Source organism: Fervidobacterium sp. (assembly GCA_026419195.1).
In the GTDB taxonomy this organism is placed as follows: domain Bacteria; phylum Thermotogota; class Thermotogae; order Thermotogales; family Fervidobacteriaceae; genus Fervidobacterium.
Window position 1 is genome coordinate 111,464 of sequence record JANZZV010000003.1, and the last position, 98,342, is coordinate 209,805.

The 98,342-nt window shown below is 36.1% G+C and carries 86 protein-coding genes and 2 tRNA genes; 49 read left to right on the forward strand and 39 right to left on the reverse strand.

Features of this window, described 5'->3' with window-relative positions; translation table 11 throughout:
- Positions 1-18 precede the first annotated feature (18 nt).
- The 7 genes from N2Z58_02500 to N2Z58_02530 all read left to right on the forward strand — a co-directional run bounded on the left by N2Z58_02500 (position 19) and on the right by N2Z58_02530 (position 6,511).
- Positions 19-1,074: an ABC transporter substrate-binding protein gene (locus N2Z58_02500; protein MCX7653534.1), complete on the forward strand. Its 1,056-nt coding sequence runs from the start codon at positions 19-21 to the stop codon at positions 1,072-1,074.
- 45 nt (positions 1,075-1,119) lie between these two features.
- Positions 1,120-2,241, forward strand: coding sequence for an ABC transporter substrate-binding protein (locus N2Z58_02505; protein ID MCX7653535.1), 1,122 nt, complete (start codon positions 1,120-1,122; stop codon positions 2,239-2,241).
- 65 nt (positions 2,242-2,306) lie between these two features.
- On the forward strand, positions 2,307-3,200 hold the full coding sequence (locus N2Z58_02510; GenBank protein ID MCX7653536.1) for a branched-chain amino acid ABC transporter permease: 894 nt from the start codon (positions 2,307-2,309) through the stop codon (positions 3,198-3,200).
- Positions 3,197-4,240, forward strand: a complete 1,044-nt coding sequence (locus N2Z58_02515) for a branched-chain amino acid ABC transporter permease (protein ID MCX7653537.1) — start codon at positions 3,197-3,199, stop codon at positions 4,238-4,240. Before N2Z58_02510 ends, N2Z58_02515 begins: the two co-directional genes overlap by 4 nt.
- Positions 4,240-5,061, forward strand: coding sequence for an ABC transporter ATP-binding protein (locus N2Z58_02520; protein ID MCX7653538.1), 822 nt, complete (start codon positions 4,240-4,242; stop codon positions 5,059-5,061). The genes N2Z58_02515 and N2Z58_02520 overlap by 1 nt, the downstream gene beginning before the upstream one ends.
- Positions 5,048-5,758: an ABC transporter ATP-binding protein gene (locus N2Z58_02525; protein MCX7653539.1), complete on the forward strand. Its 711-nt coding sequence runs from the start codon at positions 5,048-5,050 to the stop codon at positions 5,756-5,758. The genes N2Z58_02520 and N2Z58_02525 overlap by 14 nt, the downstream gene beginning before the upstream one ends.
- Before the next feature lie 90 nt (positions 5,759-5,848).
- Positions 5,849-6,511 carry an endonuclease gene (locus tag N2Z58_02530; GenBank protein MCX7653540.1) on the forward strand — a complete coding sequence of 221 codons (663 nt, stop codon included), beginning with the start codon at positions 5,849-5,851 and terminating at the stop codon, positions 6,509-6,511.
- Positions 6,512-6,657: 146 nt separating this feature from the next.
- On the opposite strand, the gene N2Z58_02535 is transcribed toward N2Z58_02530, so the two are convergent.
- From N2Z58_02535 to N2Z58_02550, 4 genes are all read right to left on the reverse strand, one after another.
- Entirely contained in the window at positions 6,658-8,502 is a 1,845-nt protein-coding gene (locus N2Z58_02535; GenBank protein MCX7653541.1) for an ABC transporter substrate-binding protein, read from the reverse strand.
- A gap of 91 nt (positions 8,503-8,593) precedes the next feature.
- Entirely contained in the window at positions 8,594-9,376 is a 783-nt protein-coding gene (proC, locus tag N2Z58_02540) for a pyrroline-5-carboxylate reductase (GenBank protein MCX7653542.1), read from the reverse strand.
- Positions 9,373-10,440, reverse strand: coding sequence for a glutamate 5-kinase (gene proB / locus N2Z58_02545; GenBank protein ID MCX7653543.1), 1,068 nt, complete (start codon positions 10,438-10,440; stop codon positions 9,373-9,375). Before proB ends, proC begins: the two co-directional genes overlap by 4 nt.
- A 4-nt stretch (positions 10,441-10,444) precedes the next feature.
- Positions 10,445-11,692, reverse strand: coding sequence for a glutamate-5-semialdehyde dehydrogenase (locus tag N2Z58_02550; protein ID MCX7653544.1), 1,248 nt, complete (start codon positions 11,690-11,692; stop codon positions 10,445-10,447).
- Between the two features lie 141 nt (positions 11,693-11,833).
- Between N2Z58_02550 and N2Z58_02555 the strand changes: the two genes are divergently transcribed.
- The 5 genes from N2Z58_02555 (at position 11,834) to eno (ending at position 18,477) form a co-directional block, all read left to right on the forward strand.
- Positions 11,834-13,987, forward strand: coding sequence for a sodium-translocating pyrophosphatase (locus N2Z58_02555; GenBank protein ID MCX7653545.1), 2,154 nt, complete (start codon positions 11,834-11,836; stop codon positions 13,985-13,987).
- 90 nt (positions 13,988-14,077) lie between these two features.
- Positions 14,078-14,154, forward strand: a tRNA-Pro gene (locus N2Z58_02560).
- Positions 14,155-14,366: 212 nt separating this feature from the next.
- Positions 14,367-15,635: a UDP-N-acetylmuramoyl-L-alanine--D-glutamate ligase gene (gene murD / locus N2Z58_02565; GenBank protein ID MCX7653546.1), complete on the forward strand. Its 1,269-nt coding sequence runs from the start codon at positions 14,367-14,369 to the stop codon at positions 15,633-15,635.
- A gap of 69 nt (positions 15,636-15,704) precedes the next feature.
- Positions 15,705-17,069 carry an alpha-amylase family glycosyl hydrolase gene (locus N2Z58_02570; protein MCX7653547.1) on the forward strand — a complete coding sequence of 455 codons (1,365 nt, stop codon included), beginning with the start codon at positions 15,705-15,707 and terminating at the stop codon, positions 17,067-17,069.
- Positions 17,070-17,181: 112 nt separating this feature from the next.
- Complete coding sequence (gene eno, locus N2Z58_02575) at positions 17,182-18,477, forward strand: phosphopyruvate hydratase (GenBank protein ID MCX7653548.1); 1,296 nt, start codon at positions 17,182-17,184, stop codon at positions 18,475-18,477.
- 108 nt (positions 18,478-18,585) lie between these two features.
- Here the strand turns inward: eno and N2Z58_02580 are convergent, their stop codons facing one another.
- The 8 genes from N2Z58_02580 to rpsO all read right to left on the reverse strand — a co-directional run bounded on the left by N2Z58_02580 (position 18,586) and on the right by rpsO (position 29,711).
- Complete coding sequence (locus N2Z58_02580) at positions 18,586-19,935, reverse strand: hypothetical protein (protein MCX7653549.1); 1,350 nt, start codon at positions 19,933-19,935, stop codon at positions 18,586-18,588.
- Positions 19,936-20,042: 107 nt separating this feature from the next.
- Positions 20,043-21,779 (reverse strand): S-layer homology domain-containing protein, encoded by a 1,737-nt coding sequence (locus tag N2Z58_02585; GenBank protein MCX7653550.1) that lies wholly within the window; start codon positions 21,777-21,779, stop codon positions 20,043-20,045.
- Between the two features lie 137 nt (positions 21,780-21,916).
- Positions 21,917-23,113 carry a tyrosine--tRNA ligase gene (gene tyrS, locus N2Z58_02590; GenBank protein MCX7653551.1) on the reverse strand — a complete coding sequence of 399 codons (1,197 nt, stop codon included), beginning with the start codon at positions 23,111-23,113 and terminating at the stop codon, positions 21,917-21,919.
- Positions 23,114-23,172: 59 nt separating this feature from the next.
- Positions 23,173-23,406 carry a preprotein translocase subunit SecG gene (gene secG / locus N2Z58_02595; protein ID MCX7653552.1) on the reverse strand — a complete coding sequence of 78 codons (234 nt, stop codon included), beginning with the start codon at positions 23,404-23,406 and terminating at the stop codon, positions 23,173-23,175.
- 128 nt (positions 23,407-23,534) lie between these two features.
- Positions 23,535-27,710: a PolC-type DNA polymerase III gene (locus tag N2Z58_02600; protein MCX7653553.1), complete on the reverse strand. Its 4,176-nt coding sequence runs from the start codon at positions 27,708-27,710 to the stop codon at positions 23,535-23,537.
- A 29-nt stretch (positions 27,711-27,739) separates the two neighbouring features.
- A complete protein-coding gene (gene ruvC, locus N2Z58_02605; protein MCX7653554.1) occupies positions 27,740-28,231 on the reverse strand; it encodes a crossover junction endodeoxyribonuclease RuvC in 492 nt (163 codons plus the stop codon).
- A 99-nt stretch (positions 28,232-28,330) separates the two neighbouring features.
- Complete coding sequence (gene queA, locus N2Z58_02610) at positions 28,331-29,368, reverse strand: tRNA preQ1(34) S-adenosylmethionine ribosyltransferase-isomerase QueA (protein ID MCX7653555.1); 1,038 nt, start codon at positions 29,366-29,368, stop codon at positions 28,331-28,333.
- A gap of 88 nt (positions 29,369-29,456) precedes the next feature.
- Entirely contained in the window at positions 29,457-29,711 is a 255-nt protein-coding gene (gene rpsO, locus N2Z58_02615; GenBank protein ID MCX7653556.1) for a 30S ribosomal protein S15, read from the reverse strand.
- A 355-nt stretch (positions 29,712-30,066) separates the two neighbouring features.
- On the opposite strand from rpsO, the gene N2Z58_02620 reads away from it, so the two are divergent.
- The gene (locus tag N2Z58_02620) at positions 30,067-31,269 is read left to right on the forward strand and encodes a hypothetical protein (GenBank protein ID MCX7653557.1); all 1,203 of its coding nucleotides are present in this window, start codon (positions 30,067-30,069) and stop codon (positions 31,267-31,269) included.
- Between the two features lie 60 nt (positions 31,270-31,329).
- On the opposite strand, the gene fliE is transcribed toward N2Z58_02620, so the two are convergent.
- The 3 genes from fliE to flgB form a co-directional block, all read right to left on the reverse strand.
- Entirely contained in the window at positions 31,330-31,620 is a 291-nt protein-coding gene (gene fliE / locus N2Z58_02625) for a flagellar hook-basal body complex protein FliE (protein ID MCX7653558.1), read from the reverse strand.
- Positions 31,621-31,625: 5 nt separating this feature from the next.
- Complete coding sequence (gene flgC / locus N2Z58_02630) at positions 31,626-32,042, reverse strand: flagellar basal body rod protein FlgC (protein MCX7653559.1); 417 nt, start codon at positions 32,040-32,042, stop codon at positions 31,626-31,628.
- A 74-nt stretch (positions 32,043-32,116) separates the two neighbouring features.
- Positions 32,117-32,512 (reverse strand): flagellar basal body rod protein FlgB, encoded by a 396-nt coding sequence (gene flgB, locus N2Z58_02635; protein MCX7653560.1) that lies wholly within the window; start codon positions 32,510-32,512, stop codon positions 32,117-32,119.
- A 172-nt stretch (positions 32,513-32,684) separates the two neighbouring features.
- Between flgB and N2Z58_02640 the strand changes: the two genes are divergently transcribed.
- The 9 genes from N2Z58_02640 (at position 32,685) to N2Z58_02680 (ending at position 46,523) form a co-directional block, all read left to right on the forward strand.
- Entirely contained in the window at positions 32,685-35,198 is a 2,514-nt protein-coding gene (locus N2Z58_02640) for a hypothetical protein (GenBank protein MCX7653561.1), read from the forward strand.
- Positions 35,199-35,213: 15 nt separating this feature from the next.
- Entirely contained in the window at positions 35,214-36,446 is a 1,233-nt protein-coding gene (locus N2Z58_02645) for a hypothetical protein (GenBank protein MCX7653562.1), read from the forward strand.
- A 99-nt stretch (positions 36,447-36,545) separates the two neighbouring features.
- Positions 36,546-38,321, forward strand: coding sequence for a DNA mismatch repair endonuclease MutL (gene mutL / locus N2Z58_02650; GenBank protein ID MCX7653563.1), 1,776 nt, complete (start codon positions 36,546-36,548; stop codon positions 38,319-38,321).
- 192 nt (positions 38,322-38,513) lie between these two features.
- Positions 38,514-39,902 carry a TldD/PmbA family protein gene (locus tag N2Z58_02655; GenBank protein MCX7653564.1) on the forward strand — a complete coding sequence of 463 codons (1,389 nt, stop codon included), beginning with the start codon at positions 38,514-38,516 and terminating at the stop codon, positions 39,900-39,902.
- Entirely contained in the window at positions 39,899-41,224 is a 1,326-nt protein-coding gene (locus tag N2Z58_02660) for a TldD/PmbA family protein (GenBank protein MCX7653565.1), read from the forward strand. Before N2Z58_02655 ends, N2Z58_02660 begins: the two co-directional genes overlap by 4 nt.
- Before the next feature lie 389 nt (positions 41,225-41,613).
- On the forward strand, positions 41,614-42,174 hold the full coding sequence (locus tag N2Z58_02665) for a VanZ family protein (GenBank protein ID MCX7653566.1): 561 nt from the start codon (positions 41,614-41,616) through the stop codon (positions 42,172-42,174).
- Positions 42,175-42,207: 33 nt separating this feature from the next.
- Positions 42,208-43,656, forward strand: a complete 1,449-nt coding sequence (locus tag N2Z58_02670; GenBank protein ID MCX7653567.1) for a transporter substrate-binding domain-containing protein — start codon at positions 42,208-42,210, stop codon at positions 43,654-43,656.
- Between the two features lie 44 nt (positions 43,657-43,700).
- Positions 43,701-45,053 (forward strand): HAMP domain-containing histidine kinase, encoded by a 1,353-nt coding sequence (locus tag N2Z58_02675; GenBank protein ID MCX7653568.1) that lies wholly within the window; start codon positions 43,701-43,703, stop codon positions 45,051-45,053.
- A gap of 54 nt (positions 45,054-45,107) precedes the next feature.
- Complete coding sequence (locus N2Z58_02680) at positions 45,108-46,523, forward strand: HD domain-containing protein (GenBank protein MCX7653569.1); 1,416 nt, start codon at positions 45,108-45,110, stop codon at positions 46,521-46,523.
- Here N2Z58_02680 and N2Z58_02685 read toward each other — a convergent pair whose 3' ends face one another.
- From N2Z58_02685 to N2Z58_02695, 3 genes are read right to left on the reverse strand one after another with little or no spacing between them, the layout of a single operon-like run.
- Positions 46,524-47,219, reverse strand: a complete 696-nt coding sequence (locus tag N2Z58_02685) for a helix-hairpin-helix domain-containing protein (GenBank protein ID MCX7653570.1) — start codon at positions 47,217-47,219, stop codon at positions 46,524-46,526. It lies immediately after the preceding gene.
- Positions 47,220-47,246: 27 nt separating this feature from the next.
- On the reverse strand, positions 47,247-48,221 hold the full coding sequence (locus N2Z58_02690) for a hypothetical protein (GenBank protein MCX7653571.1): 975 nt from the start codon (positions 48,219-48,221) through the stop codon (positions 47,247-47,249).
- Between the two features lie 2 nt (positions 48,222-48,223).
- On the reverse strand, positions 48,224-49,249 hold the full coding sequence (locus N2Z58_02695; GenBank protein ID MCX7653572.1) for a M42 family metallopeptidase: 1,026 nt from the start codon (positions 49,247-49,249) through the stop codon (positions 48,224-48,226).
- 189 nt (positions 49,250-49,438) lie between these two features.
- Here N2Z58_02695 and N2Z58_02700 point away from each other — a divergent pair, with 189 nt between their 5' ends.
- The 5 genes from N2Z58_02700 to rsgA all read left to right on the forward strand — a co-directional run bounded on the left by N2Z58_02700 (position 49,439) and on the right by rsgA (position 53,977).
- Positions 49,439-50,329 carry a radical SAM protein gene (locus N2Z58_02700; GenBank protein ID MCX7653573.1) on the forward strand — a complete coding sequence of 297 codons (891 nt, stop codon included), beginning with the start codon at positions 49,439-49,441 and terminating at the stop codon, positions 50,327-50,329.
- Positions 50,323-51,099, forward strand: coding sequence for a radical SAM protein (locus tag N2Z58_02705; GenBank protein MCX7653574.1), 777 nt, complete (start codon positions 50,323-50,325; stop codon positions 51,097-51,099). Before N2Z58_02700 ends, N2Z58_02705 begins: the two co-directional genes overlap by 7 nt.
- A gap of 71 nt (positions 51,100-51,170) precedes the next feature.
- Positions 51,171-52,208: a 23S rRNA (adenine(2503)-C(2))-methyltransferase RlmN gene (gene rlmN / locus N2Z58_02710; protein ID MCX7653575.1), complete on the forward strand. Its 1,038-nt coding sequence runs from the start codon at positions 51,171-51,173 to the stop codon at positions 52,206-52,208.
- Between the two features lie 66 nt (positions 52,209-52,274).
- Complete coding sequence (locus N2Z58_02715; protein ID MCX7653576.1) at positions 52,275-53,099, forward strand: PASTA domain-containing protein; 825 nt, start codon at positions 52,275-52,277, stop codon at positions 53,097-53,099.
- The gene (gene rsgA, locus N2Z58_02720; GenBank protein ID MCX7653577.1) at positions 53,099-53,977 is read left to right on the forward strand and encodes a ribosome small subunit-dependent GTPase A; all 879 of its coding nucleotides are present in this window, start codon (positions 53,099-53,101) and stop codon (positions 53,975-53,977) included. The genes N2Z58_02715 and rsgA overlap by 1 nt, the downstream gene beginning before the upstream one ends.
- A gap of 22 nt (positions 53,978-53,999) precedes the next feature.
- Here the strand turns inward: rsgA and N2Z58_02725 are convergent, their stop codons facing one another.
- Genes N2Z58_02725 through N2Z58_02790 form a run of 14 tightly spaced genes read right to left on the reverse strand, consistent with a single transcriptional unit; the run spans position 54,000 to position 66,929 of the window.
- The gene (locus N2Z58_02725) at positions 54,000-55,220 is read right to left on the reverse strand and encodes a glycosyltransferase family 4 protein (GenBank protein MCX7653578.1); all 1,221 of its coding nucleotides are present in this window, start codon (positions 55,218-55,220) and stop codon (positions 54,000-54,002) included.
- Positions 55,217-57,565 (reverse strand): MMPL family transporter, encoded by a 2,349-nt coding sequence (locus tag N2Z58_02730; protein MCX7653579.1) that lies wholly within the window; start codon positions 57,563-57,565, stop codon positions 55,217-55,219. Before N2Z58_02730 ends, N2Z58_02725 begins: the two co-directional genes overlap by 4 nt.
- A gap of 1 nt (position 57,566) precedes the next feature.
- A complete protein-coding gene (locus N2Z58_02735; GenBank protein MCX7653580.1) occupies positions 57,567-57,992 on the reverse strand; it encodes a hypothetical protein in 426 nt (141 codons plus the stop codon).
- A 16-nt stretch (positions 57,993-58,008) separates the two neighbouring features.
- Complete coding sequence (locus N2Z58_02740) at positions 58,009-58,551, reverse strand: hypothetical protein (GenBank protein ID MCX7653581.1); 543 nt, start codon at positions 58,549-58,551, stop codon at positions 58,009-58,011.
- A 7-nt stretch (positions 58,552-58,558) separates the two neighbouring features.
- Positions 58,559-59,776: a S41 family peptidase gene (locus tag N2Z58_02745; protein MCX7653582.1), complete on the reverse strand. Its 1,218-nt coding sequence runs from the start codon at positions 59,774-59,776 to the stop codon at positions 58,559-58,561.
- 46 nt (positions 59,777-59,822) lie between these two features.
- A complete protein-coding gene (locus tag N2Z58_02750) occupies positions 59,823-60,701 on the reverse strand; it encodes a tRNA (adenine-N1)-methyltransferase (GenBank protein ID MCX7653583.1) in 879 nt (292 codons plus the stop codon).
- Between the two features lie 2 nt (positions 60,702-60,703).
- On the reverse strand, positions 60,704-61,951 hold the full coding sequence (locus N2Z58_02755) for a hypothetical protein (protein MCX7653584.1): 1,248 nt from the start codon (positions 61,949-61,951) through the stop codon (positions 60,704-60,706).
- Positions 61,948-62,466 carry an AmmeMemoRadiSam system protein A gene (gene amrA, locus N2Z58_02760; GenBank protein ID MCX7653585.1) on the reverse strand — a complete coding sequence of 173 codons (519 nt, stop codon included), beginning with the start codon at positions 62,464-62,466 and terminating at the stop codon, positions 61,948-61,950. Before amrA ends, N2Z58_02755 begins: the two co-directional genes overlap by 4 nt.
- Before the next feature lie 46 nt (positions 62,467-62,512).
- Complete coding sequence (locus N2Z58_02765) at positions 62,513-63,067, reverse strand: DUF6115 domain-containing protein (GenBank protein MCX7653586.1); 555 nt, start codon at positions 63,065-63,067, stop codon at positions 62,513-62,515.
- Complete coding sequence (locus N2Z58_02770; protein ID MCX7653587.1) at positions 63,068-63,646, reverse strand: DUF4897 domain-containing protein; 579 nt, start codon at positions 63,644-63,646, stop codon at positions 63,068-63,070.
- A gap of 1 nt (position 63,647) precedes the next feature.
- Complete coding sequence (locus N2Z58_02775; protein ID MCX7653588.1) at positions 63,648-65,162, reverse strand: TrkH family potassium uptake protein; 1,515 nt, start codon at positions 65,160-65,162, stop codon at positions 63,648-63,650.
- A 30-nt stretch (positions 65,163-65,192) separates the two neighbouring features.
- The gene (locus N2Z58_02780) at positions 65,193-65,852 is read right to left on the reverse strand and encodes a TrkA family potassium uptake protein (GenBank protein MCX7653589.1); all 660 of its coding nucleotides are present in this window, start codon (positions 65,850-65,852) and stop codon (positions 65,193-65,195) included.
- Complete coding sequence (locus N2Z58_02785) at positions 65,849-66,310, reverse strand: TrkA family potassium uptake protein (GenBank protein ID MCX7653590.1); 462 nt, start codon at positions 66,308-66,310, stop codon at positions 65,849-65,851. Before N2Z58_02785 ends, N2Z58_02780 begins: the two co-directional genes overlap by 4 nt.
- Entirely contained in the window at positions 66,297-66,929 is a 633-nt protein-coding gene (locus tag N2Z58_02790) for a response regulator (GenBank protein ID MCX7653591.1), read from the reverse strand. The genes N2Z58_02785 and N2Z58_02790 overlap by 14 nt, the downstream gene beginning before the upstream one ends.
- A 135-nt stretch (positions 66,930-67,064) precedes the next feature.
- Here N2Z58_02790 and N2Z58_02795 point away from each other — a divergent pair, with 135 nt between their 5' ends.
- Complete coding sequence (locus N2Z58_02795; GenBank protein MCX7653592.1) at positions 67,065-69,575, forward strand: alpha-amylase family glycosyl hydrolase; 2,511 nt, start codon at positions 67,065-67,067, stop codon at positions 69,573-69,575.
- Between the two features lie 38 nt (positions 69,576-69,613).
- On the opposite strand, the gene N2Z58_02800 is transcribed toward N2Z58_02795, so the two are convergent.
- The gene (locus N2Z58_02800; GenBank protein MCX7653593.1) at positions 69,614-71,230 is read right to left on the reverse strand and encodes a Na+/H+ antiporter NhaC family protein; all 1,617 of its coding nucleotides are present in this window, start codon (positions 71,228-71,230) and stop codon (positions 69,614-69,616) included.
- A 119-nt stretch (positions 71,231-71,349) separates the two neighbouring features.
- Here N2Z58_02800 and N2Z58_02805 point away from each other — a divergent pair, with 119 nt between their 5' ends.
- Both N2Z58_02805 and N2Z58_02810 read left to right on the forward strand, forming a co-directional pair.
- The gene (locus N2Z58_02805; protein MCX7653594.1) at positions 71,350-71,796 is read left to right on the forward strand and encodes a M15 family metallopeptidase; all 447 of its coding nucleotides are present in this window, start codon (positions 71,350-71,352) and stop codon (positions 71,794-71,796) included.
- Between the two features lie 58 nt (positions 71,797-71,854).
- A complete protein-coding gene (locus N2Z58_02810; GenBank protein MCX7653595.1) occupies positions 71,855-72,334 on the forward strand; it encodes a ferritin family protein in 480 nt (159 codons plus the stop codon).
- An 86-nt stretch (positions 72,335-72,420) separates the two neighbouring features.
- On the opposite strand, the gene N2Z58_02815 is transcribed toward N2Z58_02810, so the two are convergent.
- Positions 72,421-72,496: transfer RNA gene (locus N2Z58_02815), tRNA-Asn, on the reverse strand.
- Between the two features lie 211 nt (positions 72,497-72,707).
- Between N2Z58_02815 and N2Z58_02820 the strand changes: the two genes are divergently transcribed.
- Positions 72,708-74,219: a diguanylate cyclase gene (locus tag N2Z58_02820; GenBank protein MCX7653596.1), complete on the forward strand. Its 1,512-nt coding sequence runs from the start codon at positions 72,708-72,710 to the stop codon at positions 74,217-74,219.
- Between the two features lie 130 nt (positions 74,220-74,349).
- Positions 74,350-74,553: an FmdB family transcriptional regulator gene (locus N2Z58_02825; protein ID MCX7653597.1), complete on the forward strand. Its 204-nt coding sequence runs from the start codon at positions 74,350-74,352 to the stop codon at positions 74,551-74,553.
- Positions 74,554-74,599: 46 nt separating this feature from the next.
- Here the strand turns inward: N2Z58_02825 and N2Z58_02830 are convergent, their stop codons facing one another.
- Complete coding sequence (locus N2Z58_02830) at positions 74,600-74,800, reverse strand: cold-shock protein (protein MCX7653598.1); 201 nt, start codon at positions 74,798-74,800, stop codon at positions 74,600-74,602.
- A 186-nt stretch (positions 74,801-74,986) separates the two neighbouring features.
- Here N2Z58_02830 and N2Z58_02835 point away from each other — a divergent pair, with 186 nt between their 5' ends.
- Positions 74,987-76,984, forward strand: a complete 1,998-nt coding sequence (locus tag N2Z58_02835) for a putative glycoside hydrolase (protein MCX7653599.1) — start codon at positions 74,987-74,989, stop codon at positions 76,982-76,984.
- A gap of 33 nt (positions 76,985-77,017) precedes the next feature.
- Positions 77,018-77,578, forward strand: coding sequence for a LemA family protein (locus N2Z58_02840; protein ID MCX7653600.1), 561 nt, complete (start codon positions 77,018-77,020; stop codon positions 77,576-77,578).
- A 44-nt stretch (positions 77,579-77,622) separates the two neighbouring features.
- On the opposite strand, the gene N2Z58_02845 is transcribed toward N2Z58_02840, so the two are convergent.
- The 4 genes from N2Z58_02845 to chvE all read right to left on the reverse strand — a co-directional run bounded on the left by N2Z58_02845 (position 77,623) and on the right by chvE (position 82,688).
- Positions 77,623-78,732 (reverse strand): ROK family transcriptional regulator, encoded by a 1,110-nt coding sequence (locus N2Z58_02845; protein ID MCX7653601.1) that lies wholly within the window; start codon positions 78,730-78,732, stop codon positions 77,623-77,625.
- Positions 78,733-78,759: 27 nt separating this feature from the next.
- Positions 78,760-79,932, reverse strand: coding sequence for a sugar ABC transporter permease (gene gguB / locus N2Z58_02850; protein MCX7653602.1), 1,173 nt, complete (start codon positions 79,930-79,932; stop codon positions 78,760-78,762).
- A gap of 40 nt (positions 79,933-79,972) precedes the next feature.
- Positions 79,973-81,496 (reverse strand): sugar ABC transporter ATP-binding protein, encoded by a 1,524-nt coding sequence (gguA, locus tag N2Z58_02855; protein MCX7653603.1) that lies wholly within the window; start codon positions 81,494-81,496, stop codon positions 79,973-79,975.
- Positions 81,497-81,608: 112 nt separating this feature from the next.
- Positions 81,609-82,688, reverse strand: a complete 1,080-nt coding sequence (chvE, locus tag N2Z58_02860) for a sugar ABC transporter substrate-binding protein (GenBank protein ID MCX7653604.1) — start codon at positions 82,686-82,688, stop codon at positions 81,609-81,611.
- A gap of 305 nt (positions 82,689-82,993) precedes the next feature.
- On the opposite strand from chvE, the gene N2Z58_02865 reads away from it, so the two are divergent.
- The 15 genes from N2Z58_02865 to flgK all read left to right on the forward strand — a co-directional run.
- Positions 82,994-84,349, forward strand: coding sequence for a GlmL-related ornithine degradation protein (locus tag N2Z58_02865; protein MCX7653605.1), 1,356 nt, complete (start codon positions 82,994-82,996; stop codon positions 84,347-84,349).
- Positions 84,350-84,373: 24 nt separating this feature from the next.
- Positions 84,374-84,961, forward strand: coding sequence for a DNA mismatch repair protein MutT (locus N2Z58_02870; GenBank protein MCX7653606.1), 588 nt, complete (start codon positions 84,374-84,376; stop codon positions 84,959-84,961).
- On the forward strand, positions 84,916-85,725 hold the full coding sequence (gene ispE, locus N2Z58_02875) for a 4-(cytidine 5'-diphospho)-2-C-methyl-D-erythritol kinase (GenBank protein ID MCX7653607.1): 810 nt from the start codon (positions 84,916-84,918) through the stop codon (positions 85,723-85,725). The genes N2Z58_02870 and ispE overlap by 46 nt, the downstream gene beginning before the upstream one ends.
- Positions 85,706-88,078: an AAA family ATPase gene (locus tag N2Z58_02880; GenBank protein ID MCX7653608.1), complete on the forward strand. Its 2,373-nt coding sequence runs from the start codon at positions 85,706-85,708 to the stop codon at positions 88,076-88,078. The genes ispE and N2Z58_02880 overlap by 20 nt, the downstream gene beginning before the upstream one ends.
- Before the next feature lie 186 nt (positions 88,079-88,264).
- Positions 88,265-89,224 carry a 6-phosphofructokinase gene (gene pfkA, locus N2Z58_02885; GenBank protein MCX7653609.1) on the forward strand — a complete coding sequence of 320 codons (960 nt, stop codon included), beginning with the start codon at positions 88,265-88,267 and terminating at the stop codon, positions 89,222-89,224.
- A gap of 41 nt (positions 89,225-89,265) precedes the next feature.
- A complete protein-coding gene (locus N2Z58_02890; protein MCX7653610.1) occupies positions 89,266-90,588 on the forward strand; it encodes an amidohydrolase family protein in 1,323 nt (440 codons plus the stop codon).
- Entirely contained in the window at positions 90,589-92,469 is a 1,881-nt protein-coding gene (gene mnmG / locus N2Z58_02895; GenBank protein MCX7653611.1) for a tRNA uridine-5-carboxymethylaminomethyl(34) synthesis enzyme MnmG, read from the forward strand.
- Between the two features lie 118 nt (positions 92,470-92,587).
- Positions 92,588-93,385: a M23 family metallopeptidase gene (locus N2Z58_02900; GenBank protein MCX7653612.1), complete on the forward strand. Its 798-nt coding sequence runs from the start codon at positions 92,588-92,590 to the stop codon at positions 93,383-93,385.
- 151 nt (positions 93,386-93,536) lie between these two features.
- Positions 93,537-94,178 (forward strand): 50S ribosomal protein L11 methyltransferase, encoded by a 642-nt coding sequence (locus N2Z58_02905; GenBank protein ID MCX7653613.1) that lies wholly within the window; start codon positions 93,537-93,539, stop codon positions 94,176-94,178.
- On the forward strand, positions 94,151-94,660 hold the full coding sequence (locus tag N2Z58_02910) for a DUF501 domain-containing protein (GenBank protein ID MCX7653614.1): 510 nt from the start codon (positions 94,151-94,153) through the stop codon (positions 94,658-94,660). The genes N2Z58_02905 and N2Z58_02910 overlap by 28 nt, the downstream gene beginning before the upstream one ends.
- 19 nt (positions 94,661-94,679) lie before the next feature.
- Positions 94,680-95,960: an NYN domain-containing protein gene (locus N2Z58_02915; protein ID MCX7653615.1), complete on the forward strand. Its 1,281-nt coding sequence runs from the start codon at positions 94,680-94,682 to the stop codon at positions 95,958-95,960.
- A gap of 39 nt (positions 95,961-95,999) precedes the next feature.
- Positions 96,000-96,461, forward strand: a complete 462-nt coding sequence (locus N2Z58_02920) for a 23S rRNA (pseudouridine(1915)-N(3))-methyltransferase RlmH (GenBank protein ID MCX7653616.1) — start codon at positions 96,000-96,002, stop codon at positions 96,459-96,461.
- Positions 96,462-96,617: 156 nt separating this feature from the next.
- Positions 96,618-96,902: a flagellar biosynthesis anti-sigma factor FlgM gene (gene flgM / locus N2Z58_02925; protein ID MCX7653617.1), complete on the forward strand. Its 285-nt coding sequence runs from the start codon at positions 96,618-96,620 to the stop codon at positions 96,900-96,902.
- Between the two features lie 3 nt (positions 96,903-96,905).
- Entirely contained in the window at positions 96,906-97,382 is a 477-nt protein-coding gene (locus N2Z58_02930; GenBank protein MCX7653618.1) for a flagellar biosynthesis protein FlgN, read from the forward strand.
- A gap of 95 nt (positions 97,383-97,477) precedes the next feature.
- On the forward strand, positions 97,478-98,342 hold an 865-nt coding region (flgK, locus tag N2Z58_02935; protein MCX7653619.1), incomplete at its 3' end, for a flagellar hook-associated protein FlgK.

Below are 98,342 nucleotides of genomic sequence, written 5' to 3' on the forward strand. Positions count from 1 at the left end.
GTTTTTGTTTTTTCAGCTATTCGTATAGGTGTTTTTGAACCATTAACTGGAGCATTCGCAGCTGGAGGTCAACTTACAGTTAGGGGTATCAGACTTGCCAACGAACTATTTCCAACCGCTATGAAGCAAAAAGTAGAACTTGTCATTCTCGATAACAAAACAGACAAGGTAGAAGCAGCGAATGCAGTTACAAGGCTTATACAAGTTTACAACGTAAGTGCTATTATTGGAAGCTATGGTAGCTCTTTGGCAATTCCAGGAAGTGAAGTTGCAAACAGAATGAAGGTTCCCATGGTAGGTTGTTCACCAACCAATCCACTTGTCACAAAAGACAAGGAGTATGTTTTCAGAGTTTGCTTTATCGACCCATTTCAAGGTACTGTTATGGCAAAATTTGCAGTAGAAACACTTAAAGCTAAGACAGCATACATTATTCAAGACATATCTTCTGACTATTCCGTTGGTCTTGCTCATTACTTTAGAAATGCATTTATACAGTTTACCGGTAACTCAAAATCAGTTCTTGGCGTCGCCTCATATCAGGGAGGAGACCAAGATTTCACTGCCCAGCTTACGCTTGCAAAAGCCAAAAATCCCGATGTTCTCTTCATACCAGCTGGTTCATATGGTGATGCTGCGCTTATCATGAAACAAGCAAGAGAGATGGGTATTAAATCTATATTCCTTGGCGGAGATACTTGGGAAGTTCCAGAGATTATAGATGTTGCAGGAGATGCGGCGGAAGGTGCTTACTTTAGCACGCATTTTGACGAAAAGGTTATGACTACTGAAATGACGAAGAAATTTGTTGAAGCATACAGAAAAAAATACAACGAAGAACCGAATGCATTTGCAGCCTTGGGATTCGATGCCTATCTTGTAATTATTGATGCTATCAACAGGTCAAAATCATGGAAACCAGAAGATATAAAGAATGCTTTGGCACTTACGAAAAACTTCCAAGGTGCAACTGGAAACATCACATTTGATGAAAACGGAGATGCGATAAAAGATGCTATCGTGAAGAAGATTGAAAAAGGTGCGTTTAAATTTGTGACAGTTGTTAAACCGTAATTTTTTTAGACAGTTTTATAAAAATAATTAAGGTGGGTGAGAATAATGAAAAGGTGTGTTGTTTTATTGATTCTTTTAGCCAGTATAGTTACGATTTTTGCAGCTAACGAAATAGTAATAGGAGTAACTCAGCCACTTACTGGTAATTATGCCATGGGTGGGCAACTTGGCCTTAGAGGTATTGAAATGGCTTACGAAGAGGTCCCATCTGTACTTGGAAGACCTATAAAACTTGTAACACTTGATAATAAAAGCGACAAAATAGAAGCTGCAAATGTTGTCACAAGGCTTATAGAACAATTTAAAGTTGTTGCTATACTTGGTACATACTCAAGTGCTCTTGGTATACCAGGTGCTGAAATTGCTAACAAAAATAAGGTTGTTTACATAGCTCCTTCAAACACAAATCCTCTTGTTACAAAGGATAAGCCATACGTTTTCAGGGTTTGCTTTATTGATCCATTCCAGGGAACTGTTATGGCAAAGTTTGCAGTCCAAAATCTGAAAGCAAAAACAGCGGCAGTTATTTACGACGTGTCCAATGACTACTCTGTTGGTCTTGCGTATTATTTCAGAGATGCATTTATCAAATTGACAGGAAATTCAAAAGCAATACCTGTTTACATAGCCTATCAAGGTGGAGACCAAGACTTTACAGCGCAGTTGACAGCTGTCAAAAAAGCAAATCCAGATGTTATATTTATCCCTGCAGGTATCGTTGGAGATGCTGCACTAATTGCAAAACAAGCAAGAGAATTAGGACTGAAACAACCATTACTTGGTGGAGATACCTGGGATTTGCCACAGTTAATAGAAATTGGTGGTCCTGCAGTTGAAGGGGCATATTACAGTACAATGTTTGATGTTAAAGCAGAACTTTCCGATAAGACAAAACCGTTTGTTGAAAAATATAGAAAGAAATATAACGAAGATCCGGGATATTTACCTGCTCTTGCTTATGATGCTTACATGGTCTTAATCGACGCAATTAGGAGGGCAAACTCAGATAAACCAGAAGACATAAGAAAGGCTCTTCTGACAACAAACTATGTAGGTGTTTCTGGTAGAATCAGATTTGACCAAAACAGAGATGCTATAAAAGACGCCGTTATTAAGACCATCAAAAATGGAAAATTTGAGTTTGTAACGGTTATAAAAGGCGACTAATTATTGTTTTTTGCGCTACGCCTTTTGGCGTAGCGCATTTATTAAACGATCTTGGGGGTGTTTAGATGGATATTAATCTTTTTATGCAGCATATGGTCAATGCTATATCACTTGGTTTTGTGTTTGGGTTAGTGGCAGTTGGCTACGCTTTGGTTTACGGAGTAGTTAAGTTAGTTAATTTTGCGCATGGTGACGTATTCATGATGGCTGCATATTTTATGTTCTATACTTCTTTGATATTTGGTGCTCCGTGGCTCAGTGCAGTCATTCTTGGTATTGCGTTTACTTCTTTACTTGGTGTGGGTATAGAAAAGGTTGCTTACAAACCTTTAAGAAAATACCCTAGGATAAATTCCCTTGTTTCCTCTATAGGTATGTCATTTTTACTCCAGAATTTCGCAGTTGTCGTTTTTGGCGGTATACAGAGGTCATTTCCTGTACCAGAACCGATGAAGAAAACACTTGTTTTAGGCGAGGTAAGAGTTCAAGCGGTTTCTATTTACACTATTATATTTTCTATTGTTGTTGTGACGCTCCTAACGTTCATTCTACAAAAAACAAAAATAGGTCTTGCCATGCGCATACTTTCCAGAGACTTTGATACAGCAAGATTAATGGGAATAAATGTTAATAGAACAATTTCATTTACATTTGCGCTTGGTTCTGCTTTAGCAGCAGTAAGTGCTGTCTTCTGGGCACTTAGATATCCGCAGATTTTCCCATTTATGGGACAATATCCAGGAAGCCGCGCGTTTATAGCGGCAGTTGTTGGAGGTATAGGAAGTCTTAAAGGTGCACTAATTGGTGGTTTTGTCTTAGGTATGCTAACGGTACTTCTTCCAGCGTTCTTCCCGGAATATTCTGGTTACAGGGAAGCATTCATTTTTGCACTTCTTGTTATTGTGTTAATATTCAAGCCGAATGGTCTTTTTGGTCAAGAGGCAGGTGAAAAAGCGTGAAGCGAACAACACGTGTTTTGCTTAGTGTTTTACTAATCCTGGCTGTTTATGTATTTGTGTTTTTTGCAGAAAGGTTTATGGATCCATTCATAAAAAGAGTCTTAAATACGGGATTTATATATGTTATCTTGGCAGTTAGCTTAAATCTTATAAATGGATTTACAGGTCAATTTTCGCTTGGTCATGCTGGTTTTATGGCAATAGGTGCGTATTCTTCAGCTTTGCTGTACATGTCTGAAGAACAGAAAATATCTAACTTTTTTATGGAGCCGTTAATCTCTCCACTTGATAAAATACAGATACCGTTTTTCTGGGCAATTATTGTTGGTGGCTTAATGGCAGCTATTGCTGGATTCATAGTTGGTGCACCGTGTTTGAGAGTAAAGGGAGACTATCTTGCAATAGTGACGTATGGTTTTTCAGAAATTATACGTTCGCTTTTCAACAACCTTCAGAATATTACAAATGGTCCACTTGGTTTAAAGGGACTTCCAACACACACTAATCTTTGGTGGACCGTTAGTTGGGCAATAATAACTATTATAGTTATCAAAAGAATTGTTGATAGTTCATATGGGAGAGCACTTAAAGCTATCAGAGATGATGAAGTTGCCGCTGAAAATCTTGGTATAAATCTTTTTAGACACAAGGTACTTGCTTTCGTAATTGGCGCGTTCTTTGCAGGGATTGCTGGTGGTCTTCTTGGAAGTTTGTTGATGACTATCGATCCGAATTCATTCAGCATACTTTTTACTTATCAGATAATAACTATAATACTGCTCGGTGGACTTGGTAATATAACCGGAAGTGTTATAGTTGGTATTGGATTTGCATTTTTGATGGAAGGTTTAAGATTTGTTGAAATGCCAATGAAAATATTTGGAGTTACTATACCAGGAATTCTTGGTATGCGTATGCTAATATTCTCCATACTGCTCATGGTTACAATACTGTTTTTCAGGCAAGGTTTATTTGGCAACAGGGAATTCAGTTGGGAAGGAATTGCGAAACTCCTTTCCAAAAGGAAGGTGAAACGGTGATGGTTCAATCAGTCGAAGTTGGAAATTCAAAAAAATCTCCCACCAAACCAACAGTTTTAAAGATGGAACACGTTACAAAACGTTTCGGCGGTCTCGTGGCGGTTTCTGATTTTAACCTTGATTTGAAAGAAGGCGAGCTTCTTGGCCTAATAGGGCCAAATGGTGCTGGAAAAACGACAGTATTCAACCTAATTACTCACGTTTTTCCCGTAAGTGAAGGAAAAATGGAATTTTACGGTCAAGACATAACTAAATTGAATACTGATAAAATAATAAGACTTGGAGTGGCAAGAACATTTCAAAATATAAGACTCTTCTCCAATATGACGGTTAAAGAGAACATTATGACAGCGTTTCACGCTCACCTCAAGTCTGATTTGTTTACATCTATTTTTTTCCTACCAAAATATCAAAGAGAAGAAGAATACATCAAAGACAAGACGTGGGAACTTATGAAAGAAGTTGGTATCGAACATCTTGCTGACTATAAGTCAAGTTCTTTGCCTTATGGGTTACAGAGGAAACTTGAGATAGCGCGTGCACTCGCTACAAATCCAAAGTTACTATTACTTGATGAGCCAGCAGCTGGTATGAATCCGGATGAAACACTCGAACTTAACCAGCTTATACTCAGAATAAGAGATAAATACAAACTGACAATCATTGTTATTGAACACGATATGAAAGTTATAATGAATATATGCGAGCGCATAATAGTTCTTGATCACGGAGTTACAATAGCTGAAGGTACACCTGAGGAAATCCAAAAGAATCCATTAGTCATAAAAGCTTATTTGGGCGCAGGTGATGAGGATGCTTGAGATTTTGGATTTACATGTACATTACGGTGGTATACACGCAATTAAGGGTATATCAATGAAAGTGGAAGAAGGTCAAATAATATCTTTGATAGGTGCTAATGGTGCTGGAAAGTCCACTACACTCAGAACAATTTGTGGTCTTAAAGAAGCAACAAGAGGTAGTATAAAATATAAAGGAACAGAGTTAACAAAACTTGATACGAGTGAAATAGTTAGACTTGGCGTCACAATGGTACCAGAAGGAAGGCGTGTTTTTTCTAACCTAACAGTCTACGAAAATCTACTTGCAGGAGCGTATCTGAGAAAGGATAAGGAACAAATAAAAAAGGATATTCAGTATGTGTTCGAACTTTTTCCCAGATTACAAGAAAGAATAAATCAGCGTGCTGGTACGTTGTCTGGTGGGGAACAGCAAATGTTAGCTATAGGTCGCGCTTTAATGTCAAGGCCAAAATTACTGTTGTTTGATGAACCTTCCTTAGGACTTGCACCCGTCATAGTTAAAGAAGTCTTTCAGATGATAAAGAGAATTCACAGTGAAGGAGTTACGATACTATTGGTGGAACAAAATGCATATGAAGCATTGAAATTATCAGATTATGCATACGTTCTTGAGACAGGTAGGATTGTTTTGCAAGGTACGGGTAAAGAACTTTTGGAAGATGAGCGAGTTAGAAAAGCATACCTTGGAGGATAAGATCATGTAGAGAGTCATTTCCAATTTTTGGCGCGGAGCTCAAACTCCGTGCTTTTTTTTATGATATAATTAATGTTTGAGGTGATAAGCTTGGATTTGGAGTTGTTATACAAAAAGCTTCTGGAAGTTCACGGTAAGCTTGGAAAATGGTGGCCGGGAAGTCCAGAAGAAATAGTTATCTCCGCAATACTTACTCAGAATACAAATTGGAAAAATGTCGAACGAGCAATGGAAAATTTAAAAGCTAAATGCACTAGCCTTAATGGAAAAGATTTCTTAAAGTGCATTTATAGGTTGAAGAGTAATTTAGCTGAGCTTATAAAACCTGTTGGTTTTTACAATTTAAAAGCTCAAAGATTGGTTAATTTGCTTGAATGGCTTAAATCCTACGATTTCTCAATGGAGGAAATCAGTAAAATTGAGCTAAACAAACTCCGAGTCCAGCTTCTCAAAATAAATGGCGTAGGAGAAGAAACAGCCGATTCTATTATACTATACGCAATAGAAAAACCGGTATTTGTTATAGATGCATACACAAAACGCTTGTTGAGCAGACTATATAATATAAAGTACAGAAAGTACGATGAGTATAAAGACTTGTTTGAAAGCTCTATTAGCAAAGCTACTGATGTCTACCAAGAATATCACGGGTTGATTGTTGATCACTCAAAGAAATACTGCAACTCAAAACCTATGTGTAAAGAATGCAATTTAAGAGATATGTGCATTTATCCGGTACATAATCAAGTCTAAAACAGCAAGTGTTAATCGCAAGTTCACCGAAAAACTCAGAGTAATATTCCAACATATTGATGTTAAAAAGTAGATAATTTAAAAAGCTATTAAAATAGCGACTGAATAAAAAAGCGAGGGTTTTATCCCTCGCTTTTTATGATTAACTATTGTTGCTTGTACAATTCAAAGTAATCATTACCAGGGCGCATTGGATTTTCATACCATCCTTTGACCCAAGCTCTCTGTGCTCTAACACCGACAGGTTGGTAAACAGGTATACTTATGTAATTATCTATTGCAAATTTTTGAATTTGAATGTAAAGTTTCTTTCGTTCATCTGGATCTGCTGAATTTCTTGCTGCCTCAATCAACTCATCAAGGCTCTTTCCTCCAAGTTCTTTTCTTGGTGTACTGACAAACTTTTTGAAATTGTCTCCCTGTCTTGGAGCATATGTACCTGCTGAGTGGTAGAATGTAAATATAAAATTGTCTGGATCAGGAAAATCAGCAAGCCAATTGAATATCGGCATCGGCAATTCCGATTTTCTCATCGCATCAAGATAGCTGGGCCAATTTAACGCAACAACATCCACCTTTATTTTTCCTGGAGCTATCATTTCCATGTACGTTTTAATCATTTCCGCAATTCTTTGTCTCATCATGTTACCAGTATTGTAAGCAACCGTGAATTTCAGACCAACTTTTAATGCTTTTCCTTCCCACGCCTTTTCGAGGGCTTTTCTTGCTTCAGCTATGTTAAATCTGTAAAGAGGCAATGTCGGATCAAAACCAAGTAATGTATTAGGCAACGGCGATGGAATCCTAATACCGTATCCTTTGAGAACATCTCTAATAACCGCGTCATAATTTATTATGTAGGAGACTGCTTTTCTTGCGTTTACGTCACTGAAGAAATCCGGTGGCATTCCATTACCATCCCATTTACCACTACCAATGTACTTGCTATTGGGAGATACTGACCAGGAAAACCCAACAGCAACAACCGACAAACTGGGTATGTTTTCAATTATTTGAATATCTTTATTACCACGAATTTGATCTAAATATTCTAAAACTATTGCAATATCATCGGCATCACCTTTTTCAAGCATAAGTTTTCTCGTACCCCATTCGCTTACAGTCATTATGATAACTTTCTTTAACTTCGGTTCGCCTCTCCAGTAATCTTTATTAGCTTCAAGAACAACTTTTCTGCTTGTTCTATCCCATTCAATAAGTCTGTAAGGACCTGTACCGATCGCCGTCGCATACAGTGGTGATTTTTCTTTTGGTATGTTTCTATACTTCCACCACGTATCTGGTTTTCCATCCCAGAGTCCCATTTTGATAGATGTTTCTTTATCAAGGACAGCAGACCAACCAACCGTATGTGCCATTACTGTCAAAAATGGACCGTACGGTCTGGCAAGTTTGAACACAACATTATCACCTTGAACTTCGATAGCCGGATCTATAACCTTTGTGTAAAGTTCAACAAGCTTATCTCTGAATTGAGGCAGTGGTTCACCATCTTTGAATATCTCAGCAACAGGTTTGCCAACATAATTGGAGATCATTTCGTTCAGTGAATTAACAGCGAAAATAGCATTCCAAAGCATCCACATTGGTCCACCTGTTGGGTCATACAATAATCCTCTTTCAAAAGAATACTCCACATCTTCTGGCGTTAACGGATTACCATTGTGAAACTTCACACCTTTTCTTATTGGAAAAACATAGGTTTTGCCACCGTCTTTTATTAGTCCATTTTTAACTGTTGGAACTTCCGTCGATAGCCGAGGTTCAAATTCTGTAAGACTGTTCTTCTTGTAGGCTATTAGACTTTCGTAAACGTTGTAGATTATTTCACCACTCACAGTATCATACGCCTGATGAATATCAAGTGTATCCGGTTCCCCTACACCAGCAGAGACGTAAGTTGTAGGGTCAAACGCAAAGACTGTTACTACGACCACTAGAAATGTTACAAAAAATACTCTTTTTGACATCTTTATCCCCCCTTGTAAAAAGTGTCACTATATTATATCACTTTTGAAATAAAATCCAAAATTTTTATTTAATAATTTGTGTAATAAATAGCTATAACTCTTGGCTTTTTTTGTAAGCTTCGTAAATAGCTGACATAATCGCACCTTTCACTCCGTTTTTCTCTAATTCATACAACCCGCGTATTGTCACACCTCCAGGCGATGATACAAGATATTTTAGTCTTGAAGGTTCCATGTTTATGTGTTCAAGTAACTTTATCGAACCTTCGAAAGTTCTCAAGACGATATCTCTCGCATAATCAGGGTTTACACCTATATTTATCGCACCTTCAATAAAGCTTTCCAGTATAAATGCAACAAATGCCGGTCCGCTACTGTTGAGTACTGTAAACGCATCGAACTTCTCTTCTTCAAGTTCCATGAGCTCACCAAGTGGAGACATCAATTTTTCAAATTTCTTTCTGTCATCGTTTGATATTGAATCGGTATAGCATACTGCTGTTATCCCTATAGAAATCTTGGAAGTTATAGTTGGCATAATTCTAATTATTTTGCTTTTCTTTGTGGATTGCGATATATCAGAAATCTTTTTCCCAGCAGCCGTGCTTACCAATATCTTGTTATTCTCCTCTAAAGGTCTCAATTCTTCGTATACAACGGACGTTTGTTGTGGCTTAACGCATAAGAAAATGTAATCAGAGCTTTGGTAAACTTCCTTAACGGATGAACAAACTTTTACATTATCGTACCCTTCATACTTTCTAATTTTGTCAACAGAACGATTGTAGATATAAAATTCGTATTCATCATCTTTGTCAAGTACCTCAAGTATCATGCTACCAATATTTCCCACACCAATTATACCAATTCTCATAACTTTCCCTCCAATATTGTGTTGTCAGCGTGGATTACTTCTTCATATGTAAAGATGTCTTCAGGTATTTCATTTGTCTTCATACCTTTAATAACCTCAACCTCATCAGAAGAATAATTAACAATCCCCTTTGCAAACAACTTGTCGTTAAAGTAAATCGATACAACATCTCCTTTATCAAATTTCCCTTCTACTTTCAGTATACCAACTGGCAGCAAGCTTTTTCTCTTGGACATAGCTTCAAATGCCCCATCGTTTACGTATATCCTACCTTTAGGTTTGCTAATATACTTCAACCAAGAAAGTCTTTTGGAAAGCCTCCTACCACTTTGAACTACAAACCTCGTCCCAGGATTTTCACCATTCAATACCCTTAGTATATTCCCAAGCTCATTACCGTTTATTATGTAAGTTTTAATACCACTTTCTGCGGCCATCCTTCCAGCAATTATCTTTGAATCTATTCCTCCGCTTCCAAATGATGTCTTTTCAAGTTTCGCAATCTTTACTTGATCAAAACCCACAACATATTCTTTTACAATCTCTCCATTCTCACCAATAACACCATCCACCGACGTTAAAAGTAACAGATAATCTGCTCCCCAGCATATCGAAAACATAGCAGAAAGTATATCATTATCGCCTAATTTTATCTCTTCAACAGCTACTGTATCATTTTCGTTTATTATGGGAATGACCTTAAAATTTTCCAAACCTATTAACGTGTTTCTCAAATTAAGAAATCTTGTCCTATCAGAAAAATCATCTCGAGTTAGAAGAATCTGTGCAACTTTCCTGTTGTAAAAACTGAATGCATTTTCATATATATTCATAAGCTGCACTTGACCAACTGCACAAAGTGCTTGTTTTGAAACCATATCATGTGTATCTATCTTTAAAACTTTACGGCCACTGGCCGCAGCACCGGATGTAACAATCGCCACTCTGTGTTTATTATTAAGGAGTTTGTTTACCGTGGCGACCATTTCAATAATGTACTCCTTTTTTATACCACCTTGCCCTACTAAGAGATTACTACCCACCTTTAAAACAACTTTTGCCACGTTTTTACCCCCTTACATGATAGTCACCAAAAATAATGAATTTTGTAGTTGTTAATTCTCTCAACCCTACCGGTCCTCTTGCGTGTAATTTTTGTGTGCTTATACCTATCTCTGCTCCCATCCCAAATTGTCCACCATCTGTAAACCTGGTCGAGGCATTTACATAGACCGCTGCTGAGTTTACTAAATTTAGAAATTTCATGGCGTTTGAGTAATTTTCTGTTAAGATAGCCTCTGAATGACTTGTGGAATACTTTCTTATATGTTCTATTGCCTCATCAATAGATTCAACAACTTTAACCGAAACAATTAAATCTAAATACTCTGTCTCCCAGTCTTGGTCCGTTGCTGGAATGCAATTTATAACCTGACATGTCTTTTCACAACCTCTGATTTCAACGTTTTTTGTGTCAAACAGATTCTTTAATTCAGGTAAAAATCTTGAAGCTATGTTCTTATGAACTAAAATAGTTTCCACAGCGTTACATGTACCTGGTCTTTGAGTTTTGGCATTGTCGACAACTCTAAGAGATTTTTCAATATCCGCACTTTCATCAACAAATATGTGACATACACCAGCTCCCGTTTCCAGTACTGGAACAGTTGAGTTTTTGACAACATAATCTATCAGTCCTTTCCCACCGCGTGGAACAACTAGATCTATTAATCCGTTCTGTTTAATAATGTAGTCAACAACACTGCGATCTGTTGATTCAACAAGTTCAACAGCATATTCTGGAATAAACGATTCTTTTAACGCCTCTTTTATAACTTTTAATATGAATTTATTAGTGTTCAACGCATCAGAACCACCTTTTAATAGTATGCTATTACCAGATTTGAGTGCAAGAGCAGTAGTTTCAACTGTAACATTTGGTCTTGATTCGTAGATAATAGCTATGACACCTAATGGTACCCGTACCTTATAAATTCTCAAACCATCTTCTCTTGTGTAAGAATCGACAACTTCGCCAACAGGATCTTTTAAACTTGCCACAGTATAACATGCGTTTATCATCTCGTCTATCCTTTTATCATTTAACCTAAGTCTATCGATTAGTGATTCACGAAGGCCTGCTACCTTTGCAACTTCAACATCTTTGGAATTTTCCAAGATTATCTCTTTCCGATATTTCTCGATCTTTTCGGCAATTATTTTCAAAGCTTTGTTCTTTTCTTTTGTGTTTATTGAAGATAAAATTACCGAAGCGTCTCTTAACCTAAGAAGTTTTTGAGCCAATTCATTGTACACGATTTATCCCTCCTTTGAGTTTCTAGTATTAACTTTTTCGCATATTATACCATAAATATGAATAATTTTATAACTTAAGTATGGTATAATATACCAAAAGTCTCATCGAACGTTATCTTCTTTGCAAAGGAGGGGAGAACTATGGAACTACTTTTCTTTTTTGTTCCGTTTGTGGGGCTTTTGGTGGTTTATATTAACTTCTCGGCTATGCTTAAAAAACCTGAAGGTACAGACCTAATGAAAGAGATTTCGTCTTTAATTCGTCGTGGTGCCGACACATTTATTAACCATGAGTACAGAACCGTACTTACGTATGCTATCGTTATTGCCGTTGTTCTATCAATATTAACAGCATGGTATGTCGGTGTTGCCTTTTTAGTTGGAGCAGCGATGAGTTCACTTGCTGGATACATTGGAATGAAGGCTGCTACAAGGGCGAACGCAAGGGTAACCGAACAAGCAAGGTTAACAAAACAAATAGGTAAAGCTTTAAAAGTCGCATTCCAAGGTGGCTCTGTTATGGGAATATCTGTAGCAAGCTTGGCTTTGTTAGGTTTGAACATTGTTATACTACTTTTTAAACATCAACTTGAACAGAGTTCTATGATACTTGTTCAAAATCGGATTGGTGTAAGTTTCATACCTTTTGCAATGACAATATCAGGCTACGCACTCGGTTGCTCAATAGTCGCTATGTTTGACAGGGTAGGGGGAGGAGTTTACACAAAAGCGGCTGACATGGCTGCAGATCTTGTTGGTAAGACCGAATTAAAGCTACCAGAGGATGATCCGAGAAATCCAGCAACTATCGCTGATAATGTAGGTGACAACGTGGGAGATGTTGCCGGACTTGGCGCAGATCTTTTAGAAAGTTACATGGGTGCAATACTGTCAGTTATAGTTTTAGCGTGCTATACATTTGTGCTTTCTGGACAAAAATACTATGATGTTCTTCTAAATTTGGTGTATTACCCTGTTGGTTTTGCAGCTGTTGGTTTAATATCGTGCATCGTAGGAATTCTGTTCGTCATACTAAAAAAATCTTCAGATAAACCTCATGCAGAATTAAACTATTCGCTGATAATATCAGCGTTACTAACAATTATTGGTAACTATTTCTTCACTGATATTATCCTAAACAAACCAAATTACCAAGAAGCGTTGGTACTATACGGTTTTAGATTTGGACCATTTTCCGCATTCTTTGCCGCAATAATAGGTATATTTGCTGGAATAATCATTGGTTTGCTCGCGGAATATTACACTTCAGATAACTTTACCCCAACAAAAAGGCTGAGTTATAAATCGATCGATGGAACGGGGATGGTTATAAGCGGTGGGATGGCACTTGGTATGAAAAGCACATTTTTACCATGTTTGGTTCTTTTCTTTTCAATATATCTTGCCGATAGACTCTCTGGTCTTTATGGTGTTGCTATGGCTGCAGTAGGAATGTTATCGTTTGTTGGAACATCTGTAACTGTGGATTCATACGGACCCATAGCGGATAATGCAGGTGGTATTAGTGAAATGGCTGGACTTGAACCTGAGGTTAGGCATATAACCGATAGACTTGACATGGTTGGAAATACAACAGCTGCTATAGGAAAAGGATTTGCAATAGGTTCGGCATCACTTGCTGCATTATCACTTTTTGCATCTTACATGTTCTCACAAACTACACCTGGTGAATATGTTAAAAGTATACAAGAATTGCTTAATTTAAATATAATAAACTCAAGGACACTTGGTGGAGCTGTTTTGGGTGCTTCATTACCTTACCTTTTCAGTGGAATATTGATAGAAGCAGTTGTCAAATCAGCTGGAAAGATGGTTGAAGAAATAAGAAGACAAGTGAAAGAAAAACCAGGTATTCTCGATGGAAAAGAGAAGCCTGATTATGAAAAATGTATAGCTATTAGCGCTGATGGGGCTTTACGTGAGATGGTGTTACCAGCCATGATATCTATCGCCACTCCGCTTATATCTGGTTTCCTTTTTGGTGTTCAATTTGTTGGTGGATTACTTGTTGGTACAACGCTTAGTGGTATCATGCTTGCGTTATACACAGCTAACGCAGGAGGGGCTTGGGACAACGCAAAAAAACATCTTGAGCAAGGTAAAATCAAAGGCTTAGGAAAGGGATCACCTGAACATGCAGCACTCGTTGTGGGCGATACTGTGGGTGATCCGTTGAAAGATACCGTTGGTCCAAGTTTGGATATACTGATAAAAATAATGGCTGTTGTATCGTTAATCTTTGCTCCCTTATTTGAAAGATTCAGTATCTTGTAACATTTTCTTTCAAGCAACGGACATTGAAACACTTGAAATAAGAGAAAAGTATGGTAAAATGATATAATAGCAGACAAAAAATAATCAAATCGGGGTGTAGCGCAGGTGGCTAGCGCGCTTGCATGGGGCGCAAGAGGTCGCTGGTTCAAGTCCAGTCACCCCGACCAAAATCGGACTTCGAATCGAGATTCGGAGTCCGATTTTTTTTTTACGTTAACAAACCAAGATCTACAAGGAGTTTGAAAAAGTCCAATGTTGTTTTGGAAATATAACTTTTTATTAAACAAAGAATTATCATGAATGATAAAATATATTCCAGAAAGGATAAACAAGCTAGGGTTGGTATTAGCAATTTTTAACAAAGAGGAGTGTGACATTTGTGAAATATGCGCTATTAGGTTTCGGATTAAGTAATAAGTACGCAGCAAAGTTTTTGATGAAAATTGGTGAAGAGATCTTTGTTAGCGAAGGTGGGAAACTTTCGCAAGACGATAAAAAATTCCTTGATGAAAACAAAATACCATACGAAGAAGGAGAAAATTCCGAAAAAATTCTTCAAGCAGAGGTAATATTAACCAGTCCAAGTGTACCTCACAACCATCCTGTACTTGTCAAAGCTCAACAGCTAGGAAAATACGTTGATACCGAGATAACGTACTTTATGAAATACTTAGACTGGAACCCAAAAATCATCGCCGTCACCGGCTCGGTAGGCAAAAGTACAACAGTTGCAATGATAAATCACTTAATTTCAAAATTTTCATCGTCTCAAATCTCTGGAAATTTTGGAATTCCGATTGCACAAGTATTATTAGAGGGAAAAAAGCCAGGTTATATAGTTGTTGAAATAAGTAGTTTTCAATTGTATTGGACACCCTATTTCAAACCTCATGTTGCCGTCATAACAAACATCTATCCAAATCATCTTGACTGGCATCCAACGATGGAACATTACGCAAACTCAAAAATGAAAATTGCGAAATTTCAGGATAAACAAGACTATTTTATCTACAATCCAAAAGATACTGAAACACTCAAAAGAATTCAATACGTACAAGCAACAAAAGTACCTTTTATCGCAGATTTTGAATTTGAAGAAATCCCATTCCACATACGCACAAGACAGAATGTCGAAAACATAGCCGCTGCAAAGACAGTTATTAACGTACTCAACTTACAATTTAATATGAACATGCTTGAAGATTTTGTCCCACTTCCACACAGAATGGAATATTGTGGGACAATAAACGGTGCACATTACTACAACGACTCGAAAGCGACAAATGCGGCTGCAGTTGTTAAAGCTCTTGAAAACTTCGACAAGAATCTCTTTCTTATAATCGCTGGCAAAGGAAAAAATGAAGATTACACTGTTTTAGCTGATAAAATAAAAGAAAAATGTAAACACGTGGCAATAATCGGTCCCATAGCTGATTCAATCGAACCTTACCTAAAAGAAAGGAATGTGAATTACAAAAGGTATTCTGATATTGAGCAAGCAGTAAGAGAAATATCTCAGATAGCAAGAGAAGGAGATTTCGTACTTTTGGGACCGGCTGGTGCAAGCTACGACGCGTACAAAAACTTCGAAGAAAGAGGCAACCACTACAAAAAAATAGTTAAAGAAATTCAAGATGCTTTTTCTTAAGGGTCTGAAGTAAAGCTTAATCGTGAATATGCCTTAGAATTTGGACAAAAATAGAGAGGAGGACTTTTCATGATAGGTTATGAAATATTCATACGTTCGTTCGCAGATTCAAACGATGACGGAATAGGTGATTTTAGGGGTATTGCACAGAAGGTAGATTACTTTAAAATGTTGGGAGTCGATCTTATCTGGCTAACTCCGCATTTCAAATCTCCAAGTTATCATGGATACGATATTATTGACTATTTTGACACTAACAGTACGTTTGGTTCTTTGGAAGATTTCAGATACATGGTTGATACACTCCATGCAAATGGAATAAAGCTGATAATAGACTTACCACTTAACCATGTTTCAGACAGACATCCTTGGTTCAAAGCTGCCATGAATGGTGAAAAGCCTTATGTGGACTATTTTCTCTGGGTACAACCTCATTTTAACACAGCAGAGAAAAGACACTGGGATGAGGAATTGCTTTGGCACAACAGAAATGGAAAATGGTACTATGGTGTTTTCGGTGGTTCTTCACCAGATCTGAACTATGAAAATCCGGAAGTTGTGGAAAAGTCACTAGAAATTGTTGAATTCTGGCTCAAACAAGGTGTTGATGGTTTTAGATTCGATGCAGCAAAACATATATATGACTACGACATAGAAGAAGGGACGTTCAGATACAAACACGACAAGAATGTAAATTATTGGCAACTCGTAATGGATAAGGCACGTTCTGTTAAAGGTGCGGAGGTGTTCGCTGTTACAGAAGTCTGGGATGACCCTGAGATAGTTGACAGATACGCTAAAACTATAGGTTGTTCTTTCAACTTTTACTTTACAGAAGCGATAAGGGAATCGATGCAACATGGCGCTGTGTACAAAATTGTTGACTGTTTCCAAAGAACTCTTACAAAGAAGCCGTACAAGCCAAGTAATTTCACAGGCAACCATGACATGCACAGATTAGCTCAATTGCTACCACAAGAAGAGCAAAGAAAGGTATTCTTCGGTTTGCTGATGACAACTCCTGGTGTCCCATTCATCTATTATGGTGATGAACTTGGAATGAAAGGCATGTACGATTCAACCTTTACAGAAGATGTAATCGAACCATTCCCTTGGTACGCTTCATTGTCTGGTGAAGGACAAACATTTTGGAAGGCAGTAAGATTCAACAGAGCATTTACAGGCGTTGCTGTTGAAGAACAAATAAATAGAGAGACAAGTCTTTTGAAAGAAGTAATAAATTGGACAAACTTTAGAAAAGAAAATCCATGGCTTGAAAACGCCTGGATCGAGAATGTTACACATAATACTTTCACAATCGCTTACACGGTCACTGATGGCTTACACGGTATAAGGGTTTATGTGAACATATCTGGGCATCGAGAGAATTTCGAAGGTATTTCATTAAAACCTTACGAAGTAAAAGTTATGTGATCTACTACGTGAAAGTTTGCACAATAAAATAGTCATGGTATAATTGTTAGGAAGCGCTCCTGATTTTAGAATCTTAGTTCTCAAAAAAGTTGAAAAGATGGAGGTGGCAAGTATGTACGTAGAGATTGTTGACGTAAAGGCAAGAGAAGTACTCGATTCTCGCGGTAATCCGACAGTTGAGGTTGAAGTTTTACTTGAAGATGGTAGTTTTGGTAGGGCTATTGTTCCAAGTGGTGCGTCAACCGGAAAGTTTGAGGCGCTCGAACTGAGAGATGGAGATAAGAAGAGATATCAAGGAAAAGGTGTAACGAAAGCAGTGGAGCATGTGAACGAAATCATAGCACCAAGGGTTGTTGGTTTAAATGCATTTGATCAAGTGTATCTTGACAAGGTATTACTCGAGTTGGATGGTACAGAAAACAAATCGAAGCTTGGTGCAAATGCCATTCTTGGTGTTTCCATGGCCGTTGCAAGGGCAGCCGCTGAAAGTGCTGGGTTACCACTTTACAAATATCTTGGTGGTGCTAACGCAAAAGTTCTTCCTGTTCCGTTTATGAATGTCATTAACGGTGGTGCGCACGCAGATAACAACTTGGATATTCAAGAATTCATGCTTGTGCCAGCTGGGGCTCCGTCTTTCAAAGAAGCATTAAGATATGGTGCTGAAGTCTTCCATACACTCAAAAAGATACTCAAAGATGCTGGACATGTTACGGCAGTTGGCGATGAAGGTGGTTTTGCACCTAATCTAAAATCCAACGAAGAAGCAATACAAGTACTCATTGAAGCAATCAAAAAAGCTGGATATGAACCAGGAAAAGATATTTACATAGCCCTCGACTGTGCAGCAAGTGAATTTTACAACGAAGAAACAGGCAAATACTTAATCGACGGAGTAGAAAAAACGGGTGAGGAATTGATAGAGTACTACTCGATGCTGATAGACAAATATTGGCCCGTAATCATCTCCATCGAAGATCCATTTGAACAAGAAGATTGGGACAGCTACGTAAAATTCACCCAAAAAGTAGGAGGAAAAGTGCAGATCGTTGGTGATGATTTGTACGTAACAAACGTTAAGAGATTATCCAAAGGTATAGAATTGTTTGCAACAAATTCGATACTTATAAAATTGAACCAAATTGGTTCAGTGACTGAAACACTCGATGCAATAGAAATGGCAAAAACTGCTGGTATGACAAACGTTATTAGCCATAGAAGTGGAGAAACAGAAGACACATTCATAGCTGACCTTGCAGTAGCAACAAACGCAGGTATGATTAAAACCGGTTCACTCTCAAGGAGTGAAAGAATCGCAAAATATAACCAACTTCTTAGAATCGAAGAAGAACTTGGTGACTCGGCAATTTACAAAGGCTTAGGAGCGTTTTATAGTATAAAACGATAAAAACAAAAAGCCTGGTGTTTCACCAGGCTTTTTTAGTTTAAATGTAGACAATCGAAAAAACACACTCCCTCAAAATTTGAGGGAGTGTGTTTTTTAATTCTAACCAAATTAGAATTTTACTGAGTAAACAAGTTTAGCATTCCATGTTGGTTCCGTCAAGAAGGTCCAACCAGCAGAGTCATCTCCTGTTAATGTTCCGAAGAAGCCTGTAAGTCTTACATTGCTTGTGAGTTGGTAAGAAGCAGAAACGTTGTATCCATTCTTTGTAGTTGTCATCCTATAGTTGCCTGTGAGTGTCAAAACATCAACCTTTGCCGTAGCTTGCACATGAATGTAATCGAAAACATTTAGTGTTGTTACGTCTTTCCAGAAAGCTTTTGCTGTTAAGCTGAACATTTCAACTGCAAGATCACCTTGAGCATAAAGTTCGTATTTCTTTGTATTATCGAGTACATCAGAATTATTCGTTTTTACGTAAAGGGTAATAGGTGCAAAGACAGCTTTTACTGAAAGTTCATCTAGAGGAAGTGTAAGCTTTGATGATGAAAAGTTGTATTTTGGCGTAACCTTAACTTTTGGTGTTACTGGTCCAAATGCTTGACTGTATGTAACAGCTGCTTGTACATATTTATCTCCTAAAATGTTATTAGACATATAATCAAGTTCGGTAATATTTTCAGCGAATTTAACAGTTGGTTTTATTTCTAAACCAGCAACTGGTGTAAGTGAACCTGAAAGAATGAAATCGTAAGCTGTTTCCATTCCAGATGCGCCTGCAACCATACCTCCAAAAACTGTAAGATCTGGTTTAAAGAAACCAAGATCAAGTTTGCCTTTCACTTCAGCACCAAATTCATGTGTTGTAGGAAGAGTACTCGTTCTGTATATACCACCAACTACATTAAATCCTGCAATTGGATACTTAACAAGAACCATATCGCTAAAGTATGCATCATTCGATGGTTCCGGATCTTTTCTGTCGATATAGTACACTTCTAAGCCAGCAATCGTTGGGAATGTGAGTTTAAGCGTATCTGAAAAGTCAGCATTGAAAGCTGAACCAGTCCATGTTACCGTCCCATCAGCATTATAAATCCTACCGGTGAAATAATCACTTACAAAAATTTTTGGAACACTGTAAAGTGCATCGAAATAAGGTGTTTTAAAAGATATAGTTCTGAGTGAGAAATTAACTCCAATAGAAGTACCAGATGATGGATAACCATAAGTTAATCCAAAAGTTACACCTGCTGACGTTACGGATGTTGGTGATAGTGAAAGCGAAACCGTTGCATCTAATGGTGCTGTACCACTTATGTCAATCCCCTTGCTGTCTACCACAAGTTCGAATGTTGCCGTTCCTGAAAACGAAATCTTTGTGCCTTGTGAAAATGTTGCTTCACCTGCAAAAACGAACAATGCCAAAACGAGTAATAAACTTACCAAAAACTTTTTCATAATCCTTCTCCCTCCTCCTGTGAGTTTGAAAAAATTTCATTTGGAACATAACGCTTTGTTTTCAAACTTCTGTTTTTTCATCCCCCCTTATTTTTGTTGATTATCAATTAGAACCATTCAAAGACTTTACCTAAGGCAATGATACCTATTATCAACCCACTGATACCAGTAACTAACCCCCAAGTTGCAATTGTTTGTGCTTGTTCTAATTCTTTCTTCGTTGCAGAAGATTTTTCAACTTCTGAAAGTTTTTTGTTAATTTCCTCTACGTCAGATTTATCAGCCTTAACTTCTTCGACAACTTGCGTTAAACTTGCAACCTGATCTTCTAACAACCCTAATCTCATGCTCAAGTTTTCTATTTTCTCACTCATTTCATTTTTGAAGTTTACCACAAAATTGTCAAGTTTGTCAAGTTTTTCTCTAAGTTGGTTGATTTCTTCTTGTTGTCCCATAACAACTTCGGATAACATTACCGTTTTTTGATCTATAGTTTTGTAAATATCTTCAAACACTTCTTTGTTGGACTGCTCATGTTCACTTATAATTGTTTTAAGTTCGGTTATAGATGCTTTACATGATTCTTCTATGTTGGAAATTAGTGTCTTAAGTTGTTCTGCAACAACATCTGTATAAGCCTTCATGGATTCCTCAGTATTCGCAATTTCTTCTGAAAGTCCGTATACTAAGCTTCTTATAGCCGGTAAACCTGTGGAAATTGTGCTTTCTACATTAAGTACTCTTATCTCAACCTCGTCAAGTCTTGAGTTAAGTTGCGCAATTTCTTCTTGCTGACCAAGAATAGCTTCAGATAATGTCGCTACTTTCTGTTCGATGGTTTTGTATATGTCTTCAAACCTTTCGTTGTTTGATAATTCGTGTTCTTCCATTAGTGCTCTTAGCTCTTCTGAAATGACATCCGTGTAAGCTTTCATCGATGCTTCAGTGTCTGCAAGTTCCTCTGAAAGTCCATAGATCAATGTTCTTAACGCCGGCAAACCAGTATTTAACGTGCTCTCTATGTTTAGTATTCTTGTTTCAAGTTCATCAAGTCTTGCCGTGAGCGTTGCTTCAAGTAACGTTAAATCTTCTCGAAGTGAGAGAACTGCATCTGAAAGTGTATTATAAATATTTGCTATTGTTTCGTTTGTGTCTTCAATCTTGGATTGCAGCATTTCAAGTTGTGACTTTAGCTCATCCACTTTTGCCGAGAGTTCCGAAATAGCTTTTGATAGTTCATCACTTTTTGCACTCGTTTTTTTGTCAAGATCTGCTATTTGTTTCCTCAAAAGGTAATCCACATCACCAAGTTGAGCCGCAAGACCACTCAGTATTTCGCTTAAACCCGCAATATCGTTTTTGAGCGTCGATAAGTCAATTTCAGAAGTGTTACCTTCTTCGTCTGTGTAAACAAATTTATCTTGTAGCTGTGTAGTAATATCGAACAATTTTATGATATCTTGATCGTGAAGTTGAAGCGTCAATTTTATGTTTTGAATTTCCGTTTCAATCTCATTAACTCTTTTGCTAAAGTCGTTACTACTTGCTTCAAGAGTGTTTTGAAGTCTTTTAATAATCTGGAGTAATGAATCTATCTGAGCTTGTTTGTCTTTCAGTGAAAGTTCGACGTAATCAAGTGTTCTTGAAATTAATAAAGCTGACTGATATCTCGTGACAGCTTCATCACCGCGGAATGTACCATCCGGAAAGCCTGTTATAATACCAATCTGCTCAAGCCTTGAAACATAACTTTCTGCCCAATGTCCTCTTGGGACATCTCTAAAAGCCGCCATTGATACAAAAGCAAAGAGTATCACACTTAGTATTACTAAAAGTTTTTTCATAGTCTTTACCCCCTTTTTAATTGGTTTTTAATGCACTTGATTTGACAATATACTTACACGCTAATTATACCACAAAATATTGCTAAAATCAAAACTTGAATGCTTATTTCCAAAATATTTTCACCTGCTATACAGAATCAATTTACCAAGATTTTGATAAATTGACGCTTTCCGATTCTTAATATGTGGGGCTCTTTTATTTCTACAACAACTTTAAAATTGTCGATACGATTGTTATCCAAATAAACTCCACCTTGTGCGATTAGTCTTTTAATTTCGCTTCTTGTACCAATCCCAAGTTTGTCAAGCAAATCTACTATGTTGTAACTACCCGTTTGTATTTTTACCTCTGGCATTTCATCCGGAATTTCTTTCTTTTGAAATACCGTAACAAAGTACTCTTCCGCTTCTTTGGCTCTCTCCTCTCCGTGAAATTGTTTGACCAATTCTTTTGCAAGCCACATTTTGTAATCCCTTGGATTTACCAGCTTTTCGTTGATTTTTTTCTCCATATCGGCAACTGTGTGTTCGTCAACATCTATTAGCAGTTTCGCGTATTTTACAATAAGTTCATCAGGTATAGACATTACTTTGCCGTACATGTCTTTTGGTTCGTCGGTAAAACCGATGTAATTATTGTAACTTTTACTCATTTTTAATTTTCCGTCTGTTCCTTCAATGATTGGCATTGTCAGAACTATCTGAGGCTTTAATCCATGCTCTTCTTGTATCTTTCTACCAACCATTAAGTTAAAAAGTTGATCAGTTCCTCCAAGTTCCACATCTGCCTGAACGGCAACAGAATCGTAAGCTTGGGCGAGAGGATACAAGAACTCAGCGATGCTAATTGGTGTTCCTTCTGAATATCTCTTGGCGAAATCTTCTCTTTCAAGCATCCTTGCAACTGTGTATTTACCAGCAAGTTTTACTACATCAGCAAAGGTCATACTGCCAAGCCATTCATTATTGTATCTGATTTCTGTTTTGTTTTTGTCAAGGATCATAAAAGCCTGGTTGGCATAACTTTTTGCATTTTCAATTACTTCTTCCCTTGAAAGCATTGGTCTTGTAGTACTTCTTCCGGAAGGATCACCGATCATTGCTGTGAAGTCACCTATTATCAATATAACATGGTGCCCCAAATCTTGAAATTGCTTGAGTTTTCTTAACACTACTGCATGCCCAAGATGTAAATCCGGTCTTGAAGGATCAACTCCAAGTTTAACTCTCAAAGGTCTGCCTTCTTTTAATCGTTCAAGTAATTCTTCTTCTGAAATCAGATCAACGCAGTTTCTCTTTAAGATCTCGATTTGCTTTTCTGGACTGAGTTCCATTTGCTATTCCTCCGTAAAAAGCTACCAGATTCGGAATTTGAGAACTCCCGGTTTTTCAATTATCTTGAAAGAATCCACGATGTCAAAAAACACATAGCAAAGAAAGCAACAGCAAGCGCCACGGTAATTTTTCCAGATGTATCAAGTCCTTTTTTCCTCCCAAACATTGTGTAAGCCGCACCACTTCCAAAAGCACCACCGAGCTCCGCAAATTTGCTCATTTCCAGGAGCACCATCCATATAAGTCCAGCTGCAATTACAGTGTGTACAATGATGAGTATAACCGCCAACATTTTACAAAACACCTCCGAAGTTTTTGATTTTTGATAAAAGTGCGTTGACCTTGCTTGAATATTATATCATAGGATTAAGCAGTTGTGCAATAAGATTTATTAAGTATTTATGCGTACGATAAAAGATCTCAACCAAAAAGCAAGGTCTGATCAGTTTCAGGTAAATTTTCAAGTATACCCATTCGCTTCAGGACCTCTACTTGGGCTTTTGTAACACGAGCTCGAGTTATTAGATCTTCCACGGATGTATACATTTTCTCGTTTCTTTTTTCGACGATAGAAACCGCCACATTGTCACCTATACCGTGAATTTTATTGAATGGTATAATTAAATCTTTTCCGTCTATGATAAATCTCTTTGAATCACTTTTTCTAAGATCCGGTTTTTTGAACCCAAATCCCCTTAGTAACATTTCAAGGGCTGCTTGAAGGACTTTTTCTTCATTTTTCTCTTTCACATCTTTTTTCATATTATTTGAAAGTTCTGAAAGTCTTCTTTTTATAGCTTCTTTACCTTTGAGTATAAATTCAGCATCAAATTCATCGCCTTTAGTAGAAAAGTACGCAGCATAAAATGCTAGTGGATAGTGGACTTTAAAGTACGCAATTCTAAAGGCCATACTCACATATGCAACTGCATGCGCTTTTGGGAAAAGATACTTTATCTTCTGGCATGATTCGATGAACCATTCTGGAACGTTGTGCTCTTTCATTATTTTGACTTCTTCTTCTTTCAATCCCTTGCCTTTACGTACGTTTTCCATTATTTTAAATGCCATCGCTGGTGGTACACCTTTGTGAATTAAGTAAATCATTATATCGTCTCGGCAGGAAATAACTTCCGAAAGTGTAGCAATCTTTTTATTTATAAGTGTTTGAGCATTACCAAGCCATACATCCGTTCCGTGTGAAAGCCCAGATATTCTCACAAGTTCTGCAAAGGTTTTAGGTCTTGTTTCTTTAAGCATGCCCATGACAAAATCTGTACCGAATTCGGGTATACCTATTGTGCCAACGTCAGTACCCAATTCTTCAGGATCTATGTTCAATACTTTGACAGATGAGAATATGCTGATCGTTTTTTTATCATCCATAGGTACCGTCATTGGATCTACGCCACTGTATTCGTAAAGCAGTCTTATCATTGTGGGATCATCGTGCCCGAGTGCATCAAGTTTCACTAAGTCATCGTGTATTGATTCATAAGCAAAATGAGTAGTGTAAACCCCAGATTTCTTATCGTTTGCAGGATGTTGGAACGGCGTAAAATCATGTATGTCATAATCATGCGGTACAATCATAAGTCCGCCAGGGTGTTGACCCGTGGTTCGTTTTACACCAGTTACGTACATGGCAAGCCTTTCTTGTTCTGCAGGGTTTAATGGATTGACTACATTTCCATTTTTATCTTCCATGTACGCTTTTACGTAACCAATAGCGCTCTTGTCTGCGATTGTGCTTATTGTACCTGCACGAAACACTTTTGATTTACCAAATAGTTCTTCTATAAATCTGTGGGCTTGTTCTTGATATTCACCCGAAAAATTCAGATCTATATCGGGTACTTTGTCTCCTTCAAACCCCATAAAAACTTCAAAAGGTATATCTTGTCCAGCTTTTTCAAGCTTTGCGCCGCATCTTGGACAACGCTTATCAGGTAAATCGTATCCTGAACCTACTTCATCATGTAGCTCAAAATATTTGCAGTCAGGGCAGCGATAATGTGCAGGCAAAGGGTTAACTTCAGTTATACCTACAAGATGAGCTACAAACGAAGAACCAACAGAACCTCTTGAACCTACTACATAACCATCATCACCTGCTTTTTTAACTATCAAGTGAGCTATCATGTAAAGCACTGCATAACCATGACCTATGATACTGTTTAGCTCCTTTTCAATGCGGTTTTGAACAAGTTCAGGTAACGGGTCTCCATAAAGTTGATAAGCCTTTTCGTATGTCATTGCTCTCAACTTTTCATCTGCGCCTTCTATTTTTGGGGGATGTAGTCTTTTCTCAAGTGGTTGTAGATCTTCTATAATTTGGACTATCTTCTTAGGATTGTGTAAAACAACTTCGTGAGCAATATTCTCATCTTCAAATATTTTCAGGGCTGCTTTTATCATTTCTTCGGTTGTTCTTAGATAATAATTCGACTGTGAATCTTGAATATTACTTTGTGGTGCAAGTAGTACTTGCCTTGCCTTTATATCCTCAGGGTCTATGAAATGAGCATTTGATACCATAACAACTGGGATATTCAGTTCTTTACCAACCTCATACAAAAGCTTGTAAGCTTCTTTCGCTTCTTGCAGTGTAAATTCTTCAGAAGATATTGTATCAAGCGGCATTATTTCTATGTAATCATAGAACTTTACAGCTTCCGTGAGTGCTCCTCTGTCTTTCTGAAGAGCTAATTCAAATATCTCGGAATTTGAACAACCTGTACCAATCAATAATCCTTCTCTGTTTTTTTCCAACTCGGATTTCAATACTTGCGGTACTACAAAGAACGTCTCCGTGTGAGACTTGGAAATGAGTTTGTATAAATTCTTCAGTCCTGTTTTGTTTTGAACAAGAACAGTAACATGATGAGGATGTTTGGTTAGTGGATCGATATTCTCAACGAGTTTATTGAGCCTTTCAAATGTTGTAATTGACTTTTTCTTCGCAAGCTCAATGAGTTTCCAAAAGACACCTGCGGTTATCCTTGCGTCATCCAATGCTCGATGATGTTGAAACGTTCCAAGATCAAAGTGGTCTACAAGTTTATCGAGAGAAAAGGATTTTAATCTGTTTCTTAATAAAGATTGCGACAATCTAAGTGTGTCTATGTAAGGGGGGTTAAATTCAATTCCGTGCCTTGCGAAAACATTTCTCAAAAATGAAACATCAAAATCAGCGTTATGGGCAACAATTACACAACCATGTAAGAAATCAAGAAGTTTGTCCAAAACTTCGGCTATACCCGGTGCGTTCTCAAGCATTTGCTCAGTTATACCTGTAATTTCAAGGCTTTTTTTATTGACCTTCGAAGGCTTCACAAATGTATGAAATTCCTGGATTATTTTTCCTTGGTAGGTTTTTACAGCACCTACTTCCATTATTTCATCATTTCTTGGGTTTAATCCTGTTGTCTCAAGATCGATCACAACATAAGTTGCATCTTCTATATTTCCATCGATCTGGTTTATCATTATTTTCTTTGGATCAATTGCAAGGTAAAGTTCTGCGCCAAAAATAGGTTTGATTCCCAGAGATTTCGCAAGATCGTAAAACTCTGGAATACTTTGCACATTACCGTGTTCGGTAATTGCTATCGCATCCCAGCCCCAATTTTTGGCTGTTTTTACGTATTCGAAAATATCCATCACACTATCTAAGTCACTCATTTTTGTATGTGCGTGCAGTTCCACACGTTTTTCAAAAGCCTTATCAACACGATCAAGTGACGGGATTTCATTAAAGTTGTCTATTCTTAGAAAAGGACTACCATTCTTGTCTGGAAGAATTGTACCTGTGAATATATACCAATTCCCAACCGAAATTTTTTCTTCAGCAAGTTGTACCTTGGAATTGAATACTTTAAGAGTAAATGAATCTTTTTTGTCTGTAATGTATATGTTCAAAAGTTCATCGCTTATTTTATCAATTTTGAAAACTTTTCCGTACATCTTTACTTTTCTCTTTGAATTAGATGCGCTTGGAATCCTTGACGGTGAATAAATACTTTTGATCACTTCGTGTATGTTATCTTTGATTTCTCCGTGATCCTTTGTTAAAAGATCGCTTTCTACGTTTGAATTTTTTTGGATGTTAGAAAGCTGAATAAGGTTTAAGTTATTAACATCCGAATTTTCATTAGCATCTGTCTCGATAGTTGTTTGCACAACTTCCACAAGATAATCTTGGAACGGAAGGTTTGGTTTTATTTTTTTTAATTTCTTAAGTACATGTGTTTTTGCAAATTCTCCTATTGCGTAAATTTTAAGTACATTGTCTCTTATTTCTATCCTCTCTATGTATTTACCTGAGCCATTGAGCTGTTCGTAAACAAATTTTTCAAGATTATCTTTTCCAAGTTCCGAATCTGATTCAATGACAACATCTACGTACGCTCCTGTAAATTTGCTCAAACTGGTTTTAAAAACCTCAATATCACCTTTAAACTTCTCAACAAAGAAGGTAATCGCTTCTCTCTTTTTGTCGTATACAACCTTTTTTAATATACCATTCGCATTGTGTATACCTATCTTGCTGGCAATGGTTTTCAAATCTTTTTCCGTCTTAAACACATAGATCATATAACCACCTCTGAATCTTGGGAAAATCCTCAAATTCTTTGACTAAAGTTCTGTTCACTCAAAACGGCGGCACACCAAGCGATAGCAAGTGCATCAGCTGCATCGTCTGGCTTTGGCAATTCTTGGAGTTTCAATAAGATTTTCATTATCTTTTGTATTTGTGCTTTCTCAGCACGTCCATAACCAGTTACAGTAAGCTTAACTTGGTGAGGTGTAAACTCAACAAACGGTATCTTGGAATGTTTGACGGCAAGTAAAATAACCCCACGCGCTTCACCGACATATATAGCGGTTTTGACATTCTTATAAAAGTATAAACTTTCAACTGCCACAAGATTTGGTGAATAGTTTTCTATAATTTCTAAAATTTGACTGTATATAAAATCTAATCTGTTTTCAAAATTTTCTCCTTTTTCTGTTATTACGACACCATGATCTATGTGCGAAATTTTGTTGCCCTTCTTTTCGATTATCCCATATCCTACAATCCCATATCCTGGATCTATACCAAGAATCCTCATGTACTTCCTCCGGAAATTCCAAAGTCACAACCTGATTATCGATTATACTACATAAGCCACAGCAATAATGTTAAGATTGTAAATGTTAACAATGTTAACTTAATGTATGAACATGGCATCACCAAATGAGAAAAATCTGTACCTTTCTTGCACTGCTATGTTGTAAGCTTTCATGGTTAACTCATATCCTGCAAATGCACTAACAAGCATTATTAGAGACGATTTTGGCAAGTGAAAATTAGTTATTAACGCATCCACCATTTTAAACTCAAAGGGCGGGTAGATAAAAATACCTGTTTTGCCTGAATAAGAACTTGCTTCAGGTAATCTTGCAATTGTTTCAAGCGTTCTAACTGTTGTTGTTCCAACTGCTATAACTCGTTTTCCTTCATTCTTAACCTTTTTTATTGCCTCCACTGCCTCTTGGGGTACTAAATAATATTCCTCATGCATTTTATGCTGCCTTATATCTTCAACTTTAACAGGTCTAAATGTTCCGATTCCCACATGAAGTACTATTTCTGCAAATCTAACTCCGCGGGTTTTCAGTTCATTTATTAAATTTTCTGTAAAATGCAATCCTGCCGTTGGTGCAGCAACACTTCCTTCATGCTTTGCGTAGATGGTTTGGTATCTTTCAAGGTCTACATTTTCGTTTTTAATGTAATGCGGCAATGGAACAGTTCCAAATGAGAATATCTCATGATCTTCACGCTCAGTAAATTCCACTATTCTTGTACCCTCTTCTGCACGAGATAAACATTTGGCAAACAGTTTTCTACCATCTTTTTCAAAAAATATTTCACTTCCTTCTTTAACTGCTTTACCAGGTTTGACAAGACACTTCCATTGCCCACAACCAACCTTTTCAAGCAAAAGTAATTCAACATTTCCACCGGTTACTTTTTTTCCAAGAAGTCTTGCGGGAATAACTTTTGTAGAATTGAATACCAACAAATCTCCACTGCTAATGTAGTGCACAATGTCTTTAAATATTTTGTGCTCTATATTGCCAGTTTTTCTATCAATTATCATTAATCTTGAATGATCTCTTGGTTCTATGGGAGACTGGGCAATTAGTTCGTTTGGAAGGTAGTAATCATAAGTTTCAAGCTTGTTAAGATCTATATTTCTCATTTATATCACCTCACTTGTGATTAACTGTTTTCAAAATTAAAGGGCGGCTACACCGCCCTTTATTCAAGAACTTTAAGTTCTAAAAGATTTATTTTCTCAAAGAAAGCTTTTCAAGAAGTTGTTTGTAGAGCTCGGGATCTTTTCTCATAAGATACTTCAATATTTTTCTTCTTCTCCCAACCATTTTCATAAGTCCACGTCTGGAATGATAATCTTTTGGATGGTTCTTAAGATGTTCTGTCAAATGTCTTATACGTGCTGTTAGGAGCGCAATTTGAACAGCTGTACTACCGGTATCTGTATCGTGGATCTGAAACTCTTTGATAATATCTTCCTTGTTCATATCCTACACCTCCATCAACGTTGTCCACTTGCCAAGTAGAGGCTAAGCCTACAACCGAGCAAGGGCATGATAAATCATATAATAAAACCCGACGGTTGTCAAGTAAACTTATTACAAGTGCCTAAAACAAATGTATTTTATAGCTTTTTGCACATAAGCAATGCTATGTTCTAAATTCACGCTCATAAACTCTTTTGAAAAAGAAAAAAACATTTGCAAAACCTTATTCCAAAGTGCTATAATATAAAGCAGGATATAAAATCGAGGTTGTTCTTTCGAAATTTTAAGCTACAAAATCGCATTGTGGCATTTACCTAAGGTATTCAATCACACTTTTCAAAAGGGAGGGAAAGTTATGAAAAAACTGGGGATTATTCTTGCGGTTGTTTTTCTTGGTTTAATGACTTTTGCACAAACCGATCTTAGCAGTATTATCAACAGGATAGAACTACTTGAAGAATATGCAAATATGATCTACGATGCTGTAGGAACAAAGCTAGCTATTGAAGATTTTGACGAGTACGTTGCTCAAATGGAGGAAAGAATTTCAGCACTTGAAATTGATGTTTTGAACATCAAAAGTAGCATTATGACAGGTATGCCTGCGCTTAGGGACATGCTTTATGAACTTTCTTCAAATCTTTCAAATGTTGAAGCAAGACTTACATCGTATGTAGAAGTTGCAATCGGCTCACTGAAAGAAGAACTTGGAAATCTCATGCAAACAGATTGGACAAGCGTGATCGAAGATTTGAAGGTTACACTCGACATTCATGATAGCGACATTCTTAAGATTTATGAAACACTTGGTACACTTTCTGAACAAGTTAGTGCGTTGAGTGAAATGCTTGCTGGTCAAGAAGAATTATTAAGGAATGTTGAAGCTTTGGCTCTCAAAGTTAACATGCACGATCAAGATGTAGTTAATATATATGATAATTTATCTGCAAAAGCAGACAGAGAGCAAGTTGATATGCTTGAAGCCTCAATCACAGAGCTTTATGATTCGATAAATGGTTTAAACGAAATTCTTACTGGTTTAGCGGCGCAGATCGGAGATACTGATTATTTACTTAGAAAGCAAATCTCTGATCTTGAAAAGAATATCAACACAAAACTCGGCGATTACGTTACAAAAACTGCTCTTGAAGAAAAGCTAAGTAGTATTTACGGAACTATAGATGATCTCAAGGTTACACTCGACATCCACGATAGTGATATACTTAAAATTTATGAAACGCTTGGCACATTATCAGATCAGCTTGCAATCTTGAGCGAAGCATATGCCAATCACGAAGAGAAACTTCAGAAACTCGTAAACAGGAATGAACTTTTAGAAGAATATGTAAATATGGTTTACGATGTCGTAAATACAAAACTTTCTCAAGAAGATTTTGAAAGCGCTAACGAAGCGACAAACAAGAAAATTGAAGAAACTAACAAGAAAATTGAAGAAACTAAGGTAGAGATAAATAAAAAGATTGATAATGTAAACTTGGTTGCATGGTTGGGTCTCATACTTGGTACTGTTGCACTTGTGATTTCATTCGTGAAATAGAAAATTAAACATCTTAAAAAAGCGGGAGCAAGATGCTCCCGCTTTTTGATTTTCTTACATTTAAAATTGCATTCTCATTATTTCCCTGTATGCGTCAACGATCCTGTTTCTAACTTCGACTGTTAATCTGAGCGATATCGAAGCTTTCTCAGCCTCAACAATAAGTTCATGAATATTGCTTATTTTCCCTTTAGCAAAATCATCACTCATTTTCTCGACATTTTTTTGCTGCTCGTTTACGGATTCCAACGCATCAGATAGCATCTTGCTAAACTCACTATTATCAGTTTTCACTTGTGCCTTCTGAAGTTTTGAAAATTGGTTATTTACCCCTCCGATTCTTTCTATCATCACTTTCACCTCCCTATTTGCAGGGCAGCGTTTATCATAGCTTTAGTTGTGTTTATAGCTGTTGCGTTTGCTTCGTAAGCTCTTTGTGCGTTTATCATATCTACCATTTCACGTACAATGTTTACATTTGGAAGTCTTACGTATCCATTTTCGTCAGCGTCCGGATGTGTGGGATCGTAAATAACTCTAAACTCGGATGCATCTTCATATATATTTTTCACCATAACTCCACCATTTTCCTTACGTCCACGAACATTTCTTAAAACTTCTTGAAACACTGGTACTTTTCTTCTGTACGGTTCTCCTCTTTCTGTTCTTGTTGTCTCCGAATTAGCTATGTTCGTTGATATAATCTCTATCCTAAATCTTTGAGCAGACAAACCTGTTGATGATATATTCATTATATTGAATTCGCTTTGCATAAGGAAACCCCCTTGACCATTTATAAAGTGCAAAATACAAAAACGTTCTTAAATACTTGCTTTTAATTTTCAAGCTACCTTGTGTTTCTTAGTACTGTGTTGTATCTATCTATATTGTTACTCATGAGTCTGGAAAGTGTTTGGTATCTAAGAGCATCTTTTATCATCTCCGTCATTTCCATGTCTATATCAACATTGTTCTTATCGTTTGTGATCGACGTATTGGATTGGATAACCTCTTTTGCAACTACGGTTTTGGTCATCGATGGTAGGTGCTTCTCATTTGTTCGTTTCATCTGAAGCTTCATTTTTGATTCTTGTAAGTACTCTTCAAAAGCGACGTACTTTCTTTTATAACCTGGCGTTTCGGCATTTGCAATATTTTGTGCGTGCAATTCTTGCCTTTTCAGCTGAACATCAAGAGCTGTTTTTAAAGTTTCAAAATTTGAGTTGAAAATGGAATTTGCCATCTTTCAGCTACCTCCAACGATCAGATGAAAATTCATCATTAAATATATTCTATCACAGATTGTTCAATTCCTACAAGCTATTTTCTCTAAGATGAACGAAAAGGTAATACATTTGGTCTAATTTAACGATGACAGTTTAAATTTTGTTTTTCACTTATCTGGAGGTGGGAGTATGAAAAGATTGTGTGTGACTTTTTTGGTCATCTTGTTGATGCTCGGTATATTTTCGTGCGGCTTGAGAATCCCTGAGAAAATTCCAGAAAAGGTCTCTGTCAATTACACGAAGAACCTTGAATTTCCGATAACAACGTTTGATTTCAAGATGAGTCAGCTATTAGACAATTTGATAAGCGGTGTTGGAAACAGTCAGTTCAAAATCCTGAAAGAGAGTCCAATGAGATTGCAATATGCTACGGATGTTTCTTATTCACCAGGTACTATTCTGAAAGACGTAAAGGAACAGATAAAGAGTAATCTTTTGAGCTTTAGCGAGAGTTTTAGTTTTAAACTTGACACAGAAGGTTTCTTAACAAACCTTCAAGGTACGGTATCGCTACCACAAATGCCCAGTCAAGACCAGGAAAGTATCATCGATATTTCTGAAGTAAGCATAAATAATTTAATCTTAGCTAACAACATTCCAATTTTGATGGGACCGAACGATAGTCTATCGCTTGGGGATTTACTGGCTTCGTTACCGTTTGACGAAGCTAATTTCAAAGAATGTACAATTGAATTGTCCTTCTCCGGTATTGGAGGCTCAAATCTTGGTATTATAATCGATGGTACCGAGAGACCTTTTAATACTAAGATATCGTTATTCATCAAGAAAACATCATCTTTTATTCTGAAAAATAAAAGCTCAAACACCGTATCAGGGAATTTAACTTTAAAATTTACGAATTTGAAGCTAAATTACTTCAAAAATTTGAAGGTGTCGGATGTTACATCCGATGGGAAGATAACCATAAATATTCCATCGCAAAATGTCTCAATTGCATCGGGTAATTGGCTCTTAAAACTTGGTGGAAAGATAATAGAAAAGATCATTATTCCAGGATTTTCTGGTAGTATAACACAAACGATTAACTTGAAAAGCGGAAGCGTTAACCTCGGGAGTCAATCTTCCAATAGTTTGTTGGTTGAGGTTCCAGTAAACGAGGTTTACTTCAAAGTTGGAGAAGGAATACAAGTTAGCGGTAATGTCCAACTATCTGGAATTGTCAGTGCAGATCTTAGATCTGAAAAACCAAAGGTAAAGGTAACACCAAACATAACTGTAAAAGCTGTGAAGAATTTTGAATTTACAGTGGATGTACCCAAACCAGATGTGGTTCAATCTATTAGCTTTACAAGCGATAGTGGGTACATGGTCGTTAATTTCACCGGTCTAGCATTAAAAGAAGCTACAACAACTTTTGGTGAGACAATAAAAGATTCGAAAGTGAAAGTCAGCTTCAAAGGAGTTTCTTTGCCAGAGCAGATTAAAGTGGTCCTTGAAGCAGATGTAACTTCCAGTAACATATCTTACCAAGCAAGTTTGCCGAGCGGTCAAACTATAAAGATAGCAAGTGCCGTTGTGGATAGTTCACTCATAGCGGATAAAAAGGTTGATATCCAATATCCAATACCTGATTTTGTCAAAACCATCGTCAATTCACTCGATGCAAACATCGCTGTGAAAATAAGATACAAAATCAGAGGTATAAATGGATTAAAGATGAACATATCTTCGAACTTCTTCGAAGTAGGCACTGGCGAAGTTACTTTCAACGATACAAGTGGCAGCGAAAAAACTCATATTCTTTCTGCTAACAAAAATATCAATTTTAGTACATTTAATAAATTCGAACTAAAAATAGAACCTTCTTTAAGTAATAACATAACCTTATCAAATGTTGACTTAAACGAAGGTGCTTATATTATATTTACACCAGAGATAGATACCTTTAATATAAGTAACGTATCTATAAAAGAGCAACAATATCAATTCGATAATTTGGCAACGTTAAACTTAGATCAGTTGTTTGCCAACAATCTGGAATTCTTAAAAGAATTTGATTACGAGATATCAGCTAAGGTCAAGTTCGATATCACCAATTCAACAATACCTGCAACTGTTGTATTGAATGTCTCCGGAACAAATGTTGTCATTAATAAAGGTGAAGAGAAAGACATTGGAGATCTTATAGAAAACTTCATAAAACAAGGAGGAATATTACAAATTAGTGCGAAAATAAAAACAAAAGAAGGTGTTTTAAACGAAAATAGCGAGATAAAACTTAGCTTAAACCTCGATGTGCCGTTCTCTTTAACAGCAAAAGGTAAAGATATCATTGTAAATAGTGGACCGGTTAACCAAGATCTTAGCATATTAAAACAGATATCAAATATTGTCCAAAAAGCAGAACTTAAATTCAAGACATGGAATAACACAACAGGGTTAAGTGTGAGATTGAAGCTCAAAGAAGGGACAACCGAAATTTTGAATACGGACATTTCTAGTGCTCACCCAGTGATTACTTTAACAAAAGAACAAATGCAGAGGCTCGGTAGTGGTGGAATAAGCTACGAAATAATAGTACCGAAAGACCAAAAAGTGTCTTTAAACTATACAGGAAAGCTCGCAATGGCACCTTATATAGCTGTTGAACTAAGTGTAGCCACGGAAGTTAAGTTAAAATAAGGAAGGTGAATGAACATGAGAAAAACAGTCTTGATTTTTGTGGTTTTGTTGAGTATATATGCACTTGGTACAGTCTTGGGTCCTTTTGGAATACTTGGTAATCCTGCTTTACTAAAAGAAGACGGGACGTTTTTACTTAAAATTTCACCTATTGTTGATCTGCAATTTTTCCAAAATCTTTTGACACTTGATAATATAAATGCTATTTTGAATGAAGAAGAGATACTTATTAATCCAAACACCATGGGACATGTCATACAAAATGGGATAAAATTTTCACTTCCTGTTAATATCACTGCTTATGCTCACTTGAATCTCCTCGGTCTAAGACTTGTACCCTATGTTACTGTTGATGGAATGATTAATATGAGCCTTCCAAAAACATTTTCTCAAATACTGTTTGACAATGAGCCAAAGGTTGAAACAAACCTTGAAAGCACTATTCAAAACTTTGCAAAATCAGATATAAAACTATCGATTGGTGGTAATGTGTTACTTGGTGATTTATTTGTTAATGCTAATTTCTTCATACCCGTTGCGTACAGCTATGCACAAAACACTTACGCACATGCAAAATACACTTCATCGGCAACTCCTACGTATGCAAATTTGAATGTTGATGCAAAGCTAAGCTTGTTGAGTACAATCGATATTCAAAATTTTGGTAACAATTTGCAAGATCCGGAGAAACTGCTTGAGCAGGTTCAGAAGTTAATTGAAAAAGATGCAGGAATTAACCTTGGATTCGGATACGGTAATCGAAATTTTGGATTTGCTATAAAAGATATAACAGTTAAACCTGCAAAAGTAAATTACGGTTTGGAATTTGCAATGAACGCTTATGCTAAGTATCAAGCAGAGGCAACAGATATAACTTTTGATGCAACATACACAGTATCTCAACCCATTTTCTTTAAACTACTTAATCCTATCGAGATAATGGACAATGTAAAAATTACAGCATACTACAAAAACGATGGGTTCATAATGTGGGGAATTTCAGGAGTATACGCACTTAACGGAGATTGGGCTGCAAAGATTTACGCTGGATTGAATCTGTCAATCCTAAAAGCTTACTATGCCCTAGGAATGTTCCCAACTTTCTATTCACATACAATCGGAGTAGGATTCAATGTTGGTCTGTTGAATGGTGATTTACAGTTGACGGCAACAACGAATGATTTAAACTTAATGGGTTCAACGACCCCAGGTATAGGTGTATCTCTTAGACTGGCTGGCGGATTGTAATCTTTTCGCTCTTTAAAAACATTTATCTATGGTATAATTTTTGTACAACTGAAAGCCCCTTCGTGGGGCTTTCAATTTAATTTTTGAAAAAAGGGAGGTATGCATACGTCAGAACGCATCAGAAGATTGAATAGTGATATTATTTCCAAAATAGCCGCTGGTGAAGTTGTGGTTAATCCTTCTTCCGTTGTTAAGGAGCTTGTGGAAAACAGCCTTGATGCAACAGCTACAAGTATAGAGGTACAGATAAGAAATGGTGGAAAATCTTATATAAAGGTCTCGGATAACGGGATTGGCATGTCGAAGGAAGATTTGATCTTGGCAATAGAACGTTACACAACGAGTAAGATATCCTCAATAGAGGATATTTATAGTCTTTATTCTTACGGATTCAGAGGAGAGGCCTTGGCTTCTATTGTCGAAGTCTCCAGAACCGTAATTACGACATCAGATGGTTTAAGTGCACACAGATTGGAAGCTGTAGCAGGAAAGATTGTTAAGTTAACGGAGACTCATCGTGAAAGAGGTACAACAGTTGAAGTTTACGATTTATTTTTTAATATTCCTGCTCGCAGGAAATTTTTATCCTCAGAGAAGATAGAGGCAAGGATGGTAACAGAAGTGTTTGAAAAATTCATGTTGATAAGACCAGATGTGAAATTTTTGTTGAAAATAAACGACGAAGTTGTATATAGCACAAACCAAAGCAACTTATCCGAAAGATTTTTGCTGATATTTCCAGAAGTAAGGGAATTTAGATCAATTCAACAAGATTTTACTCAGGATGTGCTGATCTCAGGTATTATTTCTTCACCGCAATTTACAAGAAAAAATAGAACTGGTCAATTATTTTTTGTCAATAAGCGTTTTGTTATGGACAATTTATTACATTTATCACTTGAAAGAGGATATGGAGAATCAATTGCCCAAGGTGAACATCCATACGCAGTCGTCTTTTTGGATGTACCACCAGATAAGATAGACGTTAACATACACCCACAAAAGTTGCAAGTGAAATTTTCTGATCCACAGATCGTTTACAATGAATTGGCAAGAACTGTGCGTGAAAACATAAGAAAGTTTTCTAGCTATACAATGTTTATCGAGAAACTAGACAAAGGCAGCTTTTCCGAGTCTATAAGATCTACAGAAAGTGAAAATGTTGCAAATGTGAGAAAAACGTATAATTCATTCGAAACTGAATACAGTGCAGATTTTAAAAACAACCCAAACAAAATTAGCAGTGAAAACTCATTTAAAATTTCGGAAACTAAAAGTCTGATCCAACCTGTCTTTTTCCAAGAATCGGATACTTTACCCAGAGAGTTTATAACACTTAAGAACCGATACATACTTTTCGAGGAAAATGATGGTATAACTATTTTGGATTTTCATGCAGCGCATGAACGGATAATATACGAAAAACTCAAAGAAAGAAATTTTGACGCTGTTCAATTACTTTTAAGTATAAATTTGAGACTTAGTAAGAGTTTACTACAACTTGCGCAAGAACTTTCAAAGGAACTTGAAGAGTTTGGTTTTTTGTTCGGTATTAAAACATTCGAAGATGGGAGTGGCGAAGTTGAAATACGTCAAATTCCTTCTATTTTGAAAGTAACAGATGCAGCTGAAGTTTTCCTTGAAGTTTTAGAAGAATACAGGATTCCTTTTGAAAAACCAAAGGGATTAACTTATGTACTTGCCTCGAAAGCCTGTAAGGCTGCCGTAAAAACTGGTGATAAGATTTCTCAAAATGAGATAAAACAACTCATTCAAGAAATAAGAAACAAAAATTTGCTTACATGTCCACATGGAAGACCAATTATGATGAAAATCCCCTTTTCTCAACTTGATAGTTATTTTGAAAGAATTTGATAAGTTCGAAAAAAATGAGCAAACTTGACTTGTTTATGGCAATTATTGTATAATATAGAAAATGTTAGCACTACGAACAATACTTACTTATTCATTGTTTGTGTTCCATGTTTAAGTGATGACTTAAGTAATTGAGGTATGGTTTAAACTTATGGTTCATGTGATTATAAGGAGGGATTTTGCGTGCTCGATATGTTTGATAAGAGCTTTGTTGAAGAGATTTTATATACTGTGCTGAAATACGGTGGTGATTTTGCAGAAGTTTTTGTAGAAGACAGATATTCAACGAATTTTAGTCTAAAAAATGGCAAGATTGAGTTAGCACAAACTGGAAGAATGTTTGGAATTGGGATAAGAGGATTTCTCGGAGATAAAGCAATTTATGGATATACGAACGATTTGTCAAAAGAAAATGTACTCTTGGTTGCAAAGCGTGTTGGTGAAGCGCTTGGCGAAATAAAGGTCCCGGAAGTATTTTTTGATTTAAGAAAGAAAGAGATTGAAAATAAACACATTGTCTTGTTAAAACCAGAGCAAGTTAGAAAGCAGACCAAAGTTGGGTATATGAAAAAAGCGTATGAAGCAGCAAAAAATTATTCCGCATTGATTACTCAAGTAGTTGTAAATTACTGGGATTACGATCAGTATGTTCTTATAGCAAATTCAGAAGGTGTTCACGTAACGGATAATCGCGTTAGGACAAGGTTGATGATAAATGCAGTTGCTATGAAGGATGGTCAAATGGAATCAGGATTTTATGGACCAGGGGCTGGTATGGGACCAGAATTTTTGGAACGAATAGATGTAGAACAAGCAGGTGTAAGAGCTGCACGCATAGCGGTGAGGATGGTTGATGCTCAGCCAGCACCGGCTGGAAAAATGACAGTTGTTATCTCTAACGAATTTGGTGGAGTTATATTCCATGAAGCTGTGGGACACGCCCTTGAAGCTTCTTCTGTTGCACGTGGAATGTCTGTTTTTGCTGGGAAGCTTGGACAAAAGATTGCTGCAGAATGTGTCAGTGCAGTTGACGATGCCACCATACCAAATGCTTGGGGAAGTGCGAATGTAGACGATGAAGGTACACCAACTCAGAGAAACTTGTTGATAGAAAAAGGTGTTTTAAAAAGCTATTTGATAGATAAACTTGGCTCAAGACGAATGGGAATGCCTTCTACTGGTAGTGGAAGAAGGCAAGATTATACATTTGCACCTACATCAAGAATGAGTAATACGTTTATACTGCCCGGTGATTATCATCCAGAAGAGATAATTGCATCTGTTGAATATGGACTGTATGCCAAAACGATGGGAGGAGGTTCCGTCAATCCAGCAACAGGTGAATTCAATTTTGCTGTAAATGAAGGTTATTTGATAGAAAATGGTAAAATTACCAGACCGGTGAAAGGTGCAACACTCATTGGAAAAGGTTATGAAATTATTCAAAAAATAGAAATGGTAGGAAACGACGTAGCAAGAGGTCAAGGTATGTGTGGATCATACAGCGGCAGCATACCTGCTGATGTTGGACAACCAACCATAAAGGTTAAAGAAATAATTGTTGGGGGGCGAAATAAATGAAAACAACGAATTTCGAAATTTTCAAAGACAAAATATTTGCACTTGCGAAGGAAAAGAACGTTGAGGTACAGATAAGCTATTCAAAAAATCGAAATTTTCAAGTTCGATACCAAAACGGTACTATGGATCAATATACTGACGCAGGAAAATTCAAGATAACCGTCTCTGTTTTGAAGGACGGAAAGTTGGGTAGCTCGTATACAGAAACATTAGATGCAGCCGAAAGAGTCTTTGAGGATGCATATGAAAACATTTCTATAATCGATAGTGAGGACACTGAATACTTTTACGATGGAAAGGGAAATTATCCGAACATACAGCCATACAATATGGAATTTGAAAATCTTTCAGTGAGTCAAAGGTTGTCATACGTAGAAAGCGCACATAAGAAAATACGAGAAAGTGAACTCATCCTAAGTGATATTGCAGTATACGGCGATCAAATGGTTGAATCAAGGATCGTTAATACACTTGGACTTGACGTTGCATTTACCAGCGGTGGTGGATTCATGTACTCAATGGCAGTTGCAAAAGATACTTCTCCAAGATCTGCTTTCGAATTTATTGTTGGAAAAAAACCCGAACAAATTGATCCATCTTTTGTTGGTATACGGGCTCGAGATGAAGCAATTGCTTTGATTGGTTCAAGATCAGTGAAGAGTGGCAAATATAGAATTATTTTAAGGAATAATGTTTTTGCAGATATTCTGGGATTATTTATTCATATGATCAACGCGGATAATGTGCACAAGAATTTATCACCTCTCAAAGGTAAACTTGGAGAAAAAATTGCGGCTGAGAAGTTAAGTATCAAAGATGTTCCATGCCATCCATTGAGTATAATAGCCTCCCCATTCGATACACAAGGAGTTCCAACGAGAGAAAAATTTATCGTAGAAAATGGTGTACTTAAGACTTACTTACATAATTTAAAAACTGCAAAAAAGGATGGTGTTGAACCAACTGGAAACGCACAAGGTGCGAGTATTGCACCTATCAACTTGCTGGTTCAGCCCGGTGAGAAAACTTTCGATCAACTTGTTCAAGCGCTCAATGACGGAGTAATAATTATAGAAGTCGAAGGAATGCATTCCGGAGCAAATCCTATATCAGGAAACTTCTCACTCGGAGCAAAAGGTTTTAGGGTTGAAAATGGTAAAATAACTACAGGTATCGAACAAATAACTATTTCCGGAAATTTCTTAGAACTGTTGCAAAAAGTTGAAGATGTTGGGACAGATCTAATAGCATCTATTGGAAACGGCGGTATCGTTGTACCTTCTGTTTTGATTAGTGAGATAGATATAGCAGGGAATGCGTAAGATTTTAAAATAAGACAAATAAATTAAAGAAATATCACAGGGGCTCATTGCCCCTTTTATTATTCATTTCAGCTTCCACGAATTTCACCTTAGAACTAATGAGTGTTATAATACTATTAGATACTGAAGAATTTGACATTGTGTGCAACTTCACAAGATGACTGGGCTTATCCTAACTCATGAATTATTGTATTGATAATTTGATGCATAAGAGAACAATTTAAGATATTATAAAGTCTAAAAATTTGAAAAGAGCATTCACAAATCACAAGCATGTGTTGTAAGCAAATTAATAATTAACATAACTATGGTATACTCGTTTGATAAAGTTGGCTAAAAGTGTATAAACATGCAGGTGCTGAAGAAAAAATTGTAAGGTGGAGGTATGAATGAAATATAAGTACTTTACCAGAAATCCAAATAAATTCAGTTTGTTTTTGATATTGACAACAATTTTTATGCTCTGGACTTTTTTAATCTTCTATTTTTCATCGAAACCTCCAGAAGTTTCTTCTATGCAATCACACTTTGTATACCGAGTTTTGAAAAAATTGGATAATATGATAGATTTTTCAAGAACACAAGCATTCCAAAGATTAGAGACAAAAATCAAAATGTGGTGGTTTAAAACCCAATATGTACCCGCAGAAATGCTTATAAGAAAGACTGCGCATTTTGGTCTCTATTTCATTTTCGGTATTCTATCTTTTTTGTTATTTTATGTCTGGAAGAGAGATGTAGCTATAGCATCGTTACTTGGAGTTTCTCTGCCTGGCATTTTAGCAGTCTTTGACGAATATAACCAGCTTTTTTACAACAGGGGTTCTTCCTTAAATGATGTTATGATAGACATTTACGGTGCTTTCTTTGGTGTTGTTTTGTCATTAATAGTTGGATGGGCTTATAAATTGATCAAGAAATTGGTGGAGCACTATAAAAACTTTCATTAAGTATATCATATTCCAGAAAAAGAAGGTGTGGTAATGCAAAAAATTTCTTTGCTTATAATTACCTTAGTTTGTACACTGATAGTTAATACAGAATTTGGTGTGATTTTATACACCTATGGGCACAACGTAGCTCCGAAATACTTTATCAAGGATGGAGAAATATATGGATTTTGTAATGATATAATACAAGAGCTAAACAAAGAGCTCAGTTCAAGTAATGTAAGTATCAAATACAAATCGAAAAATTTAATGGCAGTTAAGCAGGTGTTTGATAAACTTGAACAAAATGAAATTCAAATAATCGTAGGTGTTGGTTATCTTGAAGATAAGGAGGGAAAAGTAGAGTACATTAAGTTTCCCTTATACAGTATTAGAGAATTTTTCACAACAAAAAAAGAATTTGAAGACAAGATAAAAAAGGCTCAAGTTGTTAAAATAGGTGTTATTGCTGGTAGTCTTCCGTCAAGGAAGTTATCTCTTGTTTTCCGTGGTAGTCAAGTTGTTGAATTTAAGAATTCAGAAGAGCTCATATTAGCTCTTGAAAAAGGGATTATAGACGTTATCTTCTGGTCTACATTATCACATGGTTATTTCAGCTTGTTGCATCCAGGAAAATATTCAGGCGTAGAAACTATTGGCGAGAAGTTTTACCATTACGTTGCGGTTAATAAGAATCTTAGTAAATCGGTCGTGGAAAAAATCTACAATGCTGTTAAAAAATTGAACGAAAATGGTACGATTGAAAATCTGATAAGAAAATACAAGTTGGATCAATTTGTTTTACCTGGAAACAATGTTGAAATTTTATTTGTAGATTGGAAACCGTATGAGTGGTATGATGAAAAAGAGGGAAAATGGAAAGGATTCGACGTAGAGACAGTCAGTCAAGTTTTCAAGAATCTTGGTTTCAAAGTAACCTTTAAAACCTTGCCATGGGAAAGATGTCTTGAAGTAATGAAAATTCGTGCATACGATGGTATAATGAGTTTGAGGATCAGCGATGAGAGGAAAGAGTACCTTTTATTTCCTGACGAACCTTTAAGTACAGGGATCGATGTTCTATTTAAACTTAAGGATAGAAATATACCTTTTGAAGCACTTGAGACAATACCAAAAGATACAGTATGTGGATACACACGTGGATATGCTTATGGGGACTGGTTTTGGAATGCACCATTTGTTAAGGAGCCTGTAGACGACGACGTAACAGGTTTTAGATTACTTAAGAAAGGTAGGTTGGATCTGTTTGTTTGTAACTTAGCGGTTGGTAAGTCGTTAATTAAAGATTTGGGAATGGAAAAAGAAGTTGTCTATTCTAAAAATTTCTCTGGAAAAATGATATACTATATCGCATTTTCAAAGAACTTTCATGGTAATCATTTGGTGAACATATTCTCTCAAGAACTTAAGAAATTTAAAAAAACAGATGTGTACAAACAAATACTTAGCCGTTATGGTTTAAAGTATGAGGACCTCTGGTAAATTGATTGTTCACCAGTTCTATAAATTCTTGTCGAGGTGATGAGATGGAAAAAAATGAAGAAAGAGAGAAAAATAGATCTGATAAATTCTTGCTTATAAATATTTTTATAGGTATAGCTTTGGCGATTATTTTTATTATATTTGCATTTAACTATATTGATTCATGGTTTCATGGGCTTGAAAACGTCTTTTTAAGCTTCAATGAATCTTTGGTTTATCCTGCTTGGACATTGAACAAAAACTTAGTAGATACTATTTTAAAAACTATGATTAAGAAAAAGGACATAGTGTCTATAATTGTGTACGATGATAAAGGTGAAATCTTGGGCAGCGTAATCGAAGAGAATAATCCCACAATCTTACATTCTATCTTTGGATTGAGAAATAAATATTACGAATCGCGTATGTACTATAAGAGCTTTTTTGTTGGTAAAGTTATCTTTGGGTATACATACTACGAACCTGTCAAGTCACTTTTTGTTTTTGCTTTAGTATTTGTTACACTTTATTTTGCTATATACATGGCACTTAAAAATTTAGAAAAAAATGTGAGGTTAAAAGAACTGGTAGCTCAACTCAACGATGCAAACAACGAACTGGAAATCACATTATCAGAATTAGAAGAAACTCAACAAAGGGTAATAAATTCAGAAAAGATGGCCGTACTTGGAAAGTTAATGGTCAATATTGCACATGACGTCAATACACCGACTGGAATTATATACTCCTCATTAACCGATTTAAAAAATCGAATGAACAATATTATCTCAAGCTTAGACAGGGAAGAACTTACAGAAGAACAGTTAAGAGACTTTTTAACTGTTAGCGACGAACTCGTAAGTATCATGTTAAGAAACGCTCAAAGGATTCGAGAGCTTGTTCAAAGCCTAAAAAGGGTGGCCGTCAATGAAATAACTCAAACTTATGCTACTGTAAGTATGAAGGATGTCGTTAATGATGTTTTGAACGCTCTCCATCCAAGGTTGAGAAAAACTAAGGTCACTGTTCATACCGACATTCCCGATAATCTTACCGTTCGCACCATACCTGGTGCGTGGGCGCAGATATTAATGAATTTAATCGACAATTCAATAATTCATGCATTTGATTACGATAATCCAGGAGAGATAAACATAAAATTTACGAATTATGATGATAAACTGATGATGATATTTTCAGATAACGGTAAAGGTATGAGCGAGGAAACAAAAAGAAGAGCGTTTGAACCGTTTTACACAACTGATACAACTGCAGGTACGGGTATAGGGTTGAGCATAGTTTACCAACTTGTTACAGAATTGCTTAAAGGTGAAATAAATTTAGAAAGTCAAGAGGGGGTAGGGACAACTTTTAAAATCATCGTTCCTATGTCTCAGGAAAATAATCTTAGTAAATAAACCGAAAAAATTCTAACAACAACATGTAACAACAACATGTGAGGTGGTGATGACTTGACACCAGACTTCTTGAAAAAGTCACAAAGTGTCAAATCATTTGGTGAACCTTGGAAGGTGCTTATTGTCGATGATGAACCTGATATACATGCAATTACATCTGTTATAGCAAAAGATATAATCTTCGAAGGAAGGCCTGTAAGAATTTATAGCGCTTATTCCTCATCAGAAGCCGTCGAAATACTTAAAAATGTTTCGGATATCGCTGTTGCAATAATAGACGTAGTTATGGAAAGTAGTGATTCCGGATTAAAGCTTGTACAATTCATAAGAGACGAACTTTCAAACACTCAAATTCGTCTTGTAATAAGAACAGGACAACCTGGTTATGCACCTCCAAGGGATATAATACTTAAATACGATATAAACGATTACCGCGAAAAATCTGAGCTATCAAGCAATGGTCTGTTCACTTTGATAGTTGCAAAATTACGCGAGTACAAGTATATTGTTGCGCTTGATACTCAAAAGAGACTTTTGGAAAGATTAAATTTTTACACAACTATATTGTCCAGGAAATTGAGCGAGGCAGAATACATAGATTTAATAACAGAGGTAGCCGACAATGTCTCACTACTATTAAATAATAATTTTTCTATTACGCATGATATCCTCTCGAACAAAGACATAAATGAAAACTTGGATAGTCATTTTACTTGGCTTGATGAAACAACCGTAAATATGACATTTAGAAGTAAAATTAATGAACATGCAAAAGTGAAGATAGAATTTTCAAAGCCTTTTGATGAATTTTACAAAACATTGCTTCAAAATTTTTTCGAAAGATTTGCGTTGTCAATGGAAAATCATTTGTTGACAAAAGATTTGGTCGAAACACTTTACAAGATAGTTTACGTGATTTCAGAAGTTACTGAGACAAGGTCATTTGAAACAGGTGAACACGTAAGAAGGATAGGCAAGTTAGCAAAGTTATTAGCAAGTTCGTTCGGATACGGTGAAAACTTTACAGACATGCTTGAGATTGCAGCAATGCTTCACGATGTTGGGAAGATAGGTATTCCAGATAGTATCCTAAACAAACCTGCACGGTTGTCTGAAGAGGAATTCAAAGTTATGAAACTACATACAATTATAGGTTACAAAATATTATCGGCAGTTGAACACCCGATTTTTCAATTGGCAAGTTCCGTTGCACTAAACCATCACGAAAATTGGGACGGTACAGGTTATCCAAATGGCTTAAGAGGTGAAGAAATCCCATTTGAAGCTCGGATCGTTAGTCTGCTTGATGTGTTTGATGCCTTGCTTTCTGACAGAATTTATCGCCCTGCTTGGAAGGAAGATGAAGTATTGAAGTTCATAAAAGAAAACACAAATACAAAATTTGATCCGAAAGTCTCTAAGATGTTCTTTGACATTTACGAGGAAATTCGCAAAATTTATTTCGGATAGCTATTTTACTTCGATGAGATCTTTTAATTTCTCATAAGTTTTTTCACCTATTCCTTTTACGTTTTTTATTTCTTCAACACTTTTGAATTTTCCGATATTCTTTCTGTAATCTAAAATTGCCCGGGCTTTTGTTGGACCAATCCCAGGTAATTTTTGTAGTTCATCTATATCAGCTGTGTTTATATCTATTTTTCCGCTGCTAATTTTATCAGTATCAACACCTCCGGTTACATATTTTCCCGTACTTTGATTAGCTTCAGTTTTGGTGATTGTTGATAAAGCTTTGTCAGCTTTATTTTCAGTACTTTTTACATTCCCTACTGTGATCCTATCTTTTATTTTTTCGTAAGTTTTAGGTCCTATGCCCGGTACATTTGTTATATCCTCAGTTTTTAGAAATGGACTTTTGCTTCTGTATTCTAATATCGCTCTTGCCTTTGAAGGACCGATTCCTGGAAGTGTTTGCAATTCTTCCGCACTTGCTGTATTTATATCAATTATCGGTGAGCCGTAATTTCTTTTTTGAACCATCTCTGGTTGATTTATGCTTTGAGTATCATTCATATATGCCTCATGATTTTTTGGTATGAATAGTACACCGGAAAATACAATGAGTAAGGCAAAGATAAGAAAGAAAATCCGTTCGTTTCTCAACTTTTCATAAACTTCCCTAATCAACTCTCCTATCCTTACCACAAAAAACACCTCAAAATTATAGGATACTTAATTGCCGATCTTAGAAACCTTTGCCCCTTTCACATAACCGTATTTTGAAAGTTCCACCCAATCCTGTGAATAGTAAAAATTCTTAGCCTTTGACTCGGATACAAACAATCCCAAACAGATAATGTAACCTTTTGATGTAGAGATGCTGAAGGAACTTATGCCAAGTGTTCGAAAATTCACAACAGATTTAAACGCTTCTTTTGACTCCTTCACCGGCTCAGTCATGATAGTATAAACACTTTTGGATGGATTCAACTCTGGAGCGATGTTAGACAATGTTAAGACAATATATTTAGAGGTACTTGCTTGATCTATCACATAATTTTGCGTTGATTTAGCAATTTTCAGTGCGTTTTCCCCATCCACTGTGTATAAATAGATTGAATTTAAAGCGCTAGAAGGAAGATTTTCCGCCATTCTCGAAACCAATAAGTTGTAATCAAATTTCGTGAGGTCTTTGAGGTATTTGTTTTCTTCAATTTCTTCGATCTGCAGTTTATTTTGCGATTCTTCTGTTTTCAAATCCTCTGTTTTAGATGGTACTAGATTCGTGGTTGTTGCACCACCAGATGCATTTTGCTGTTCTTTATTCGGCTGGAGTAATATCTTCGATGTTTGAGTAATCTTTTCTTGTGATGTCGTAACATTTCCTTGTTCTGTTTGTGTTGAGGTTCTGGATATTTTTGTAGGTGTTTCGCTAGATTGTTCTGGCAGTTCTTGGTTAATTTGTTGCATTATAACAAGCGTTTCTGTTGCGCTTTTAGTTACTTTCTGAGTTACGACATTCTCTTGTGGTGTTATTTCGCGAATTACTACATTGACTTGCGATTTTTGGTACCTCAAATAAAAAGCATAAATAACAAGTGTTATTGTTGATAAGCTCAAGATTATAATGAGTGTAGATAGTACTTTTAAGTCGAAATCAGTGACACCTTTCCATTTTCTTGAACCAATTGGTGTTCTTCTTTTCACTACTATTCAAGCCCCTCTTCACAGTATTTCAGTGTAAGTTCTATGGTTGCTTCTACATCTTGTTTATAAACCATCTCACTTGGTGTGTGTATATATCTTGTCGGTATAGAGATAGTTGCGCTGGGTATACCTGCTTTCGTAGCTTGATAACCAGCTGCATCCGTCCCACCAAATATTAGTACTTCCATTTGATATGGGATGCCGTACTTTTCGGCTAATTCTCTGAGTTTGTCAACAATACGTCTATTACTTATCGAAGCCATGTCTTTAACCTTTATACATGCGCCTTTCCCCAATGCCATAGGTACCCTTTTTAATCCTTTGGGTGTGTCACCAACACCCGTTACATCGATCGCTATCGCAACATCGGGTTCTATGTCATAACCAGCAACATGCGAGCCTATCAAACCAACTTCCTCTTGAACAGCAAAGACTCCATAGATAGTATTCTTTGGAGTTTTAAGTTTTTTAAAAACCTCTATGATAACTGCGCAGCCGATTCTATCGTCCATAGATTTGCTTATCATATAATCGTTATGTTCATAAAAGTAACTGTCAAAGGTGCCAAATGTACCAATAGGACAGTATTTTTGAGCTTCTTGTTTTGATTTTGCACCTATGTCAACAAACAACTTTTCAAAAGATAATTTTTGCACATTCGACTGAATTTCATCGAGACTTTCTCCTTCAATCCCAACAACACCAACAACTTCTCCAAATCTTATTCTACTCTGATATATTGTATACGGTGAAACACCACCAACTCTGTCTATTTTCAGAAAACCACAATCATCTATGTTTGTCACAACAACCCCTATCTCATCCATATGTGCATCAAGGAGTATCTTTTTACCACCATTACCTTCTTTCCAAACAATGAGATTGCCTATCTTGTCTATTTTATAACCATCGATAAAACCTTGTAGCTCTTCTATAATTACACTTGAAATCTCTGATTCACGCCCACTTGGGCTTTTTGCCATAGTAAGTCTCCTAACAAGTTCTGAAAGATTCTTTGAAAGAGCCATTCGCTACACCCCCAACTGATGTGATTTAATTCACCCGCATTACTAATTATGATTATACCACAACATTTATCATCGACAAATATATTTAGCAATCTGAAAAGGAATATACACAACAGTTAAACTAAAGAAAGAGAAATTGATGTTATAATTATAATGAGAACAGAAAAATGACGGTTTAGGAGGTCTTATATGAAAGTAGGATTAGAAGTGTTAAATAAGTGCGAGCTTTGTCCGCGTATGTGCCATGCTGATAGAAGGACTCAGCTTGGAATGTGTGGTGTTGGCTATTTTCCAAAGCTGTCAAATGTAGTGCTACACAAAGGGGAAGAACCTCCTCTTTCCGGCGAAAAGGGCGCCGGTGCTGTTTTCTTCTCTGGTTGCCAAATGAAATGTATTTATTGTCAAAATATGGGTTTTTCACAAAGGGGTGTGGGATTTGAATTAAGCGTTGAAGAGCTTGCTCATGCGTTCTTGGAAATCCAAAAAGCAGGAGCGAAGACTCTCGATCTAGTAACACCTACCCCTCACTTACCGTGGATTCTCAAGGCACTCGATATAGTAAAAGATAGTGGATTTAATTTACCGGTGGTGTATAATACGTCAAGTTATGAACGTGTTGAGATTATTAGAAGCTTGAAAGGTTACGTTGATATATACCTTGCAGATATAAGATACACAAATGATGATTATGGCAAGATGTATTCAAAAGTACCAGATTACTGGGCAGTGGCACAAAGAGCAATATTAGAAATGTACAATCAAGTAGGTCCTTTTAACGAAAAGAATATGAAAGGACTGATAATACGTATTCTTGTGCTACCTAACGGCGTTAGTGGACATGACAAAGCACTTGAGTTCATCGCTGGTCTCGATAAGAATATACCTGTCGCTCTCATGTCGCAATACATACCACATTTTTCTGCAAAGAACGACGAATTGATAGGTAGAAAGATAACAAAAGAAGAGTACGAAAGTGCACTTGATAGGTTAATAGAACTTGATCTCGACGGCTGGATGCAACTTGATGAAAAAGAAAGGGTCACAACTTTTCCTGTAAATTGGAGGAAAAAAGAATGTTAAACATGCAAGTGAAACAACCAGTAGGAATTTTCCCAGCAAATACGTTACCCGTGACCGTTACCAGATCTTGCCCGCTTAATTGTGCGCACTGTAAAGCTCATTATCTCAAACATATGGTACATGTAGAAAACATTGAAAAATACATTGACAAATACTCCTCTTTTCTAATAAGTGGTGGAATGTCTTACAGCGGCGAAATACCATTTAAGCCTCATATGGAAAAGCTAAGATCATTAAAAGAAAAGTATAATATAAAGTACAACTTTCACATTGGTTTTCCTCAAAAGCCACCGTTTGAAATTGAAAAAGTAGCCGATGTTGTGAGTTTTGATTTTTTTGGTGATGAGAAAGTGCTTGAGGAAGTTTATGGACTTAGAAGAGAAACAACGCAAATTTTAGATTCATTGATACCTCTGAATGTAAAGAAAATACCACATGTTACAATTGGAATTTTGTGTGGTAAAATAACACACGAGTACGTAGCTTTAGAAGTGCTTTCAAAGCACTTTAAATCGATTGTCTTGAATGTATTCATTCCAACACCTGGAACGAAATTTGAACACTGCACACCACCACCTATTGAGCAGGTGGTTGAAATTTTTGAATATGCAAGCAAAAATTTCGAAAACGTCGTTCTTGGTTGTATGCAACCTAAGGGAGAATACAGAAAAGCTTTGCAAGAGGCTGTATCAAAGTATACTGATTACATTGTAAAACCTGTCAGTAAAGATTATAAATATAATGGTTGTTGCTCGTTTTATCTGATTTAACAAATTCTCGAATAGTTAGTTAAATAAAATAAGTTTGAAAATCCTAACTAATCAATCGTGAGGTGTTGTCTGTGAAAAAAAATCTACTTGATTTCAATTACGAAGAATTGATAGAAGAATTTGGAAAACTTGACCTTGAGCGATTCAGAGTGGATCAAGTTTGGGATTGGATCTACAAAAAGAAGGTTTTTGATTTTGAAGGAATGACAAATCTTTCTAAGGAGAATAGAAAAATACTTTCAGAGAGATTTTATATCTTTATTCCAGAGCTTTTGGACATACAAATATCAAAAATAGACAAAACTACAAAGTTTCTTTGGAAACTCGAAGACGGAAATACTATCGAATCTGTTCTGCTTTTTCATCCAGATAGAATAACAGCTTGTATTTCTACACAAGTTGGTTGTCCGGTGAAATGTGCTTTCTGTGCAACTGGTCAAAGCGGATATGTAAGGAACTTAACTGCTGGCGAGATTGTTTCGCAAGTTATAGCAATGGAATCACACAGACATGTCAACATAGGTAACATCGTTTATATGGGTATGGGAGAACCATTGTTGAATTACGCTGAAGTTGTAAAAAGTGTACGAATTTTGAACCATAAGAAGGGTAAAAATATCAGTATGAGAAGGATATCAATTTCCACCGTTGGAATTCCTGAAAAGATTATCGATTTAGCAAAAGACTTACCCGAGGTAAAGCTTGCTATCTCATTACATGCTCCAACAAATTACAAGCGCGACGTCATAGTTCCGATGAACAAGAAATATTCAATTGAAGAAGTAATACATGCTGCAAAGGAGTATCAAAAACTTACAAAAAACAGGGTTACGTTTGAGTACATAATGATAAAAGAATTCAATGACTATGTTGACGATGCGGAGAAACTTGCTGAATTACTTAGAGGACTTGGTGCTTATGTCAATCTCATACCGGTCAATCCTGTTTCGTTACAAAGTGATATAAGACTTGAAAGACCGCAACATTGGGCAATAGAAAGGTTCAAAGAAGTACTTGATAAACATAATATAGAGAATGAAATCAGAAAAGAGAAAGGAACAGACATAGATGCTGCATGTGGACAGTTGAGAAGAAGAAAAGGTTCATGACGAAACAATCATGATATTAAGCCAAATAGTACATTTACACCCTTTACTATCTATGGAGGTGTTTATGTGATCGTTAGAAGAAGAAAAGTTGATAATTCAAAAAATAGGAATTTTCATTTTGGTGGTTTTCTATCATCAGTCTTGGGAAACATAATAATCATATTAACTGCAATCATCACAGGAATTCTAGCTGGTCTTTTGTTTTTTTACCTATCTATGTATGTCCAGGCAAAGAAGGTCTCCACGATCTTACCAAGTTATATCAACATGGATTCCAAGAAAGCAGAGCAAGAGCTCAAGAAAATGGGATTCAAAGTTGTGGTTTTGGGTGAAAGTGGTAAAGTTATTAAAATGGACCCTTTGCCTGGTAGAAACGTTAAGCTGGGTAGGGAAGTTAAACTATTCACTGAAAATATAAAGATGGTGAAGATCGTATTACCAGATTTTAAGTACAGCTGGTATAAAACAGTTGAACGTATAATGAAAGAACTCAATATCAGTACATCAATAAGAGTAGTTGATTCCAATGAAATATATGGTACTGTTCTTTCTACCTTGCCGGAACCTGGAAAAGAGATAGCATCGTCGCAGAATATAATCTTGTATATTTCATCTGGTAAAACTACCACTGAATCATCTCAAAAAGATAATTCTATTTCCGAAGAGCAATTAAGCACCTCAGAAACAACAAGTACAGTTGATCACCCCGGTGGACCTGTTGAAGTAGTACCTCCTTCTGTTGATTTAAACACTATTCAAAAAATAACACCAAACGATACTAAAACAAAACTTGATGAATCCCAAAGTAAAGGTACTCCAACAGAATTGCCTTCTTTTGAAGAAAACAAACCTACTAATCCTGAACAATCAATTGAAGGAGGACAGTTTTAATGGGAAATAAGGAAGGTAGAAATATTGGAATAGTCGTAAAATTTTATTCACACCTTTTAGTGGTTGAAGATGTTGACACGCAGGAACGTATACTATGCAAATTGCGTGGAAAGTTTAAGAAACAAGGCATCAGACCAATTACAGGTGATTTAGTTGAGTACAATAAGGTTATCAATAATGAAGGAGTTGTAGAAAATATACTGAATAGAAAAACAGAGTTAAAAAAACCAAGTGTTGCAAACGTTGATCAAGTTGTAATTGTGACAACTCTCGATAAACCAGTAGTCTCGCTCGACATTGTAGACAGATTCATATTGTTGGTTGAGAATGAAAACTTACCGATAGTTATAGTATTGAATAAGATTGATTTGTTAAGTGACAGGGAAGTAAAGGACTTTGAGAGCATATACAGTCCGCTTTATCCCGTTGTGAAAACAAGTGCTCTAAGAAAAGCAGGCTTGGAAGAATTGAAAGAATATTTGAAAAATAAAGTGTCGGTCTTTGCGGGAATGTCAGGAGTTGGAAAAAGCAGCTTGCTAAATTCGATTGAAAGTCATTTGAGATTAAGAACCGGTGAAATATCAGAGAAACTAAGTAGAGGGAAACACACAACAACTGCCGCTGAACTACTTAAATTGTCATTCGGAGGTTGGGTTGTCGATACTCCAGGATTTGCAAGCTTGGATATCGATGGCATTACTCCACACAAATTAAGAGAGCTCTTCATAGAGTTTCCAACAGATATGTGTTACTTCCCAGACTGTTTACACGTAGATGAACCAGGATGTTATGTAAAAGAATTATTGTCAAAGGGCAAGATAAAAAGTTCAAGATACGAAAGTTATCGAAAATTTCTAAAAGAGATAGAAGAACAATAAAATAAGAGCGAATCTGTTCAAATTACTCTGTAAAGAGGTTTGTTAACCTTTTGAACAATGCATTTATCTTGATTTGCAATGATGTATTTATAATAGAAGGCATTTTGAAATCCACATAACCCTGATTTAACGATGCTTTGTAAACTTCTTCGAGTTTGTCCACCATCTTGTTCATAGACCAGTTCTTTTCAACGTAGACTGTTCCTTTTTTACTAAGTTCTTCTTTATTTTCCATAGCCTTTAATATCGCATTGTAAAACTCGTCCTCATCTATACCTGTAGTTATAGCACCTTCACCGTTGACAAGCACATTTGCAATACCTTTATACGCAATTGCAACAACGGGAGTACCACTTGCTAAAGCCTCAAGAACAACAAGCCCTTGGGTTTCTGTCAAAGATGAAAAGACAAACAAATCAGATGCTTTATAATAATCTTTGATCTTTTTATGGGGCACATAACCTGTAAAAACCGTCCTATTCATAATGTTATTTTCTTGAACAAATTCTTCAAGCTCCTTCCTCTGTGGTCCATCGCCAACAACTAAGAACCAAATTCCCGCATTCTCATGCATAATTCTTTTGACAACTTTGAACAAAAATTCTAAATTTTTTTCTTTTGCAAGTCTCCCTGCATACATGAGAAGCGTAACGTCTTTTGGAATATTATACATCTTCCTGACATCTACTTCGGGTGGCTTTGAAAATTCTATGGTGTCGATTCCAGTCGGTATAACTTCTATAGGTCTTTGAACGTTGTATCTCAAAAGCTCGGTTTTGATCTCCTCTGTAGGTGCTATTACAAAGTTTACTTTATTGCAAAACCAACGTGAAAACTCCTCAACGGTCTTTCTGTCAGGAGTAAATGGTGGGGGTACATAGTGCCGGTATTCAGTTAACAGCGTATGATAAGTGTGAACATGAGGAATTTTTAACTCTTTTTGTACCTTTAAAGCTCTTATACCAAGGGCAAGTGGATCATGACTATGAATTATCTCAATTTTGTTTTCTTTTGCGAATTCCATGATTTTTAGATGATTTGCAAAAACAATTTTATGCTGCTTTTCCAATAGAAATTTAACACCAGGTACAACAAGAACATGTTTCTCATCGTCAGGCGCTACAGGTGCAACTATGTAAACTTCGTGTCCCCTAAGCTCAAGGTACTTTTTCGACAAATGTATAGATGTTGCTACACCGTTTATTTGGGGTAAATAAGTGTCTGAAACCATTAAAATATTCATTGATTATCACCTTTTTTCGTGCGTTTTGGATATTTATCAACTGTGTTAAGATACCAAAATAATGAAATAAACAATGTTCCCAAAAGCCCTGACGATGTTACAAAGCCAAATTCTCTAAGCAATTTACCACGCGCTACCAAGAAACTTGCAAAGGAAGTTACAGTTGTTAAGATAGACATTATAACTGCCTTCTCAGTTTTTATGATACTTTCTCTTCCAAACTTAACGCTGTGATCAAGCTCAACTAAACTGTCCACGCCTATTCCCAAGAATATAGGGAGTACAATGAATGTTATAAAGGTAGTTTTTATCCCAACAAGATAAGAAATTCCAAAAGCTGCTAAGGTATTAAGTGAGGTTAATAACAATATATACCATGCTTTCTTAAAACTTTTAAAATCTATGAAAAGAACCAAAAACTCGACAACAAAAACAAGTCCAAAAACCCATAAAGTAGAGGCTATCAATTCCTCAATTATATTATAGAAAAGTGCTGTGTAACCATAAACTCTGTATCCTCTCAGTGATTCGAAAAATTTTTTAACATTATTGTCTGCCCATATGTCTATTGCTGGTGTTACATAAGCAAGTAGATAAGTCTTACCACTAATATCTCTGTAGAATAAACTTGGTATATCCTTTTCCATTAACTTGAATAAATCCTCGGTTGTAGAAATGTTCTTTATAACATCAACTGTTGAAACAAAACTTTCGTAAAGTCCATACTTTTTAAATATTATCTCAAGTAACGGTACATGTGTGAGTTGTAAAACTTGAAGATATATGTTTGTTCTTTCTTCTGCAATCTTTTCTGGATTTTGGATAAACGATAGTATGGAAAAATCTGCAGATATAAGTTTCTTATCTTTGAGCTCTTTTAATGTTTTTTCAAGTCGCTGAGTGTTTGACTCAGCTATGACTATATCACTTGTTCCAACAGCTCCAAATTTTTTAGATATAAGATCTGAAGTTACAGTGGATTCGGAATCAATTGATATTAAGCTCGAGGTAGTGTAAGAAAAGTTTATTATTGAATACACACCGATTAACGCCATTACAATGGCACTCAAAATGGTCAGTGTGTACAAAACTTTAGTTCTTCTTACAATGTCGACAAACCTCACATAAGTTTCTCGTTGCCTGGTCTTGAATCTATTTAGCAACTTGTCGTGTGCCAAAGGAACAAATGTGTTAAAGATGGTAAAGTATATGAATATACCAATGGAAACAGATACTCCCATTTGCTTAATGGCATTCGATGGACTTAACAACATTGTCGCAAATGCCAGAGCAGTTGTAAGCATAGAAATAAAAGAAGGACGGAAGTTTTCAATAAAAGCATTTACTATACTCTCTCTACTAACCCCTTCAACGTTAAAGCGTTCTTGTATTCTCGTAACTATGTACATTGCATAGTCTATTCCAAGGCCAAGTAACATAGCGTTAACAAACGTTGTAACTATGTTTAACTCTTTGAGAACTAATGCTATCAACCCGAGACTAACTGCCATTGACATTATTAGTCCTGTAAACAACAAAACAAGTTCCAACCAACTACCGAATCCCAATATTAATATTACCACTATTCCAACAAGCGAAATAACACTTGTTATCGTAAAATCCTTAGATGCCTGAATATTTGCTTCGTACGTTCCCATGACGCCACCCGTGAATTTTATTTCAACGTTGTATTTTTTCTCAAAGTTTTTCGAAGTAACTTTCAAAGATTCCACAGCTTGCGTAACAAAACTCACATCTGACATCGGACGAGAAATCGAAAAATTCATTACAATAAGATCGTTGTCAGGAGAGATAAGATAATATTTTTTAATTCCACTTTTCTTCACAAGTTCATCGAGATAAAAATTCAAATCGTACAAACTAGAGCCCAAGTTTCTCCAAAACCGAAAATCGACTAATGTTCTGGGCTCAACACTTAATAAACTTTGGTAATATTTCACACTATCAGATATTGAACCTTCACTTATAGATAACATACCATATTTAACAAGTGTTTCTGGGTTATCAAAAGGTTCAGCTTGGTTTATATACTTACTCCTTTCGAATAAATCCTTTAGCTCTTGAGCAATTATATCAGGATTATACTTTTTTACACCAGTTACAGCTATGACAAGTGTGTTGGACGTAACTTTTTCAGAAGTGTATTTAACCATGTCTCGAAATGTAGGATCATCCTTGGGTGCAAGTCCTGTTATGTCAGCGTTTATTTTTAATCCAAAGGCAGCGTACAAACCCAAACAAGCAGACAGAATAATTAAAACTATCAAGACCGTTTTTGAGTTGTTAAGTATGAATTCTACGTACAGCTTTGCAAATTTCTCCAATTTAGACAACCCTCCATATCAGAAATATTATCAACATTAAGCCGTTGAATATAATTATCGGAAATCTTTTTGAAAAACGTGGTTTTATAAAATTCGAAAGTATATAACATACGACGAAAGAGTAGTGAAAAGAATAACCATGCCAACCAATGCGAAATGCAATCGCAGGTGCAAAAGAATATACTATGAGCCTCTGAACTTCTTTGAAAACATCCTTAGCTTCTAAGAATATACTTGAGAAAAATACAAGCGTCGGAACGTACAGTATGAAAAAATTGAAAATTAAACTGTCAACCATAAAAACATTAAGGTGTAATCTTGCGGCTGACCATGTGTAAAGTATCACTAAAAATAAGAGCGCAAAAACAGACTTAATCATCTCTGGATAAGCTTTTTTACTCAGTCTAAGACACTCCCTCCAGTACAATTATACCTATCTATCTTTATTTATTATCATTTATTATCTCCACTTTATATTTTTCCGCAATGAGTTTTATCAAATTCTCGTCTGACTTCATGGTTGAAAATGACAAAGTTCGTCCATTTAAAGCATAATATAGCGCTTCACCAAAAGTAAAACGCGAATCCTTTGAATAATAAATGGAAGGATACCATGTAAAACTTATGTGTTTTATTTTAAATGTCACTTCTTCAATTCCAATACCCCACCAATATCGCCACACTTTCTTTATTACTTGCTTTCGTGCCCTTACATCTTGCACCTGAAAGATAATATCTTCCAATTCTTTCATATTTTTGATTTTGGTAGGTATACGTTTGTTATATTCTAAGAAAAATAACTGCTTGTTGATTTCGTTAGCTTTTTGTTTTATAAAGCGCTGATAAGGATTTCTAACAGAAAGAAAGGGAGAAGGTAAGACCTCCTCCTGTGTTATTTCTCTTTTTTGTGAGATGAGCACCAAAAAAAGTATTAAAAGTATTATTGATAACAAAAAGAAAAATACAGCGTAAAATTCAATCTTCATAAGATCTTTATTTCTTTTGGTTCTTAGTTATGTTTTCGAGCGCAGCTTTGATTACAGGATCGTTTGTGTCTACTTCCATTTCCGTTAGAGTGTAAGCTTTAGCTTCTACTTTCCTTGACGTATTCGTAGATTCTTGAACAGGTATGTTAGGCTCTATTCCTACTTTGTGTATATCTTTACCTAACGGCGTGAGATAGTGAGCAATTGTAAGAAATACCGTTCCACCATTACTCAATGGGAATCCCCTCTGAACAGAACCTTTACCAAAGGTCCTTTGTCCAACAAGAATCGCTCTATTATTGTCCTTAAGTGCAGCAGCCACAATTTCCGAAGCTGAAGCAGAACCATTGTTAACAAGAACTGCTATTGGCACCTTTGGATAGTTGTTTCCTTGACTTACGTATCTATCAGTGATTTTACCATTTCTGTCTTTTACCGATACTATTATCTTTCCAGCATCAAGGAAATAATTTGCTACTTGGATTGCTACGTCGAGTAATCCTCCAGGATTGTTACGCAGATCTAAGATGAGAGCTTCTATTTGTTGATCGTAAAGTCTTTTCAAAGCCTTTTGTAATTCACCCGGCACCGGTTCATTGAATTTTGTTAGTAATATGTATCCTACTTTCCTACCATTGTAATTTGTGACGCCGGTTTTGACAGGTATTATTTGTATAATTTCTCTGATTATTTTTACCTCTATGATATCTTTTCCTCTTTTTATAGTAAGTTTAACTTCTGTACCTGGTTTACCTCTCATCTTGTTAACAGCTTCCATATACTCCATTTCACTAACAGGTTGATCGTTTATACCTATAATCAAGTCACCAGGTTGCAATCCAGCACGCCATGCTGGTGTACCGTACATAGGACTGATCACTTTCACAGCTTTATTGTCACTGTCGTAAGTAACCTCTATTCCCAAACCTCCGTACTGTCCTTCCATCTCTATCTGTTGCTCAGTCATCTGACTAGCAGGATAATAATAACTGAAATCATCGTTGAGTCCTTTGACCATACCGTCTATTGCAGAATCTATCAACTTGTCAAAGTTGACTTTGTTTATTTCATAATAATGAGCGTTAATCCGGTACAATGTTTCATAGAGTGGTGATAAATAATTCAGAAGTTGTGTATCACTTGCTCCCGACAAAATCATACTTGAGGTTACAACAATAATAGCCACGAAAATGTAGGATAAAATACCTTTAACTACATCTTTCATACTTTCACCTCACCTTATTTATTAGCTAACCACTTATTTTGATCTTCTATTTGATTTTTTGTTCAGTATTTTCGCTACTTTCTGGAGTTTCAACATCTCCAAGAGTGTTAATCTCATCACTTGTGATTTCACCTACTTTTTGACTGATAAGTTTGTTCACTTTTCTGGCAAAAACAAGAAATGTAGTGTGAGCTACCATTCTGTCTACAGGTCTTAACCTATTAGGATAAGGTTTATATTGCCTCATCAGAGATTCCCAAACTTCAATATCTATAAATGGAAATTCATACAATCTCTCGAGCACCATCGAGACCTGGTTCGTTGTTGGGCATATTATTCCGAGCCTTCCACCACCAACAAGTGCTTCCCAACAAATGTGTATGTAATTTTCAGGATCGGGAACATCAAGTAATACAGCATCTACATTTGAATGATCGAACCCTGTGGATATATCTTTCAATTTAATTTCAACACTTTCAATAAGTCCCCATTTTGTCAAATTTTCAACAGCAAGGTTATAAAATTCTTCTCTTCTCTCATAGGCATATACTTTACCAGATGGACCTACTAACCTTGCCATCGCAGCACACATTGCTCCACTTCCAACACCCGTATCTATAACTTTCGTACCCGGCTTGATGTCAAGTTTTAAAAGTATATAACCTGAATCCTTTGGATAGATTATCTGTGTTTTTCTTTTCATTGAGAATATTTCATCTATGTACGTTGGATTAAGTATGTAGTAAGACTTTTTTGTCTTTCCTATTGTTATAATATCTCCAAATTCCTTGCCAATTATCGAATCAAACTCAATTACACCAAGATGCGTCCCTTTTTTCTCACCTTCCTCAATTTTTACGATGAATTTTTTTCCATCTTCCCCATATAGTAATACCCTGTCGCCAGATTTGATCAACTTTTCCACCTCTACTTTCTAGCAACTCTTCCAAGTTCCAAAATCAAGATTGAAAATGTAAATACAGAATAAACCAAATTCGCATTCTCCAAACCAGCAAAGTCTATCGAAATACCAAGGGATAGTATGATAATAAACACCAAAAGAAAAAATTTTAATTTCCTTTCTTCAAACATACTTAGTTTCTCATCAAGGGATTCTCTGTATAAAATCAGCCTTTCAGCTCTTGATGGAACGATAAATTCTAAGGTTTTTGGAATTGTAATCCCCCATAAAAATCCAATGATAAACTGGAACAATAAAATCATTCCCATATTTAAAAAGGATTGTAAGAAATACAAAACAGATAAAAACAACGGCACTGGATAAGACTTTTCGGAAAGAATTTTAACTCTATTTGAACAAATGTACAAACAGTATGCTAAACCAACTGCAAGTGAAAAGACAAGTTGAGCGATCACAGTATTTTTGAAAGAATAAGAGCTTAGATATTCTACTGTAAATATTTCATGCGAGAAAATAATGCCAAAGATAATCATATTAACTAAATCTTTCTTTTGTAAATCACTGAACATAAATAAATTTTTAAGATTAAACCTGTATTCACCTAATTCTGTTTTAGACAGTTTTGTTTTGTATTTCCTATCTTCTATTATAAAAAACGAAACACAAAGAGCAGAAAGCAAAAATACAAAACCGGAAACAGGTGTCTGTATACCATGAACCACATCTTCAGAATTCAGCATATATACATAGCTAACGATAACACCTATGAATCCCCATAAAAAAACGTGAAATGGTATCAAGAATTTAGTTTGGTAAGTAATTTTATCTTTCACCAACCCAAAGAATGCAATAGAGTAGAGTAGTAAGGAAAAATTAAACAAAATAGCTAAACTCAAAATATTTTTCGTTGAGGCATCTGGATTTTTTTGTATAAAAGCAACTAAGAAAGCTGTAGTAACCGCGAATGAGAGAATGTAAGGAGTTCTTCTTCCGATTGCCGTGCGTGTTATATCGAAAAGATACCCAAAAAACGGTCCAAGTATGGTAAACATCACCAGCTCTGAAAAGATAGATATGTTCAACAGTGTTGATGATACACGATTTTCAACAAGTAACCTTGGAACTGCAAGTGAATACACTGAAAGCATAAAACTTACTCCGAATGAACCAAACGATAAAAGCACGATATCTTTGATTTGAATAGCTGAAAATTTTTTGACTTTTTCACGTCTTTGGAATTGCACATTGATCACCTGTACCTTTCAACAGTGAACTTGAAAATTTCGAATTCGTCATCAAATATCCCTGCTTTTAACTTTGCTATTCTTATTTGTTCTTCCACAGTATCAACACCTTCAATGTCTGGTAACAATAAACCCCTCCGCCAACCTTTTTGGATGATAATACCGTACTTTTTTGGATCAAGCTCGCCAATACTTTTTACCGCTTCGTAAGGACTTAACACGTCAACATTTACAATAATGTTTGGTAATTCCTCGGGATGAACAGGAGAAAATCTTGGATCTCGTGTTGCAGCTGCTATTGCGTTGTCTCTTATTTCGTAAGCCAAATTTTCTCTCACCGGCAAAAACGTTCCTATACAGCCACGCAAAGACCCATCGATGTTGTGTAAAGTGACAAATACTCCTGCCCTTTTTTCAAAAAGTTCCTTTGGAAGGTCAGAATGCGGCTCTAATATTTTATGGAACTTTACGTAGTTTTCAATAACCTCTATTGCCCATCTCACGTAAGGGTGTTCACCTATCATACGTGTACACCTCCTGCAAAGATAACAAATATCAAAATTTGGCTTTTTAATGCTGTCTTTTCATCAGATCGATTATTAGTTGTACCTCTCCTACGCCCATTTTCAAGGTTTTCGCAATATCGACCGGTTCCATACCATTAACATACATCTCGAATATCTTCTTTTCGATACCATTTTCATCGTTAGATTCGTAGGTTTTCGACATATCAGAAGTCGAATCGACCGTTGAATTCTTCTCATTTATAATCATAAAATCATTCGTATTATTTTCTTTCAAGTCAAAAGATCCGCTAACAGGGGTAAAGATACTCGATTCAGTTTTCTGTTCTATACTTTTAATTTCAAACGTCGAAAGGGCAATGTAATGTTCGTTGAGTTCTTTGATCAATTTTCTAACTTCTTCCATTTTTTTATCTAACTGTTCAATTTTTGAGTCAACAAACACCCTAACTTTTCCCATTAACTCAACAAGTCGTTCTTCTTCCTCATCAATCTGTGTTCTTTCGTTTTTATGAGATAGATTTTGTAATATGTAGAGCGCCCATAACAACGTTAAGGAACCTATTGTGGAGAAAAGGACAAGCCAATGCAATATATTCATTTATCTTTCTCCCCTTTTATAACTAACTTTCGGAAAATACTGAATGTCTTTACCTGACCAGATTACCAAATTTTTATTGTGAGAAGTTGGTGTTGGTTCGATGTGTTCTAAAACCGCATCAGTAGGAATACGAAATCTCAGATTAGAATTATTAACTGGATTCATCTGTATGTTTCCCATACTTATCGTGTAAATTCCATTCTTTTGTTCAACAAGTCCTTTCAAAGTAACTTGTTCTGTTATCTCTAAAATTCCTTCTCTTTCTCTCCATCGAAAGCTGATGTCAACTACCGATATACTTCTTCCAATTTCTTTTGATATTTGAGAAAAGTATCTCTCAAAAGTTTGCTTTGATGTTTCTTGGTAAGTCTTTATGTATTCGTTCTTCTTATTCTCGTTTTTGAACCTCAGACCACTTATTGTAGTTATGGTCGCCATATCAGAATATCCTGCATAAACGTCTGAGTCATAAAAAACAACTTCAAAGTTTGGTCTGCGTGTCATAAGTGTAACTATATCTACCAGCAAGAAAAATACAACCACAAAAATCAAAATATAAATCATGGTTCTATTTGTCAAGTTAATTCAGCTCCTCCCTGGTCAACCTTTTAGATTTCTTCAAAGTCCAGGATTTGAGTTTATTTCTGAGGTCATCAAAAACCCTTGAAAATGCGTATATTATGATTAAAAATTCAAAACGTCCAGTAAACATTCCGAGTGTGAGTGTCCACATAGCACTTAAAGGCATATCAGGCGACGTAACACCACTTGACAAACCAACACCATCCATCGCTGATGCAAACTCAAACATAGATCTTTGCAAATCGTATCCATGCAAAGTGAGAATGAAAGAACCAATTATGAACGAAAGTATGTACAAAAACAAAATAAGTAAAGCTTCTTTTATATTCTCCGAGGTAAGTACTAACTGTTGCTCACCTTTGTACAAAACATGAGTTTTCACTCTGCTTTTTGGTAACAAAAATCCTTTCACAGATTCACTGAGTGTGTTGAGTATTATCCATATACGGAATTGTTTCACTCCGCCCGATGTTGAATCCATTTGACCACCAGCAATCATCAAAACTATTAAAGAAAGCATCAGTGGTGAAAAACTCAGCCACTTTTTTTCGTTGAGCGGAAGTGTTTGAAAACCTGTACCTGATATTGCTGATGTTATTTGAAAAAGCGAATACCTTAACCCACTTAGGAAATCTTTGAAATACTTCCCCACACCATTAAAAGCCACAACAGTGCTGAAAATCGCTATCGAGGATGTCATTAACCATGGTTCACCATTTTTGAGCACACTTTTCCAATTGCCTTTCCAAAACGCATAATGAATTGCAAAGCCTGTCGCTCCAAGGTACATAAGGACAATGATTATTATCTCAATAGCAAGACTGTTAAATTCACCTATACTCCCATTTCTGGTTGAAAAACCCCCCGTTGCAAGCGCGGTCATTGTGTGATTAAGTGCTTCAAACCAATTCATACCAGCTAAGGTTAGAGCAAGTGTTCCAAACGCAGTGTAAGCCAGATAAATCTGGAGTATAATTTGTGTTGAACGTCTAAGATTTGGTACCAAATTGTCGGCACGTCCCTCTGCTTTGTAAAATCCAACACCCTTGGGTCCTATAACCATTGAAAGCATCAAAAGTGCAAATCCAGCACCACCAATATACTGAGTTAAGGAACGCCAAAACAATACTAATTTGGATACTTTTGTCACATCAGTGTACATCGTTAGACCAGTCGTTGTTAGCCCACTTACTGATTCAAAGACTGCTTGGGAAAAATTTAAACGTCCTTCGACCATGTGTGGTATTGCAGATAACAGGGCAACCATAATCCACGTAAAAATAGTTAGTAAGGCACCATCTTTGTAATTTATTGTACCCACGTCTTCTATTTTAACTAAGTAACCAATTAAATATATGGAAAGTGAAATTGTTGCTGTTAATATGAACCCATATATGTGTTTCAGCTCCTCGGGGTAGAAAACACAAAAAATTATAGGAAATAAAGCTATGAATGAATACTGGATCATTATTATAGAAAAGGCTTTGAAAATCTTGATGTATCTATTGTACAATTTTCTCTCACCCCACAAACGTTAATTGAGTTACAAACTAAACATTTCTATCGCTTCTTCTTTCTTATCATCGTTGCACACAATTATCAATTTATCCCCAGGTTCAATTACCGTTTCTCCACGCGGAATAACAAACCTATCTCCTCTAACTATTCCAACAACCATAATTCCTTCGGGAATACTCAACTCACGAATATTCTTTCGAGCAATTTTAGAATCCCAATCCACATCTATACGTAATATAGATGCACCTTTTGTATTAGCTTCATCTTCTAAAGCAGTTATCACTTCGTTTTCGAAAAGCAGAGGTTCAATATTACTCATTATAAGATCCGTAACTTTAAGTGTCCTTATTCCGAATCTTTCAAATAAATCCTCGTTTTCTGAGTTGTTCAATAAAGTAACAACATTTTTTACATTATAATATTCCTGTACCAGCCTTGCTATGAAGAAATTCTTTCTGTCTCGTTCGGTCAGTAATACAATGATGTCATCTGGTTCTATTTGAAGTTGATCCAAAACAGACTTATCAGTTCCATCACCGTTTATTATCTCTGCACCAAGTGTTCTTGAGTATTCCTCGCACAGTTCCTTATTTTTATTCACAAAATACACTATATATCCTTGCGCAACAAGTTTCTTGGCAAGAAAATACGGAACACGTTCACCACCAATTATAACAACTTTCATTTCTTATCACCAACCATATAGTCAAGCGAATGTTCTAGCCCTTCAAGTATAGTTCTTTCAAAATTCTCTACCGCAAGATTTATTGGAGATATTATATTAATACCACTTCTTTCGAAAAGTTGAACATTTTCCCTATTGTTTACAAGCGAGATAATACTTGGAATACCGTAAATCTTTGCTCCAACAAGACACACGAAATAATTTGTTGTATCATCCTCCGTTGTTGCGATTAGCATGTCTGCTTTCGACGCCTTTGCCCTTTCCATTGTTTCACGTTCTGTTGCATCACCAACTATTATGAAACCTCCATAATCTTCTGGTAATCTTGAAAGTGAATCTGGGTTTTTATCTATAATAGTGACATTGAATCCTATGTGCGACAGTCTCAATGCAACTTCTAAGCCTATTTTTCCACATCCTATAACTATGACATAAAATTTATAGTTAATCGATTTCAAATTCCTCACCTCTTCTATAGCCTTTTTTGTTAACGTCTAAAGCCATTCCAGCATCTCTATGACGCTGAGCAAGTTCCTTATTCCCTCTTTTTTCAAGTATTTCTGCCATTAGATAATGTGGGACAGGCGAAGAAGGCATTATGGAAAACATATTCCTTACTATTTGTTCAGCCTTGTCAAGATCACCTGGAAAATTAGAGTGAATAAACCCTTCCGCTTCTCTTAAGTATTTTTCAAAGCTATCTTTTCTCAGATCAATCAATCCTTTTATCTTTCTTTTCAACTCATCTTGTGTAAATGGTTTTGCAAGATAATCAACGGGCGCATACCTGCACACCTCTGAAATACTTTCGGCTGTAGCATACGCAGAGATAATAAGTACTGGTGTAAATATTCCCCGGAGTCTTAATCTTTTAATAAAGTCTATTCCTGTAAGCTCGTCATTTTCTCCAAATCTTATATCTGTTGTTATTATATCAAATCTTCTTTTCTCGCAAAGTTGTAACGCTTCTTCTACACTTTCCGCTTCCATAGGTGAACATTCATATGCAGAAGAGATCATCTTTATAAGCAAATTTCTAACATGCCTCTCGTCGTCGACCACCAGTACATCAATCACTGATACCGCCCCCTTCTTTGGAAATTATACCACACCTTTGTAACATTGGTACATGTTAGAGGTATAATTATTGTAGTTTGAAATTTGGATTCCTAAAGAATTGGAATCCACTTAATTCGAAGGGAGGATACCTTGATGCATAGACACAGTAGTAAAACACTGTTGGTTTTCCTGATAGTTATCGTTCAGGCATTTACTGTTTTCGCAGATGTAGCAACCTTTTTAAAAGGCACATGGGCAGATAGAGTGCTTTACATGATAATGATCGATCGATTCAACGATGGAGATCCATCAAACAACAACCAAGCAACTGTAGAATACAACCCGAGAGATGGGGCCAAGTACAGTGGTGGTGATTTGAAAGGAATCATAGACAAAATCAATTATATAAAAGGCTTGGGAGTTGATGGTATATGGATCACACCGCCAGTAGCTAACCAGTGGTGGGATCCCTGGGTAAATTACGGTGGATATCATGGATATTGGGCTCGTGATTTTAAAAAGGTTGATGAGCATTTCGGAAATTTACAAGATTATAAAAATCTTGCGGACATTCTTCATAAAAACAATATGTATCTGATACAAGATATAGTAGTAAATCACGTTGGAAACTATTTCAGATTTAGAAACGGAAAATTTGAATTAAACACTGGAAGTATTCCAACAAGTGCGCCAACACAGTATCCATTCAACCTAAATAACTACAACGATCCTCAACAAAGAGAAAAAGCGATCTATCATTGGACACCAGATATAAGTAACTACAACGATCCTGTCCAAAAGTTGAACTACCAAATGAGTGGATTAGACGATCTGAACACCGAGAATCCTGAAGTTGTTAAGGCACTTAAAGAATCTTATACATATTGGATAAAAGAAGTAGGAGTGGATGGCTTCAGGGTTGATACTGCTATGTACGTTCCAAAAACATTTTTTGATGATTTCTTTAAATCAGCAGATGGTGTTTTCAGTTTGAAAAAAGACTTCATAGCGTTCGGCGAAACCTGGCTTTCTTCAAGGCCATACGAATCCACATCAGACTATGAGATTTCATCTTATTTTGAACATGGATTTAACTCTATGCTTGATTTTACACTAATGGAGGAAATAAGAAGAGTTATAAAAGGTGGACAGCCTACAGATTACCTTGCTTACCGACTTGAATTAAGAAACAACATCCTTAAGAAGGGACTACTTGTAACATTCATAGACAACCACGATATGGAACGATTCGGAAAAGGTGTGACACCGAATATAACAAAACAAGCGCTTGGTTTGTTACTTACTCTACCTGGCCTCCCTGTAATATACTATGGTACAGAACAATACTTTGAAGAAACAAGAGCTTCCATGTTCAAAAATGGCTGGGGCTCTATGGGTCAAGATCATTTCAATGTTGAAAGTGATATGTACAAATTCATAAAGGAAGCTATAGAATTTAGAAAATCGCACCCAGCAACTCGGTACGGTGAAGTTAAGGTTTTGCTTTCTGAAAAACGTGGTGCTGGTCTTCTTGTTTACACATTAACATCGGAGCAAGAAGAACTTTTTGTGGTGCTGAATACGTCAAATGAACCGAGAATAACGAATTTCAAATCTCATTATGATCCTGGTACAGTACTTGAACCAATATACAACGCAACAGGGGGTACAAGTACACCAATAGTTGTAAAAGAACAAGGATACATAACATTTAGAATCCCGGGAAGAAGTCTTACCATATTCGCGGTATCAAAGCAAAAAGAAGAAGTATACAAACCTAACGTATATGTAAATATTGGAGTAAAAAGCGGAGAGAAAGTGACAAAACTTTATGAAGTCAAAGGAGAAACCAATGCAAGAACAGTATATCTTTACATTGACAGAAAAGTTGAAAATGAATTGAAAATAGAACCAAAAGATGGAAAGTTCTCATTCGTTATCGATCCGTTCAAACTTGATCCAGGTGAACACACGCTACTTATTAGAGCAGTGGGAAGAAATGTTAAAGATACAATTTACACCGAGGAAATCCTGTTCTACGTAGAACTCGAGAAGAAGCTACTCGCTGAAACAAAAGATGAATTGGACGACGATGTTGGTCCTTTTGGTACATATTTATACCCAACTGATGTAACATTTAAACGTCAGATGGACATCCTTGAAGCCAAAGTTGAAAGTATAGGGAGTACTCTGATAATCTCTGTCAAACCGAGAGATCTTACAAAAAGTTGGGGACCTCCTTTTGGATTCGATCATGTTACGTATCAAATATTCATAGACGATCCAAAAAAGGTAGGTGTGAAATTCCTACCATTACAAAATTATGAGTTTTCTGATTGGGACTGGGACTATGAAATATTTGCAACAGGTTGGTCAAGTGCCATTTACACCGCTCAAGGAGCAAGAAAGGATAAGTTTGGTATTCAAGTTGGTTCTCCAGAAATCTTTGTAGAAGATGGATGGGTGAAGATGATAATTAAAGGTGACTGGATCGGTAATCCGAGCGATTTCGCTGGTTGGACGATATACATCACAAGTTGGGACTACGACGGTATTGAAAGCAAATTTAGACCACTACAACAAGAACCAAAAGCCTACATAATGGGTGGAGGCAATCCCACAGACCCATTGATAATGGACGATTGCTGGCTTGAGATAAAGTGAAAATAAAAGAGCCCCTTCAGGGGCTCTTTTATTTTTGGTTATTCAGATTCTCGTTCTTTCCAAAACCTTGAAACAACTTCGTAGCTTACGAAGAAAACAATTACGGCAGATACCAATCCCCCAATTGGATTATCAAAAATTCCTGCGATGAAATATCCTATTGCGGAAACGATCATTACAAACACTGCGTACGGTATTTGCGTCGTAACATGCTCAAGATGTGGACAAGCGGCACCTGTGGAAGACAGTATTGTAGTATCAGAAATTGGAGAACAATGATCTCCGAATATGGCTCCACCAACCGCAGCACCTATTGAAACTAAAGCAGTATTCATAAGACCTGCTCCTGATTTTTCAGCAAGTGCAACTGCTATGGGCATAGTAATAGGTATCATTATTGAAAATGTTCCCCAACTTGTACCAGTAGAGAACGAGATTGCTGCAGCAATAAGAAAAACAACCACAGGAAGTGCCCAAATTGGGAAGTTACCAGTTGTGACAACGTGGGCTAAAAATTTGGAAAGACCAAGTCCACCGTCTGCAGGAGATGACTTTATAACACTACCTATCGTCCAAGCAAGTGTTAGTATAACAAGTGCAGGTACCATCGATTTTATACCACTAATAATAGCTTCTCCTACCTTTTGAATAGTGAGTAACCCTCTTAACATAAAATAAATTGAGGAGAATACAAGTGTATATATTGAAGCATAAAATAAAGCTTTTGAAGCGTCTGTGTTGTTAAATGCATCTTTTAAACTCATCGACTTTACAGCCTCTCTGAAGTTATGTATATTCTCACCATCGATTGCTCCAAGATAAGTTGTAATAGGAAAAAAGACCACAGCTAATCCAACGAGAACCAATATAGGTAAGACCATATCAATTGCCTTAGCACGCTCTTTTACTACAATCTCTTCCCTTATTTCTCCTGTTGGTTGTCCAAAGCTTTCATCGTACAAACCTAAGCCTTTTATTGCTCTCTTCTCACTTCTCGCCATAGGCCCAAAGTCTTTTCGAAGTGTTGTCTGTAAAACCATTAAAATAGCCAAAATAGCATACAAATTTATTGGTATGAGCATTATAAAAAATGTAAATTCACTCACACCAAGTTTTGAAAAACCATCTGAACCTTTAATAATACTCATTATGGTAACAACCCAACTCGATATAGGAGCTAGAACACTAACAGGTGCAGCCGTTGAATCTAGAATATAAGCAAGTTTTGCTCGAGAAATCTTTTGCTCATCTGTAACAGGTCTCATAACCGTACCTATCGTTAGCGAATTAAAATAATCATCGATGAATATAAAAATTCCAAACAACCAGGTGATCATAAGAGTTCCGACCCTGCTCTTAACCTTAGAAGCCATCCACCTTCCAAAAGCATGTGCCGCACCTGTTGCCTGCATTAGTCCGACAAAGGCACCAAGTAAAGCACAGAAGAGCACAATTCTTATGTTCCAACCATCGTTCAAAGACTTTGCAATGCCATCAGTTGAACTGATCAAGGCTGCGAGAGGATTCCAGTTGTTCACAATAAGATAACCAACAAAGACACCAGTAAAAAGTGAAAAGACAACTTCTTTCGTTATCAAAGCTAAAGCAACCGTCAAAACAGGCGGCAGAAGACTAAGCCAACCATAATGTTCCATCTTACATCCCCTCCTCATTCATTAGAAATATGAACATGAATTCGACACTCAAAACTCTGTAAAAACTTAATCCAATTATACCACACATAGCTGTAGATATATCTTATTGGGGTGAAAAAATGTTAGACAATTTGGAAAAACTACAAAGTGATTTCAAGCAATTGGCTCATAAATTCGTTGAAAGATGTCGCGAAGATGGAATAAAAGTCAAGATTTACAACACATTGAGAACAAAAGAAGAGCAGGAAGCTTTATTCTTGCAAGGAAGAGCTCCTGTCGAGGTAGTAAACACCGCAAGAAAAAAGGTTGGTCTAACACCCATATCGGCTCAAGAAAATAAAATAGTAACTCTGTCGAAAGATTCTCCACATTGTTACGGACTCGCGTTTGACTTTGTCCCTATTGTAAACGGCAAAGTTATTTGGAATGATGACAAACTGTGGGAAAAATGTGGTAAGATCGCTGAAAAGCTTGGTCTTGAATGGGGTGGAAGATGGAAGGATTTTCCTGACAAACCACATGTGCAAATGAAAAACTGGAAAAGGTATGTGAAGAGTATGATATAATAAGAATGCACCCATGCGGTGACAACATATTTGAAATATTCAAAAGGAGGGATATTAGATGACAGGTAAAGATTTGTTAGCGATAGCTATCAAGGTAGAGGGAACCGGCTATTCTTACTATATGAAGTTATCTGAAAAAGTTTCTGGGGAATTAAAAAATCTTTTTCAAGAACTTGCCAATCAAGAAAGAGATCATGCAAAACGCTTTGAAGAAATTATGAAGAAGTACGAAAACGAAAGCAATTTTGCAACATGGCAAAACGAAGAAGTGATGGGTTACGCTGAAACTTACGCTAAGACGTTCATCTTTCCAGAGGTGGAAAAAGAAGACATACCTGAAACACTGCTTGGAGCATTAAGGAAGGCAATTGAAGTTGAAAAAGACTCTATAATATACTATAATGAAATCAAAATGCTTGTTCCAGATCCAAAACCAGTAGAAGAAATAATAAAAGAGGAAAAAGATCATCTAAAAAAATTAAGCGAGAAGCTAAAAAGTGAAGACATATCAATGTATAGTGAAGGTAGCATGATATAAGAAGTTAAAACCACGAACAAAATTTTTCGATTACGGTTGATAAAGTGCAATAAAAAAAGAGCGGCTAAAACCGCTCTTTTTTAACTTGGCTCCGGCGGAGGGACTCGAACCCCCAGCCTAGTGGTTAACAGCCACCCGCTCTACCGGTTGAGCTACGCCGGAACTACACTGATGACCGTTGTTTATTATATCATACGTCGATTTTTTGTCAACCACTTTTTGGAAAAAATACCAAAATCTTTTTGCTAAACAACTTTAATTAAAACTCATTGCTTAAGTATTCTTGATATATTTTAAAACAACCCACCATCCTTTGTCAAGATTATGATATAATTAGTTGGTAACGAGAAAAATAGTTTTTGGGGGAACATTTATGTTAAAAAAACAAGATGTACAACCATCCTTAAAAGTTAGAATAAGGCGTTTGTTCTTGTATTTATTCCTAACATTCCTTGGTATTCTACTCATTTTTATAATTTTGGTAATGAATAACATATCGAAAAGTTTAGAAAATGAGAGTGAGTTGTTTTCTTCTCTTGTGAGTTCTATAGTAGAATCTGACTCTGAGTCAATAAAAACATTGGCACAAGATTATTCACTTTGGGATGATATGTACTACTATGTTCAAAGTCAAAATAAAGAATTTGAAAACAAATATCTGAACATAAACTATCTTCAAAAATTTGGAATAGAATTTGTCGGCGTTTACTCCTTTGAAAAGCCTGTATTTATTTCTTCTGTGAATCACAGTTTAAATTTCTTCTTGGCGAATATGAAAATTGATATTAACAAAGCATCACATTTCTTTGAAATGCCGCCTGGTTCTTCATTTCCTATAGAAATATACGCATACCCCATAGCAAGAACAGTGGATGTTAAGAGAAGTAACCCAATTGGGATATTCGTTGTAGGAAGGTTATTGGACATAGAAGAGATATTAAAGCTCGAAAAGAAAACTGCATCAAAAATAACTTTTGAAACCAAGTATCGAAAAACCAAAAACACCTTTAACGAAACTATCACATTTTCAAAGGCTTTTAAAAACAGTAAAGGTGAAGTAATTGGTTATCTTGTATGTGAAAAAACGTCGCTGGTTTTTAGAAGTGTATTGATAAATGCAATTTTTCTGACTTTGGCATTTTCGACTCTATTCTTGGTGTTTATGCTCATACTTGGACCTTCAATTGCAAAGTCAGTTATTTTACCTCTTCATGATATAGAGTACTCAATTAAAAACAACACACCTGATTCTGTTGAGAAGTATATTTATCAATCAGACGAAGTTGGTGAACTTGCAAGGGCTATAAAACAATATCTTATACAAAGAGAGCAAATAAACGTTTACCTGAAAGAACTTGAGAGCAAGAATGCAAGTTTGAGAGCTCTTAATGAAGAAGTTAGAAGACTTCTTGAAAAAGATGTCCTAACCGGTCTTTTAACAAGATATGTTTTTAATTCACAGATTGAAAGATTATACGTAACAAGCAAAGTCGATCGAATACCCTTGTCCGCAATAGCTATAGACGCCGACAATTTCAAAAAGATCAACGATACGTTTGGTCATGCCATAGGTGACGAGGTACTTAAAAAAATAGGAGAAGTAATATTAAGAAATATCAGGATGAGCGACTTTCCAATTAGAATGGGAGGCGAGGAAATACTGATATTACTTCCAGAAGCCGATATTAATGCAGCATATTCAATTGCAGAGAGAATTCGCAGAAAGGTAGAAGAAGAATTTCAAAATTTACCATATAAAGCGACGATAAGTCTTGGTGTCACGCAACTAAGAGGGGATGATACAATCGAGACTTTTCTGAGAAGAGCTGATGATGCACTCTATATTTCAAAATCTAATGGCAAAAACCGAACAAGCATGTTATGAAATTAACATTATAAAGTGCTGAGAAAGATTAACCTACAAGAAATTTTGAAGTTACTTGAAATAACAACCGTATGTAGTATAATAATTAAATAGAAAGATAAATCTAAACACTCTTTGGGAGGTGAAAAACATGCCAATGTACAGATACACTTGCTCAAAGTGTGGAAACGAAGAAGTTCACCTTCACAACCTAAACGATAACCCATCGATAAGTTGTAGCAAGTGTGGAAATTTGATGAATCGCTCAATTGGCAGAGTTGGCATAGTCTTCAAGGGCAGTGGATTTTACGTAACTGACAATAAGAGTTCTGCAAAGTCAGACTCTAGCGAGTAAAAAATGAAGCCCCCTTTATAAGGGGGCTTATTCTCATCCTGAAAGTTTACTTTATAACCTTGACATTAGCTGCTTGAGGACCCTTCTGACCGTTTTGAACATCAAACTCTACTTTGTCGCCTTCCTTCAATGTCTTGTAACCCTCAGCTTGAATAGCACTATAATGAACGAAGATGTCTTCTCCATCTTCTTTCGTAATAAAGCCATAGCCTTTCTTTGCATCAAACCACTTAACTGTACCTTTCATGTAACAACGCCTCCTAAAATCTCAATTTCTGACCGCTATTTATAGCGGTTGATTCATTATACACCCTTTGGAATAAAAAGTCAATAAGTATTTTAAATTTCTTGTTGGCTTCACGAAAAAAGAGTATAGTGGTATAATATCTACGCAAATTTAAAAAATAAAACTTAGAATGGAGGGATTTTGAGGATGGCTCGTGGGGAAAAATTGAACAAAAAGAAAGAACAAAAGCAGTACGCATTCTTAAACAAAATCTACAAATTGAGCCAGCAGGGTAAGTTAACTTGGAAACGTATGAATTCTGAAAAATTTGGTAAACTAGCTTTAAAGATGTTTCTGATATCCGTAATTATAAGTGTCTCTTTATTTACCTATATTTTCTTCATTTCATGGTCAGAGAAAGCATTTGCAAAAAAGAGTCTCGATTTATTAAAACAGCAGACTGTTTCAGAAAAGACCGTTGAAGCAACACCAACCACAGAGGAAGCCACAAAGACGTTGGCAGTTGTCCAAGAGCCTCAAAAAGAATCATCCAGTACAAATCAAGAATACTTAGAGATTTTAGACAGCGAGATGGAACACTTAGGTACCCATGTTAATGCTACCAATACTCCAACCCCTTTAAGTTATGAAACTCCAAAAACAAGTGTAAAAGATAAAACCCAGAAAGAATCAGCAATTAACTCAAGAGATTCACAACAGTCGCTAAATAGCAGCGATAACACAGATACTACATTAAAAAATCCTGAACCGGCAAAAAGTCCTAAACCAGCTTCTGAAGAGCCAATTAAAACTTCTGAAAATCTAATTTTAATAACCCAAGAACCTACATTAACAGATCCTGATAAAAGACTTGAAGAGTTATCCCAAAAAACCTCTGAAAAACTAAATCCAAAGATTAACTCGATAGATGAATATGCCTTTGTAAGTACCGGCGGAGTTCTTCTTTTTGATTCCTTAGAGACAAGAAATGTTGTCGGAAAAGTTAGATATGGTACATTTGTCAAAATTGTTGAAGAAAAAGAACTCGAAGGAGAAAAATACTCTTACGTAATTTACTATGATAAGAAAGATCCTGAAAGTCCAAAGCAAGGTTGGATTAAAAGTTTGCATATTACTCCTGTCGCAAAATACGTGACCTCAAATCCAAAAGATATCTCTTTGCAACCAAGAAAAAAATTTGCAGCTAAGGTTCAAAATGTGCGAGGCATATATCTTTCAAGAGCCACTGCGTCGAATAAAGACAAATTGAAATTTTACGTTGAGTTTCTTAAAAGGAATAATCTAAACGCTTTTGTAATAGATGTTAAAGATGATGATGGAATGATTTTGTTCAAGTCGGATGTAAGTGTTAAATACTCTCCAGATGCAAGTAAGTTTACTGCTTACACAAAACAAGAAATTAGAGAGATATTAAATGATTTAAAAGCTCAGGGTGTGTACCTTATCGCACGAATAGTGTGTTTTAAAGATCCAACTTATGCAAGAACACATATGGACAGGGCCATAGTATTTAAGGACACAGGAGAGCCTTACATGGGGGTGTACAAAGTTCCTTGGGCATCAGCATATGATAGAGAGTTATGGCAGTACAATATAGAAATTGCGAAAGAGGCTATAGAAGTTGGATTTGATGAAATACAGTACGACTATGTAAGATTCCCGGAACTCACAAAAGCTGTGAAAGAGAGAGTTAACTTAAGGCAAAAAGATAATGAAACAATGGCAGAGGCAATTTACAAATTCCTTCTTCGTTCAAAACAAGAATTGGAGCCATATGGAGTACCTCTAACAGCTGATATATTCGGACTTGTTTCTTCGGTTATTGACGACCTTGGGATAGGGCAACATTGGGAAATGATCTCCAGTGTAATTGACTATGTGTGTCCAATGGTTTATCCAAGCCATTATGCAAATGGGTGCTTCAATTTACCCGTTCCAGATGCATATCCCTACGAAACAGTTTACAATTCTGTACTTGATGGTATAGTCAGGAATAAGTATCTCCATTCACCAGCACGCATCAGGCCATGGATACAGTCCTTTACCGCAACTTGGGTAAAAGGGCATATAAAGTACGGTGAAGAGGAAATTAGAAAACAAATAAAAGCACTTGAAGATCTTGGAATAAATGAATACATGTTATGGAATGCATCAAACAATTATATAGAAATGAAATACGATTAATCTGAGCCTAGAACAAACAAGGGGGTGTTCCGGTTGAAAAAATCGACTTTGGTTATTTTAGTAGTTCTGGTAATTGTTTTGATAACTGTTTTTTGGATAATAGGAGCTTACAACAAGATGGTGGAACTCGAACAAAAAGTTCAGGCAAGTTATAGTCAGATACAAAACCAGCTGCAACGTAGAGCTGATCTGATCCCGAATCTTGTTGAAACAGTAAAAGGTTATGCTGCCCAAGAACGCGAAATATTTGAGGCACTTGCAAACGCACGAGCAAAACTTGCAGGAGCACAAACACCTCAAGAACAAGCTACTGCAAACCAAGAGCTTTCTAGTGTGCTTTCACGACTGCTTGTTGTGGTTGAGAATTATCCAACTCTGAAATCTGACGCAAACTTCAGACAACTTATGGATGAATTAGCAGGTACGGAAAACAGAATAGCAGTTGCACGAAAAGATTATAACGATGCTGTGAGAGAGTACAATACTCTTATCAAAAGATTTCCTTACTTTTTCATAGCAGGTAATCGGTTTGTTGAAAAACAATATTTCGAAGCCAAGCCAGAAGCAGAACAAGTACCAAACGTTAAATTCTAACCTTAGGAAAAACAAAGTGGGCAGTTTAAACTGCCCACTTTTATTTATAGCCGCTGAATAGTTTCTGGAATAAAGTATTCTTCTAATACCGCATATAATGCACCGTACAGATAAGTATCATGGGTAAATGTTGATGGCAAAACCTTTAGAATGTTTCTTGAATGTTCAAGTACTTTTTCTTTCAACTTTTTTTCAATATATTTATAAAATTCTTCAACTAAACCGGACAATTCTCCTCCGATTATAAGATACTCCGGATTCAATGCATTTACAATGTTTGTTAATGCCTTCGTCAATAACTCAACGTAGTTTTCTATTCTTTCATCATTAGAATTGTAAAGCTTGTTGAGATGTTTTTTCCAATCTTTGTTGCTTTTTCCAAAAAACGAAGATATAGATACGTATTCTTCAAGACATCCAACATTTCCACAGTGACACTTCAAATTACTGCTTAAATCAAATATCGTGTGCCCAAATTCACCTGCGGTAAACGAAGGCCCTCTAAAAATTTCACCATTTATCCATAAACCTGTTCCAACACCTTCTCTCACTGTTACAAAAACAGAACATTTTGATTTTCTTATTTCTTCATGCTGGAATGCTTCAGCTATCATTCCCAAGTTAGCTTCATTATCAGCGTAAACAACCTTACCCGGAATTTCTATCTTTATATTTTTCCAACCTTTGCTCGGAACAAAGAGTATTGTATCATTATCAGTATCAACCATTCCTGGTATTGAAAATGCCACTACGCTAATATTGTTACAACTTCTTATTATTGAAAGTACATCTCCAATAATTTCCTCAAACTCGTCAGGAGTTTTTGTAGACTCAAGCTTAACCATATTGCCATTTGCCTTTCCTAAGGCATAATTTGTTCTTTCTGCACCTATGTCAATTAGCAAAACGTTCAATATTTCTGGATTAACTTCGAGATTTATAGCCTTTCTTCCGACTCCACTCTGCTCAGACGGACCTGTCTCCAATATAACTTTGTTTTGAACAAGTTGCGAGACGCATCTTGTCACAGTACTTGGTGATAAACCAGTTTGCCTGACTAAATTTACTCTTTCTATAGATTTGTTGTGCATTATGGTTCTTAGTATCAGTGCGTAGTTGTTTTCCTTCATTGTAGAATGGAGAATTTTTTTCAACTCATATTCCTCCCAAAAATCGACTGATTAACTTATTTTACTTCTTGTTTTTATATCAAAGACAACTGCCGCTATCAATACGCCCCCTCTTATTATATATTGCAAAGATATGCCCACACCAAGCAAATTCATACCATTGATCAATGATGCCATAACAAGCGCACCTATCAATGAATTAGTTACCTTACCAACACCGCCTGCAGCGGAAACACCTCCAACATATGCAGCTGCTATTGCGTCAAGCTCGAACAATGTTCCAGCATCGGGTGTTGCGGACTGTAACCTCGATGTATAAAGAATCCCAGAAATCGCCGTCAAAAACCCCATAGAACCAAATACAAACAGAGTAATTTTCTTTACATCTATACCACTCAATCTTGCTGCTTCAGGGTTCCCACCTACCGCATAAATATGCCTTCCAAGAACTGTTTTTGTCGTTAAAATATGGTAAACAAAAGTAACTGCTAAAGTAATAATCAAAGTCCAAGATAAACCATTGTAATTTGCAAGAGTCCAAAACACATACATGATTATTGAGCTAACGAAAACAAGCTTTAGTACAAACATTCTTAGCGAAAGAACTTCGAAATCGTACCTAAGCTTGTTGTTTCTTGTACGAATTTCAGAAAAAATATAAAACACAATTGCAAAAAAGCCTATGATCAGGGTCAAAACATGAACATTTCCGTGTCGGATAATATCAGGTATATATCCGTTTCCTATTGCGTTGAAATTATCGTTCATTACAATTATGGTTCCAGTTGCTTGAGTAAAAAGTAAAAGCGCTCCCCTAAATATCAACATTCCTGCCAACGTTGCAACAAACGCAGGAAGACCAACTTGAGCTACCCAAAAACCATTAACAAGTCCGAATATCGTACCAAGAACGATAACCAAAATTATTGTTGGCACAACCGGAAAACCTTCCCTCAGTAATCGTGCAGCAATAGCGCCGAGAAAACCTGCCATAAACCCAACGGATAAATCTATGTGCCTAATAACTATAACAAGTGTCATTCCAACAGCCAAAACAGCTATATAACCCATTTGATTGAACAAATTGCTGATATTCCTGGAAGAGAAAAACAACCCGTTTGTGAGGATGGTAAATATAAGCATAATAACTCCAAGTGCAATGTACATACCATAGTCACGGATGTTCTTCTTCAAAATACCCCATAACTCCTGAAAAAAGTTCATAGTCTTTCCTCCTTTATAATATTATAATTAAGTCTATAGATTAATAGTCAACTGCCATTGCCATTATTCTTTCTTGAGTTGCTTCTTCTTTACTCAGCTCACCGACAATCCTCCCACCAGACATTACGTAAATTCTGTCACTCATTCCAAGCACTTCTGGAAGTTCTGAAGATATCATGATAATACTCATTCCTTCTTCTTCAACCAATTTATTCATTAATGTATATATCTCATATTTTGCGCCAACATCTATACCCCTTGTTGGTTCATCAAGGATCAAAAGTTTTGGCTTAACAAAAAGCCACTTTGCTATCGCAACTTTTTGTTGGTTTCCGCCACTGAGATTAACCACCTTTTGTTCCACCGTTGGCGTTTTAATTTTGAGTGACTCTTTAAAATTATTAGCAACTACTATTTCTTCATTTTTATCTACAAAAAAACCTTTAACTAACTTCTTTAAACCGGTTATGGTAATGTTTGTCTTAACATCAAAATCAAGTATCAAGCCATTTCCTTTTCTATCCTCTGAAAGGTACGCAAAACCTGCCTTAATAGCCTCCGAAGGATTCGAAAAGCGTCCTTTTTTTCCGTCAAATATCATTTCTCCCTCGACTATGTAATCTTTTGTGTTCCCAAAAAGACTTAAAGCAAATTCTGTTCTACCTGCACCCATGAGACCTGCTATACCAACGATCTCACCTTTTCTTACGTACATACTAGCATCTTTTACAACATATCTGTCAAGTTTTCTGTCAAAAGCTTTCCAGTTTTTCACCTCAAAAATCTTCTCTCCAAATTCTCGTTTCTTCCTTTTTGGATATATATCTTCTATCTCTCTACCAACCATGTATTTAATTATGTTGTTTTCATTAAATTCCTCTTTCTTATCAAGTCGTGCAACCATCTTGCCATCTCTTAATATGGTTATCGAATCAGCTACTTCTACAACCTCTTTTAGTTTGTGAGAGATTAATATGGATGTAATTCCGTGGCTTTTCAAATCTCTTATTATTCTAAGTAAATTCTCGCTATCATCTTCATTCAGTGAAGAAGTTGGTTCGTCAAGGATCAACAATTTGACATTTTTGCTCAATGCTTTGGCTATTTCAACGATTTGTTGATGTCCAACACCAAGATCTTTTACCTTTCTTGAAGTGTCAAGATCTGGCTTTATTTTTTGAAGAACCTCCTTTGCCATCTTTATCGTTTTATTCCAATCGATAAATTTACCACTTCTTATCTCATGACCTAAAAAGATGTTCTCATAAACAGTCAATTCCGGTATAAGTGCAAGTTCCTGATAGATAGTTACTATTCCTATTTTCTCGCTATCGTGGATATGTCGGAATTTCTGGATTTGTCCTTCAAATATAATTTCACCTTTATAATCTCCGTACGGATAAAATCCACTTAAGATTTTCATCAATGTTGACTTTCCTGATCCATTTTCTCCTACTAAACAATGAATTTCCCCACGTTTGACTTTCAAATCCACATTATCAAGAGCTCTAACACCAGGAAATTCCTTTGTAATTCCCCTCATTTCCAAAATGTAATCTTTCATTTCGGCACCACCTTCCTCAAAATTTCCCTTAAATGATTTTCTAATAGTAAGGTGGCGGTTTCTCACGCCACCTTACTATGGATTTTCTTGAAATGTTGAGAGGAGTATTTACTTACCACTTGAAATCCGATTCTTTATAATAGCCAGACTCTATAAGCATTTTTTTAACGTTTTCTTTTGTAACAGTAACTATTTCTGATTGAATAGCTGGAACCTTTTTCTTTCCATTATCATAAGTTGCTGTTGCGGTTGGCTTTTTCCCTTCTAGGAGTTGTTGAGCAAGATTAATGGCATCTCTTGCAAGTACTCTTGTATCTTTGAAGACGGTCATCGACTGTTTACCGTCAATGATATACTGCACGGAAGCCTTTTCTGCATCCTGACCAGTGATAAAATATTCTTTAACAGCTTTATCTGCTCTGAAAGCATCCGCTATAGCTCTTGCTGTGCCATCATTTGGTGCAAGAATATAGACGGTGCCTTTATCCGTTGCCTTCGCTTTTGTAAGATCATCTTCTGCCTTTTTCTTTGCAACGTTGAAATCCCAGTTCGTTGTAACTTGACCAATTATTTTTGCCATTTCGTCTCTTGTAAGTTCTTTCTTGTTTTTGACTTTCTCAGCTTCCGTAGAGTTTATGATTCTAAAAGTACCCTTTGCTATCTCTGGCTGGAGGATTTCCCAAGCTCCTTGGAAGAATAAGAAGGAATTGTTGTCAGAAAGTGCACCTGCGTAAAGATAAAGTGGATTATTCTTTGTACCTGATTTAACTTTGCTAACAAGGAATCTTCCCATCTGTCTTCCAACTTCAACGCTATCGAATGTGACGTAATAGTCAACAGCATCTGTGTTCATAATAAGCCTATCATAAGAAATTACAAACACACCATTTTTCTTTGCAAGTTCTGCGGAAGCTGCTGCTGCAACGGCATCGTGTGGACATATAATGAGTACTTTCATACCTTTTGAAATAAGTGCTTCAACGTTTTGTCTTTCAGTTGCTGGTGAACCTTGACTGTAAAGAATCTCAACTGAATACTTGGTGTTTTTCAAAAGTTCTCTAAACCTTGCTTCATCTTGTAACCATCTTGGTTCAACATTCGTTGGAAGAACAATCCCTACGTCAACTGCAAAGTTCAAAATCGCCGCAAGTATCAAGATAGCGAAAATACTTACAAGTAAAAATCTTTTCATGCTACTCCCTCCCTTTTGTTAGTGTGGACATACTTTTCTACTCATTGCTTAAATATACCACACAGTTCCAGTGAAACTTAAATACAACGAAATCTAAAATATTTCTTTCAGAAAGAAATAAATTGGCAGCTGAAATAAAATTCTTTCGTTTTCTTAGTTTTTCATAAATTTTCAACCACGATTTGTCATACCATCTAAAAAATATTACTTTCAACAACACTAATCAATTTTCTTAAGATTAGAAAAAGGTGTATAATTATCTTACAAAAACTTTCTTATTCAAAAGGAAGGAGTGTGAACTGTTTGTGAGAATTGATTTACTCTTTGCTGAAATTGGTTCAACAACAACGGTTTTAACAGCTTTCCACTTTGGCATGAAGCCTAAGGTTATAGCACAAAGCGAACATTGGACAACTGTTAACGAAGGAGATGTAACAATAGGTATTGATATGGCTTTAAAGAAGATGGAAAACACGCTTGGACAAAAGCTTAATTGGGAGAAGTTCGGTGCTACGAGTAGTGCAGCTGGTGGACTAAAAATGACTGTTCACGGTCTTGTTTATGATATGACTGTTAGAGCGGCAAAGGAAGCTGCTCTCGGTGCTGGTGCTGTGATTAAATACATTACCGCTGGAAAGATGGATGATTTTCATCTTAAGAAAATACTTTCAATACAACCAAAATTGATCTTGCTTGCAGGCGGAGTGGATTATGGTGAAACAGAGACTGTTGTTCATAATGCGAAGATGCTTGCAAAACTTGAACTTGATGTTCCTATAATATACGCAGGCAACATAGCGGCAGCAGAACATGTTGAATACATATTGACAAGTGCTGGAAAAAAGGTTTATATGACTGAAAATGTTTATCCAAGAATCGATTATTTGAATGTAGAACCTACGAGAAATGTTATAAAAGAGGTGTTTTCTGAACATATTGTTAAAGCCCCAGGTATGGAGAAGATAAAAGATATGGTTGATTACGAAATTATCCCAACTCCTGCGGCTGTTATGAAAGCAACAGAGCTTGTTTATGAACATTATGGAGATTGCCTTACGGTGGATATAGGAGGTGCAACAACGGATGTTGATTCTGTGACCGATGGAACACCAGAAATTCAAGAGATGTTGATCTCCCCGGAACCTTTCGCAAAGCGTACAGTCGAAGGTGATCTTGGATTGTATGTAAATGCGCACAACGTTATAGAAATGATGGGAGAAGATAACTTGAGGAAACAGTTTGAAGATTACGATGAGTTAGTCAAAAGAATTAGTCCTTATCCTCAATCTGATAGAGATGAATACTTTATAAGCAAGTTAGCAACTTTTTGCGTACAACAAAGTATCAGAAGACATGCCGGAAGTAAAAAGCACCTTTATACACCTACTGGTAGAAAAACTATAGCCGAAGGGAAAGATTTGACAGCAGTTAGGTGTATAATAGGTACTGGTGGATTCCTTTCAAGATCTAAATATGGAAAAGAAGTTATTGAAAGTGTGAAACATTTATCCAAATTACATCCTATGGAACTTCTTCCATCAGAAGATGTAAAATTTTTCAGAGATAAACATTACATCTTTGCTGCTATAGGATTGATAGCTAGCAAGATTGATAAGGATATAGCCAAAGAACTAATACTATTGGATATGTTAGAATATTGACAATTTGCTATGGAGGGTATCAAAATGGGAACTTTTGATGAGAAAGTACTTGTTGTCAAATCAGAAAGCGTTGAGAAGATTTGTAATGGTAAAATGGGTGTGGTACTTGTGTCAAAGGATACGTTTCTTACCACTCTAAAGAATGGTTTTTTTGTTGAAAGAGCTATTGCAGAGTATGACGAATCAGTCCGTCAAGTGATTCCTTATATAGTTTTAAAAGAAAACGATGATTATATATTTTTCAAGCGAACCTCAAATCAAGCCGAGAAAAGATTACACAATATGATCACACTTGGCGTAGGAGGACATTTGAACATCGAGGATTCCGAAGATCCAGTTGAGTGTCTTGAAAAAGGTTTGTGGAGAGAACTTAAAGAAGAGGTTAATGTAGAAGTCAACAGTTTGGAATATATAGGTTTGATAAATGAGTTAGAAAATCCGGTTAGTCGTGTACACGTCGGAGTTTTATACATTGCTCATGTTAAATACTATGGACTTGCAGAACCTGAGAATTTTTTGGAAATTCGTTCCAATAAGCTGTTAGATTACCTCGAGGAGATGGAAGGATGGGCAAAAGTTGTCGCATTGTACTTAGAACGTATGCAAAATTGAATCTATGCTTAGATGTTCTGAATAAAAGACCTGACGGATATCACAATATAGATTCACTTTTTCAAAATATTTCGCTCTTCGATGAGATGGAAGTGTTATTTGTCGACGGAACTGGCAAGATTTTTATTGAATCAAACGTTCAAATTGAAGATAATATAATTGAAAAAGTTTGGAAAAGGGTTTGTTTTTCAAAAAAAGATGTCTTTGTAAAACTGAAAAAAAACGTACCGATAGGTGGAGGACTTGGTGGAGGAAGTAGTAATGCTGCTGGATTTATAGTTGCACTTGAGAAAACCGGGATTTTGGATAAAAATGATACGGAAAATATCGCTGCTACGGTTGGTAGTGATGTACCTTTTTTTATTCACGGTGGTAGTGCAATCGTAAATGGTCGAGGAGAGATTATAAAGTCAGTTGAACCGCTGCGAAACTTTCGAGTGGAATTATATTTTCCAAACTTTTCAGTTTCAACAAAAGAAGCTTATGAAAAATTAAAACCCGAATGGTTTGGAAAAGCACCTATGAAATCAACTCAGTTGTATGAAGCGTATCGCTTGAATGATTTTGAAATGATAAAAAACGGAAGTTATAACATATTTGAAAAAGTGATGCCAGAATGTGTTTTAAAAAAGATAGAAGAATTAAGAAAATATTATCCTGCAGCGCTCACTGGATCTGGAAGTACTTATTTCTCAGTCAATATTGAAGGTAAGTTCTCGTTTGTTGAGAAGGGGGTTGAAATATATGCCTTTGAGAAAGGTTAGATTTGAAGAACTAATCGTAGACGGCAGTATGTTGGGAAATATTAATTCAACTGAAGATATAACATATGTCCAATCCTTCATTGGACGGGAACGTGCAATTAAAGCTCTGCTGTTTGGTCTTGATATGGAACGTGATGGATACAATATCTTCATAGTTGGACCATCTGGTATCGGGAGAAAAACTTTTGTTAAGCATTTTGTCAGTGAGTATGCTCAGAAGAAACCAGTCCCACCCGACGTAGCATATGTAATGGATTTCGAAAATCCGATGAGAGCAAAGGCAATATTTTTACCAGCTGGTAAAGGAATAGATTTAAAGAAGGATATGGAAAAGTTGGTTGATAACCTTACCGAAAGGATAGTTAAACTGTTTGAAGGTGAAGACTATAAAACGAGAAGAAGAGAAATAGACAATGAATTTGAAAAAGAACAAGAAAAATATACAAAAGAACTCATTGAAAAGGCTTCAAGCCTAGGGTTTCTAATAAAGTTAACATCTACAGGAGTTAATTATTATCCTATGAAAGATGGTAAGGTTATCTCTGAAGATGAATTTTCCAAGTTGAGTATCGAAGAGAAACAGTATTACGAGGAAAATGAGAAAAAAGTCGTTTTGTTGATCGAAGCAGCTGTAGAAAACGTAAGAAAGCTTGAGACAATATATAAGGAAAGGATAAGAGATTTGAATCGCTACGCTCTTCTTTTTGCAACTGAAGAATTTTTTTCAATAATTGAGCAAAAATACCCGTACAGTGACGTGAAAGAGTATGTTCACAGAATCAAGGAAGATATTATTGAAAAAGTAAGTTCTACGAAAAAAATACAGGAATTGGAATACTACTTTAAAAGAGCTTACAGCGTAAATTTAATTGTTGATAATTCATCACTTAATGCAGCGCCTGTTGTCTTTGAGGATACGCCAACGTACCATAATCTTTTTGGAAAGATAGAATACATAGAGCGGGAAGGGATGTTATACACAGATTTTACACTCATAAAACCGGGTGTTTTGCACATGGCAAATGGCGGATATCTTATAATAGACGCGCGTGAGTTGCTTATTCATCCGTTTGTATGGGATAGATTAAAAAAAGTACTTTTCGCTAAACAAATAGAGATCGAAAATGTTGAATCTGCATACGGTTACTCTGTTATAGCATCTCTAAAAACAGACCCAGTACCACTAAAACTTAAAGTCATACTCGTTGGTACACCGGAAATATATGAAATTCTATACGAATACGATCCTGATTTTGAAAAACTTTTCAAGGTAAAAGTAGAACTTGACTGGGAAATCGATGCAACTGTTGAAAATGTTAAAGATCTTCTTTCATTTGTTGCCGATTATGTTAAAGAAAAAGAGATAATGCCTGTGAGAAGAGATGCACTTGAACGCATCGTTTGGTACTCAACAAGATTATCGGGTGATAGGACAAAACTCTCAATGAGACTCGGGGCTATAATAGATTTGATTGAAGAAGCCAATTTCTTTGCAAAGAAACGAGATAGTAAATATATAGCTTCAGAAGATGTTCTAAAGGCTTTGAAAGAACGTGAGGAAAGGATAAAACTTGTAGTTGAAAAATACGACGAAATGTTTAAGAAAGAAGATCTAATGGTTGATGTTATGGGCAAAGTTGTAGGTCAGGTTAACGGCTTGACAGTGGTAAATTTTGGTGATTACGAATTCGGTTTACCTGTTAGAATAACAGCAAAAACATACATAGGAAATGCAGGGATTCTTGATATTCAACGAGAAGCCGATTTAAGTGGACAAATACACAGCAAAGCGGTTATGATATTAACAGGTTATCTCGGGAGTAAATACGCGCGAAAGGTACCATTTTCAATCGGTGTTTCCATTTCATTTGAGCAAGTTTACGGATACGTGGAAGGCGATAGTGCATCTTTGGCTGAAGTGCTTGCAATAATCTCAGCAATATCCAAGATTCCATTGAAACAAAATATTGCAGTAACTGGATCAATAAACCAACATGGTCATGTTCAACCAGTTGGCGGAGTTACAGAAAAGGTTGAAGGATTCTATAGAATATGCAAATTAAAAGGATTAACAGGGGCACAGGGTGTTATAATCCCGAAAGCAAATGTTAGAAATCTTGTACTCAGCGATGAAATTCTTGACGCTATAAAAGAAGGTAAGTTTCATATATGGACGGTCGACGAGGTCGATGAGGCTATAGAATTAATGACAGATAGACCGTCTGGTAATATGAATAAGAATTATGAGTACCCCAGAGGAACTGTTAATTATTACGTTGTTCAGGCACTCAAGAATGCCCACGATCTATCTGAGGGAAAAACAAAAGCAAAACGTACAAAAAAGTTGAAATAAACAGGATAGTAGACCGTAATTCGATTTTGTGGTATACTTTGTCTGGATTATAGAAAGAAAACCCAAAAATTCGGAACTAAATTTTCAAACTGATTATAGTTAGTTACGGAAAAGTGTGTACATCTAAGAGATTGACATAATATTCTAGATTTCTGATTCCAAATTTAAACGAAGGAGGCGTTTGACTTGAAAAGAATAGCAGTGATGACAAGTGGAGGAGATTCCCCTGGTATGAATGCCGCTATAAGGGCTGTTGTTAGGTATGGTATTAAACAAGGGCTTGAAGTTTACGGCATCAAGAGAGGGTACGCAGGTCTTCTTGACGAGGATATCGAACCAATGACCTTTGCGTCTGTTGGTGGAATTATGGAAAAAGGAGGTACAATTCTCAGATCAAGCAGATGCCCTGAATTTGTCAGGAAGGAGACCAGAGCAGAGGCAGCAAAGATCTTAAAAAAACATGGTATAGAAGGACTTGTTGTTATTGGTGGAGAAGGAAGTTTGCACGGTGCGATGTTCCTTGAAGAAGAACAAAAAGTCCCTGTTGTCGGCCTTCCTGGAACTATTGATAATGATATTGCGATGACGGATATGAGTATTGGAGTTGACACATGTTTAAACACTGTCGTGGATGCGATACAAAAACTGAAAGATACTGCAAGTTCTCATGAACGTGCGTTTATAATAGAAGTGATGGGTAGAACATCTGGATACATAGCCACTGTCAGTGGCTTAGTTACAGGTGCTGAAGCTGTTATTATCCCTGAAGTACCAGTCAATTACGAAGAACTTAGCAACAGGTTATTACAAGAAAGAGAAAGAGGAAAGATAAACTGTATAGTTGTCGTCGCGGAAGGCGCAGCAAGCGCATACACCGTTGCAAGACATCTTGAACATAGGATTGGATACGAAACAAGAATAACCATACTTGGACACATACAAAGAGGAGGTTCACCAACAGCATTTGATAGACTGCTTGCTTCAAGAATGGGAGTTGCCGCCGTTGATGCACTTATGAAAGGTGAAAGTTATGTGATGACCGCTTTGCAGGGCGGTAAAATAGTTACTGTTAAGCTTGATGAGGTTTTGAAGGAAAAGAAAAAACTTGACATGGAATTGGTTAGACTGGCGAGTTTGCTGTCGTAAAATAAAGTTTTAATTTTCCCAAGCTTAAAGAGGTGTTTGTCTTGATTGTAAAAAACGGGATGGTCTGGAATGGTAAGAATTTTGAAAAAAAGGACTTGTACATCCAAGATGGTAAATTTGTAAGCAAGAGTGAATTCAAAGGTTCGGGACCTGTGGTTGATGCCACAGGTCTATTTGTAATGCCTGGTTTTGTTGATTCTCATGCCCATGTAATAGGAACAGGAGTAAAATTACTCACCCATAACCTGGATAAAAAAAGTATAGATGATCTTGGAGATAGTGATGATAGCTTCATAATTGCACGTGGTTGGGAGATATTACCAGACAATCAGTCACTGCAGTTTCTAAATAGACTCCAAAAGCCTGTTGCGCTGATTAGAAAATGCGGGCATGTTGCTTGGGTCAACAATTATCTGAAAAATCAAGCACTGTTATCGGATAACCTCATTTACGAAGCGGAGATAGAAAAGATTTGGAAATATTTAGGTGATGATTTTTATGAAATAGCTTTTCAAAAAGGTATTGAGGAGTTTGTCAAATATGGAGTTACACAAGTTCACTCAGACGATTTCCACGGTATTTCCTTTAAAAAACTCAAAGAACTATTGAACAACAGCAAAATAAGGATATTTGAAAAGCTTTACACTGTTAGGCCTTGGGATTACGAATTTGGTACGTTTAATCTTTCCCGGATAGGTGGGATAAAACTTTTCGCCGATGGTTCACTCGGGGGAAAGACCGCATATATGTTTGAACCTTATGTAGGAACTGATCATAACGGTATTTTCACAATACCGGATAATATAAAAGAGATTATATTATTTGCCCAAAAGAACAAACTGCAATTAAACATACACACAATCGGAGATAAGGCTTTACACGAGGTATTAAGAATTTTCGAAGAAAACCAAGCAAACACTTTCGAAATAAGACACAGACTTATACACCTTCAGTTTGTTAAGAAGGAGGATTTTCCAAAACTAAAAGACTATTATCTCTCAGTACAACCACACTTTTATTTTGAAGACATAGAAATAATTAAATTTGCAAGATACGAAATGGCATATCCATTTTTGGAAATGCACAAAGTAAGATACGATATGGCATTCTCAACAGATTCACCAGTTTCGCCTGCTGATCCAAAGTACGTTATAGAAAGTGCTTTAAAAATGGGTTTTTCAAAACAAGGGGCAATTAACTTGTACACTGAAAGCGGGTCAAGGATGGCAGATATAAAAGCTGGAAAAATAAAAGAGGGTTATTTGGCAGATTTTTGTTTGTTTGATTCAAACCCTCTTGAGTCAGAGCCATTAGCAGTTTACATAAACGGAAATGAAGTTCTAAATGCACATGGAGGTGTATGAATGAACATTTTTGCAAGACCCGATGATGATTATAAATTCGATGTGATCGTAATTGGTGGTGGACATGCTGGTATAGAAGCTGCTCTTTCGTGTGCTAGACTAAAATTTAGGACACTTTTGTTAACTGGAAATCCTGACAATGTTGCCTGGGCTTCTTGTAATCCTGCAATAGGTGGTTCTGCAAAAGGAATTGTAGTGAGAGAAATAGATGCGCTTGGTGGTGAAATGGCAAAAACAACTGATGAAACTATGATAAATGTAAGGATGTTAAATACAAGTAAAGGACCAGCTGTTCAAGCACTTAGAGCGCAGATAGATAAATATTCTTACTCAAGAACAATGAAGCGTAAGTTAGAAGAACAGGAAAATCTTTTACTTAGGTATGGTATTGTGGAAAAGTTATTGGTTGAAAACAACAGAATCAAAGGTGTTGTTGACTCATTTGGTATAGAGTACCTTGCCAGAGCGGTGATAATCACAACTGGAACTTTTTTACGCGGAAAAATATTTATTGGAAGAGATACCATGGAAGCTGGTCGAATGGGAGATTTCTCAGCTCGAGGTCTCACAGCATCTCTAATAGAGTTGGGATTTAATGTAGGACGATTCAAGACAGGAACCCCTGCAAGAGTCTTGAAAAAAAGTATAGACTTTTCGAAAATGATGAGACAAGACACTGACGACAAGCCATGGGCATTCTCCTATTTTAATGAACCAAAATTGCTAACAAAAGACTATCCGTGCTGGCTAACTCACACGGTACCTGAAACACACAAGATAATTCGTGACTATTTGATTTTCTCACCTCTTTACGGAGAAGTAAAACTAATCCAAGCCAAAGGTCCAAGATATTGTCCTTCAATAGAAGATAAAGTTATCAAATTCAACAGAGAAAGTCACCAAGTTTTCGTTGAACCAGAGGGTAGGGATACTCAAGAGTATTATTTAAATGGACTTTCAACAAGCCTACCATACGCTGCACAAATAAAGATGCTGCGTACAATACCTGGTTTGGAAAACGTTATAATTGTCAGACCTGCTTATGCTGTTGAGTATGACTATATAGATCCAACGCAACTTTACCCCACACTTGAGTCAAAGATAGTTGAAAATCTCTACTTCGCAGGACAAATCAACGGCACAAGTGGTTACGAAGAGGCAGCAGCACAGGGCTTAATAGCTGGTATTAACGCAGCTTTAAAATTACGTGGTGAAAATCAATTTATTCCAAAACGCTCGGAAAGCTATATCGGCGTACTAATAGATGACTTAGTGACCAAAGGTGTAGACGAACCATACCGATTACTTTCTTCTCGCGCTGAATATAGGTTATTGTTAAGACATGATAACGCTCATCTGAGACTTTCAAAATACGGATACAAAATAGGACTTATTCCGAGATGGCTCTATGACAAAGTAATCAAACTTGAAGAGAGTATAAGATACCATTTGAAAAGACTCGAGAACGTTAAAGTTCCTTTCTCCGGTCAGGTAAACAATATCCTTGAAAATCTTGGAAGTACCCCTTTAAGTGAAGGTACAAGACTCTCGAAATTGTTAAGACGACCTGAAATTAGTTATAATTCAATTAAAGAACTTGATCCAGAACCAATAGATGATCCAGAAGTAATTGAACAAATTGAAATACAATTAAAATACGAAGGTTATATCAATTCAATGCTCGATCAAATAAAGATTTTTGAGGAATATGAAAATTTACCTCTAATTAACATAAAATTTACACAGGTCCCGAATTTATCGACTGAAGCGCGTGAAAAGCTTGAAAAAATAAGGCCTTTGTCGATAGGTCAAGCATCAAGAATATCTGGGGTAACCCCGTCTGATATTCTGGCTTTATTGACGTATATAAAGAAAAAATAGCGATTTTGACAACTTATCTCTGATTTTCAAGTTAAACAATGGTTATTTTGACAAAGAAAATTTTTGTGGTAAAATATAACAGGATTTTTTGTAACAAATAAAATAAGGGGTGGGAGAGGTGCGAAAAATTCTTACTTTTTTGATGCTAACGCTTGTAATTTTGTCTTTTTCGTTTTATATTGATTACAAAATACAAAAGGGGGATACTTTGCAGAGCATTTCAAAAGGTTTTGGAGTTCCTATACCTGTTTTGATAGATTGGAATCCAAAATTATCTTCTGGAAGTTTGAAAGTGGGGGATTCGATAAAGGTTCCCTTAGTACCAGGAATAATGTATAAACCAAACAAGACAATTATGTTATCAGAAATCGCAAAATATTTTTTTATTGATTCCGAAGAGATACTGGTTATTAATCCATCTATAGGTTCGAAAGTAACTGCGGGCAAAGAGGTTTTTGTACCTATTGGTAAGGTAAGTACTTCATTTACAAGATTGGCTGAATTTATTTGGCCAGCTTATGGGAGAATTTCGTCAGATTTTGGCTGGAGATTACATCCTGTATATGGAAGTAATAAATTCCACACAGGGGTAGATATAGAAGTTCCAATTGGCACTCCTGTTTTTGCAGCAAGAAGTGGTGTAGTAAAATACGCCGGTTGGATGAATGGATACGGCAACCTCATAATTATCGATCATGGTGATTTCGAAACGTATTACGGACACCTTTCGAAGATAAATGTCTATGTAGGTCTAACGGTGGAAAAAGGTGATTTTATAGCGCGTTCTGGTAACACAGGAGTTTCCACAGGGCCACATGTCCATTTCGAAATCAGAAAATATGGTGAACCAAATGATCCAATTGCCTATCTTCCAAGGACAAATACATATGTTATGAGGAGGGTCATATCTGAATAAATCTTTCAAAGAGTGGGTTTTTTCGATTTCGGAGGACAAAATAGATATCGTCGATGAAGTTTTGTACGGTGAATATGATTATTACTTTATAGATAGCAGCGAGGGCAGGTTCCTCGCTGTTATTTCTCAATATGAAGAGGACCTAAATTATTTGAAACATCAATTGTTAAGTATAGGTTTAAAATTTCTTGGTATTAGAGAAAGTAAACCTGAAGATTGGTTTAAGAACATTATAACTGAACCATTTGAGATGATAGATGACGTTATAGTTGATCCAGATGATCATGATTTGTCCAATGTAAAAGATAAGATAGTCCTCAAAATTCCACAAGGATTAGCCTTCGGGACAGGGTTACACCAAACAACAAAAATGTCGGCCTTTTTTTTGAAAAAATATCTCAAGCCAGGTATGGATGTGCTCGATCTTGGTTGCGGTAGTGGAATATTAGGCATACTCGCAAAAAAACTTGGAGCAAATAGGGTTTTGGCAGTTGATAATGATCCTTTGGCTGTCAATGTTGCTAAAGAAAATGCTGAAAAAAACTCTGTTGAAATTGACGTAAGACTTTCAGATCTTTTCTCAAAAGTAGATGGAAAATTTGACATAATTGTCTCGAATATAGTGGCAGAAATACTTGTTGAAATGCTAAGAGGCGTGAAAGAATACATTAAAGATGATGGAATAATAATACTTTCAGGCATAATTTTGCCAAAGACAAATTTGTTTGACAGCTATGACATCTTAGAAAAAATGGTGATGGATGAATGGAGCGCATTAGTGATAAAGATTTAAAAATTGTCAAAAAACAACTTTCACGTGACGTTAGAAATGTTTTGGCTATTTGCCATAGATGCTCGTATGGTTTTCCTGTAGTTATACTTAGCTACCCTATCAGAGACGATGTACCTTTTCCTACAATACACTACCTAACATGTCCATACCTTGTAAAACAAATATCCCGTCTTGAAGAGAAAGGGTTAATTGAAGAATTCGAAAAAGAGATAAATTCGAATGAAAGTTTAAAAAGAGCGTATGAGAATACCCATAGAGAAGTTATCAACAAAAGGGTCAGTTTGATTTCTGAGAGGGATAAAAAATGGCTCAATGCTCTGGCTTCCGTTGGCACCGGAGGAATAAAGGATTTTTCAACAGTTAAATGTCTTCACCTACATGTTGCTGATTATTTAGCTGGAATTGATAATCCAATTGGCAAAAAAGTTTATGAATATATTGATAAAAAGGAGTGTTCTGATAACTTTTGTAACAACATCTAAGAATAAGGTTACAGGGGGGATGAATATTAATAGTAACATTTTCATATTTTTTGATTTCCAAAATCAACCTGTTGATGTTCAACTTGTTTACAATGAAATTCAAAAACATGGTCGGATAGTTGGTGGAAAGGCATACGGATCTTGGACAAAACACAGAATGGCTTCGTTCGTGTTGTACAATTATGGTATAGAACTCATAGAAATTCCCGAAGCAGAGTTTCTACCAAATAAGAAAGGAAACGACATAAGATTAGCTGTTGATTGTATAGAGACAGCTATACACAACGACATTATAAACACCTTTTTTCTTGTTACCGGTGATGCCGACTTCACAGCACTCGTTTATAAATTAAAGTCCTATGGTAAAAAAGTTATAGCCCTTGCAAGGACAAAATCAGCAAGTTATGAACTTGTTTCTGCAGTTGATTTGTTTATACCCTACGAGGATATAGTGAAAAACGAAAAGTTGATAGATCCAATAGATAGACTTGCGCAAGAGGTAGAAATATTTTTAAAACGCTCCGGAAAGGAATTTACAATAGAAAATCTATTAAAATTTTTGTCATCGTTTAATATCAATCCTGGTAAGTATGGTGTAAATACTCTTCACGAGCTTGGTCAGATAATACACGAAAGAAAAGTACAGAAACCAGAAAGATTAAAAAATATTAAATCTTGTATTCTGAAATCTATAATATTTGAAAATCTAAACGAGGCAACTTTACCAGATTTTATCAAAAGCAACAACTTTGAACTCAGTGACGTGAAAACAGCAATTGAGAGTCTTTTAAGTGATAACGTTATAAAGATACATGACGGAATATACGAAGTCAATAGAACAAAGGCATTTTTCTCTACAATTCTTGAAAAGTATCCGATCGTTTATCCTCATCTTATAGAATTTGTTGAGAAAACTTACAAAGCGTTTTCTTCTGGAAAAGTAAAATCGCTCAATCAGCTTTTACAAAGTGAGTTTAAAATTCCAACAAGTGAGTTCAAAAGCTACGTCGAGGCAATAAAAAGAAGTGGGTGTTTAAAAGGCATAGATGATAGTGATTACATATCCTATTCAACACCTGCGAAGGTTGTTACAGATTTAGACACGCTAAAAATTGCTGCATTGTCGTACTATGTGAAACGAGTTTTATCACAAACGTTTATCTTTGGAGAGGAAATGAACTACATAAAAGAATTAATTTTTCACAACGATGAACAACTTTTCAATAAATGCATTGAATATCTTATTGAAAACGGTGAAATAACCGAAATAGCAGGGGTGTACTTTTATACTCCGGTATGATTGGTACTATAATTTAACATTAGTAGGAGGAAAATTTCTTTGAAAGTTGAGATAATCGTACCAGGAAAGATATCTAAGCATCTTCAATCAGCGCTCGAATACTATTTGGATAAACTTGAGAGATTTGCAAACGTTCAGATAACGTTTGTTGATTTGGGAGGGGACGTTAATACTCAAGAACCAAAAATTATCATCAAACGTGAAGCGGAAAATATTAAAAAGAAGTTGAAAGACAGAAAATACATATTAATTGATTTGTGGGGAAGGGAATTTTCAAGTGAAGAGTTCGCCAGTAAAATTGAAAGTATCATAAATAATTTTTCAGAAATAATTTTTGTTGTTGGAGGACCTGTTGGAATAGATAATTCCATCAGAAATGATGCGCTCTTTTCAATTTCATTTTCAAGAATGACATTTACGCACGAAATGTGCGTAGTTTTGCTTTTAGAACAATTATTCAGAGCTTTTAAGATAATAAAAAATGAAAAATATCACTACTGATGTGTTTAATATCGATAAGAAATTTTGACAAATAGTCTTAGAAATGCTTAGATTTTTCCGATAATTACAACAGACCAAAACTTTTACTTGTAATCTTTTACCCGAAGTGTGTAACCAAATTTTTTGATTAAAATGAATTTATAAGGTGGTGATAGTATGATCGATAGGATTAATAAAGCAGGTCAAATGCAGAATGCTCAAAACATTTCCGAAATTAAAGGAAAGGAAAACAAGCGTGTAGAAAAATCAAAAGTGAGAGAAGAAGTCGCAAAGGAAACATTGCTCATTGAGGAAGGTAAAAAGGTAGCTGAGTACATCGAAATGGCAAAGAACTATCCAGAAGTTAGAACAGAATTGGTCCAGCAAATAAGAGAGGCTATTGAAAATGGAACTTTTAAAGTTGATGTAGAAAAACTTGCCAAAAAATTATTGGAGGGATGATGTTTGATAAAAGAAAATTTAACAAACGAAATAAAAATACTAGAGAGTATGATTCAAGCTTTTAAAGGACTTGAAGTTTCTGTGGTAAACAAAGATATCCAAATGCTTTCAAAATATGCTGTTAACATAGAAGAACTAAGCTTAGAGTTGATGAAGGTTGAATCAGAACGCGAAGAGATTCTAAGAAATTATCAGGTTACGACTGTAAAAGAGTACATAGAAAGGTATGAAGCATCAGATGCTCAAAGTTCTGAGCTTACCCTTCTCTCAGCCGAGATTGTTGAGAAACTCAACGAACTTTCTATACTTATGGATGGGATAAGGCAGATTATAGAATTTGATAATCAATACGTTGAGTTTCTCAACAATCTTGCGCATGGTGTTCAGTCCACAACTTACGATTTTTCCAAAAATAACGCTTCGTATCATAACACCTACTCCCAAATTCAAAGCCTCCCGATGTACGACAAATTCAAATGATGAGTTCATTTAACGGTGCAAAAACCTATTTAAATTTCTGATATTCATGCACCTAATTTAGTTTGTAATTCACTATATAAATGGAGAGTGAGTTGATGCCTGACATAAGTTTATTTGGAATGTTGAACACTGGTCTTCTTGGGGTTTACGCAAGCAAATTGGCAATGAATGTAGTTTCGCATAACATAGCAAATGCCAATACACCTGGTTTCTCAAGACAAAGACCAGAACTTCTCACAATGCCTCCCATTCCTATCACATCACTCACTCAACCCGCTATACCTTTACAAATTGGTACTGGGGTTTACGTTAGGGATATCAAAAGAATCAGAGATGCATTCTTAGATATTCAGTTTCGTCAAACAAACAACAAATACAATTACTGGGATACAATTACTGCAAACTTACACTTTGTTGAACAATTATTTGCCGAACCATCTGAAGCGGGAATCAGGTATTTATTCGACTCTTTTTGGTCTGGAATTGAAGAAGTGATAACTGATCCAACAAACACTGCTGCAAAACGTGGACTTGTTAGTAGAGCGGAAGAATTAGTCCAACATGTTCAGGATCTTTACACAAGACTTGAACAACTTAGGGTCGATATCGATAACGAAATTGCACAGAGAACTCAACAGATAAATGCAATGATTAAAAGGCTTGCAGATATAAATGCAAAAGTGAGGACAGCGGTAAGTCTTAGATATACACCTAACGATTTACTTGATGAAAGAGATAGAATTCTTGACGAATTATCCGAGCTTGCCGATATTTACTATTATGAAGATAGAGCTGGACAAATAACATTGAGACTTGGAAATCAGATAGTACTTACCGGACAAGATGCTGTTGAATTACGTGCCCTGGAAAGACCATATGGAAAAGGATTTAAAGAAATATTTGCTGCAAATTCTATAGTTTCAATAAATGATGGTAAGTTAAAGAGCTTATTCGACTTGC

Bases quoted from the DNA above. Each gene is read 5' to 3' on its own strand.
- N2Z58_02505 (MCX7653535.1), top strand. From the start codon at position 1,120: ATGAAAAGGTGTGTTGTTTTATTGATTCTTTTAGCCAGTATAGTTACG.
- N2Z58_02510 (MCX7653536.1), top strand. From the start codon at position 2,307: ATGGATATTAATCTTTTTATGCAGCATATGGTCAATGCTATATCACTT.
- N2Z58_02520 (MCX7653538.1), top strand. From the start codon at position 4,240: ATGGTTCAATCAGTCGAAGTTGGAAATTCAAAAAAATCTCCCACCAAA.
- N2Z58_02525 (MCX7653539.1), top strand. From the start codon at position 5,048: ATGAGGATGCTTGAGATTTTGGATTTACATGTACATTACGGTGGTATA.
- N2Z58_02535 (MCX7653541.1), bottom strand. From the start codon at position 8,502: ATGTCAAAAAGAGTATTTTTTGTAACATTTCTAGTGGTCGTAGTAACA.
- proC (MCX7653542.1), bottom strand. From the start codon at position 9,376: ATGAGAATTGGTATAATTGGTGTGGGAAATATTGGTAGCATGATACTT.
- N2Z58_02555 (MCX7653545.1), top strand. From the start codon at position 11,834: ATGGAACTACTTTTCTTTTTTGTTCCGTTTGTGGGGCTTTTGGTGGTT.
- N2Z58_02570 (MCX7653547.1), top strand. From the start codon at position 15,705: ATGATAGGTTATGAAATATTCATACGTTCGTTCGCAGATTCAAACGAT.
- eno (MCX7653548.1), top strand. From the start codon at position 17,182: ATGTACGTAGAGATTGTTGACGTAAAGGCAAGAGAAGTACTCGATTCT.
- N2Z58_02580 (MCX7653549.1), bottom strand. From the start codon at position 19,935: ATGAAAAAGTTTTTGGTAAGTTTATTACTCGTTTTGGCATTGTTCGTT.
- N2Z58_02585 (MCX7653550.1), bottom strand. From the start codon at position 21,779: ATGAAAAAACTTTTAGTAATACTAAGTGTGATACTCTTTGCTTTTGTA.
- tyrS (MCX7653551.1), bottom strand. From the start codon at position 23,113: ATGGAACTCAGTCCAGAAAAGCAAATCGAGATCTTAAAGAGAAACTGC.
- secG (MCX7653552.1), bottom strand. From the start codon at position 23,406: ATGTTGGCGGTTATACTCATCATTGTACACACTGTAATTGCAGCTGGA.
- N2Z58_02600 (MCX7653553.1), bottom strand. From the start codon at position 27,710: ATGATCTATGTGTTTAAGACGGAAAAAGATTTGAAAACCATTGCCAGC.
- ruvC (MCX7653554.1), bottom strand. From the start codon at position 28,231: ATGAGGATTCTTGGTATAGATCCAGGATATGGGATTGTAGGATATGGG.
- queA (MCX7653555.1), bottom strand. From the start codon at position 29,368: ATGAGAAATATAGATCTTAACAAGCTTGAAACTTATGATTACTACCTT.
- rpsO (MCX7653556.1), bottom strand. From the start codon at position 29,711: ATGAACAAGGAAGATATTATCAAAGAGTTTCAGATCCACGATACAGAT.
- N2Z58_02620 (MCX7653557.1), top strand. From the start codon at position 30,067: ATGAAAAAACTGGGGATTATTCTTGCGGTTGTTTTTCTTGGTTTAATG.
- fliE (MCX7653558.1), bottom strand. From the start codon at position 31,620: ATGATAGAAAGAATCGGAGGGGTAAATAACCAATTTTCAAAACTTCAG.
- flgC (MCX7653559.1), bottom strand. From the start codon at position 32,042: ATGCAAAGCGAATTCAATATAATGAATATATCATCAACAGGTTTGTCT.
- flgB (MCX7653560.1), bottom strand. From the start codon at position 32,512: ATGGCAAATTCCATTTTCAACTCAAATTTTGAAACTTTAAAAACAGCT.
- N2Z58_02640 (MCX7653561.1), top strand. From the start codon at position 32,685: ATGAAAAGATTGTGTGTGACTTTTTTGGTCATCTTGTTGATGCTCGGT.
- N2Z58_02645 (MCX7653562.1), top strand. From the start codon at position 35,214: ATGAGAAAAACAGTCTTGATTTTTGTGGTTTTGTTGAGTATATATGCA.
- mutL (MCX7653563.1), top strand. From the start codon at position 36,546: ATGCATACGTCAGAACGCATCAGAAGATTGAATAGTGATATTATTTCC.
- N2Z58_02655 (MCX7653564.1), top strand. From the start codon at position 38,514: ATGTTTGATAAGAGCTTTGTTGAAGAGATTTTATATACTGTGCTGAAA.
- N2Z58_02660 (MCX7653565.1), top strand. From the start codon at position 39,899: ATGAAAACAACGAATTTCGAAATTTTCAAAGACAAAATATTTGCACTT.
- N2Z58_02665 (MCX7653566.1), top strand. From the start codon at position 41,614: ATGAAATATAAGTACTTTACCAGAAATCCAAATAAATTCAGTTTGTTT.
- N2Z58_02670 (MCX7653567.1), top strand. From the start codon at position 42,208: ATGCAAAAAATTTCTTTGCTTATAATTACCTTAGTTTGTACACTGATA.
- N2Z58_02675 (MCX7653568.1), top strand. From the start codon at position 43,701: ATGGAAAAAAATGAAGAAAGAGAGAAAAATAGATCTGATAAATTCTTG.
- N2Z58_02695 (MCX7653572.1), bottom strand. From the start codon at position 49,249: ATGGCTCTTTCAAAGAATCTTTCAGAACTTGTTAGGAGACTTACTATG.
- N2Z58_02700 (MCX7653573.1), top strand. From the start codon at position 49,439: ATGAAAGTAGGATTAGAAGTGTTAAATAAGTGCGAGCTTTGTCCGCGT.
- N2Z58_02705 (MCX7653574.1), top strand. From the start codon at position 50,323: ATGTTAAACATGCAAGTGAAACAACCAGTAGGAATTTTCCCAGCAAAT.
- rsgA (MCX7653577.1), top strand. From the start codon at position 53,099: ATGGGAAATAAGGAAGGTAGAAATATTGGAATAGTCGTAAAATTTTAT.
- N2Z58_02725 (MCX7653578.1), bottom strand. From the start codon at position 55,220: ATGAATATTTTAATGGTTTCAGACACTTATTTACCCCAAATAAACGGT.
- N2Z58_02740 (MCX7653581.1), bottom strand. From the start codon at position 58,551: ATGAAGATTGAATTTTACGCTGTATTTTTCTTTTTGTTATCAATAATA.
- N2Z58_02745 (MCX7653582.1), bottom strand. From the start codon at position 59,776: ATGAAAGATGTAGTTAAAGGTATTTTATCCTACATTTTCGTGGCTATT.
- amrA (MCX7653585.1), bottom strand. From the start codon at position 62,466: ATGATAGGTGAACACCCTTACGTGAGATGGGCAATAGAGGTTATTGAA.
- N2Z58_02765 (MCX7653586.1), bottom strand. From the start codon at position 63,067: ATGAATATATTGCATTGGCTTGTCCTTTTCTCCACAATAGGTTCCTTA.
- N2Z58_02780 (MCX7653589.1), bottom strand. From the start codon at position 65,852: ATGAAAGTTGTTATAATTGGTGGTGAACGTGTTCCGTATTTTCTTGCC.
- N2Z58_02795 (MCX7653592.1), top strand. From the start codon at position 67,065: ATGCATAGACACAGTAGTAAAACACTGTTGGTTTTCCTGATAGTTATC.
- N2Z58_02800 (MCX7653593.1), bottom strand. From the start codon at position 71,230: ATGGAACATTATGGTTGGCTTAGTCTTCTGCCGCCTGTTTTGACGGTT.
- N2Z58_02805 (MCX7653594.1), top strand. From the start codon at position 71,350: ATGTTAGACAATTTGGAAAAACTACAAAGTGATTTCAAGCAATTGGCT.
- N2Z58_02810 (MCX7653595.1), top strand. From the start codon at position 71,855: ATGACAGGTAAAGATTTGTTAGCGATAGCTATCAAGGTAGAGGGAACC.
- N2Z58_02820 (MCX7653596.1), top strand. From the start codon at position 72,708: ATGTTAAAAAAACAAGATGTACAACCATCCTTAAAAGTTAGAATAAGG.
- N2Z58_02825 (MCX7653597.1), top strand. From the start codon at position 74,350: ATGCCAATGTACAGATACACTTGCTCAAAGTGTGGAAACGAAGAAGTT.
- N2Z58_02830 (MCX7653598.1), bottom strand. From the start codon at position 74,800: ATGAAAGGTACAGTTAAGTGGTTTGATGCAAAGAAAGGCTATGGCTTT.
- N2Z58_02835 (MCX7653599.1), top strand. From the start codon at position 74,987: ATGGCTCGTGGGGAAAAATTGAACAAAAAGAAAGAACAAAAGCAGTAC.
- gguB (MCX7653602.1), bottom strand. From the start codon at position 79,932: ATGAACTTTTTTCAGGAGTTATGGGGTATTTTGAAGAAGAACATCCGT.
- gguA (MCX7653603.1), bottom strand. From the start codon at position 81,496: ATGAAAGATTACATTTTGGAAATGAGGGGAATTACAAAGGAATTTCCT.
- chvE (MCX7653604.1), bottom strand. From the start codon at position 82,688: ATGAAAAGATTTTTACTTGTAAGTATTTTCGCTATCTTGATACTTGCG.
- N2Z58_02870 (MCX7653606.1), top strand. From the start codon at position 84,374: ATGGGAACTTTTGATGAGAAAGTACTTGTTGTCAAATCAGAAAGCGTT.
- ispE (MCX7653607.1), top strand. From the start codon at position 84,916: ATGGGCAAAAGTTGTCGCATTGTACTTAGAACGTATGCAAAATTGAAT.
- N2Z58_02880 (MCX7653608.1), top strand. From the start codon at position 85,706: ATGCCTTTGAGAAAGGTTAGATTTGAAGAACTAATCGTAGACGGCAGT.
- mnmG (MCX7653611.1), top strand. From the start codon at position 90,589: ATGAACATTTTTGCAAGACCCGATGATGATTATAAATTCGATGTGATC.
- N2Z58_02910 (MCX7653614.1), top strand. From the start codon at position 94,151: ATGGAGCGCATTAGTGATAAAGATTTAAAAATTGTCAAAAAACAACTT.
- N2Z58_02915 (MCX7653615.1), top strand. From the start codon at position 94,680: ATGAATATTAATAGTAACATTTTCATATTTTTTGATTTCCAAAATCAA.
- flgM (MCX7653617.1), top strand. From the start codon at position 96,618: ATGATCGATAGGATTAATAAAGCAGGTCAAATGCAGAATGCTCAAAAC.